Origin of the sequence: Paenibacillus sp. FSL H3-0469, from assembly GCF_038051945.1 — a bacterium.
GTDB lineage: Bacteria > Bacillota > Bacilli > Paenibacillales > Paenibacillaceae > Paenibacillus_AQ.
Map to the genome: position 1 here is coordinate 4,320,841 of NZ_CP150302.1, position 115,343 is coordinate 4,436,183.

General features: G+C 46.9%; 111 protein-coding genes and 5 pseudogenes (2 of these 116 only partly in view). 27 read left to right on the forward strand and 89 right to left on the reverse strand.

Features of this window, described 5'->3' with window-relative positions; genetic code table 11:
- From NSS83_RS18955 to NSS83_RS18970, 4 genes are all read right to left on the reverse strand, one after another.
- A protein-coding gene (locus NSS83_RS18955; RefSeq protein WP_341183288.1) for a helix-turn-helix transcriptional regulator crosses the window boundary here: on the reverse strand, positions 1-162 show its 5' portion. It extends 807 nt beyond the left edge of the window; the window shows 162 of its 969 coding nt (coding positions 1-162); its start codon is at positions 160-162; its stop codon lies off the left edge, out of view.
- 68 nt (positions 163-230) lie between these two features.
- A complete protein-coding gene (locus NSS83_RS18960; protein ID WP_341346266.1) occupies positions 231-698 on the reverse strand; it encodes a hypothetical protein in 468 nt (155 codons plus the stop codon).
- A 315-nt stretch (positions 699-1,013) separates the two neighbouring features.
- Positions 1,014-2,144: an IS4 family transposase gene (locus NSS83_RS18965; RefSeq protein WP_341182832.1), complete on the reverse strand. Its 1,131-nt coding sequence runs from the start codon at positions 2,142-2,144 to the stop codon at positions 1,014-1,016.
- A 210-nt stretch (positions 2,145-2,354) separates the two neighbouring features.
- Positions 2,355-3,182: a helix-turn-helix transcriptional regulator gene (locus NSS83_RS18970; protein ID WP_341346267.1), complete on the reverse strand. Its 828-nt coding sequence runs from the start codon at positions 3,180-3,182 to the stop codon at positions 2,355-2,357.
- A gap of 116 nt (positions 3,183-3,298) precedes the next feature.
- On the opposite strand from NSS83_RS18970, the gene NSS83_RS18975 reads away from it, so the two are divergent.
- Positions 3,299-4,141, forward strand: coding sequence for an NAD(P)-dependent oxidoreductase (locus NSS83_RS18975; protein WP_341183285.1), 843 nt, complete (start codon positions 3,299-3,301; stop codon positions 4,139-4,141).
- A gap of 21 nt (positions 4,142-4,162) precedes the next feature.
- Here the strand turns inward: NSS83_RS18975 and NSS83_RS18980 are convergent, their stop codons facing one another.
- From NSS83_RS18980 to NSS83_RS18990, 3 genes are all read right to left on the reverse strand, one after another.
- A complete protein-coding gene (locus NSS83_RS18980) occupies positions 4,163-4,567 on the reverse strand; it encodes a VOC family protein (RefSeq protein WP_341346268.1) in 405 nt (134 codons plus the stop codon).
- 166 nt (positions 4,568-4,733) lie between these two features.
- Positions 4,734-5,729 (reverse strand): zinc-binding dehydrogenase, encoded by a 996-nt coding sequence (locus NSS83_RS18985; RefSeq protein WP_341183283.1) that lies wholly within the window; start codon positions 5,727-5,729, stop codon positions 4,734-4,736.
- Between the two features lie 320 nt (positions 5,730-6,049).
- Positions 6,050-6,418 carry a DoxX family protein gene (locus tag NSS83_RS18990; protein WP_341183282.1) on the reverse strand — a complete coding sequence of 123 codons (369 nt, stop codon included), beginning with the start codon at positions 6,416-6,418 and terminating at the stop codon, positions 6,050-6,052.
- A gap of 191 nt (positions 6,419-6,609) precedes the next feature.
- Here NSS83_RS18990 and NSS83_RS18995 point away from each other — a divergent pair, with 191 nt between their 5' ends.
- Entirely contained in the window at positions 6,610-6,972 is a 363-nt protein-coding gene (locus NSS83_RS18995; RefSeq protein WP_341183281.1) for a helix-turn-helix domain-containing protein, read from the forward strand.
- Positions 6,973-7,015: 43 nt separating this feature from the next.
- Here the strand turns inward: NSS83_RS18995 and NSS83_RS19000 are convergent, their stop codons facing one another.
- From NSS83_RS19000 to NSS83_RS19025, 6 genes are all read right to left on the reverse strand, one after another.
- The gene (locus tag NSS83_RS19000) at positions 7,016-7,447 is read right to left on the reverse strand and encodes a hypothetical protein (protein WP_341346269.1); all 432 of its coding nucleotides are present in this window, start codon (positions 7,445-7,447) and stop codon (positions 7,016-7,018) included.
- 115 nt (positions 7,448-7,562) lie between these two features.
- Positions 7,563-8,258 (reverse strand): ABC transporter ATP-binding protein, encoded by a 696-nt coding sequence (locus NSS83_RS19005; RefSeq protein ID WP_341185172.1) that lies wholly within the window; start codon positions 8,256-8,258, stop codon positions 7,563-7,565.
- Between the two features lie 5 nt (positions 8,259-8,263).
- Positions 8,264-9,385 carry an FtsX-like permease family protein gene (locus NSS83_RS19010; RefSeq protein WP_341183279.1) on the reverse strand — a complete coding sequence of 374 codons (1,122 nt, stop codon included), beginning with the start codon at positions 9,383-9,385 and terminating at the stop codon, positions 8,264-8,266.
- 120 nt (positions 9,386-9,505) lie between these two features.
- The gene (locus NSS83_RS19015) at positions 9,506-10,072 is read right to left on the reverse strand and encodes a TetR/AcrR family transcriptional regulator (RefSeq protein WP_341183278.1); all 567 of its coding nucleotides are present in this window, start codon (positions 10,070-10,072) and stop codon (positions 9,506-9,508) included.
- A 51-nt stretch (positions 10,073-10,123) separates the two neighbouring features.
- Positions 10,124-10,735, reverse strand: a complete 612-nt coding sequence (locus tag NSS83_RS19020; RefSeq protein WP_341183277.1) for a suppressor of fused domain protein — start codon at positions 10,733-10,735, stop codon at positions 10,124-10,126.
- Positions 10,736-10,765: 30 nt separating this feature from the next.
- Entirely contained in the window at positions 10,766-11,353 is a 588-nt protein-coding gene (locus NSS83_RS19025) for a TetR/AcrR family transcriptional regulator (protein ID WP_341183276.1), read from the reverse strand.
- A gap of 263 nt (positions 11,354-11,616) precedes the next feature.
- On the opposite strand from NSS83_RS19025, the gene NSS83_RS19030 reads away from it, so the two are divergent.
- Both NSS83_RS19030 and NSS83_RS19035 read left to right on the forward strand, forming a co-directional pair.
- Positions 11,617-12,771: an MFS transporter gene (locus tag NSS83_RS19030; RefSeq protein ID WP_341185171.1), complete on the forward strand. Its 1,155-nt coding sequence runs from the start codon at positions 11,617-11,619 to the stop codon at positions 12,769-12,771.
- 166 nt (positions 12,772-12,937) lie between these two features.
- A complete protein-coding gene (locus NSS83_RS19035) occupies positions 12,938-14,653 on the forward strand; it encodes an AarF/UbiB family protein (protein ID WP_341346270.1) in 1,716 nt (571 codons plus the stop codon).
- Positions 14,654-14,723: 70 nt separating this feature from the next.
- Here NSS83_RS19035 and NSS83_RS19040 read toward each other — a convergent pair whose 3' ends face one another.
- From NSS83_RS19040 to NSS83_RS19060, 5 genes are all read right to left on the reverse strand, one after another.
- A complete protein-coding gene (locus tag NSS83_RS19040) occupies positions 14,724-16,031 on the reverse strand; it encodes a sensor histidine kinase (protein WP_341183274.1) in 1,308 nt (435 codons plus the stop codon).
- Positions 16,006-16,704 (reverse strand): response regulator transcription factor, encoded by a 699-nt coding sequence (locus NSS83_RS19045; RefSeq protein WP_341183273.1) that lies wholly within the window; start codon positions 16,702-16,704, stop codon positions 16,006-16,008. The genes NSS83_RS19040 and NSS83_RS19045 overlap by 26 nt, the downstream gene beginning before the upstream one ends.
- A 23-nt stretch (positions 16,705-16,727) precedes the next feature.
- Complete coding sequence (locus NSS83_RS19050) at positions 16,728-17,657, reverse strand: phosphatidylinositol-specific phospholipase C/glycerophosphodiester phosphodiesterase family protein (protein WP_341183272.1); 930 nt, start codon at positions 17,655-17,657, stop codon at positions 16,728-16,730.
- Between the two features lie 164 nt (positions 17,658-17,821).
- Positions 17,822-19,444 carry a response regulator gene (locus NSS83_RS19055; protein WP_341183271.1) on the reverse strand — a complete coding sequence of 541 codons (1,623 nt, stop codon included), beginning with the start codon at positions 19,442-19,444 and terminating at the stop codon, positions 17,822-17,824.
- Positions 19,422-21,248, reverse strand: a complete 1,827-nt coding sequence (locus NSS83_RS19060) for a histidine kinase (protein WP_341183270.1) — start codon at positions 21,246-21,248, stop codon at positions 19,422-19,424. Before NSS83_RS19060 ends, NSS83_RS19055 begins: the two co-directional genes overlap by 23 nt.
- A gap of 210 nt (positions 21,249-21,458) precedes the next feature.
- On the opposite strand from NSS83_RS19060, the gene NSS83_RS19065 reads away from it, so the two are divergent.
- The 5 genes from NSS83_RS19065 (at position 21,459) to NSS83_RS19085 (ending at position 27,104) form a co-directional block, all read left to right on the forward strand.
- Positions 21,459-22,727: an extracellular solute-binding protein gene (locus NSS83_RS19065; protein ID WP_341346271.1), complete on the forward strand. Its 1,269-nt coding sequence runs from the start codon at positions 21,459-21,461 to the stop codon at positions 22,725-22,727.
- 102 nt (positions 22,728-22,829) lie between these two features.
- Complete coding sequence (locus tag NSS83_RS19070; RefSeq protein WP_341183268.1) at positions 22,830-23,705, forward strand: sugar ABC transporter permease; 876 nt, start codon at positions 22,830-22,832, stop codon at positions 23,703-23,705.
- A 13-nt stretch (positions 23,706-23,718) separates the two neighbouring features.
- Entirely contained in the window at positions 23,719-24,564 is an 846-nt protein-coding gene (locus NSS83_RS19075) for a carbohydrate ABC transporter permease (protein ID WP_341183267.1), read from the forward strand.
- A 21-nt stretch (positions 24,565-24,585) separates the two neighbouring features.
- Positions 24,586-25,695, forward strand: a complete 1,110-nt coding sequence (locus NSS83_RS19080; protein ID WP_341183266.1) for a glycoside hydrolase family 172 protein — start codon at positions 24,586-24,588, stop codon at positions 25,693-25,695.
- 95 nt (positions 25,696-25,790) lie between these two features.
- Complete coding sequence (locus tag NSS83_RS19085) at positions 25,791-27,104, forward strand: ABC transporter substrate-binding protein (protein WP_341183265.1); 1,314 nt, start codon at positions 25,791-25,793, stop codon at positions 27,102-27,104.
- A gap of 74 nt (positions 27,105-27,178) precedes the next feature.
- On the opposite strand, the gene NSS83_RS19090 is transcribed toward NSS83_RS19085, so the two are convergent.
- The 6 genes and pseudogenes from NSS83_RS19090 to NSS83_RS19115 form a co-directional block, all read right to left on the reverse strand.
- A complete protein-coding gene (locus NSS83_RS19090; RefSeq protein WP_341346272.1) occupies positions 27,179-28,105 on the reverse strand; it encodes an SDR family oxidoreductase in 927 nt (308 codons plus the stop codon).
- The gene (locus NSS83_RS19095) at positions 28,102-28,611 is read right to left on the reverse strand and encodes a hypothetical protein (protein ID WP_341346273.1); all 510 of its coding nucleotides are present in this window, start codon (positions 28,609-28,611) and stop codon (positions 28,102-28,104) included. The genes NSS83_RS19090 and NSS83_RS19095 overlap by 4 nt, the downstream gene beginning before the upstream one ends.
- Before the next feature lie 129 nt (positions 28,612-28,740).
- A complete protein-coding gene (locus NSS83_RS19100) occupies positions 28,741-29,259 on the reverse strand; it encodes a MarR family transcriptional regulator (RefSeq protein ID WP_341346274.1) in 519 nt (172 codons plus the stop codon).
- 82 nt (positions 29,260-29,341) lie between these two features.
- Complete coding sequence (arr, locus tag NSS83_RS19105; protein ID WP_341183261.1) at positions 29,342-29,764, reverse strand: NAD(+)--rifampin ADP-ribosyltransferase; 423 nt, start codon at positions 29,762-29,764, stop codon at positions 29,342-29,344.
- Between the two features lie 164 nt (positions 29,765-29,928).
- Positions 29,929-30,787, reverse strand: a pseudogene (locus tag NSS83_RS19110) (hypothetical protein).
- Between the two features lie 40 nt (positions 30,788-30,827).
- A complete protein-coding gene (locus NSS83_RS19115; protein WP_341183260.1) occupies positions 30,828-31,163 on the reverse strand; it encodes a helix-turn-helix domain-containing protein in 336 nt (111 codons plus the stop codon).
- A 104-nt stretch (positions 31,164-31,267) separates the two neighbouring features.
- On the opposite strand from NSS83_RS19115, the gene NSS83_RS19120 reads away from it, so the two are divergent.
- A complete protein-coding gene (locus NSS83_RS19120) occupies positions 31,268-31,648 on the forward strand; it encodes a RidA family protein (protein ID WP_341346275.1) in 381 nt (126 codons plus the stop codon).
- Positions 31,649-31,800: 152 nt separating this feature from the next.
- Here NSS83_RS19120 and NSS83_RS19125 read toward each other — a convergent pair whose 3' ends face one another.
- The gene (locus NSS83_RS19125) at positions 31,801-32,289 is read right to left on the reverse strand and encodes an NUDIX domain-containing protein (protein ID WP_341346276.1); all 489 of its coding nucleotides are present in this window, start codon (positions 32,287-32,289) and stop codon (positions 31,801-31,803) included.
- Between the two features lie 217 nt (positions 32,290-32,506).
- Between NSS83_RS19125 and NSS83_RS19130 the strand changes: the two genes are divergently transcribed.
- From NSS83_RS19130 to NSS83_RS19140, 3 genes are all read left to right on the forward strand, one after another.
- Complete coding sequence (locus tag NSS83_RS19130) at positions 32,507-32,788, forward strand: metalloregulator ArsR/SmtB family transcription factor (protein ID WP_341346277.1); 282 nt, start codon at positions 32,507-32,509, stop codon at positions 32,786-32,788.
- A gap of 64 nt (positions 32,789-32,852) precedes the next feature.
- Positions 32,853-33,920: an Atu2307/SP_0267 family LLM class monooxygenase gene (locus NSS83_RS19135; protein ID WP_341346278.1), complete on the forward strand. Its 1,068-nt coding sequence runs from the start codon at positions 32,853-32,855 to the stop codon at positions 33,918-33,920.
- A complete protein-coding gene (locus tag NSS83_RS19140) occupies positions 33,917-35,104 on the forward strand; it encodes an MFS transporter (protein WP_341346279.1) in 1,188 nt (395 codons plus the stop codon). The genes NSS83_RS19135 and NSS83_RS19140 overlap by 4 nt, the downstream gene beginning before the upstream one ends.
- Positions 35,105-35,185: 81 nt before the next feature.
- Here NSS83_RS19140 and NSS83_RS19145 read toward each other — a convergent pair whose 3' ends face one another.
- The 8 genes from NSS83_RS19145 to NSS83_RS19180 form a co-directional block, all read right to left on the reverse strand.
- Positions 35,186-36,004, reverse strand: a complete 819-nt coding sequence (locus NSS83_RS19145) for an NAD(P)-dependent oxidoreductase (protein ID WP_341346280.1) — start codon at positions 36,002-36,004, stop codon at positions 35,186-35,188.
- A gap of 60 nt (positions 36,005-36,064) precedes the next feature.
- Positions 36,065-36,451 (reverse strand): MerR family transcriptional regulator, encoded by a 387-nt coding sequence (locus tag NSS83_RS19150; protein WP_341346281.1) that lies wholly within the window; start codon positions 36,449-36,451, stop codon positions 36,065-36,067.
- A 136-nt stretch (positions 36,452-36,587) separates the two neighbouring features.
- Complete coding sequence (locus NSS83_RS19155) at positions 36,588-37,004, reverse strand: hypothetical protein (RefSeq protein ID WP_341183258.1); 417 nt, start codon at positions 37,002-37,004, stop codon at positions 36,588-36,590.
- 216 nt (positions 37,005-37,220) lie between these two features.
- Positions 37,221-38,522, reverse strand: coding sequence for a helix-turn-helix transcriptional regulator (locus tag NSS83_RS19160; RefSeq protein WP_341346282.1), 1,302 nt, complete (start codon positions 38,520-38,522; stop codon positions 37,221-37,223).
- Positions 38,523-38,556: 34 nt separating this feature from the next.
- A complete protein-coding gene (locus NSS83_RS19165; RefSeq protein WP_341346283.1) occupies positions 38,557-39,498 on the reverse strand; it encodes a hypothetical protein in 942 nt (313 codons plus the stop codon).
- Between the two features lie 119 nt (positions 39,499-39,617).
- Positions 39,618-44,741, reverse strand: coding sequence for an S-layer homology domain-containing protein (locus tag NSS83_RS19170; RefSeq protein ID WP_341346284.1), 5,124 nt, complete (start codon positions 44,739-44,741; stop codon positions 39,618-39,620).
- A 257-nt stretch (positions 44,742-44,998) separates the two neighbouring features.
- Complete coding sequence (locus tag NSS83_RS19175) at positions 44,999-45,709, reverse strand: transglutaminase family protein (protein WP_341346285.1); 711 nt, start codon at positions 45,707-45,709, stop codon at positions 44,999-45,001.
- 29 nt (positions 45,710-45,738) lie between these two features.
- Positions 45,739-46,503 (reverse strand): helix-turn-helix transcriptional regulator, encoded by a 765-nt coding sequence (locus NSS83_RS19180; protein WP_341346286.1) that lies wholly within the window; start codon positions 46,501-46,503, stop codon positions 45,739-45,741.
- An 89-nt stretch (positions 46,504-46,592) separates the two neighbouring features.
- On the opposite strand from NSS83_RS19180, the gene NSS83_RS19185 reads away from it, so the two are divergent.
- Together NSS83_RS19185 and NSS83_RS19190 are read left to right on the forward strand one after the other, a co-directional pair.
- A complete protein-coding gene (locus NSS83_RS19185; RefSeq protein ID WP_341346287.1) occupies positions 46,593-47,594 on the forward strand; it encodes a serine hydrolase domain-containing protein in 1,002 nt (333 codons plus the stop codon).
- Between the two features lie 91 nt (positions 47,595-47,685).
- Positions 47,686-48,576 carry a hypothetical protein gene (locus tag NSS83_RS19190; RefSeq protein ID WP_341183251.1) on the forward strand — a complete coding sequence of 297 codons (891 nt, stop codon included), beginning with the start codon at positions 47,686-47,688 and terminating at the stop codon, positions 48,574-48,576.
- A 17-nt stretch (positions 48,577-48,593) separates the two neighbouring features.
- On the opposite strand, the gene NSS83_RS19195 is transcribed toward NSS83_RS19190, so the two are convergent.
- The 4 genes and pseudogenes from NSS83_RS19195 to NSS83_RS19210 all read right to left on the reverse strand — a co-directional run bounded on the left by NSS83_RS19195 (position 48,594) and on the right by NSS83_RS19210 (position 51,182).
- A complete protein-coding gene (locus NSS83_RS19195; protein WP_341348745.1) occupies positions 48,594-48,965 on the reverse strand; it encodes a putative quinol monooxygenase in 372 nt (123 codons plus the stop codon).
- A pseudogene (locus tag NSS83_RS19200) lies at positions 48,942-49,907 on the reverse strand (WYL domain-containing protein); the annotation flags it as partial. The gene NSS83_RS19195 and the pseudogene NSS83_RS19200, both read right to left, overlap by 24 nt.
- Before the next feature lie 44 nt (positions 49,908-49,951).
- A complete protein-coding gene (locus NSS83_RS19205) occupies positions 49,952-50,449 on the reverse strand; it encodes a DinB family protein (protein WP_341346288.1) in 498 nt (165 codons plus the stop codon).
- 151 nt (positions 50,450-50,600) lie between these two features.
- The gene (locus tag NSS83_RS19210; RefSeq protein WP_341346289.1) at positions 50,601-51,182 is read right to left on the reverse strand and encodes a TetR/AcrR family transcriptional regulator; all 582 of its coding nucleotides are present in this window, start codon (positions 51,180-51,182) and stop codon (positions 50,601-50,603) included.
- A gap of 218 nt (positions 51,183-51,400) precedes the next feature.
- Here NSS83_RS19210 and NSS83_RS19215 point away from each other — a divergent pair, with 218 nt between their 5' ends.
- Positions 51,401-52,423: an MBL fold metallo-hydrolase gene (locus NSS83_RS19215; RefSeq protein ID WP_341183249.1), complete on the forward strand. Its 1,023-nt coding sequence runs from the start codon at positions 51,401-51,403 to the stop codon at positions 52,421-52,423.
- 107 nt (positions 52,424-52,530) lie between these two features.
- Here NSS83_RS19215 and NSS83_RS19220 read toward each other — a convergent pair whose 3' ends face one another.
- Entirely contained in the window at positions 52,531-52,971 is a 441-nt protein-coding gene (locus NSS83_RS19220; RefSeq protein WP_341346290.1) for a hypothetical protein, read from the reverse strand.
- A 122-nt stretch (positions 52,972-53,093) separates the two neighbouring features.
- Entirely contained in the window at positions 53,094-54,038 is a 945-nt protein-coding gene (locus tag NSS83_RS19225; RefSeq protein WP_341183247.1) for an MBL fold metallo-hydrolase, read from the reverse strand.
- 188 nt (positions 54,039-54,226) lie between these two features.
- Between NSS83_RS19225 and NSS83_RS19230 the strand changes: the two genes are divergently transcribed.
- Positions 54,227-54,622 (forward strand): MerR family transcriptional regulator, encoded by a 396-nt coding sequence (locus tag NSS83_RS19230; RefSeq protein WP_341183246.1) that lies wholly within the window; start codon positions 54,227-54,229, stop codon positions 54,620-54,622.
- A gap of 49 nt (positions 54,623-54,671) precedes the next feature.
- Here the strand turns inward: NSS83_RS19230 and NSS83_RS19235 are convergent, their stop codons facing one another.
- The 11 genes from NSS83_RS19235 to NSS83_RS19285 form a co-directional block, all read right to left on the reverse strand.
- Positions 54,672-57,266 (reverse strand): FtsX-like permease family protein, encoded by a 2,595-nt coding sequence (locus NSS83_RS19235; protein ID WP_341346291.1) that lies wholly within the window; start codon positions 57,264-57,266, stop codon positions 54,672-54,674.
- Positions 57,263-57,946, reverse strand: coding sequence for an ABC transporter ATP-binding protein (locus NSS83_RS19240; protein ID WP_341348746.1), 684 nt, complete (start codon positions 57,944-57,946; stop codon positions 57,263-57,265). Before NSS83_RS19240 ends, NSS83_RS19235 begins: the two co-directional genes overlap by 4 nt.
- Before the next feature lie 24 nt (positions 57,947-57,970).
- Entirely contained in the window at positions 57,971-58,909 is a 939-nt protein-coding gene (locus NSS83_RS19245; protein WP_341346292.1) for a VanZ family protein, read from the reverse strand.
- Positions 58,910-59,010: 101 nt separating this feature from the next.
- Positions 59,011-60,012 carry a HAMP domain-containing sensor histidine kinase gene (locus NSS83_RS19250; protein WP_341346293.1) on the reverse strand — a complete coding sequence of 334 codons (1,002 nt, stop codon included), beginning with the start codon at positions 60,010-60,012 and terminating at the stop codon, positions 59,011-59,013.
- On the reverse strand, positions 60,013-60,696 hold the full coding sequence (locus NSS83_RS19255) for a response regulator transcription factor (protein ID WP_341346294.1): 684 nt from the start codon (positions 60,694-60,696) through the stop codon (positions 60,013-60,015).
- A gap of 233 nt (positions 60,697-60,929) precedes the next feature.
- A complete protein-coding gene (locus NSS83_RS19260; protein WP_341183241.1) occupies positions 60,930-61,679 on the reverse strand; it encodes a class I SAM-dependent methyltransferase in 750 nt (249 codons plus the stop codon).
- Positions 61,680-61,737: 58 nt separating this feature from the next.
- Positions 61,738-63,981 (reverse strand): U32 family peptidase, encoded by a 2,244-nt coding sequence (locus NSS83_RS19265; protein WP_341346295.1) that lies wholly within the window; start codon positions 63,979-63,981, stop codon positions 61,738-61,740.
- A 130-nt stretch (positions 63,982-64,111) separates the two neighbouring features.
- Entirely contained in the window at positions 64,112-64,744 is a 633-nt protein-coding gene (locus NSS83_RS19270; RefSeq protein ID WP_341346296.1) for a DsbA family oxidoreductase, read from the reverse strand.
- Between the two features lie 22 nt (positions 64,745-64,766).
- Positions 64,767-65,183: an NAD(P)H-binding protein gene (locus tag NSS83_RS19275; RefSeq protein WP_341346297.1), complete on the reverse strand. Its 417-nt coding sequence runs from the start codon at positions 65,181-65,183 to the stop codon at positions 64,767-64,769.
- A 14-nt stretch (positions 65,184-65,197) separates the two neighbouring features.
- The gene (locus NSS83_RS19280) at positions 65,198-65,410 is read right to left on the reverse strand and encodes an NAD(P)H-binding protein (protein ID WP_341346298.1); all 213 of its coding nucleotides are present in this window, start codon (positions 65,408-65,410) and stop codon (positions 65,198-65,200) included.
- 2 nt (positions 65,411-65,412) lie between these two features.
- A complete protein-coding gene (locus tag NSS83_RS19285; protein WP_341346299.1) occupies positions 65,413-66,072 on the reverse strand; it encodes an SDR family oxidoreductase in 660 nt (219 codons plus the stop codon).
- Between the two features lie 197 nt (positions 66,073-66,269).
- On the opposite strand from NSS83_RS19285, the gene NSS83_RS19290 reads away from it, so the two are divergent.
- Positions 66,270-66,863, forward strand: a complete 594-nt coding sequence (locus NSS83_RS19290; RefSeq protein WP_341346300.1) for a TetR/AcrR family transcriptional regulator — start codon at positions 66,270-66,272, stop codon at positions 66,861-66,863.
- A 116-nt stretch (positions 66,864-66,979) separates the two neighbouring features.
- Here the strand turns inward: NSS83_RS19290 and NSS83_RS19295 are convergent, their stop codons facing one another.
- The 3 genes from NSS83_RS19295 to NSS83_RS19305 all read right to left on the reverse strand — a co-directional run bounded on the left by NSS83_RS19295 (position 66,980) and on the right by NSS83_RS19305 (position 69,041).
- Positions 66,980-67,741: a DUF3600 domain-containing protein gene (locus tag NSS83_RS19295; RefSeq protein WP_341346301.1), complete on the reverse strand. Its 762-nt coding sequence runs from the start codon at positions 67,739-67,741 to the stop codon at positions 66,980-66,982.
- Positions 67,728-68,315: a sigma-70 family RNA polymerase sigma factor gene (locus NSS83_RS19300; protein ID WP_341346302.1), complete on the reverse strand. Its 588-nt coding sequence runs from the start codon at positions 68,313-68,315 to the stop codon at positions 67,728-67,730. Before NSS83_RS19300 ends, NSS83_RS19295 begins: the two co-directional genes overlap by 14 nt.
- 261 nt (positions 68,316-68,576) lie before the next feature.
- A complete protein-coding gene (locus NSS83_RS19305) occupies positions 68,577-69,041 on the reverse strand; it encodes a VOC family protein (RefSeq protein WP_341346303.1) in 465 nt (154 codons plus the stop codon).
- A 121-nt stretch (positions 69,042-69,162) separates the two neighbouring features.
- On the opposite strand from NSS83_RS19305, the gene NSS83_RS19310 reads away from it, so the two are divergent.
- Positions 69,163-70,005, forward strand: coding sequence for a sialate O-acetylesterase (locus tag NSS83_RS19310; RefSeq protein ID WP_341346304.1), 843 nt, complete (start codon positions 69,163-69,165; stop codon positions 70,003-70,005).
- 146 nt (positions 70,006-70,151) lie between these two features.
- Here NSS83_RS19310 and NSS83_RS19315 read toward each other — a convergent pair.
- The 11 genes and pseudogenes from NSS83_RS19315 to NSS83_RS19365 form a co-directional block, all read right to left on the reverse strand.
- Positions 70,152-70,311: pseudogene (locus NSS83_RS19315) on the reverse strand (helix-turn-helix transcriptional regulator); the annotation flags it as partial.
- A gap of 629 nt (positions 70,312-70,940) precedes the next feature.
- A complete protein-coding gene (locus NSS83_RS19320; RefSeq protein ID WP_341183237.1) occupies positions 70,941-71,807 on the reverse strand; it encodes an SDR family oxidoreductase in 867 nt (288 codons plus the stop codon).
- On the reverse strand, positions 71,804-72,313 hold the full coding sequence (locus tag NSS83_RS19325) for a hypothetical protein (protein ID WP_341183236.1): 510 nt from the start codon (positions 72,311-72,313) through the stop codon (positions 71,804-71,806). Before NSS83_RS19325 ends, NSS83_RS19320 begins: the two co-directional genes overlap by 4 nt.
- 121 nt (positions 72,314-72,434) lie before the next feature.
- Positions 72,435-72,980: a MarR family transcriptional regulator gene (locus NSS83_RS19330; protein ID WP_341346305.1), complete on the reverse strand. Its 546-nt coding sequence runs from the start codon at positions 72,978-72,980 to the stop codon at positions 72,435-72,437.
- Positions 72,981-73,033: 53 nt separating this feature from the next.
- Positions 73,034-73,366, reverse strand: coding sequence for a chaperone CsaA (csaA, locus tag NSS83_RS19335; protein WP_341183234.1), 333 nt, complete (start codon positions 73,364-73,366; stop codon positions 73,034-73,036).
- 49 nt (positions 73,367-73,415) lie between these two features.
- Positions 73,416-73,739, reverse strand: a complete 324-nt coding sequence (locus NSS83_RS19340; protein WP_341183233.1) for a putative quinol monooxygenase — start codon at positions 73,737-73,739, stop codon at positions 73,416-73,418.
- 64 nt (positions 73,740-73,803) lie between these two features.
- A complete protein-coding gene (locus NSS83_RS19345) occupies positions 73,804-74,655 on the reverse strand; it encodes an SDR family NAD(P)-dependent oxidoreductase (RefSeq protein WP_341346306.1) in 852 nt (283 codons plus the stop codon).
- A 224-nt stretch (positions 74,656-74,879) separates the two neighbouring features.
- Positions 74,880-75,455 (reverse strand): TetR/AcrR family transcriptional regulator, encoded by a 576-nt coding sequence (locus NSS83_RS19350; protein ID WP_341346307.1) that lies wholly within the window; start codon positions 75,453-75,455, stop codon positions 74,880-74,882.
- 71 nt (positions 75,456-75,526) lie between these two features.
- Positions 75,527-76,585: an SDR family NAD(P)-dependent oxidoreductase gene (locus tag NSS83_RS19355; RefSeq protein WP_341346308.1), complete on the reverse strand. Its 1,059-nt coding sequence runs from the start codon at positions 76,583-76,585 to the stop codon at positions 75,527-75,529.
- A 31-nt stretch (positions 76,586-76,616) separates the two neighbouring features.
- On the reverse strand, positions 76,617-77,198 hold the full coding sequence (locus tag NSS83_RS19360) for a Crp/Fnr family transcriptional regulator (protein WP_341346309.1): 582 nt from the start codon (positions 77,196-77,198) through the stop codon (positions 76,617-76,619).
- 281 nt (positions 77,199-77,479) lie between these two features.
- Positions 77,480-78,385: a YafY family protein gene (locus NSS83_RS19365; RefSeq protein WP_341346310.1), complete on the reverse strand. Its 906-nt coding sequence runs from the start codon at positions 78,383-78,385 to the stop codon at positions 77,480-77,482.
- A gap of 73 nt (positions 78,386-78,458) precedes the next feature.
- Between NSS83_RS19365 and NSS83_RS19370 the strand changes: the two genes are divergently transcribed.
- Positions 78,459-79,001, forward strand: a complete 543-nt coding sequence (locus NSS83_RS19370) for a dihydrofolate reductase family protein (protein WP_341183227.1) — start codon at positions 78,459-78,461, stop codon at positions 78,999-79,001.
- 71 nt (positions 79,002-79,072) lie between these two features.
- Here the strand turns inward: NSS83_RS19370 and NSS83_RS19375 are convergent, their stop codons facing one another.
- The 9 genes and pseudogenes from NSS83_RS19375 to NSS83_RS19415 form a co-directional block, all read right to left on the reverse strand.
- On the reverse strand, positions 79,073-79,354 hold the full coding sequence (locus NSS83_RS19375) for a nitroreductase family protein (RefSeq protein WP_341183226.1): 282 nt from the start codon (positions 79,352-79,354) through the stop codon (positions 79,073-79,075).
- 673 nt (positions 79,355-80,027) lie between these two features.
- Complete coding sequence (locus tag NSS83_RS19380) at positions 80,028-81,326, reverse strand: hypothetical protein (RefSeq protein WP_341346311.1); 1,299 nt, start codon at positions 81,324-81,326, stop codon at positions 80,028-80,030.
- Between the two features lie 13 nt (positions 81,327-81,339).
- Positions 81,340-83,001: an HlyD family efflux transporter periplasmic adaptor subunit gene (locus NSS83_RS19385; RefSeq protein WP_341183224.1), complete on the reverse strand. Its 1,662-nt coding sequence runs from the start codon at positions 82,999-83,001 to the stop codon at positions 81,340-81,342.
- Positions 83,002-85,203 (reverse strand): peptidase domain-containing ABC transporter, encoded by a 2,202-nt coding sequence (locus NSS83_RS19390; RefSeq protein WP_341348747.1) that lies wholly within the window; start codon positions 85,201-85,203, stop codon positions 83,002-83,004. It abuts the gene before it with no gap.
- 667 nt (positions 85,204-85,870) lie between these two features.
- Positions 85,871-86,125, reverse strand: coding sequence for a hypothetical protein (locus tag NSS83_RS19395; protein ID WP_341183223.1), 255 nt, complete (start codon positions 86,123-86,125; stop codon positions 85,871-85,873).
- 25 nt (positions 86,126-86,150) lie between these two features.
- Positions 86,151-86,420, reverse strand: a complete 270-nt coding sequence (locus tag NSS83_RS19400; protein ID WP_341183222.1) for a hypothetical protein — start codon at positions 86,418-86,420, stop codon at positions 86,151-86,153.
- 104 nt (positions 86,421-86,524) lie between these two features.
- Complete coding sequence (locus NSS83_RS19405) at positions 86,525-87,001, reverse strand: hypothetical protein (RefSeq protein WP_341183221.1); 477 nt, start codon at positions 86,999-87,001, stop codon at positions 86,525-86,527.
- 316 nt (positions 87,002-87,317) lie between these two features.
- Positions 87,318-88,124, reverse strand: coding sequence for a LuxR C-terminal-related transcriptional regulator (locus tag NSS83_RS19410; protein ID WP_341183220.1), 807 nt, complete (start codon positions 88,122-88,124; stop codon positions 87,318-87,320).
- Positions 88,125-88,340: 216 nt separating this feature from the next.
- Positions 88,341-88,751, reverse strand: a pseudogene (locus tag NSS83_RS19415) (transposase); the annotation flags it as partial.
- A gap of 361 nt (positions 88,752-89,112) precedes the next feature.
- Between NSS83_RS19415 and NSS83_RS19420 the strand changes: the two are divergent.
- Positions 89,113-89,340 carry a hypothetical protein gene (locus tag NSS83_RS19420; protein ID WP_341183219.1) on the forward strand — a complete coding sequence of 76 codons (228 nt, stop codon included), beginning with the start codon at positions 89,113-89,115 and terminating at the stop codon, positions 89,338-89,340.
- Positions 89,341-90,048: 708 nt separating this feature from the next.
- On the opposite strand, the gene NSS83_RS19425 is transcribed toward NSS83_RS19420, so the two are convergent.
- Both NSS83_RS19425 and NSS83_RS19430 read right to left on the reverse strand, forming a co-directional pair.
- Positions 90,049-90,771 carry an SUMF1/EgtB/PvdO family nonheme iron enzyme gene (locus tag NSS83_RS19425; RefSeq protein ID WP_341346312.1) on the reverse strand — a complete coding sequence of 241 codons (723 nt, stop codon included), beginning with the start codon at positions 90,769-90,771 and terminating at the stop codon, positions 90,049-90,051.
- 282 nt (positions 90,772-91,053) lie between these two features.
- Positions 91,054-92,166: a serine hydrolase gene (locus NSS83_RS19430; RefSeq protein WP_341346313.1), complete on the reverse strand. Its 1,113-nt coding sequence runs from the start codon at positions 92,164-92,166 to the stop codon at positions 91,054-91,056.
- Positions 92,167-92,324: 158 nt separating this feature from the next.
- On the opposite strand from NSS83_RS19430, the gene NSS83_RS19435 reads away from it, so the two are divergent.
- Complete coding sequence (locus NSS83_RS19435; protein WP_341346314.1) at positions 92,325-93,257, forward strand: AraC family transcriptional regulator; 933 nt, start codon at positions 92,325-92,327, stop codon at positions 93,255-93,257.
- 132 nt (positions 93,258-93,389) lie between these two features.
- On the opposite strand, the gene NSS83_RS19440 is transcribed toward NSS83_RS19435, so the two are convergent.
- Positions 93,390-93,728: a hypothetical protein gene (locus tag NSS83_RS19440; RefSeq protein ID WP_341346315.1), complete on the reverse strand. Its 339-nt coding sequence runs from the start codon at positions 93,726-93,728 to the stop codon at positions 93,390-93,392.
- A 172-nt stretch (positions 93,729-93,900) separates the two neighbouring features.
- On the opposite strand from NSS83_RS19440, the gene NSS83_RS19445 reads away from it, so the two are divergent.
- Positions 93,901-94,743: a sialate O-acetylesterase gene (locus tag NSS83_RS19445; RefSeq protein WP_341346316.1), complete on the forward strand. Its 843-nt coding sequence runs from the start codon at positions 93,901-93,903 to the stop codon at positions 94,741-94,743.
- Between the two features lie 94 nt (positions 94,744-94,837).
- On the opposite strand, the pseudogene NSS83_RS19450 reads toward NSS83_RS19445, so the two are convergent.
- A pseudogene (locus NSS83_RS19450) lies at positions 94,838-94,984 on the reverse strand (helix-turn-helix transcriptional regulator); the annotation flags it as partial.
- 301 nt (positions 94,985-95,285) lie between these two features.
- Between NSS83_RS19450 and NSS83_RS19455 the strand changes: the two are divergent.
- Both NSS83_RS19455 and NSS83_RS19460 read left to right on the forward strand, forming a co-directional pair.
- Complete coding sequence (locus tag NSS83_RS19455; protein WP_341346317.1) at positions 95,286-96,188, forward strand: AraC family transcriptional regulator; 903 nt, start codon at positions 95,286-95,288, stop codon at positions 96,186-96,188.
- Between the two features lie 133 nt (positions 96,189-96,321).
- Entirely contained in the window at positions 96,322-97,050 is a 729-nt protein-coding gene (locus NSS83_RS19460) for an SDR family oxidoreductase (RefSeq protein WP_341346318.1), read from the forward strand.
- Positions 97,051-97,465: 415 nt separating this feature from the next.
- Here NSS83_RS19460 and NSS83_RS19465 read toward each other — a convergent pair whose 3' ends face one another.
- From NSS83_RS19465 to NSS83_RS19520, 12 genes are all read right to left on the reverse strand, one after another.
- On the reverse strand, positions 97,466-98,188 hold the full coding sequence (locus tag NSS83_RS19465; protein WP_341346319.1) for an SUMF1/EgtB/PvdO family nonheme iron enzyme: 723 nt from the start codon (positions 98,186-98,188) through the stop codon (positions 97,466-97,468).
- A 276-nt stretch (positions 98,189-98,464) separates the two neighbouring features.
- Positions 98,465-98,647, reverse strand: coding sequence for a hypothetical protein (locus NSS83_RS19470; RefSeq protein WP_341346320.1), 183 nt, complete (start codon positions 98,645-98,647; stop codon positions 98,465-98,467).
- Positions 98,648-98,662: 15 nt separating this feature from the next.
- Positions 98,663-99,211 (reverse strand): HNH endonuclease, encoded by a 549-nt coding sequence (locus NSS83_RS19475; RefSeq protein ID WP_209987284.1) that lies wholly within the window; start codon positions 99,209-99,211, stop codon positions 98,663-98,665.
- A 180-nt stretch (positions 99,212-99,391) separates the two neighbouring features.
- Positions 99,392-100,123 carry an HNH endonuclease signature motif containing protein gene (locus tag NSS83_RS19480; protein ID WP_341346321.1) on the reverse strand — a complete coding sequence of 244 codons (732 nt, stop codon included), beginning with the start codon at positions 100,121-100,123 and terminating at the stop codon, positions 99,392-99,394.
- 365 nt (positions 100,124-100,488) lie between these two features.
- Entirely contained in the window at positions 100,489-101,865 is a 1,377-nt protein-coding gene (locus NSS83_RS19485; protein ID WP_341346322.1) for a hypothetical protein, read from the reverse strand.
- Between the two features lie 160 nt (positions 101,866-102,025).
- On the reverse strand, positions 102,026-103,618 hold the full coding sequence (locus tag NSS83_RS19490; protein WP_341346323.1) for an RNA-directed DNA polymerase: 1,593 nt from the start codon (positions 103,616-103,618) through the stop codon (positions 102,026-102,028).
- A gap of 569 nt (positions 103,619-104,187) precedes the next feature.
- Complete coding sequence (locus NSS83_RS19495) at positions 104,188-105,342, reverse strand: PIN-like domain-containing protein (protein ID WP_341346324.1); 1,155 nt, start codon at positions 105,340-105,342, stop codon at positions 104,188-104,190.
- A 103-nt stretch (positions 105,343-105,445) separates the two neighbouring features.
- Entirely contained in the window at positions 105,446-105,925 is a 480-nt protein-coding gene (gene rlmH / locus NSS83_RS19500; RefSeq protein ID WP_341183213.1) for a 23S rRNA (pseudouridine(1915)-N(3))-methyltransferase RlmH, read from the reverse strand.
- Between the two features lie 158 nt (positions 105,926-106,083).
- A complete protein-coding gene (locus NSS83_RS19505; protein ID WP_341346325.1) occupies positions 106,084-107,289 on the reverse strand; it encodes a DUF4179 domain-containing protein in 1,206 nt (401 codons plus the stop codon).
- Between the two features lie 43 nt (positions 107,290-107,332).
- On the reverse strand, positions 107,333-109,420 hold the full coding sequence (locus NSS83_RS19510; protein ID WP_341346326.1) for a M56 family metallopeptidase: 2,088 nt from the start codon (positions 109,418-109,420) through the stop codon (positions 107,333-107,335).
- Positions 109,421-109,422: 2 nt separating this feature from the next.
- Complete coding sequence (locus NSS83_RS19515; protein ID WP_341346327.1) at positions 109,423-109,830, reverse strand: BlaI/MecI/CopY family transcriptional regulator; 408 nt, start codon at positions 109,828-109,830, stop codon at positions 109,423-109,425.
- Between the two features lie 246 nt (positions 109,831-110,076).
- Complete coding sequence (locus NSS83_RS19520) at positions 110,077-112,593, reverse strand: S-layer homology domain-containing protein (RefSeq protein ID WP_341348748.1); 2,517 nt, start codon at positions 112,591-112,593, stop codon at positions 110,077-110,079.
- A 274-nt stretch (positions 112,594-112,867) separates the two neighbouring features.
- Between NSS83_RS19520 and NSS83_RS19525 the strand changes: the two genes are divergently transcribed.
- Positions 112,868-115,228: an AraC family transcriptional regulator gene (locus tag NSS83_RS19525; protein ID WP_341346328.1), complete on the forward strand. Its 2,361-nt coding sequence runs from the start codon at positions 112,868-112,870 to the stop codon at positions 115,226-115,228.
- A gap of 18 nt (positions 115,229-115,246) precedes the next feature.
- Positions 115,247-115,343, forward strand: partial view of an ABC transporter substrate-binding protein gene (locus NSS83_RS19530; RefSeq protein WP_341346329.1) — the beginning only. Its footprint extends 1,580 nt past the window's final position; 97 of the gene's 1,677 nt are visible here — the first part of the coding sequence; its start codon is at positions 115,247-115,249; its stop codon lies off the right edge, out of view.

Consider the following 115,343-nt stretch of genomic DNA (forward strand, 5'->3'; position numbering starts at 1 on the left):
CTGCATCCCGGATATCTCTTTGAATTTCCTCGTCGTATGAAACTCCGAATAGCCCAGCTTGTCAGCGAGAGATTGCAGCGTTATGGCCTCACTGTTATGCTGCTTGATGCTGTGGTCCATATCATCGACAATGGTCTGAATCTGCCTGTGCCACTCGTACACCGTCCGCTCCCCCTCGTTCCAACCGCTCTATGTTCATTCTAGAATACTGGAAAAGGCATTTCTTGATTCTACTTGCGGCATGGGATCAGCTTCATCTCTGTAAGATGGTCCAGATTGATCTCGATCCTCAGCTCATCATGCTCATTCAGCGCGATTAATGTCCGGTCTTCAATACTTAATTGCTTGATAGGATTAGTGGCATCCGAGAAAAATGCCCACACCAAACCACCGCCCGCATCGGTGCAGGCAATGAAGCCCTCGTTCCCCATCTGCCCGTCCCCGCCATAGATTGTACCGCCCTCATAATCCAGACTCGTCCAGGCATCCACAATGGTCCAAGGATCATCATTATACTTCACAATGCTCTCAATCGTTGTATCACACAGGGGGTGGCAGCTCATGGTATGCTCATGGGTATTTGGGTCGTAGCAGGTCTCGATATTCAGAATCGTAATGCTGCCATCTGCATAAGCCATACAACTGATCCCGGGCAGCTCATGCTCCTCCGTCCAATGCTTCAGGATTAAGTTACTCATGGCTCTCTCCTTCAGCTTCGTTGGTTTTTGTCTAATATACCTTTTCTGTTAACCGCTCCGTTATCCCTTCAAAAGGGTAAAGACCATCCTATACGGCTGGGCTGGAGGTTCAAGAATGCGGAACCCAGCGGACTGGGCTTGTTAAATCTCTCTCACCGGCCGCTTGAATAGAGCATTGTTGCACATTTTGCAGGATTTCTCTATAAAGGTTACTGGATGTGGGTACAATGTTGCATTATTTGCACAAATTCCAATGCAGAGAGCAAGTTAGGGCTGACTTTGTTGCACTTCTTGCAGGCGTGTTGATTACCTATATTATGGGATTTCAAAAACACCTATATGATCTTTACGCCTGAGCAGACTCAACTGAATCTGCCACTCCAGCGGAAGATTAAATATACGCCAGTACTGCATAAATTCCCAAAGAGTCAGCCTAGCAAAGACCGGTACCTTCGGATGAATTTCATCAAAAATGTATTTCAGAAGCACATACGCGGTAAGGGCCACAAACAATTGGCTATATACTGCATTTTCGGTGGTTCCAAATAGACATGGGACATTCAAATGCTGTTTCACCCAGCGGAAAAAGACTTCAATCTCCCATCGTGCTTTGTAAATTTCAGCAATCACCTGAGCGGACTCTTTTCTCAAATCGGTCACGACACGTACGACTTCACCCCGGTCATTTTCAAATTCAACGACGCGGTGGCGCTGGGCGGATTGGTGTTTCCCTTGACCAATATAACAGGTGATATCGCGTACGATTTGGGTGTCTCCCTCCGCCGGTCGCCGAAGCTTTCGCGGCATCACCAAATGGAGGTTGTCTTTCAGACGAATCACAAAGGACTGACCTTGCTGCACATATTGATCCAATCGACCGATTTTGCCATACGCCCGATCCTGAACTAAAAGGTAGTCCTTATCGGCCAAGACTTCTCCAAATGGAGCGTCATTACGCCGGGCAATCGATTCGACCACCTTCACGGGTGAATGCTGTCCCTGCGAAAAAGCAACGTGCAGTTTAATGCCACCTCTAAATTTTTTATACGGAGCCCAAGACATGCGGGAGTTGGCTGCCGTAACCGTCGTAGAGTCAATCAGCAGCAGATCTTTAGGCAGATTCAGGTGCCGCCGGGTTTGCCGGTTACATTTCTGGACGAGCATTTGAAACAAACGCTTGAAGATATCGTAAGGCACTTCACCGGCTTTGCCCGAAAGGGTGGAGTAATGAACCTTGGGCAAACCGTAGTTCGAGCCCACCCGAGCACTTTGACGAAAGCCATCCCATTGGTGGTAGCAGGCTTGGACAAAGTAGTCGAACAACACACCGACGGTCATTTTGGTTCCCGTATCCTCGTAGTCCTTGGTTTGCCCGCTTACCTTTTGGACTTCTTCCGAAGTTAATACTTGTTTGAACACGGCCAAGAATGGGGTATATTTATTCATGAGGTCGCCTCATTTCGGTTTGGTTTGGTCGTACTTACCATTACCCGAAATGGCGGCCTTTTTTGTCCCTTTTTATGGGAAATCAACACGCTTACACTTCTTGCAACATTTCGGCATATACCGCTCCTATTGGACTACATTGTTGCACATTTTGCAGGATTTCTCCAAAAATATTATTCCTCAGGGAAGTTTTGGAAATGTTGCCCAAAGCTAATTCTCCATAGTCTCCAGCATACGCTGCAGCCGCACACTTGTATCTGTTGAAGCTGTGTAGATCATCACCTTCAGGTCCGGGTTGCCTGGAGGCTGCAGGGTCACATGCTCGAACTCCATCTCGCCGATACGGGGATCATGTCTCCGTTTGTGGTGGTCTGCTACAGCCTGAACCTCATGAAGCGGCCAGATCTCGCGAAAGAGCTGGCTATTCTGCATGAACTCTTCTATGAGCTCCTTATACCTCGCATCCTCAGGGAAGCGTGCGTAATCCGCCCGGAACTGGGCAATCAAGACTTTAACCCCGGTTCCCCAACTCTCTACGCTCGCCCCCACCCCTGTTAAAAGATACCGGATCCAGTTAATTCTCTCCAGCTCCGTATCCACAGACGAAGGTAACCGGAACACAAGCTCAGCCGCCTTGTTCCACATCAACACATCCCAATATCTCCCCAGCACAAAAGCCGGGTGCGGACCAAGCACCTGTATCATCCGTTCTATGCCCGCAGGAATGTGCTGATCCGCTTCCCTATCCTGCTGTACCGGTCTGGCCAGTAGATGCAGATGCTGGCGTTCATCCTCTGTTAGTCGCAGCGCTTTGGCTATGTTATTAAGGACATCCTCCGACGGATTGATGCTGCGGCCTTGTTCCAGAGAGGTGTACCACGAGGTTCCGATATGGGCAAGCTGAGCCACTTCTTCCCTCCGCAGCCCCGGAATCCGCCGCCGCCCGTAGGATACCAGCCCCACATCTACTGGGGTAAGGCGCTCCCGGCGCGTACGCAGAAATTCACCCAATGACGTTCTGGATAATCCGTTCTCCATGGAATCTTCCCCCTTATCCTGACACTCCCAATCATACGATAAAGGCAGGAAGGATGCTATTCGCGCGTCCCATTATACTCCTCCTATGACTTAAAACAACTAAGGAGGATCTGAAGATGAAGATTTTTGTAACCGGAGCAACGGGTAAGGTAGGAAGCCGACTGGTTCTGCGCCTGCTCCAGCGCGGCCATCAGGTTACGCTGCTGGTCAGGGATGCTGCCAGGGTGGAGGAGCTTCGTCAGCAAGGGGCTGAATGTGTCGATGGTGATCTTCTACAGCCGGAAAGTTACCTTGAAGCGCTGCGGGGCAATGACGTTGTGGTGCACTTGGCCGCCCAGTTCCGGGGTGTAGATGAGCAGACCACCCGGACAGCCAATATTGACGGCGCTGTGGCCTTGGCCCGTGCAGCGCTGGATGCGGCTGTACCCAGGTTCGTATTCGCAAGCACTAACCACGTCTACGGACCGGGGGAGTATTCGCGGCCCAGCCGGGAGGAGGATGAGCTCCGGCCTGCTTTTGCCTATCCCCAGAGCAAAGCGGAGGCTGAAGCAGCACTGCTGGCTCTCCACCGTGAACAGGGCTTAGGGCTGCGCATTATACGGCTTCCCTTCGTCTATGGTGAGCGCGACCCCCATATTACGGAGGCTCTGCCCTATTTCAGCCAATGGAATCCGTCTAGACGCATCCATATGGCCCATCATGCAGACGTCAGCCAAGCTCTGATGCTCGCCGCCTTCACACCGGGAATCGATGGACGAATCTATAATGTAGCTGACGATGCGCCAATCTCCGTAGCCGAGATGCTTCAGCTTCATCAGGCCAAGTCCTCGCCGGAAGCCACGCACCAAGAATATGATCCCTGGGATATGATTGTCGATACCTCACGGATTAGAGACGAACTGAATTACCGGCCGATCTATCCGTCGTTCTATACGGCAAGAGATGCCGGAGCGTTATGAGGGGAATCGCTTAAGATTCCGTCAGGGTCTGCCAACAAACCGTTTCACCGCATCCTCCGTCACCGGCTGAAAGAGGTTCACCAGGTTGCCGTCGGGATCACGGAACAGCATCGACCGGTTCCCCCACGGCATTGTGGTCGGCTCCTGTACCCAGTCCCCGACAAGCGGCTTAAGGCGCGCATATTCAGCATCGACATCATCGACGCGGAACTCCATAATGACTGTGCGGTTACTGGCCGCTACTACAGAATCAGCACCGAATAGCTGCGCTGTCTTGGAGTGGCCGATGGCCAGGGTACATGAAGGCATGACGAATTCGGCAAATACCGGTGCGGGCCGCTCTGCTGTCACCCCTGTCACTTGCTCATAGAAATCAACCAGACGATCAATGTCGTCAGTAATGATACGTATCGAAGCGAAATTCATAAGATTCATCCTCTCTTGAATGTTTACATGTCCAATGATACAAAAACGCTACTGACAACGTTATGTCAGTAGCGTTTTTATTGTAATCGAAAAACCGATTACATTCGGCTGGCGCAAAGGCCATAGGGCCCAAGTCAGTAGCGTTTGTATATCCTGCCTTCTATCCTTAGCCTATTCTCAAGGCAATGTTCCCCAGCTGCTCCGCACGCTCCATCCGCTGAAGGGCAAGCGGGGCCTCCGCTAAGGAATACACGCTATCCATGATAGGGTGAATCTGATGCTGCTCCATGAACTGAAGCATAGCGGTGAACTCTTCATGGCTGCCCATAGACGTTCCAAGCACCTGAAGCTGCGGGAAGAATATCGCTCTGGCCGGAATGGTGAGATCATCGCCTGAGCTTGCGCCGAACATGACGATTTTACCATTAGGCTTGATGACCTCGAAGTATTGCCCGAATGTGGCTGGACCTACGCTATCCAGGATCAGGTCCACAGGGTGGTCCCCGATTTCCTTCCGCCAACGGGTGTTGCTATCTATAACCTGTGTAACAGGTAATTGAAGAGCCTCAGCACGCTTCGCTTCACTTCTGGACGTAACCGTGACCTGCGCCCCAGCCGCTGCCGCCATTAGAGCAGCAAACGTAGCCACCCCGCCGCCAATGCCAGGAATCAGCACATGCTCACCCCGCTTCAGGTTCCCTCTGGTAAATAACGCCCGGTACGCTGTGAGTGCCGCTAAGGGTAACACACCTGCTTCCTCCCAGGACAGATACGCTGGCTTTGGCATAACATTCTGCGCAGGCACAATCACATATTCCGCAAAAGTCCCGTCTGCAGGGTACCCTAATATGTCAGGAACCACAGGCACCTCATCCGCCCGATCCCAGCCGAGACATGGATTAATGATGACTTCCATCCCCCGAACCAAGCCGGTTACCCCTTCACCCGTCTCTTCAATAACGCCCGCCCCGTCTGAACCCAGCACGCAAGGATCAATCGGGTCAGAATCACCTTCTATAGCAGAAGCAGCAGCGATAATGAACAAATCCCGGTGATTGAGTCCGGCGGTCTTTAACCTTACCTTGACCTGCCCCTGTTCAGGACGCTTGTCCGGATGCTCCATATACTGCAGACCCTGCGGTCCAAGTGTGATTGCCTTCATCTTCATATCCTCCTATTACGCTGTAGTGGCTTCATACAAAGTGTAGGCTGTTACAGCGGTTAGGTAAAATGATTAGAAGAGAAGGTGAGTATCATTCATAATGATAGCTGTAATATCCGAAAGGATAGCTGGCGCCCTCTCGAAGCAAGGTCTCGGAGTTCCGCCCATTTTGATCAAAAAGGGCTGGTCCGCCGATCCAGCCAGCCCGGGGTCCGTCCGTTATGGCCGGTTCCGCATAATACAGCATACTGTCTGTTCTCCGGGTCAACAGATTCATTAAGATTGCCCTAATTCCACCCAGCGTGGTCAAGGGACGGGGCTTAGCCTCCCTGCAAGAGCCGGAAACGACCGGCAGCAATGATGACCGCCAGCAGTATAAAGATGATGTTGATCCATACATTAGATTCGCCCCGAAGTAGATGGAAGACCAAACCGGAACCCGCGGCGGCAGCCAGACCAATAGCGGCGATCGGAGTGAGCTGCGGTAGTATTCGGAGTGCCATCGGTAAAATCAACCCTAAAACACCCAGCAATTCAGCGATGCCGATTCCCATAACCAACCCCTGCGGAACATCATTCACCCAGCTCCAGGCCGCCCGGGCCGAGTCCAGCTGAAAGGCCTTGAGCCAGCCTGAATACAAGAACCCCGCGCCTAGAACAATTTGTAAAACCCATAGCACAATATTCATATACAGTGTCACTCCCTCTCATATGTGCACGCAAGCACCATCCGCGCCCCATCCACCCGGGAAGGCAGTTCTTCTTGCGCTACAGAAACCTTAGCTGCATAATAATATGAAGGGTTTCATATGAAAAGTAGACACTTTAACTAAACCTAGTTACCTAAAAGATACCTTACGTGAATCAAGGGGGCAGCGGCATGACCTACTGTAAATTCGAGTCCGCATTAGAAATCTTCGTGGGGAAATGGAAGCCTGTCATTCTGCTGCGCTTGTTCTCTAACGGCACCATGAGATTCAGCGAATTGCAGCGGGCCATTCCTGAGATCACCAAAAAAATGCTCACACAACAATTGCGTGAGCTGGAATACCACAATATTGTCCACCGTGAGATTTACCACCAGATCCCGCCGAAGGTGGAGTATTCCATCACGGAATACGGGCGAAGCTTGTCAGGCATTATGCAGGCCATGAACGATTGGGGAGTCACGCATATCGAGCATCTGAACCAGTTATACGGCGCAGAACGTGTCAATGAACCGGAAACGGACCAGCACCACTAACATTCCGAAATCTCCATATGATCGCGGGATCTCGGATAGATGCTCAATGAAACCTCATGCCCCTTGAATGATACCACCAGAGGATGCGGATGACCTCATCTCCGATCTGGATCTCCTCCAGCTCTTCACTTTCCGCCATCTGCTTCCCCCGCAGGAGAGCGTGGGGTGGCCAGCAGGCCGGCGTAAGCCGGCTCTCATCCATCATTCTGGGTATCGGGGAATCAGGGGCAGCCTCCAGATGATGGGCGATGAGCTCGCATAGATAGGCAAAAATCCGCTCCAGCGTCTCTCCGCCTAAGTCGCCCGGCATAGCCATCATCCATTCTGTACCCCGCGCTTGTCCACTGGACAGGTGATTCGCGGATAACCCGGCTGTCGCAAATCTCGCGACCCCCTTCTCCTCCGCCGCCGGAAAAAAATAAATCTCGATCCGGACTGTCCCGGGCTTCATTAAAGTGATCCAGTTCTCCGGCATCTGCCACACCCTGGTATACGCATCTAAGATGACAGTCCTGCGGATATCGAGGGAAAGCTCATTTGCTTTGCTGCAATCATTGGATATGGCGAACACCCTCCCCGTTGACTTGGTATTATACGATGGACTCCAGTCCTGCTACAGTTAATCTCCCGTCCTGCATCCGGTACACCTTATCGCAATATTCAAGCATGCGCTCGTCATGTGTGACCATAATCGCTGCTTTGCGGCGTGTTCTCACCTCATGGGCAATCAGGGAGACCACTTCATGGGCACGCTTGGTATCAAGACTTGCTGTCGGTTCATCTGCCAGAATGATGCCGGGATTATTGATGAGCGCACGGGCAATTGCTGTCCGCTGCTTCTCACCGCCTGACAATTCTTCCGGGAAGCTGTTCAGCTTCGAGCCCAGGCCCAGCTCTTCCAGCAGTTTAACGGCGAAGGCTTTGTCTTCTTTGTTCACCTTCCCTGACATCTTTTTTACGATGAGCAATTGGTCCAGCACACTTAGATAAGGAACCAGATTTGATGATTGCATAATGAATCCGACTTCTTTCAGCCTTAGATCCGCAAGTTCCTGTGCCGTAAGCTTAGCAATAGCATGTCCATTCAGCTTAGCCTCCCCCTCCGAAGCTTTCAGCAGTGCTCCGGCAATAGACAAGAATGTGCTTTTCCCTGAACCCGACGGTCCGACTACAGCTACGAACTCACCCGGCTCCACGGATATAGACACATGATCAAGTGCTGCGATCCGGTTGCTTCCTTCAGCATAATACTTCGTGACTTCACTCATGTGTAATCCCTTAGTCATTGTCATTATTCAGCCCTCCCGAGCGCCTTGAGCGGATCAATCTTAGTAATCTTCCGAACCGATACCAGCGAACTTAACATAGCGATAACCAGCAGGATCACAGAATATGTCACGACAAGAGTAGTCTCCAGCTTAAACGGCATACCCTTCGGCATAATGGCTGCTGTTCCATAAGTCAGTAAGACTCCGACTACAATGCTGGTCAGCGATAGCACCAATACTTGCGATACAATGGCTTTGCTTAAGAATCTGTTACTGGCACCTATGGCTTTCATAATGCCGAACTGGTTCGTTTTCTGCATCGTCATTACGTAAAAGAATACCCCAAGCACGAAGGCGGCGATTGCAAGCAGAAAAGCCAGCATCATTAGAATCGTCCCGTTCTCTTCTTTGTACCCTGGCATTCCCTGTACTGCTGCCGACCGGGTAACTGTGTCTATACTCGCGAGCTTGCTGTTCACGACGCCCGGATCGATATCCTTGCCTTGCAGCATAATCGCATTAACGGGCCCGGCAACGCCTTTATCCGAACCAGGAGCTGCGAAGGCAATCTTCCGCCATTCGCCCATTGGAGTGAATACAGAGGCAACGTGGTTGTAGGTCTGATTCTCCACAAATCCTATAATCGTCAATGATTCCGTCGTGCCGTCTAATTGAAAAGTGTCCCCAACGCCATAGCCCTCATCCTTCATGGTCGAATTTACTATCACACCCTTAGGATTCTCAGCAGATAGGCCTTGCCCTTCCACGACAGACGGTTCCAGGAAGCTTCCCGGGTTAATTCCTATAATCGCGATATCCAGCTTGTCTTCATTCTTGGTGCTGTTTGCCTTCATCGCTGTTGCCATGCTAGTTCCCATAGGTGCAGCGCCATTCACGTTGGGCAGCAGCTCGACTTCCGCCAATAATTGATCAGACAGCAGCGACTTGCTCATTGAAGACTGTGACCCTTCTTCGAAAATGACATAGTCCGCCTTCATTGTCTTAAAGGTTGACGCAGCCAGCGTAGACAGACCATTCCCTAAGCCTGATAAGATAAATACCAGCCAGGCCAGGAGCACGAAAATGATGATGATCATTAAAAATCTCATTTTACTGTGCATCAATTCTTTTATTGCTAAAAACATTCCTTTTCCCACTCCTTCATATTTTTTGACACAAGTGTCGAATTTAAGCCGCCATTGCATCTGACCCTTTAATTAAACAATATATATGACACATGTGTCAAATTGGACTCAAGACTACAGCTACTTCTTGGCCCCTCCGATCCACATTTGAAACAACAGCTTACCCCATGCAGGAGTAGGGATATTCAGCATATTAGGCGTATCAATCAGGTTAAAGAACACACCAATAAGTACAGGAAGTGGGATATCCTGCCGCAGGTCTTGATTCTGCTGGGCGCGTTCAAATAAGCGGGATAATTGAATTTTAAGCGTCTGATGTCCTGCCTCAATATATTCGAGATCTCTCGCCGCTGCAGCAGAATTAGCTGTGTTAATTTTACTCGCATTTCCCAAAAGCTGATGTAACGCAGACTCCTCCACGTAAATGAGCAGCAGCTGTTCAAGGGCATCCATCGGGTCAGCCTCATCAATGGCTAAAGCCTTGTCTACAACCGCCGCCATTACGCGCTTCATACAAGCCGCCACAATCTCTTCCTTATTCGCATAATACTGATAGATAGTGCTTCTGGCTCCTGACAGATGCTGTGAAAGCAGCTTAAGATGAAATCCGTCATATCCATGCTCAAGCACCAATTGTTTGGTTGTGTCCAGCAGCTCTGTCTCTGTAAAAGACTGTTTTCTTCCCATTGCATCTCTTCCGTCCTGTCTTTGGTGATAGATATCATTAGTTTAGCATGGTTAGTGAGCATTTCCCAATGGCCGCCGCGGATCAATAATGGAAGGCTCGATCTCTTCGATGTAGGAATCAAAGGCCTCCACGCCTTCATTTAAAATTAATGCAGCCTCCTGCGGCGTGACTGGTAGCGCCCATAGGATCTCAGCCCTCTCGCTCCCGACCTGAATCTCCTCCAGCTCTTCACTTTCCCCCCTCAGCTCATCCAGCAGAAAAGCAGTGGTTGTCCAGTTAGCCGGAGCAAGCGGGCTCTCCTCCATCACTCTAGGTATCCGTGAATCACCTGCGCTCTCTATATGATGGGCGATAAGATCACAGAGATAGGTAAATATCCGGTCCACAGACTCCCCGCCTAAGTCAGAGGTCAGAGCCATCACCCACTCCGTACCCACAGCTTGTCCACTCGGGCGGTGAGTCACCGATAACCCGACTGTTGCGAACCTCGCCACCTCATTCTCAGCATCAGCCGGAAAATAATAAACCTCAACATGGACGGCTGTTTCGGGTTTGCTCAAGACGATCCGGTATTCCGGCATCTTCCACTCCCGGATATAAGCCCCTAAGATCACTGTTCTGCGGATATCGAGGGAGAGCTCCCTCTCTTTGCTTGATTCCATATAGATAGCAATCACCTTCCCTCTTTTTGATTAAGATATAGCCACTAAAGTAAGGATCTGTTTCACAAAGTTATCAGTGACTACCCTGTCCGGACGGGACTTCAGGAACACCGTGAGTCCTATTAACGAAATGACCAGTGTCTGCGCCAGATTCTTGGCGTTAATCCCGGGATCAAGCTCCCCTGACTGCATGCCCCGTTCAATCGTTTCCTGGAAGATGACCGAGAGGTACATCTGATGTTCCCTGGTCAGGATCTCGAACTTCTCATCATGGGGAGCCAGTTCCACCATTGAATTGATGCAGAAGCATCCCGTGCTCGGGCTTTTCTCATACTCTTTCGCCACCACATCTTCAAAAAAGCTACGGAATGCCTCTTTCACCGAAGAATGCTTGTGCAGAATGCTGCGGACATAGGCCGCATGGGAACTCGTATATTTTCGCAAGGCAGCTTCAAATAATCCTTTTTTATCTCCAAAGGCAGAGTATAGGCTTGGACGCTGAATGCCCATTCTTGCGGTTAAGTCGCTTAAGGAGGCCGCTTCGAACCCTTTTTCCCAAAACACATGCATCGCTGCCTCTAGCGCCTTATCCTGATCAAATTCACGCGGCCGGGCCATAGCACTCCCTCATTTCATAACGAATGGTATATTACGATTGTATTTCGCGGAGTCGCCCCTGTCAATTAGAGCGTTTTATATCTGATTCTTTTCGTTTCTCCCTTGACAAATAATTTTTGTTAACGGTATATTTATCAGGAATTATTTAGTACCAATCAGTATGTTATTATATCTCTAAGTCGAAGGAGGCGTTATCTCTGGTGAACTTTGTAAAAGAACCGCAAGCTATTACTGCACCCTCCGGGCCAACGCCTGCATCTTCAATGTCCCGCAGGGTAGCACTTCTGTTCGCCATCACCTGCGGACTTGCCGTCGCCAACATCTATTACGCGCAGCCCTTGCTGGACGCGATCTCCAGCGAATTCGGGATTACGCATTCATCCGTCGGCATCGTGATTACAGTGACTCAGATTTGTTATGCCCTTGGACTACTCTTGCTGGTGCCGCTCGGCGATCTGCTGAGCCGGCGCTGGCTGATTGCCGGACAGATGCTGCTATCCGTGCTGGCTTTGATTGTAGTGGGTACTGCCCCCACCAGCATGGTGTTATTCATAGGCATTGCTACGGTCGGGCTGCTTGCGGTAGTGACACAGACGCTTGTTGCGTTCGCAGCCACCCTGGCTGCCCCGGCTGAACGCGGACGAACGGTAGGTGTGGTGACCAGCGGAATTGTCATTGGGATTCTGCTGGCGCGGACATTCGCCGGCGTGCTAACCGATCTGGCCGGTTGGCGTTCAGTCTACCTTGTCTCGGCGGGACTCACGTTAATCATGGCAGGTGTATTGTTCAGGGTGCTGCCGCAATCTGAGCCCCGGAGAGAATCCTTATCCTACCCGCAGCTTCTCCGTTCGCTATTCACGCTATTCGCAGAGGAAAGGCTCCTGCGCATCCGCGCCGTGCTATGCCTGCTGATTTTCACCGCATTCAGTATATTGTGGACTTCCCTGGTGCTTCCTCTCAGCGCTCCGCCGCTGTCTCTGTCCCATACGGCGATTGGAGCGTTTGGCCTCGCCGGAGTTACTGGAGCCTTAGCAGCGGCGCGGGCAGGCCGTCTGGCCGATCGGGGTTTAGGGCAAAAGACCACCGGCGTGGCGCTGACTCTGCTGCTCCTCTCATGGCTGCCAATCAGTTATACTCCTCATTCGCTGCTCGCGTTAGTCATCGGGATTATCCTTCTTGACCTGGCCGTACAAGCCGTACACGTCACCAATCAGAGCATGATCCTTAATCTGCGCCCGGAAGCCCGCAGCAGGCTTACTGCCGGTTACATGGTCTTCTATTCCATTGGCAGCGCCACCGGATCAATCGCCTCCACCAGTATCTACGCCTATGCGGGCTGGAATGGAGTGTGCCTGCTCGGTGCAACGGTCAGTGCTGTGGCTCTGATATTCTGGGCGTTGACCCGCCGTGTTAAATAATTGATACACCGGTGTTAAGTCCACTAGGCCGCTGCCCAAACACCTAACCGCCCAAGCCTGTAATTGTATATATGGCTGGTATGAAATATCATACAATTAGGCACATGGATGATTAGAAGGAGAGATTTGGGATGCAGCATAATAACTCCGTAGTAGATGAGCAAGAATGAGCGAATTCCTGAAATTAATGAAGGATGCAAGATTCAGAAGAACCATGCAGATGATTTTCAAGTTCGCCTGGGATTATTGGTGGCTGGGCAGGATGAAATTCTTGATGTCAAGGCGGCGCTTTGCAGCGAAGCAACAAGCCTTATACCGCAAGCAGGCAGCGTATTTCACGACAACCGCTATGGATATGGGCGGGCTGATTATCAAGCTTGGGCAGCATGTGAGTGCGCAGGTAGATATGCTGCCGAAGGAAGTTATTGAAGAATTGTCCAAGCTGCAGGATTCTGTAGAATTCGTAGATTTCTCCGAGATCCAGCAGAAGATAGAGCGTGAACTCGGGGTATCTATCAGCAAGATGTATGCTGAGTTCGATCAGGTTCCTATTGCAGCCGCCTCCTTCGGACAGGTCCACCGGGCAACCTTACGGACAGGCGAACAAGTCGCCGTGAAGGTGATGCGTCCCGGGGTCGAAGATATTATCGCGATTGACTGGAAGTCCATCCAGGTCGCCATTTCGTTATTGAAACGCCAGAAGATCATTACAGACTTCATGGATCTCGATGCGGTATATGAAGAGTTTCATGACACCATTATGGAAGAACTCGACTATCAGCAAGAAGGGCGTAATGCAGAAGATTTCAAGCAGCAGTTAGCCCACCGGAAGGATGTCGTGATTCCAGACATTCATTGGTCCTGTACCACTTCGCAGGTGCTGACCATGGAGTTTATGGCGGGTGTCAAAATCAATGATTCCGCCACGCTTGAGGCCTGGGGCGTGGACCGGACCAGACTTGCGACGTCGCTGATCGAAATGTTCGTGGAACAGATTCTATTGAATGGCTTGTTTCACGCCGACCCCCACCCGGGGAATGTGCTCGTGCAGCCTGACGGCACCATCGCCTTGATTGATTTTGGAATGGTCGGGCGGATTCCGAAGGATATGAAGACCCAGATGGTCGCCCTTCTGCTGGCCGTATATCTGAAAGACGCCCACGGTGCCATCGATGCCCTGAACAAGTTGAGATTTTTAAGACGGAATGTAGATCTGGAGGTCTTCTCCAGGAATCTTACGTTATTATTCGAACAAATCAACGGGGATACGTTTGATCTGAGTTTTGTGACCTCAGGCGACAATGTGGAGGAATTACGCAATTTCCTCTACTCCCAGCCTTTTCAGTTACCCGCCAATACCACCTTCCTGGGCAAAGCTATAGGCACCGTGTACGGCCTCTGTACCGGACTGGACCCTGAGCTTGATCTGGTCGGGACGGTTAAGCCCTATGTGGAACAGGTAGTGCGCCGCGATCTGCGGGGAAGTGTCATCTCCAAAGTTATCGAGGATGGCAAGGGTATGCTCAAAGACATCCTTCCGACGACCAAGAAGTTCATGTCGGCCATCGATAAAATGGACAGCGGCGGCTTACGGGTCAAGCTCGCAAGCTCGCTTGAGCAAAAATTAATCGAGACGCAGAACAAAAATACACAGCGGTTGATTGCCACCATCATCGGTGCAGTATTACTTCTGGCCGGGGTCAACCTGTGGAATGAAGTGAATCCCATCGTCTCTTATGTATTCGGCATCCTGGGCCTGCTCGTTATGCTCAGCCAGCTCCGAACGAGACAAGGCCGCCGTGACGAAAGAGCTGCAAGGCAAATTAACGCTATGCGTGAACGTAGCCGCTTGGAGAAGCCTCGCCATACATCGCGCAGATGAAAAAACGGCATTGCCGTCCTTTAAGAGGACGGCAATGCCGTTTCCACTTGTCTGATCCGGGATTCGTCCGCTACAAGCTTCGCTTCGGTAAATGCAGAATCACGTTGAATTGATCGCCGTGAATCTCGACCTTGATCTCCCCGCCATGCAGCTCAACGATGCTTTTTACAATGGCCAGTCCTAGTCCGGAGCCCTCTGTCTGGCGGGATACATCTGCTCTTTTGAAGCGTTCGAACAGCTCCTCCGCAGCAAAATCAATCTCATAAGCAGAGGTGTTCTGAATCTTGAATACGACCAGATCAACCGTTTCGTCCAAATAAATATAGATTCGGGTTCCTGGAAGCGAATATTTCTGCGCGTTGCCGATTAAATTTTCGAATACACGCCACATTTTATTGCCGTCCAAATACGCATGGATCGGGAATTTTGCGATTCTCTCCCGGATCACGAGCGACGCTTGTCCCAGATTGGTGTTGGACTCGGCAATTGACTGCATCAACAAGGTTGCAACATCGACATACTCTATATCCAGCTCTACTGTGCCGCTGGTCATCCTGGAAATTTCGAACAGGTCTTCAATCAACAGCTTCAGCCGGAGTGCCTTGCGGTCGAGGGTTTCAATATAGGATCGGGCGGTCTCTGTAAGATGCTCTTCTTTTTTTAATAAATCGACAAAATTGATAATGGACGTAAGCGGGGTTTTCAGATCATGTGATACGTTGGTAATCAGCTCTGTTTTTAACCGTTCGCTCTTCACTTGACTCTCCAGCGCGCTTTGGTACCCGGCCTTCATATTGTTAATATAGCCGGCAAGTCTGGATAGAGCATCCTTGCCGGTATCCTGAATCGCATTCTGAATATTCCCTTCGGCGATCTCCTTGCTGCCGTTGATGATGGCGGCGAATCGTCCAAGCTTGACAAGGATATATGGGACTACGATCAGCACATACAGCAGTTCATACAGTAAGGACCAGCTCAGTAGGTCATTGCTGGAATATGTGGCTGCTAACCAGGCACAAATACCGGCTATCGCCGTAAGCAGAAACATCAGGAGGAGGACAAGCGTTATTCTCCAATTGTGCAGACTGCTTCTGATAGCGGTTCTCCATATATGAAAGTAATCCATCAGCACACTGCCGTGCCATAAGGAGCGTTCCTTCAGAGGCTCATTGAAATAAAGAAACAATCGGCCTGACAGTATGCCAAGGATTATAGCGGCAAGCAGCTTCTGACTGAAGCTTACAATTGAAAAATCCAGATTCCGCCCAACCCTGTAGTCCATTATCCCAACAATCCATAAGATAACAGCGGCAATGAAGACCAAAAGGTCAATCAGGACACGCCGGTCTGCTTTACTTTTTCTCGATTTTGTATCCAATTCCCCATACCACCTTTAAATATTTTGGGTCTTTGGGATTGATTTCAATTTTCTCGCGAATGTTTCTAACATGTACGGCAACCGTATTCTCTGAAGCAAAGACTGGTTCATTCCACACGAGCTCATAAATCTCTTCGATCGAGAATACTCTCCCCTTGTTCTCCATCAGCAGCTCCAAAATTTTGTATTCCTTCGCGGTCAGTCTGACGTCCTCTCCATCAACCTCAACCGTCTTCGAACTTTTGTTCAGCTCAAGCCCTCTTACTTGAAGGATCTCTTCCCTGTTCGGCTGGAAGGAACCCAGATTCGTGAACCGGCGCAGTTGAGACCGGACTCTGGCCACCAGCTCAAGCGGATTGAACGGCTTCGTGATATAATCATCAGCTCCAACGTTGAGACCCACAATCTTATCGGCATCTTCCGACTTCGCGGAAAGCATAATGATCGGTATGTTTTTTTTCTCACGAATTTTAAATGTCGTCTTGATTCCATCAAGCTGCGGCATCATGATATCCATCAGAATGAGATGAATGGTTTCCTGTTCCAGGATTTCCAGGGCCTCCAGTCCGTTGGACGCCGTAAATACATCCACATCATCGCTTTTCAGGTATATCACGAGCGCTTCCCGAATCTCCGGTTCATCATCTACAACCAGAATATTATTTTTAGCCAATATTTCTCACCTTCATCCTGATATTAATCATATTTGCCCATCCGGAAGGGTTGTATCCCGCCAGACCCCATTTTCCCGGAGACAGTGCCGGCAAGCATTGGCTCTTCCGGTGATTTTTCCCGATCACTGTAAAATCCATGCACCCCGAAGGTAGTCAGCAACTGCTTAACCCGGCTGCTGTTGACGGTGTGAACATAGCTTTTGACCCCGAGCTTATTTAGGGCCGGAACCAGATTGGGGTTAATAAACACGCGGTATAGTGGCATGGCGACCGCTGTAAGCTGTTTGTCCCTTGCAAACTCAACAATACTTTCGGCGGATGCGCCAGTTTTGTAAAGTGAATACATTTTGTTAGGAAAAGGGTAGATCTCCATTACTGTGTCATACATTTCCGGGCTGAAAATTTCAGGTATCATCCGGTCAAGCAGTGCAGGATCAGCAGTACGCGCCTCATTGACCAGATTCGTAAACTGCTGCTCAATCTGCTCGTTGCTGCCTGCCTTCATATCCAGAATTAAGTCAAAATCACGATATTGCTGCATCAGCTGCAGGATATCCGTTAATGTAAGAGGCTGGAATCTGCCCATAATCAGCGAGTTGGCAAACTGATGCTTGGTTACCGTTCGTCCGCCATGAGCAGCCAAATCAGGCTGCAGCCTGTCCGACCAATCATGTCTGGCTACAAGCTCCCCATCCGCCGTCTGCACAAGATCAACCTCGAACAAACGGTAGCCTCTATTGTAATTGCTTATGAATGCTTCATAAGAATTGGTGTAGCTGGCGCCTTCGACTTCACCCAGTGCATGCGCAATAAGCCTATGGTCCTCCCACCCGCTGGTGCCCGCTGCTATAGAGGCGTCCTGTTTCTGACCTGGCCATACCAGCCCCCAGTTACACCAGATCAGCCCAGCCGAAATGACGATTACTAAGCTTAACATAAACGTTCTCTTCATTCGTCTCACTCCTTTGTTATCCCGTTGAAAGTCATACTACAGGACCCCAATGAAGAAGAACTGGTGAAAAAACGAATGAATGTATGAAGTTTGTCTCTACTTTCCCCAATAAGAAATTGTGGTTATCATGCCTTCTGGTTTATTCAATCACTGGATGGCTGGCTCTACTCACCGCCATCCTCCCCCCCTGCCTCCTTGCGCCACTCCCGCGGGGTCATGCCCGTTAGCTTGCTGAAGATTTTACTGAAATAACGGCTGTCCGGGTATCCAACCCTTTCGGCGATGGAAGCGATCTTGTACTGTTGGTTCGTAAGCAGGATTTTGGCGTTCTCAATGCGGACCCGTTCCAGATAATCGGACTGATTCTCGTGGAACACCTGTTTGAAGCGGCGGGAGACATATTCACGGCTCAGGAAGAACTGGCTTGCGATTTCCTGGAGCGACAGATCGTGCATATAATTAAGGTCAATGTACTGCTTGATGGAATGAATGACGTTGTATTCCCGGATCCGCGAATCTTTCAGCACCTCGGCGATTTCCAGACAAGCATTCGTCCACTCCCTCTGCCATTCCTCCAACGACAGCCGACCGTCGGTGCCGACCGGAAACAGCCACTGAGAGGAGTTCCGGGCGGATTCGCCTGCGGTCCGGTCCGTATCCTGCAGCAAATGGCTGCGGAGCATTTCAAATTCATACCGCCAGTACTTCAACTGTTCCCAGGTCACGGCATGAAGTTGTCCAATCGCCTGTATCCAATTGGCCACGGCCCCCTTAATCTGCCGCTCCTCCCCTTTGTGAATAGCGGCCGAAATCGAGCTGCTGTAATCGGCCAAGACGATTCTTTTGTCGGAAGTGGCGGCAGGGATGTCGTCATAACTGTGAATCCAGGTGCCCGGTCCCACAAAGGAAACGGAAAGAGCGGTCTGCAGCATCTGTTGAAATCCGGTGTGAATGTCCTGCGGGAAGGAGACCCTGCCGCTGCAGGCAAAATGAAAACGCGCTCCAAGCACACGGTAGAGCGCCTCATTGATGGCTGTCAGCTTTCTGCTGTTGCCCCCAAAGTCACCGGTCAGCAGCAGCAGGATGCCATAATTGGGATCGGCATGCTTGAAGGCATATCCATTCCTGGAAGGACCGATAACCTCATTGCAGATGTTAAGCATTAAGAAATACAGCAGGTCAATATTCCTTCCGAATTTCTCCAGTACAATACGCGGCAGCGGATCAGAGATCAGCATCACGAGCTGGCATTCCCGGACGGCGGACCACTCGAAGGAGGCCTGAAGCTCATCAGCAACTATAGAGTAGCCATCCGGCTGTGAGACAACGCCTGACAGCATTTTGTCCCAATACATAGGCAGGGTTTTGTTGATCTCGACATCCCTGCGGATATTCAGCCGCCGCGCTTCATCATCTTTCCGCCACGTATCCACCGCATTGCGGAGTGCTTCCAGCAGTTCATTGCGGTTAATCGGCTTAAGCAGGTAGTCAAGTCCGCCGTGCCTCATCGTCTTGCGGATATAGGTGTAGTCATCATAGCCGCTGATCACAATCCTCTTCGATTCAGGCGCATGCTCCCCGATCCATTGCAGAAGCGTCAGGCCGTCCACATTGGGCATTTTCATATCCGTAAAAATAATCTCCGGCTGCTCACTCCGGATCAGCTCCATAGCCGCTGCCCCGTCGCAAGCTTCCAGCACATCGGTGATCTGATAATCTTCCCACTGGACCAGAAGCCGGATTGAATCTCTTACATCGGTCTCATCATCCACGATCAGTACTTTCATAGAGCCTGCCGTCCTTTCGTTGCGGGATTCTGATCACTACATAAAAGCCCGAAGGCTGGACCTGTCCTATCGATACCCCGGCCTCGTCATTAAAGAATAAGGAGAGTCTTGAGATCACATTGATCAGACCGATACTGCCCCCTACCGTTCCTCCGGAGGCTTCTTGCATCATGCGCTGCTTCAGCCGCTCCAGGTTCTCCGGCGAAATGCCCTGCCCGTTATCCCGGATTGAAAGAGTCAGCCCATCTTCGCCACTTTCCAGCTTAATGTCTATTTCGGCATTTTGCATCGATTCAAATCCATGCTTGAAGCAGTTTTCTACAAGAGGCTGCAGGATCATTTTGGGTACAAGCAGTTCCAGAGCGGAAGGTTCGGCAATGTCAATGGTGTAGTGCAGATGTTCCTTGAACCGCTGCTTCTGCAGCTCCAGATAGGCCTCCACATGAGCTATCTCTTTGGCGAGAGGGACAACGGACTCCTCGGTATTCATAGTGTAGTGCATCATTAGCCCGAGCGAGGAGGTCAGCTCGTATATCTTGGGCACCTTGTTGTGCAAGGCCACAGATCCGATGGACTGCAAGGTATTAAAGATAAAATGCGGATTGATCTGAGCCTGAAGCGCCTTCAGCTGGTTATCCTTGTTGGCAAGCTCCAGCCGGAGTTCCCGCATAATCAGATTGTCGATCGTATCGACCATATTCTTGATCGCACTGCCAAGCACACCGACCTCATCGCTGCGTTCCGAATCCCCATCAAACTGCAGCTTTCCCAATTTGATCCGCCGGATCGACTCAGTCAATTTCTTGATCGGGGTGGTTAGCTTAAGCGACACGTACAGCGTTGCCGCAACCGAAATGACCAGGAAGGTTATCAGGACAAGCACATTCATCCGAAGCACGCGTGAGGCGTTGTTGTATAGATAACTGTCCGGAATCTGCTTGGCTACAATCCAGGTCCGCCCGAACAGTTCAAATCTCTCGAAGACGACAATCCCCTGGAAGCCGCCGTTCTCTTGCCAGTAAAAGTGGCCGGAGCCATAGCTATAGCGGGCATGCTCCAGCCAGGCATAAGACGGCTTTTGCCCAATCTGACTTTCTTCGGAGGCATAGATGACGGTACCGGTATCATCCAGCAGATAGATGTTTTCTTCTCCCTTGTCATAGAGCATGTTCATGATATTACGAAAGCCGTCAAGCTTGAAGTCGATGGATACTATGCCGACCCTCTCTTTAAGCGGCGCCCGGTAGACCGGGCGATGAATGGTAAACACAGTGTTGGACGGGCTGTAGGGGAATTCCTCCATGCCGTAATTATGCGATGGGTGGGGCGGCTCCATATAGGGGTCATTTTTGTCCACCGGTTGAAGGAAGTGGCCGTCAAGACCGGCGTTGCCCGCCGTCCGCTTCAGATAGCCGTTGATCAGCAGCCAGGATTGATGGGTCAGGTCAGAGTAGAGATAGACCTGCTGAATATCCTTGGCCGACTGTTCAATGGCATGAAGACCGGAGTAAATATTAATCTCGACCAAAAAATCGCTGTAGCCCCGGTTCAGGATGTTATAGAGGCTATTTGGCATCTGAATATTGTTATATACGTACAGGGAAATGCTGTTCATCCCGCTGAGCAGATTGCTCAAGCTTGTAGTCCCTTGCCGGACCGTGTTTGAGTTTTCCCGGATAGCGTCTTCTTTCAACGAGTGCCTGGTATAGAAGTAGGAAATCAGGATAGATGCGGTGATCGGCAGGAGGATGGCGACCATCAGAAACATGCTCAACTTATAGCGGATGCTGCGGCGGAATTTCATGGCGGTCCCCCTCGCTCTACGAATTGGTTAACAGTCTAGCACCGCCTTGCAGGAAGGTCAATAGAAAGCCCCGGTGCTGAAATGGATATATGACCCATATCACGATTTTACACATTTTTGATCAATTACGGCTGTTTTTCGCTGGTGTGGCAGCAGCTATACTGAGATTGTAAAGCGCTTTCAAGAAAAACAAAACAGGGAGGTTATGGTATGAAACGATTTTGGTCCCTCTTCTTGACCGGCTCCTTAACGATCGCGGTTGCACTGTCCGGTTGCTCCGGTAATAACTCCAAGGCAAACGAGACGGCAGCCGGAACCCAGGATGGCGGCAACGCAGGCAAGGATGAGATTACCCTCTACACTATTCAGTCCACGAATCCTAAATTTCAGGATTGGCTCAAAGAAGCGGAGGAAAAGAGTGGCGTGAAGATCAACTGGGTCGCCGCGCCGACCGATTCGGACACCCGCCAGCAGAAGGTATCGACGATCCTTTCCTCCGGTGACAATACCGTTGACATCCTTGAGATCAATGATGAAATGGCAACCTCTTTTAAAAATGCCGGTTGGCTGGAGCCGCTGCAGGATACGGTCCTGACTGATGATGTGCGGAAACAGCTGCCGCAGGGCTATATGAAGGATATGCTGACCTCAAGCAAAGGTGATCTGATCGGCGTCCCCAGCTACACCGGTTATCTTGGCCTGTGGGTCGATCAGAAGAAGCTCGATGCCGCAGGCATGACTTCCATTAACAACGAAGAAGACTTTGTGAAATTTCTGAAAGCGACGACCAAAGACGGTCAGTACGGATACGGCGGCTCCTGGGAAAAGACGTATGTCTTCAACGAAATCGCGACCTTCGTCAATCTGTTCGGCGGCGATTACTTTGACTGGAGCAATGAAGGCAGCCGCAAGGCAGTCAAATTCATGTACGACATGGCCAATACCTGGAAGGTCACACCAGTGGATCAAATTGCGGACAAATATGAACAGATGAACCAGAAGTTCATCGACGGCAAATATGCTTCCGTCTTCATGTGGGGGACCGGTACGGATTACAAGCAGGCGAACCGCTACGGTGAAGATCAGATCCATATGATCAATATGCCGGAATTTGCGAAACGGAGTATCTTCACGGATTCCTGGAGCTATGTCCTGAACTCGGCTTCCAAGAACAAGGATGCTGCCATTAAGTTCCTGAAATATGCCGCCAGTGAAGACGGTGAATTGAACGGCTGGAAGAACTTTGACCGCTATCCGGCCAGAGCGGATGTTGCGGCCCAAGAAGAGGTTGCCGGAGACATCAAGACTATTTACAGCGAGATCCAATCGACCAACGAGGTGCATGGGCGTCCGATGCTGCCGCAGACGATGGAGTTCATCTCCGAGATGGGAACGCTGTTTCAGAACTACATCCAGGACAAAATTACGCTGGATGATTTCTGCAAAAAAGCACAGGAAGCCGTTGAACGTTACAAATAATCAGGGCCATTTCCCGGCAGCACAAGCAGGCTGATCTGTAGATGCCTGCTTGTGCCGCCCCTATTCTACGGATATGGCTAACCTGCGAGGAAGGTGCATTTCATGTATGCCAGCAAAAAATATTGGATGATTGCCTGGATTCTTGTACTGCCGGCGCTGCTGATCCGGATCTTCACGACCATATATCCCATTATCGAAACCTTCCATATCAGCTTGTTTGAGGTCAAACTGCTGCAGGGCATCCGCAGGTTTGTCGGCTTGGATAACTATGTTCAGCTTTTCCACGATTCGAAAATGATTACCTCTATCCGGTTTACGGCCATTTTCGTTGTGGGATCGATGATTGGCCATATTGTGCTCGGAATCATCCTGGCGCTAATTCTCAATATGAAATTCAGCGGACAAAAGGTGCTCCGAACCATCGTGCTGCTTCCCTGGGCCATGCCGATGGTCGTGATCGCGATGGCGTCCAAATGGGCCTTCAACAATGAATATGGTCTGATCAATGACTTTATCCGCCGGTTCGCCCCTTCCTTCAATCTGGACTGGTTGATCTACACCAATACAGCCCGCAGCGCCGTAATCGCCGTGGACCTATGGAAGGACCTGCCCTTCTTCGCCATTCTGGTGCTGGCCGGTCTGCAATTCATCTCCTCGGACATGTATGAGGCCGCCAAAATTGACGGAGCCGGAAGCATCCGCTCCTTTTTCAGTATCACGCTTCCGCTTATTTCCAGGAACATTCTGATGCTCAGCATATTCTTTACCATGTGGCGCATCACTTCCTTTGATGTTGTATACGCGATGACAAGCGGCGGGCCGGGTGAGAGCACCGCACTTATTGCCTACCGGGTAACCACCGAAGCGTTTACGAATCTGAATACCGGCTACGCCGCTTCGATTGCCGTCGTGCTGTTCCTGGTGATGGCTGTACTCAGCGGGCTCAGTATGTCGGCAGCCAAACGCGTAGACTATTAAGGAGCGATATCCTATGATCCCCAAAAACTCCAGATCTGTGCCGCTGACCCTGACCATATGGGGATTGGCTGCCATTGTCGCATTTCTTATTCTTTTTCCGCTGTGGTGGATCTTTATTTCTTCCATTACACCGGCCGGAGAGCTATTCTCCAAACCGGTCAAGTACTGGCCGGCCCATCCGACCTTGGACAGCTACCGTTATCTGATCAAGAATGTTGGCCTGTTGCCCAAAATAGGAAATACCGCAATTATTGTGGGGCTATCCATCCTGATTGGTATGGTCATCTCCGTCATGGCTGCCTTCAGTTTTGCCCGTTTCCGCACCAGAGGATTATCCATTGCCGTCGGCTTCCTGCTGGCCTCCATGCTGATTCCCGATGTGGTGACCGCGCGGCCGCTGTATGATTTTCTGCGCAGCGTTCATTTATACGATACGTATACCGGCCTGATCATCCTGTATATCAGCGGTATTCTTCCGTTCACCATCCTGATTCTGCAGAACTATCTGAATGATATTCCGGTCTCCATCGAGGAATCCGCCTCTATTGACGGCTGCGGCTTTTTCCAGTCGATGTTCTATGTGACGATTCCGCTCCTGAGACCGGCGCTGGCAACAGTATGTATCGTCAACTTTATTACCTGCCTGAACAATTTCTTCACACCGCTGTTCTATTCCAATGGCATCTCTGTGCTCTCAACAGCTATTACACAGTTGCCTCTTAGAGACAATATGTACGCGGTGCCCTGGGATCTGGTTAGTGCTATGGGCTGGATCATCATTCTGCCCATCATTATATTCGTCGCCATCTTCCAGAGACAGATCATGGAAGGCATTATGGCCGGCGGCGTCAAAGGCTGATTACCGAGAGGAGAAGAACAAATGAATATCAACCCGTTCCAGGGAGGACTGTCGTCGCTCCCTCTGATCAAGACCGGCAGAAGCCGGGCCATTAACGCAGAGAATCCGCACGGTGAAAAAGGAAAAGGAGGGATGGCCTCCGGCCCTCTCGGCCCCTCCCGCAAAGGCTCGCCCTGTATCCGGGATGTGGCGCCCGGGGCAACTGTAACGCTGGCTGAGATCAGCGGCCCTGGCATTATCGAGCACATCTGGATTACGGTGACTGATCATACCGAAGCGGATACTTTTGTTCTGCGCGATCTGGTGCTGCGCATGTATTGGGACGATGAGACGGAGCCTTCCGTTGAGAGCCCGCTGGGCGATTTCTTCTGCAATGGCTTCGGGAGAGGCTGCACCGTCAATTCCCAGCCGATCGTTGTCAATCCGACAAGAGGATTCAACTGCTATTTTCCGATGCCGTTCCGGAGCAAAGCCAGAATTGAAATCGAGAACCAGCATGAAGCGTCAATTCCTGCCTTCTTCTACCAGATTGATTATTGCCTGCATGACGAGCTGCCTGAAGATACGGCTTACTTCCACGCGCAATGGAAGCGGCAGCGGATCACGGATAAAGCGGAGGATTATATCATTCTCGACAACGTCAAAGGCCGCGGCCAATATGTCGGAACCTACATGGCACTTACCACGCTGGAGCGCTACTGGTGGGGAGAGGGCGAGATCAAGATGTATATCGACGGCGATAAGGAGTATCCGACCATCTGCGGCACCGGCACTGAGGATTATTTCGGGGGTGCCTGGAGCTTTGCGACTCAAAAGGACGGCAAGACGATCGAGAACACGTACTGCACGCCATACATGGGCTATCCCTACTATTCCAGCCATGACGAGGCCGTCCATAATCCGTACCACAATGACGATGCGCCGCCCATGCGTGGATTTTACCGCTGGCACATTCTGGACCCCATCCGGTTCCAGGAGGATCTGAAGGTTACCATTCAGCAGATCGGCGTGTATAAAAAGGGGCTGTTCGAACGCCAGGATGACGTGGCATCGGTCGCCTATTGGTATCAGACTGAGCCGCATCAGCCTTTCACACCGCTGATGGGCAAGGAGGAACGCTGGCCGCGCTAATAAGCGCGGCAGCAGGAACAACGGCTTGTTTCCTCTTTGGGGGGATGGCGTTTATACTGGATGTGCAGCCATCTTGATTGACGAAGGGATATGCCATGAAGCTTAGATCCATGATCTTGACTGCCCTTGTGCTGGTCCTGGCCGTTATTGGCACGGCGTGCCGGGGGAACAATAACCAAGTCGTGAATGACTCCGGCCCGGCAGGTGCGACCGCAGAGCCGGCCCCTACACTCAAGATCTTCAATTTCAAGGTCGAAATGGCCGAGCAGCTGGACACCCTGGTCAAGCGGTATCAGGAGGAGACCGGCGTGAACATTGAAGTTGATACCTGCGGCGGCGGCTGTGATTATAGTGCGGGACTTAAGACAAAGTTCAACTCCGGTGATAAGCCCGACATTTTTTTTGTGGCAGGCTACACCGATCTCGAGTTGTGGCAGGAGTATCTGGAAGATCTGTCCGACCAGCCATGGGTAGACGATATGCTTGATTTGGCCAAGCCGGCTATTACGAAGGACGGCAAGATTTACGGGATGCCGCTCGCCCTGGAAGGCTGGGGCTTCATTTATAACAAGGACCTGTTCCGCCAAGCTGGCATCCATTACACTCCCGCCACGCTGACGCAGCTGCGGGAAGCGGCCGCTAAGCTTAGGGCGGCCGGCATCCGTCCTTTTGAGAACGGCTATGCCGAGTGGTGGATTCTGGGGAATCATCTGCTTAACACCGCATTCGCCCAGCAGCCAGATCCGCTTGCATTTATTGAACGGGTGAAGAATGGCAGCGCCGCTCTGACAGACAATACGATATTTAAGCAATGGACGAACCTGATAGATTTGACCGTCGAGTACGGCCAGCCCAATCCGCTGCAGACGGATTATTACACACAGGTTGCTAACTTTGCGAACGGACGCGCCGCCATGATGCAGCAGGGAACCTGGACGCAGCTGCAGCTCGACAAGCTCCACCCGAACCTCAATATCGGATTTCTGCCGATGCCGATCAACGATGATGCCCAGGCTATGAACAAGCTTCCTGTTGGCGTTGCGAATTATTGGGTGGTGCTGAAGAACTCAAGAACAGAGGAAGAAGCCAAAGCCTTCCTGCGGTGGCTCGTATCTTCCCGCACCGGCCAGGCGTTCATCGTGGATGATGCCAAGCTCATTCCGGCGTTCAAGAGCATTCCGGCAACTGAAGCTAAGCTGGGTCCCCTGTCCGGGGAGATTCTGTCCTACATCAAGGAAGGCAAGACACTCCCCTGGTTATGGCAGCTGTACCCCGGCTACGAAGCGAACACCTGGCAAATGGCCACGCAGATCCAGTCGTATATCGGCAAGAAGATCGGGAAAGAAAAAATGCTTCAGGAATTCCAGAACATCTGGGACGACATGTCGGCAAAAGAAGCAAGCGAATAGCAGAGCCGCAAAAGGGAGATCAACAGCTGTTTATCGCTGCTAATCTCCCTTTTTGTAACCCAATCGTTGGTACGTTAGCCCAAACGGTGTGATTTCAATGCTATTGATTCCGGGCAACTCACGTTGATGATCCTATACCGGAAATTTTCTACACTCTCATGCAGAAAGGCTTCCAGCTTACGCGGCTCTCTGCCGAGCAAGCGCTGCACAGTGTCATTTGGACGTTCTGGAACTACCGTAGCCATGGATTGAATTTCCACAACATGGTTCGCAAGCCAAGGAGGCATATGCCCGTGTTCGATAAGATTACGGAGTAGTTCCTGGGGTTCCAAGTTGATGTAACTGATTGGCCGATTAAGCAGAGCGGATAGCCGATCCGCGATCTGAGGATAGCTGACAATCTCTGAACCCGTAAGCGTATATACTTGGCCGGACACCTCAGGGTTAGTTAGAGCTTCTGCGGCAACATCTGCGATATCGCGGCAGTCAATGAAGTTACATGGTGAATTGCCCATAGAGCCGAAGAAAACATTTTGGGTTGTAATTGTTGGGGCAAAGCGCATTATGTTTTGCATGAACGCATAAGGCCGCAACACGGTGTGGGTGAGACCTGATTCCCTCAGCGCATTCTCGATTTCTTGATGCCAGCCCGCGACTGCTACGGGAGCGCTCTGCTCAAAGGCAGGGCTGGATATTTTCACGATGTGTTTGATTCCAGATTCGCCTGCAAGCTGAATGATTGAAGTTTCCCATTCGATTTGTCTTGGACTGTTGGACAGGGCGAGGAAGAGCTGGCTGGCACCTGTAAAGGCGCGGCGCAGCGATTCGGGGTCAGCAGCATCTGCCCATGCGACCTCGATAGCCGACCGGCCTTTTTCTCCGATCTGATTACGCAGCTTCTCCGGCTCTCTGCTCAGAGCCCTGGCGGGCACACCAAGATCAATCAAACGTTCCACAAGCGCACGGCCTATCGTACCTGTTGCTCCCATAATAACTATCATTTTTTCATTCTCCTTTTGGATGACAATTTAGTTGCGGCGGTAAGACGCCACCGCCATATCACTATCGTGCTTGCTATGAATCCGGACAACGGGAAGTCGATCCAGATGCGGTCGGCCCAGGCCAAGTGAATGCCCGGCATCATAATGTCTAGTACACCGGATGTCACCCATGCCGCGCATAGGCCACACAAGGACCCGGCTAATGCGAACCCTCCTACCACAACCAAGTGAGGTGCGCCTAGAACCCATCGCATATCGCCCACTCGGCTGCGTAACAAAAGGCCCATCAGCAAGGCCATCAGGGCCGATGCACCGCCGATTGTGGTCAATGCCCCTATTTGAAGCCCCCTGTCAGCAGTGATCAGCCCCCCAATACTTGCCATGATGGCAGGAGCAGCATAGGCCATTACAACTTCACGCCATAATACCAAGGCCTTATTCCTGGAACCAACCGTCTTGATACCGTAAGCATCATCGGTCTGATTCGGGTATTTTATCTGGTTCATTTCGTTGCTCCCTTCTTTCTTTGAGATCATTCAATTTCATGGCTTTCAGCGAAATATAATTAGGTACCTAACTATATGGGAGTAAAAATAGGCTAGCATTACTAGCCCATTCTACTCATTACTGATGTTTCATTGCGGTTTCGAGCCTGGTTCGTTCGTAAGTGCAGCGATGCCCTGTGTAACCCGGCCCAGCAAGTCGAGAAATACGCTGCGCTCATCGCTACTGAGTAAGCCCACCATGGCTTCCAGCCAGGCGAAATGCTCAGGAGCCATTTCACGTAGCTTCTTATCTCCTTCTTCCGTCAAAACAACCGATCTCTGACGGCCATCTTCTGAGCTTAATCGCCTGGATACCAGGCCATCACGTTCAAGAGTGTCGATCAGACCCGTCACTGTAGCACGTGTAACGCCTAAATGCTCCGCTAATTGCGAAGGCAACTCTTCTCCTTCGTTATCCTCAAGATCGGCCAATACACGATATCGGCCTGTGGATAAGCCGAATCTGGAGAAATGAACCTCGGAGGCATGCCCAAGCTGGGCCCCAGCTGCCATTAGCCTAGACGCGACAAGTATAGCTTGTGCGTCAATGTCGAGGTTATAGCGGTCAATCTGACGCTTGGATTGTACAAGGGAGGGAATAGCCTCCATGTCATTTAATTTATTATTCTTGTTGTTCATACATGTAGTATGGCACCTAACTACTTTGGTGTCAACCTGCTATTTGCAGGACTCAATCGTATATTACATTCTTCCCTTCTTCAGTTAGTTTTTTTAAAGACAGGAGCATATGATTGATTTCTTCATCGGAATGTCTTTCCCATGAACTTAATTCCGCTAATATCTTCAGAGGGGATTTAGACCGGTATGAACGTGTTGGGTTTCCGGGAAATCTTTTATCAGTCAAATTCGGATCATTCTCGAACTCACCTACGGGCTCCACAATATAAATTCTCTCTTTTGAATTTGAGTTGGATTTTGCTAATTCAGCCCCCCATTTAGCAGCGTCTAACGTTGCCGTAAAATAGATATGATTCGATTTTTTATCCTGATAATTGGATAAATACAAGGGTTCAAGCAAGTCTCCTATTTTCAATTCTGCTTTCGTCCCATGGAAGAACGGACCTGGATCTAAGATGTTTTTGTTGTCATTCATATAGGCACACCCCTTTAGGTTTTGACTTTCGTATAAGAGTATAAGGCTACAGGGGCGCAAATTGTAGTCTATAAAAAAATTCCAAATCCGGTTATAATATAAGTAGAGAGTTATATATTTAGCACCGGAGCTTCAACCTTTTCGCTGTCTGTAACGGCAAATTGTCAGCTTGATTGGATATAAACGATATAGCGGAAATTTTCAATGGCCTTGATCATTCGGGAGGGAACTCTACCCAGGTGATTATAAAAACTGAACGGAAACTTAAAAACATGTCCAAAATCCCAGTCATGATGGGCATAATCCCTAGACCAATATTCATATTCAATCGGCAGCCATTCGGACCGTTCTGCGCGGGCGAAGTCCTCTTTTAAAATAGCTGACATGGCCGAGATCGAACAGAATATTCAACGCATGCGAGAAGGTCAGCATATGGCCTATTAAATCGTGATGAGCTTCCGCTCTATAAATGGTACGAAAAGAAGACAATTCAGTTAATATGAATGCTGACAGCTGCCCGGCATTCACAATATCGGGAAAATGATCGTTCTGATCAATCTCCAATCTCCTCACATCGGACACGGAATACCCGAGCCAAGATCTCCCGGGGATAGACTTGTCGAAAGAACGAATCAATGTGGAGATTCCCAGGATTTCATCCTTCGTCCCCCATCCCCCCAGCTCTTGAATGGCCAACAAGCTTAGCGCCGCATAGATCACATTGTGTCCGACCCAATGCAGCTCATCGATCCCGGGCTCCAATGATTCCAGGATCATTTTTTCCGCGGCTCCAGGATCTATTCCAACCACGGGAGGAGCTGCTCCTCGGGATGAATGTTTATCGAGCATCGTCCCGGATTGAGCCATTATTCTGTTAACGGTATCCTCAGACGTCGAGTTTTCTTTTACAAAAAAATGACCTGCAATCGCCGCCGCCCCAAAATGCGCTTCCCAAACATCACCCGTCACGCTTTTACATTGAGAAATAATCCATAGTCCGTCTTCAAGCATGCTTCTGGCCATTCTTTTCCCCCCAATGAACTTGTCGCATGTATGGTGAACCTCACCGGTTCTGTGCTCCCCACTCGCATAACTGCTCCAACACAGGCAGCAGCGTCTGTCCTTTCGTTGTCAGCGAATACTCCACTTTGGGCGGAATCTGCGGATACTCCACGCGCTTCACCAGCCCGTCGGCCTCCAATTCCTTAAGCTGCGCGCTGAGTACCTTGTACGTCACCGCTCCGAGCTGTCTCTGCATTTCATTGAATCGGATAGACGGATTGGCGGACAGCAGATACAGAATTGCCATCTTCCACTTCCCGCCGATTACGGACATCGTATAACCGAACGGAGTGTCTTGGATCACCGTTTCCTTGCCCTTCAGATCAGAAATGCCCATGTTCACACTATCCTTTCGGATAGTAGCCCACTTCTTTGTGCGTACTATCCCTTTATTTTTGCTCAGTCTATAATAGCCTTACTTTAAAGTAAAGGGGTTAAGACATGACGACCATTCGCACGTACAACCATAATCTCTGGGATCACGGGATTTCGCAGGGGTACCTTGTTGACAACACGCTCTATATCTCGGGACAGTTCTCCCATGATGCGGAGGGCAACTTCGTCGGAGCAGGCGATATTCAGGCACAGATGACGCAGACGCTGGAGAATTTGGATACCGTGTTAGAAGAGTTCGGAGCAACAAAGGATAATCTGGCTTACGTGGAGCTGTATCTGACGAATGCGCAGGAGCATGGGGAAACTGCGATCGGACTTTTCAAAAAGTATGTCGGAGCGCACCGGCCGGCGGGGAGCATGATCGGGGTGACTTACCTGGCATTTCCGGAACAGTGGGTAGAGGTTCGGGCTGTGGCGCATATATGAGCCACAGCGGAAAAACAATTTCAAATATCGCTAGCATGGACAAGAGTCGTGGAATCATTCTCAATGTGTAATACTCAGCAAATTAGCGTTATTTATAATAAGGTTCAAAGCCACCCCTGACAATGGAGTGGCTTTGAACTATGAGATGGGCTTCATACCCCTCTTTGTAGCTTGACGCTACATTCGGACGTTGTTGTGGTGACGTACTCTATAAAATTCACAGAGCCGTTAAAGTTCAAATAAGCTTCATATCGCAAGCGGATTGCGGGTAGGGTAATGAAATCCAGAACTTTCTCCTTTGCCACCCATCTGCAGTCACTAGTCTCATCAGAAGTGGCTAACTCTCCACCCACAACTTTGCACACAAAATCAAACATTACCTTCGTTGGAACATCGGTTACACCATCATACCACTTATGGATCGCTGTATTTGAAATGACATTGATTAAATGGCAGACAGTGGCGTCTATTCCGCTTTCCTCTTTGATTTCACGTATCACGCCATCAATTAAGTTTTCTCCAACTTCTGTTATCCCACCAGGATACACCCAACCATCGTCATGGGCCTTTACCAATAAGATATTTCCATTCCCGTCTTCTACAATTCCACCTGCCGACACAATATGCGTTGGAAATGCCATTTTATACCCTCCATCTATTCCGAATAAATTTCGTTTTTTCATTCCAATTTCAAGAAAATCACGGGACACCTTACTCTGTATTACCCCAATAAGAATATTTGTTATTTTGTGGAGGATTTAAGGTAGCTTAATTTTCACTTTACACCGCTGTCTTTAGGTGGTAGTATCATTTCTATAATTCCATAAATATAGAAATGATGGCGGGAAGGAGAATTTAATGGCTGATGTCGATCACGATCTGATGCAAGCGGTCAAAGTATACAAGGCTCTAGGTGAGCCTACACGGCTAAAAATTGCCTTAATGCTAATTAAGCAAGAGAATCAATGCGTTACTGCGATCAGTGAACAGCTTGGACATGTCGCCGGTTCAACGTTATCCCATCATCTCAAGCAACTGACGGAATCGGGTCTAATCCAGGCGCAAAAGAACGGTTCGTTTATTCACTACAGCGTCGATCAAGAAGTGGCAATGAAGTTTGCGCCATATTTACTGGCGTAAATTTTTTTTAAACAACATTTCTATATTTTTAGAAATATAGAATAACATGAAGGAGGAAATCATTTTGGAAAAACGCTTGCCATTTGAACTGGGAATCTCTACATTTCTTCACACTAACCCCAAAGGAGGAGGCGTGCCGCCAAGCGAAAGACTGCGCCAAGCGATGGAAGAAATTCAGTTGGCTGATCAGGTCGGTCTTGATGTCTATGCGATCGGTGAACATCATCGTATGGACTACACAAGCTCATCGCCAGCCATTATTTTAGCTTCGGCTGCAGCTACTACAACCCATATTCGGCTGTCCAGTGCCGTTACGGTATTGTCTTCGTCGGACCCGGTCCGTGTGTATCAGGATTTCGCCACCCTGGATAACTTAACAAACGGGCGGGCGGAGATCATGGCCGGACGTGGTTCTTTTGCCGAATCTTTTCCGCTCTTCGGGTATAACCTGCAACATTATGAAGAATTATTCGAGGAGAAATTGGAGCTTTTACTCAAAATACGATCCTCAGAGCGCGTAACCTGGAGCGGCAAGCACCGTGCACCGCTGCATGACAGGGGCGTATACCCGCGTGCGCAACAATTCCCGCTCCCTGTGTGGATTGCTACTGGCGGCAGTCCAGAGTCGGCCATTCGTGCCGGTCAGCTTGGTCTTCCTGTCATTTTCTCCATTATTGGCGGTATGCCGGAGCGTTTCGCCCCTTTAGTGCAGTTATATCTTGAAGCAGCCGAGCAAGCAGGGCATGATCCTAATCAATTGCAAATTGCCTGTCATTCGCATGGTTTTATTGACAACTCGCTTGCAGCTGCCAAAGAAAAGTATTATCCCATTATGGCCGGGCAAATGAATCAGATTGGAAGGGAACGCGGTTGGGCGGATTATACACGAAGTGTATTTGAGCAAGCCGTGAGCCCCCGCGGCGCTCTGTATGTTGGAGATTCAGAAGTTGTAGCAGAGAAGATCGTACGTGTAGCCAAACAACTGAGCTTAACTCGTTTTCTATTGTACGTTGACTTTAGTACGCTTCCGCATCGTGATTTGCTGAGAACGATCGAACGATTTGGTACAGAGGTGGCCCCTCTTGTCCGCAAGGAGCTAGCTAGAGAATCTGAAAGGGGAACAATCAAATGATTAAATCGTGGAAGGTGTATATTTTAGCGATTATAAGTTTTTTAGTGGGAACCTCGGAATTTGTAATAGCGGGGATATTGGATCTGGTGTCCAAAGATGTAGGCGTAACTATTGCTGCGGCCGGCCAACTCATTTCGGTCTACTCCATATCTTACGCAGTAGGGACTCCGATTCTCATTGCGGCTACCTCCAAACTAAGCCGGAGAACACTTATGCTGACTGCTTTGGTGCTATTTTTTATAGGGAATCTAATTACGGTGGTCTCGACAGGCTATCCGATGCTTGTTGGCGCGAGAGTAATCTTAGCTCTTAGTACAGGTGTCTTTACCGTGGTTGCCCTAACGGTTTCTGCTCAAATTGCCGGTCCTGGAAAACAAGGCACCGCCATAGCAACGATCATGATGGGATTTAATCTATCGCTTATTTTAGGTGTTCCTCTGGGAAGAGTCATCGCCAGCACCTACGACTGGAAAATAATCTTTTATGGAATCGGCCTTCTTAGTCTTATCGCAATGCTGGTCATCTTAATGGCCTTGCCGAAGTCGCAGGGAGAAGCCAATGTGCCTCTTAAAGAACAACTCGCCCTGTTGAAAAGACCGCAGCTATTGCTAACCTTGTCGATTAGCTTCTTTTGGATGGTCGGTTATACGATCATTTACACGTTCATCACACCATTTCTGATAGACATTACGGGTATGAGCAATGGGATGGTGAGCATCGCGCTATTTTCATTCGGCATAGCAAGTTTGCTGGGCGCCCAGGCTGGTGGGTATGGTGCGGATAAATTAGGTATCCCGCGTACGCTGAATGGAAGCTTGATGATCCACGCAGGTATTCTGGTACTCATGACCCTCTTTGCCCATACCTCTATCGCTGTCTTTCCGCTATTGCTGTTATGGTCGTTTTTTGCTTGGTCTACGGGTCCCATTCAACAAGTCTATATGATAAGCCTGGCACCGAGCGCAGCCGGCATTCTTCTGAGCTTGAATACCTCCTTCATCCAGTTGGGGATTGCTGCCGGAGCTGCCATTGGCGGTCTTGTGGTGGAGAGCTTCTCCTTACAGTCCATCGGCGTGGCAGGCGCCATTGGTGTTGCCATCGCACTCCTTCCGGCTACATTATCGTTCTCCATGCGGAGTCAGTCTGCGAATGGTGTACAATCCGATACAAGCCTGCTTAAATGAGGAATTAAGAACGGAGAGTCAGTCCTGTAACGGGTCTGACTCTTCGCTTTATCACTAATATCATCGACCGCAGCTTTAGGATCAGCTCCGGCCTCCGTCTTCTAACATATCAAGCAGCAGGCCGGCAAGCGGAGCCGGGAATTGCACGCTTTGCGCCGCCGACAGGAAGAGGCCGATATCCTTCTGCGGAATTTTACTCTGGGATATGGATGTTGATTTCTCTGCTATCATTTTGCCGTAGCTTTGATAGATTGGGGCGGTAAACAGTGTACTGGTAAGCATATTGACCGCCGCTACGGGATCGACCCCACCGCGCTCAGCCATTCCCAGTGCTTCTTCCAGTGAGCGTGCAGCAGAGACGATAAGGAAATTACCCATCAGTTTGACGAGTACAGCCGAACCCGCCTCCTCGCCAAAGTCATAAATCCCCTTAGCTCCCATCGCCTCCAGGACCGGCCGGACCCGCTCCTTCGCTTCCTGCGGGCCCGCTATTGGAATCCATAATTGCCTAGCAGCGGCTGCCTCCGGCCGTCCAAAGACCGGCGCCTCAACATAGACGGAACCGTACCGTGCGTGCAGATCCGCCAGCTTCCTGCCCGTATCCGGCGACACCGTACTCATGGATACATGAACACCGCCTAGCCCCACACGTTCCAGGAACTCTTCGCTATTGACGATGGCTTCCAATGCTTCATCGTCCCATACCAAGGTGACGACGATCCCGCCGGTTGTCACAGCGTCAGCAGGGCGGACTGCCTGCAGCGCCCCTTGGGCCACGAGAGGCTCCGCTTTGTCCGGGGTGCGGTTGTATACGGTCAATGCATATCCTGCTTGCAGCAAATTGGCAGCGATGGGCAGACCAAGCAGGCCAAGTCCAATAAATCCAATGTTCTCGCTCATAAATTCAACCTCCACAAGAGTATTAAACATGACGTTAACGTCATGTTTTGAACAAAAAAATTAATCACCATTATTGGCATCAAGCCATTGCTCGAAACGTTCTATATGCGACAACAACTCACTGCGAAACTGCCCGAGCGCTTCAAGCTTCTGGTCCGTGTCGGCCAGATGCTGGCGCAGCAAACCAAGGACCTTCCGCTTCGGCAACACCCCGCTCGTATCCGTAAAATAGAGCTCGATGACGTCCCCGATTTCCTCCAAACTTAGACCAAGCTTCTTGAGCTGATCAATCTTACGCAGACGGGCAACCGTTTCTTCCGTATAGTAATGATGACCATTGCCTTCACGCTCGCCCGAGGGAAGCAATCCAATGCTTTCATAATAGCGAACCGTGCGTTGGGTTACTCCAGCCCGTTCTGTCAAATCGCCAATGCGCATACGGTTCATGAGGTATCACTCCTTCGGGATATAATATAACGTTAACGTCATGTTTGTATAATAGCATTTGAAATGGAAAATGTAAATACACCTGAACCTCACCCTATTCAGGATGCAGTTCAGGTTATCGCTGCTCCTCAAACCTTTATGGCAGCAGTCCCATATACATAAGCTCGGACGGATTAGCCGGGTTGTGACCCAAGCCGACCCGATCTCCGGCGCGCGGAATTTGGATTTTCGATACGAGCGTTTCTAGTGTCTTCTGATACGTTCTCCCATCGTTCTCCGTCACGTTCAACACGAGGACGAGGATCGGATCGAAATTGATGAGCTTTCCCGTATCCGTCACGGATACGACGACAGCGGTTGCGCTAAGCGGCACGGTGCCGCTCGATGCCAATTGCGCCTGTTTTGCCGTAGCCAGACTTTGGTTAATGAGATCCTTGTGTTCTTTGGAGACCATGGTTTTCATAACTAGCCCCGATATTCCTTTGTTCATTATCTTTTCTGCCTTCTCCAGACGATCCTGCGGTTCCTTCTTTTTTCCGAACAATCCCCACATACGCTTCACGCCTCTCTTCGTTTGATTTGTCGTTGTATCTTAACTGTATACGATTGCCATTAACCCAGACAATAGTATCGGCGGCATACAAACAAGTGAGCGATAATGCGGGTTTTCCTTCCGATTCACGGTTCATTTTTTTCCAAATGAGGCTTTCTTGCAAAACTAAGAGCCTCAGACGTTATTCAATGCTCCATGGGTTCTAGAATTTTGTATTTAAACCTGACGGGAAGGCCCTCCCCCGCCGTTATTCCTTAATAAATATACCAGCTTCCGGTAATACATGGACGATTCCTTATAGCGGCGGCCTTCCTCACACACCACCGCCAACGCTTCGTACAATTGCTCAAGACGCATCTCATGCTGGCTGGATTCGAAATAAGGCAAGCATTCCAGCGCAAGGTTCTGAAATCTCTCCATGTCCCCTTTGGATAGCGCCAGCTGGCTCTCATAGAAAGCCAACGCCATCTCCTGATCCGTATTGGTACGGGAAATTCGCAGCCGCTCAATTCCATGCGAGAGCAATCCCCAATTTTTCTGGGCGAAAGCGGCTTCACACCGATATATGGTCGTAACCGGCTCAAGCTTCTTCCGGGTCTCCTCCGGCTCCTTGGCGATCATTGCCTCGAAACGGGCGATTTCGTCCAGCGCTTTATCCAGCTCTCCAGTCATCGTCAGCATAACAATCCGGTTGTTCATAATCGTCGTGATCACATCGCCTGGCTGTTGTAAATAAACGAGGTTGGCTTCGGCCATCGACAGCGAACGCAACGCTTCCTGCACAAGGCCCATCGCGAAACAATAGCCGCTGTATGCCACATACAGGCCGGATAAACGGTGAAACAGCCGATCATCGACAATTTGCTGCATGGTCTGCTCAAACACCTGTTTCGCCTGCTCGAACTGCTTCAGCAGAATGCATGATTCCATCCTGATGTTCTGCGCCATGAGCCATACTTCCGACCCCGGCTCCACAAGCCCGATTAGGCGGTTCACATCATCCAGCACGTTGTAATAAAGGCTTTTGGAGCGGAAATACTGGATTTTGTATAGCAGAAGCGCCTTTTTTAAGGGTAATGGCAGATCGACTTCGTCAGGCTTTCCGTACTTTTCCAAATAATGATTCAGGTAGGATTGATGCAAGTAGTCGTAAGCGGTCTGATCGTTCATCTGTTGATAGTAAACGGCTTTCATAAGGGCAGTCGTTAACTCTACGACGAGTGCATCATCCCGATCGTCCAGAGCATCCACGTAGCTTTCGGATACCGCCCCCTCGGACATGGTCTGGAAGATGTGTTCCGCCCGCTTCAGCGCCTGCTCATCCGTAGTTACCGCGGCGGTCAAATAGCTGACGGGGACGCCCAGACGGCCCGCAATATGCTCCGACAAATCGTCGGCTAACGGATACCTGCCTGCTAATATATTTGCAAAATGGGCCTGCGTAACGAGCCCCTCCACAAGTTCTTTCCTCGATATTTGCTTTTTCTTGCACAGAAGCTCGATACGTTCCTTGAGCATAAGACTCACCTCTGCCTTCTACCTATTTGTGGTTCTATACGATATATCGGAAATTTTCAATGGCCTTGATCAATGGGAAGGAAACTCTACCCAGGTGATTATAAAAGCTGAACGGAAACTTAAATACATGTCCAAAATCCCAGTCATGATGGGCATAATCCCTAGACCAATATTCATATTCAACCGGCAGCCATTCAGACCGGTCGGCCTTGATCAATGGTTGACGGTCAACAGGAGAGCTTAATTGGACCGGATATTCCGCTTCAAGATTGTGACTGGCCCGAAGGACTTTAACCAATTTAAGAAGCGGGAGAAGTCCTCTTTTAAAATAGCTAACATGGCCGAGATCGAACAGAATATTCAACGCATGCGAGAAGGTCAGCATATGGCCTATTAAATCGTGATGAGCTTCCGCTCTATAAATGGTACGAAAAGAAGACAATTCAGTTAATATGAATGCTGACAGCTGCCCGGCATTCGCAATAGCGGGAAAATGATCGTTCTCATCAATCTCCAATTTCCTCACATCAGACACGGAATACCCGATCCAAGATCTCCCGGGGATTGACTTGTTAAACGAACGAATCAATGTGGAGATCCCCAGGATTTCATCCTTCGTCCCCCATCTCCCCAGCTCTTGAATGGCCAACAAACTTAGCGCCGCATAGATCACATTATGTCCGACCCAATGCAGCTCATCGATCCCGGGCTCCAATGATTCAAGGATCATTTTTTCCGCATCTCCAGGATCTATTCCAACCACGGGAGGAGCTGCTCCTCGGGATGAATGTTTATCGAGCATCGTCTCGGATTGAGCCATAATTCTGTTTACGGTATCAAGAGGGATCGGGTTTTCTTTCACAAAAAAATAACCTGCAATCGCCGCCGCTCCAAAATGCGCTTCCCAAACATCACCAGTCACGCTTTTACATTGAGAAATAATCAATAGTCCATCCTCAAGCATGCTCCTGGCCATTCTTTTCCCTCCTCCAATGTACTTGTACTTACCTCTCCTATGATACGGTTAAGCTTAACAGGTCTATCGGCGAAAAAAAACAACCATTGACGACTCCAGGTCATCAATGGTTGTTTGCATTACTTATCAATCAGGTCAGTTACTTTGAGCATTCTTGCGATCAATGCAGTGACTTCAGCACGAGCCATTGGTGCTTTTGGATTAAGGGATTGCGGTCCATTCCCTTGGATGATTCCTGCCAGGATCAGCTGAGCCACATCGCCTTGTGCCCAAGCCGCTACGTTTGTTCCATCCGTATAAGATGCCAGTGTGGAAGCGATCTGCTCTTGACTTGGCACATCTTCAGATTGAATCAAGCGGTACGCGCGGGCAATCATCGCGAATCCTTGCTCTCTCGTAATTTGCTGATTACCTTTGAAGTTACCGTCACCATAACCGCGAACGATATCAAATTCATTGGCAATCGCAACAGAGTCTTTGTACCACGCAGAAGCAGGTACATCGGAGAAATCAGCTTGCGTTACATTTTGACGCATTAAGCCTAGTCCAGTCACTACAATCTCGGCAAACTCAGAGCGGCTTACACTCCGGTTAGGCGAGAAGGTGTTATCTCCGTTGCCCTTCAGACTCAATCTTGCTGCAATGTTGTTGACATCCGCTTTACTCCAGTGGTTTCTTACATCATCGAAATCCTGAGGATTCCAGATCACCGAGTAAGTACCACTGCTGCGCAAATCATTAATAAGTGCGAAATACCGGTTATTGATCTTCGTAACAACCGTTGGTACATGGAATACGGTGCCGTCCGGGTTGACGATAACGCCTGTTGTAATCCGGTTCGGGTCAATGCCTTCCGGAAGAGCAATGCTTTTCGGCGCATAACCTTTCAATAATCCTGCTCTATCTGTTTTCCCGTCATGCATAAAGCTCAAATCGAGATCAACAGGATGTACAAGCAATTCATAGCCGGTCAGAGTTGCCTTCTCGCGGGCAAGGTTTGTTACATCGTCTGCAGAACGTTTGATCTTGATGTTCACGGCAATATTGCTAATTGGCGCGTTGCCGAACTGTCTGCTAATTGCGTTCACATCAAGCTGTCCTGCAGGAACCGGGTAAATCGCCAGCACATCTTCAACATCCAGACTGGACCCGGTATCAGCAATCTTCTTCAGATCTTCAAGCGTCAGACCTTGAACTTCGACATTACCATTACCCGGTACGCGGATGCCGAGTTTATGTCCCTTACCGTCTGCAATGAAGCTGGCAAGTTTATCCGGATCGATGGTAACCATCGCTTGGTCTCCATTTGGTGTTACAGTGCCCGTGGCAAACGATTGATCCGCACCGTTGACGGTAGTTACAATGTTCGTATTTTCCGTCGCCGGAGGGGTAGGTGGAGTAATAGGATTGTAGGTCCCCGAATTGCTTCCACTGCCGTCGCTACCACCGCCATTGTTGCCGCCGTTACCGGGAGCTTTCTCACGCACGATGATATAGATGTATTCATTGATTAGCTCGCCGGCTGTATTAAAGACACCGACTCTGATCTCATTCTCACCTTCATTAAGCGGCAGCTTATTCCACTTGTCAGAAGCATACTCTACATTATTTACGGTGATTTTCACCTGAGTATCGTCTGGATATTTTGCGACTGGATTCAGGCTGATACCATAAACGTTATTGGTTACTGTACCCTTATAATTCTTATTCTGATTTGGATCGAATTCAGGAGTTAATTGGATAGCTTGGCTGCCTTCATTCGTTAGACCAACCAGGTTTATTTCTTGCAGTTCTCCACTCGTTACAATGAGATCATCCAGCGCCTTTTGCAACTCGGCCAGCGCCCGATCTACCTGTTCCTGCGTAGCCTCTGGATTGTTCAGCATGGTGTTGGCCTCCGTAAGCTCAAGCTCCAGCTTCGACCAGCTTTCTGCCGTGTACTCTTTCTTGTCGAGCGCGCCTGCTTCGCTTACCTTAGCTTCTAGAGCCGTCTTGTCGACTTTAATCTTCTCCAGTTGGCCGATCGCGTCGGTCAACTTGGTCACCGCTGCATCTACTTGTTCCTGCGTAGCTGTTGGATCATTCAGCACGGTGTTGGCTTCCGCAAGCTCCAGCTCCAGCTTCGACCAGCTTTCAGCTGTGTACTCTTTCTCGTTGAGTGCGCCTGCTTCGGTCACTTTCCCTTGAAGAACGGTCTTGTCGACCTTAACCTTCTCCAGTTGGCCGATTGCGTCGGTCAACTTGGTCACCGCTGCATCTACTTGTTCCTGCGTAGCCTCTGGATTGTTCAGCACGGTGTTGGCTTCCGCAAGCTCCAGCTCCAGCTTCGACCAGCTTTCTGCCGTGTACTCTTTCTTGTCGAGCGCGCCTGCTTCGGTCACTTTCCCTTGAAGAGCGGTCTTGTCGACCTTCGTTACGGTATATGTCACTGAATCTGACGGTTCCGAATCCACATAGGCATCATTATCCGACTTCGCATTTACAGTTACCTCGTAGCTGCCGGGCTCCAGTCCCAATGTCGACAAATCGAGTTCTGCTCCATACACGTCTTTGGTAATACTGGTGCCGTCACTTAACTTCACCGTTACTTCATAATTGTCTGCATGGTCTACAGGACCCCAGGATAGCATGTCCTTATTCAATTGAGCATTAGGCTTCGCAAGCTTTATAATATCCTTGTCAAAAGCATCTACAGGAACTCCGTTACTCCCCTTCAAGTTCCCTTTTCCGCTATAGGACACAGTTACCGTCTTGCCGGCGATGTCTGTTCCGGATGGTAATGTAACAATCAGTTTTGTGGTGTCCACCGGATCAACCTTAATAGTAACCTGACCCATCGGCACCTCTGTACCATCCATTTCAACGAAGAAACCAGTTGAATCAGTTAGCACTACATTTTGATCAAAAGTGAAGACAATTTGTTTACTATCTGTTGTAGCTTGATCAAGTACCGCACTTATCAGCTTAGGGGCTGGCGCTGCAATCGTGAAGTATGAACCATTATTCAAGTCTTCACTGCTAAGCGTCACTTTACCGTCAACTAGTTCGTAGAACTTGTCCTGATGATCGAATTGATCGTCTGCACTGACAACTAAATATAGAGGCCATTGTTCAGCCGTTTCTACTTTATCTACTTGGAATGTAACCTGAACAGGTGGCCCAGATGCCGAAACTTTGTCGGCCCAGTTAGTTTTCTCCACCTTGTAAATGCGTGCAGTATGCTTTAGACTTTCATTGTCTTTATCAATTGGACTAATGAACTCTGTCCCAGCCCCATTATCGCTAAAAACAAAAAATGATCTGTCGTTAGCAATCTCCTCGTTATTCTCTTCATTAGAATTAGCTACCATAGCTCCTAATGAAATCGCTAAATTGGCGCCGTTATCTTGAGATTTCGATTGTTTCTGATTCAATGCCCCTTTATCGTCACGCCCGATTCCGGTGATACGGGTACCGTAGCCCTGATTATTAGCTGCAGTCCACATCGTAGAGGTTTGCCCTGCCGCATGATCACTTGTGACATAATCGATTAATTGACCACTAGCATTTTTCAATGTCAGACCATACTTCAAAGCGAGGTAGCTGTTAACCTTATGGCGCTCAGTCTCACTTAATTTTTTGTTGAATACAATGACTTCGGAGATGGAGCCGTTAAACCGGCTATAGTGACCTGCACCAATGTATACTTTGCTGCCGGCGGCAAGAGTAAAATTAACTTTATGTTGATCTCCGGCACCGTTAATTGGATTCAACTGTTTTCCATCTAAAGAAAAAGACCATTGGTCTTGATTAGGATTTCCAGAGTCTGCTGCACTCCATATATTCATAACTCGTGTTTTCTTCAAGTCAAATCCTGTGACATCAATATCTTTAGACGAATCCGAGCCAAAATAGGTACGAATCAGATTGCCTGATCCATTTCCATATGCAGAAGTCGCGGCATACTTACCACCTAAGTCCCAAGGAAAACCAGCAAAATTACTGCTTGCTTGAACTGAGAATACTTCCCGTTCTGTGTCCTGTGTAGTACCTAAAGAAGCTTTTTTGAAATAGGTAGTAGACGAAGTTACCTGAATAGCGGGATTATAGTTCACAGCATTAGCGCTATATGGAATAATTCTGTCGGTCTCATTTCGGTCCCATATTTCATTAATGGCCAAATCTTGTAACTCGGTAACTCTGCCACTCACAGGCTTAGCGCTCTTGCCTACATCTACCCAAGAAATCAATCCATTACCTACTCCCACCCCGCCAGGGGCAGGTGCCTTTTTCCATACCAAAGCATTGCCTTCTCCATACGCAGCAAATATAGATGGGGTGTTGTCCGCAATCAGATTCTCGATACCCTTCAGATCCCTGGAAATGGCCTCCCCAAACTTGCTTCCTTCCGTCATCCCGGTTTGCACAGTGATGCCCGCTTTCCCGGTGAAGTCTCCGTTCAGATAAAGAAGATTAGAGCTTTTCAAATTAACGTTTTGGCCCTTGCCCGATGCAATCAAATTCGCAGTAATCTGTCCAATTCCAGACAGGATGAATTTACCTGCTGTGACTTCAACGCCTCCGCCAGTATTCCCTGTAATTCGGCCTCCACTCATAGTGAATTCCCCATTACTCATAAGGATCGCACTCGTAGCCGTACCAGCATACTTATTACCGCTGATTTCTCCCCCGGTCATTTTGACAGTCGATGCCGGATCACTTACGTAAATTGCACTTGCCGGCAAGTTATAAATATTATTATTCCGTAAATTTGCGCCATCTTCTATGGTTAGACTTGAAGCACCGTATACATTAACGATTCTTCCAGCAGACGAAGTTCCCATGCCGTCAATGATGATATTCTTCAATGTAAGGTGACCATCAAGCAGATCTAGAAGTGTTCCACTACCCCCACGCTTAATCACAGCAGTTTGGGAGGCATTAGGATCTGTTGTGATTGTAATTTGTTTGCCCCCTTTGAGCTCTAGGAACTTCCCGGGCTGAACGGGTGACAAAGTGATATCATCCATGACATATATTGTTCCCCCGCTGACCACCTCTTGATTGGCTTTGGGGAGAGTGGCATAGGGCTTATCTTCGGTCCCGTCACCTGTACTGTCATTGCCATTGCTTGCTACATAAATATCCGAAGCATCAGCGTAGCTCACTGAAGTTCCGAAGCTTAATCCCATGCCCGTGAAAACAAGAGTAAAGATCAGAAACATAATTCCAATTTTCCGCAAATTCATGTTGTTGCTTACCATTTAGTTCATCCCTTTCTGAAATCGTTTTGGTATGTAGTAGCACTCTAAATGCAAATGCGCCGAATCATATGACATACCTCACAATTGTAAAATAGGGACCTATACAATTTCTAAACAATTGTCGAAACCTGCAGATGATCTCCGCTCATTTCACAGCATAACAGGCTATCGGAGATAGAAAAAAGCGGCTTTGAAGGCCGCCTCTGTTATAATAACTTCAATTGCCCATTCCATTTATATAGATAACGAATTATAAATCAGTTAATCATCCCGCCCCGCCTGATGTGATCAACGTTCCGGTTCATCAGATGCCGGACCACCCTGGTATAGACTATTTTCTTAATCGGACTGAGCCCTTGCGGATGAGCGGAGAAGAAGGCATCGGGGCTGTCGTAAATCCCGAAATCCTGAACGATGCCTTCTTTTTGCACGTAGGTATCATTTTCATTCCAATAGATATCCGGCTTTTGAAAATTATCGGTGGCAACGCCATATCCGCAAAAGGAACCCGTACACTGTTCAAATTTCTGCTGAAGCTTGGTCAGATAGGGGACATCCAGTATAAATCCCTCAATATTCAACCACCTATCTTCATATAGCACTTCAACCCAGCTATGAATGATCTCCTTGGGGGACAGCTGGTAATACCACCCTTTCATGGCCCCCTTTTGCAGCCTCTTATCGATGGCAAATCCATGCATACGGCAGGGCACGCCCACAGCCCTTAGCAATGCCATGAACAGCACACCCTTTGTATTACACTGGCCGTAGCCATCCTGCAAGACTTCCGAGGCCGGAATATCGTCCGCCCGGTTATAGCCGAACCGGATTTCGTCACGGACGTAGTTATAGATGCCGAGAATCTGTTCCTTCCGGGACATCGAATCCCACCGGCGGCTGTGAACAATTTGCTGGAGCAACGGGTGAGCATAGTTCAGCAATTCAGTTTCCTTCAAGTATGCACTCATGGAACACACCTCCTGCACCCATTGTAAGGTTAATGCAGGCTGGAAACTTTTAAAAAGACGCTATCTTTACGGATATCCTTCGCCGTCATGCCCAGCAACTGCTTGCTGGTAGCAGCTAAGTGGGACGGACTGTCAAAGCCTGCAGCCATCGCCGCATCCGTAATGCTGAGCCCCGCAAAAATCAAATAGACGGCCTTCTGCAGCTTGTGCAGCACCATGTATCCGCTAAGCGAAATACCTGTGTTTTCTTTGAAGAGATGCGACAATCTGCTGTTGGACAAACCTAACTGCCAGGCGAATTGACTGACGGAGTGCTCGGAGCCGGTGCAATCTTTGAGGAGCTGAATAAGCTCTCTGATTCTCGGATCAACAATAGTGGGTTTCACCTGCTCTACACCCAATAGCCTCATGAGTTGTCCCAGAAAAGAATGATAGCTGTCCGGGTCCTTAATGCCAGCATACTGCTCTTGCACCAATGCACGGATGCTCCTCATCACTTCATGCGGGAACATATGGAACTGCTGCCCCTCCAGAACCCGCTTAAAGCTTGCCGCCATCTCAGAGGTGCTGTCGATCAGAAGAAGCATCAACGGGTGGCCTGCCTCTTTTAACCGATGAACGGCGTTCGAATTGATAATGATCCCTGGACAACGCAAGCTTAGCCCCTCTAACTCAATGTCAAATTCATCTGTTAAGGAGAACGTCACCTGCACAAAAGAATGCCGGTGCTCTTCCGCATCAATCGAATCGGACACCACCATCAGGTGATGCTCCGCTCCATATAAATTCATCATGTTCGAATCACTCCAGGCTTAACTCTTTGTAGTATGATTTTTATATTCTATACTGGCATGTTTATTATAAACAGAGGTGAAGTGAGATTATGTTCTTACAAAAAGAAGTAGTACATACCAAAAACGATAAATATTTGGCGCTAACTAACCATGTAATTAAAGCTAAGAACCAGATTTCCTCTTCCGCAGCCGCTACATTTATCATCCATAATGACACCATTGTTAATGAAAATTACTTTGGCTCATATGAGTATAATTCAAAGATACAATCAGTAGCGCCCTCAACCCGGTTTAATGTTGCTTCCGTAAGAAAGTCATACATTGGCTTTGCGATCAGCTTGGCCTTATACCAAAATAAACTTTCAAGCATGGATGATTATATTTCTGATTACTTAGAGGATCTAAACCTAGCCGCTGTCCAAGGGGTTAGAATAAGACATTTATTAACGCATACTCATGGACTTAAAAATAATCATGAAAAACTTTTCCCGCCGGGAACAAGTTGGAATTATAGTAATACAGGGATCAATATGCTGATTAGATTAATACGGAAGTTATTTAAAGCGCCCCTGTCAGAGGTCATGCAACAATATGTTTTCAAACCCTGCAATTTCATTGAGACAGGTTGGTGTAAGAATAGAAAAGACAATTTAGTATGGTTAAATGAAGACTATGCTGATGACCAAGGTGAAGAAGCCAATCTTTTTGTAAGTGCCCGTGAATTGGCTTGTTGGGGTTATCTTCACCTGAACCGAGGACTCGTTAATGGACGCCAGATTGTTCCGAAAGAGGTTATAGAACAAGCTACAAGGAATCAGAGCCCAGCCAAACTTGATGATGCATTGCCTAGAAATGGCTTCACTTGGTGGATTCAGGATAAGCCTAGAGCTATTTCTGAAATAGGAAACACACTCCCACCCGGGTCCTATCAAATACTGGGGCTAACTGTCTGTGCCTGTTTGGTTATTCCTAAACATCGGTTAGTCGCAGTTAGAATGTACAATCAAACAGGTCCAAATCCACCAGGGTACGACTACTTAGAGGATATTAAGACATTTGGAGACAAAATCTTATCGTGTACTTTGAACTAATGATTAAAATGTTTTCTCCAAGTGTAATTGGTGAAGAAAGTCAGGTAGGGCTGAGTATAAAAATAACATCTTCTTCGGGAGGGCGATGTTGATGAGTGATACTGCGAAGGGTCAGCAAAAGCTAGGGCAGCAAGAGCATATTGAGATGCTGCCATTGTTCTCTACCACGGACAGGAACGGACGGATGACTACGCTTCAGCCTGGACGCCGCATAGGACGAGTGGCTCCAGTGCTGCCGTGGTTGTTCGCAACCGCTGTACTTTGGGCACTAACAGGTTCCGTGCCATTCGGCGCCCTGCTCGGTCTGGCACCGACACCGGCGGTCAACATTTTCCTCGGTCATCCGGTAACTGTGATCGTCGCCGTGGTGCTGCTCATCGTCTCGATCGGTGCGACCAGCGGATTGTACTCAAGTGCGGCCCAGCAGTTTGGACAGACCAGGGTAGCTGGTCTATTCAGAACGCTAGGAGTCACAGGAGGACTCACCGTAATCGCGGGAGCCCTCCTGCTCTGGACGCTAACAAGTAATCCATCGCAACCCTTCGATCTGGAGGCAATAGCGACATCGCCGACGATCCCGAAAGAGCTCGGCGCCGTCGTCGGAGCTGCCTGCGCCCTCTGGGCCGCCATTGCCCTCCTGCGGCTGCCCGGCTCTACCGCCCACGCCCGGCGGCGTCAGGCGGACATCGAGCGACTCCGTGTGGAGGGTTCGTCGTACACCGGGACGTTGACCGCTGTGAATTTCACTAATAGTTGGCTCTTTCATTACCCGATATTCACGGTTGAGGTAAATTATATCGTTGACGGTGCTTCTCGTGTCGTCTCAGCACACATGCGTACCAGCTCCGACCGTGTTCCCGTCGTCGGTTCGCGAATGATCGTGCTGACCGATGAACGCGGAACCATCCACGTGGACCTGGACCCGGCGGGTGGAGCGGTATTCGAGCCGGACGTGGATAAGTACGCCCCGTCGGATGGTTGATTTAACGGACCAACTCTTTATACATCTAATCCCTTGCCGCCAACGGGGCGGAGCCGAACCTGTTCTGCACCTGCGATTAAAGGACGTGCGCGTTGAATGACGGCCAGCACTTCTTCATTCTTGAGAGAGTTGGCATGAGCCTCTGCATCGCTCCACAGCTCCGTGACCCAGATCGTATCGGGGTCATCTACGGATTCATTGATAATATAGAGCTCACAGCCCGCCATATCCTTCAAGCTACGCGAAGCTTCCAGCAGTAATGAAGCGAGTTCTTCCCGTTTCCCGGGGCTGGCCGTCAATCTTCCGTACATCGCAAATTTGCTCATATCCGCTCTTCTTCCCTTCTTATCCTCTGATTTTATTTGCATCGCTTCGTAGTGTTTAAACATTTCGAGGCTGACCTTAGCCATTCGATCGATTAGTATTTGCGGCTCAAGTATCTCAAGAGACTTCCCGTACGGAAGAAGAAAGTACGGAACATATGTCCGCAGCGATAGTTCTCCCAGCTTAAAAAGAGCTTCGCCGGGCTGCCTGCGTTCGATCAGTGCATGACCAAACAACCAATGCTTGCATAGCTCGTTAAGCGCGTGTTCATGTCCCTGCAGTCTTACGATGACTAGCGTCTCAGCCTCGAGCGAATCCGGAAATAAAGAATGTAAGAGGAAATCCCTCGCGGAAAAGGCAGCCGGACGTTCGAAGCGGGTATCCGCTGCCTCCAAACGGACGATGCGATCCACCCGGAAGCTTCGGATCTCTTGCCGCAACCGGCAGAACCCTATAGCGTACCATATCCCTTTCCAATGCACGATGCCGTAGGGGTCAAGGACCCGATGGCTTGGAGTAAGCTCCGGTCCTTTGGCATAGTGCATATTCAGCGACTCTCCCCGGGCTACGGCCTCCTCTAACCTTTTGAGCAATTCAAGTTCTCTCGCATCCGTGGGTGTCTGGATGACGGCAAGCCCGCTGCTATGTCTGTTAATCCGCTCAAGCTGCTCTTCATTCGTGTATCGCTTCAGTTTATCGACCGCCCGGGAGAGCGCATCCGTGAACGGATAGCCCGCTTCCCGTGCGAAGACGGATGCATGTACGAGCGCCTTCTGCTCTTCGGCATCGAAGAGCAGCGGAGAATCGACGAATTCACCGAGAAGCCGGTAACCGCCGTTCGGACCGGCATCGGCAATAATCGGGGCGCCGCTTGCGCATAGTGAATCAATGCACCGGTATACGGTGCGAACATGAATCTCCAAATCGTCTGCAAGCTGCTGCGCCGTCATCCGCTTTCCCGAACGAAGCAACCATAGGATGGACAGCATATTATCCGCTTTTGACAAACCGTTCTTCACTCCCTAGACCGTTTGTTTCATTGTAAAGGAACTTAGATTAAAGGTGTTATCCCTTTCTCGACCCAAGTATCGTAAGTCGGACCGTACACATTAGGCACTCGAAGTCCGGCCTGGCGCATGAGAACGGTCATTTGTCCGCGATGATGCGCTTGGTGCATGATCGTATAACGAAGGGAACTTCCGTTCTGCCAAGCTTCCTTCTCAATCATGACCGACTCGCGCAAGGATTCGTCATTCCACTGTGTTTGAACCGCGTCCAGTAAATTCTTGCTGATCCGCCGATACTCCGAAGCTATAAATGCAGCAGAATCCGGAGCTTCTTCGCCTCTGGATGAAGCTTCGAAAGCGAGCCCCAAAGTTGTCATGTAGTGCAGCGAATGAACCAGATGCCAGGCGATTTGTCCCAGCACTCGTCGGCCTTCGATAACCTCCTGTCCAAGAGAATCATCCGTAAGTGCATCCAGTACGGTAGCAGTTAATTCCGCCTCGCTTGTCCATTCCGCAGCGAAGTCTTCAATTTTTGTATGCATTTTTCGTTCCTCCAGTCCATTATTGGCTAACACAAGACAAGCATACAAAAAAAACACTGACAGTTACGGTCAGTGTTTTTGACTCAACCTGAAATTTTTTTGAAGGAACTGATATACAGCATGAAACCTGAGTAAATGGTACTCACAAAGCTTATGACTGAGACAACATTCCTTTTACAAACAATGAGACACTGTGCTTGTAGAACTCTTCTTCAGTGATGAGCTCGGACTGATATTGCCGGTGAATCAGCTCGCTCATCTGAAATCCGTAACACATCGAGAGAAAAGACATCGCAGTAAGACGCTCATCCTGTCTAGCTATCACTTTTTTCTTCTGCAGGCGTTCAAAATATTCAACCAGCAAGGAGTGCAGCTTCACTGGCGGATCAGCCAGCACCCTGTCCAATTCAGGAAGCATTCCTGTGTCACGGATGCCGATCATAATGATGTCCGCATTGTTATGGAAGAACAAACGGTACTGCTGGCTAACATTCAGCAAATCGACTTCCGGATTATCCGTTGCGTCCTCTTTTAACAGCTTCTCAAATTGCGGGATATCTGCATGTCTTTCAACAATGGCTTCCAATATGCCTTGCTTGCTTCCAAATTGCCGAAAAATCGTAGATTCATTGACTTTAGCTTCCGTTGCAATGGCTTTGGTGCTGACTCCCTGATAGCCCTTCTCTCTGATGAGCCGTGTCGCGGCTTCAATGATTCTGTCCGAAGTATTCATTGTATTTCCCCTTTTGAATATGTTAAGCCTATTCTACTACAAGTTTTGCATATGCAGCGCCTCCATCCATATAGTTGTGTGATGTTGTTCTGCTGCAATCATAAACCATAGAATAAATGCATGCAAGCACTCGCTTGCATTTATGTTTTCCCTTCTCTATAATAAAGGCATAATCAGTATGCTTTATCCCAAGAACACATACGCAAAGGAGAATTTTTATGAAGTATGGACGTATTATCCAAAAACCCCGCGTCAAATTTATTGAAGTCGCAGCTGGTGTCTTTGCCGGTATTTCGCCGTATCGCGGTATCAGTTGGGCCAATGCCGGGTTCATCAATAAGGGTGAAGGGCTGGTGTATGACACGTTTTTTGATTTATTCCATGCGCGGGAAATGCGGGAGGCTTATAAGGAAGTAAGCAACGGCGGCTCTCCCGCATATGTGGTGAACTCGCACTATAACAGTGACCACGCCTGGGGAAACAAAGTGTTTGAAGATGCTTGCATTATTATGCATAAGGAAGCCTCTAGAGAGCGTCTCACCGAAAATATCAGCTGGATGGACAACGTCATTAGAAGAGGGAAGGATTCTCTGGAATCGACTTCGGGCGAGCGGTTTTTTGCAGCAGAATTTGAAGGATTCGACCTGGAGGGCGTGGAATGGGTATACCCGAATATTCAGATCAAGGACGATATCAGCATCCGTCTTGACGATACGGAAGTCATGATTTACAACGTAGCCCCGGCCCACTCCGACAGTGACTTGCTGCTGTGGATGCCCAAAGAAAAAGTGCTGTTTGCCGGCGATGTCGTGTTTAACGGTTGTACGGCATACAGCGAGGAAGGAACTCTCAATTGGGTTAAAGTGCTTGATCGCATTATTGATGAAATTAAACCCGAAATCGTTGTTCCAGGACATGGCGCCATCTGCGGCCTGGACTTCGTGAAGGAGCAGAGGGACTACCTCCTGAACCTGATCAGCGAGTTCAACAAGCATTACAATGACGAAATTGATTCCTTGTCCTTGACCAAGCAAATTGATATTTCCCGCTTCCTTCATTGGATTCAGCCAGAACGCTTGTATGTTACCGTGGATATCCTATTGAAAAGCAAACGGGGGTTATCCCCCCTTCCAGCCTGGAACGAGGTGCCTGCTAAGCTGGAAGACATGAAAGCTTTTTTGGCCGAAAAATATGGCAATCTGATCAAGCCATGGGACCCTATGAATGTATGGCAAGAATAGTAATTTGAAGCTAGCGTATGAAAAACGAAAAACGGCCCTGCCGCAAACCATGCGGACAGAGGCCGTTTTCTTTCAAATACTTGTAGGATGCATCCAAGTTGTAAAAGTTACGGAAAATCGAGCTCATCATCGATGACACGGAATATCTCCCTGCTCCGCGCCGGATACCGGGCATCCAGCTCTTCCCACTGCCGCTTCGGTAAAATCAAAAATTCGTGCGTATCCGAAAAATATGAGTCCTCAAACAGCCGGATTTCGTATTTGTCCCGGATCAGCTCCTGAAAGCCGCGAATCGTGATGTAGCGGTCTTGTCCGCTAAAGGTAAGCGCAATCGAATGCAGTTGTCCATTGTAGGTAACGTCCAGTCCCTTGTCCGTTGATGTCACCTCAACCGTTTCATCTGGAAGCCGTTTACCGAACAACCGGACGATCTCCTCGTCCTCTTCTCGCCAATCTACAGTGACGCTGTACGCAAAAGTAAATTGCTCAAGCTGTTGCCCATCTCCTTCGAATAGCAATGTCAGTTCGCTGTCGCTTGGCATTCTCATCCCGGCATCCTCCCTATGTTCACTCAATTAAAATACTATATACAGATAATAACCTTGTTGATCAGGCCCAAACCAGATGCTCTACAACTTGGTAGAATCTTATTGTAAGGTTGCCGATTGTCTCATCTGTTGTTTTGAACAAGCATACTGTTAAAGAGCCAGCGAAAGTTCCATTTGAAATACTGGGGCAGATGCCAATCCTCATACCCTTTTAGTACACCTTGCTCCAGCCAGTACGACTCTGATTGCCCGCTTTTTACAGCACCAGCAACATAAGCGATCATTTTCTCCAAAAAGCGTATGACATCTGTGATTCGTTCTGAATGAGAGATATCTCCGTGCCCCGGAACGACAGTATCGATCTTGAGATCTTGTTGCATGCGTTTAAGGATGCGTATCCAGGCGTACGGATTACCGTAGGGAATGACCGGAATGGTCTTAGTTGATACCAAATCACCTGCAATCAAAGTTCGCTCCTCTGGAACATACACCACGGCATCACTTAATGAATGACCGCCTCCGTAAGACAACACTTCGATGGTTCGCTTTGTTCCCCGAATCACGAGTTTGTCGTCAAAGGTTATCGCGGGGACCACCCTGCGAAGGGAAGGGATCGTATCATACAGCGCATGCTGCACGGAAAGATCATAGTCGATTTCAGTGAGCATATGAGGATCTCTTTCCTGTGAACGCATGTTATTTAGGCTAGTTATTAACTTACGAATGTTTTGTTGCATGGCATCAATATTCACTTCACCCATATCAGCAAGCAAATCTCTTGTCCACACAGTAGATATCAATTCGCTGTTCATAAATTCCTGATTGCCGTTGACATGATCTCCATGGAAATGTGTATTCACTACGTATTTGACCGGTTTGTTCGTTAATTGTTCAGCAGTATGACGTAACAAAGCAGCAGAATTCGGCAGATTAGTGGTATCCACTACCACGGTTAAATCCCCAAGATCAATAATGGCTGCATTTCCCAAAGAGCCGCTGCCGGGAACCGAAATAGCCCCCCAGATACCCTCCGAAGCCTGCTGAATCGTGAAATATTCGTTGTTCATTGTGACACCCCTTTAGTGTTTGTTCCTGTATTCGAATGAGTAACGTTAACTTACAAGTTAGAGTCAACTGGAAGTCAAGAGTTTATTCAGTACAAGGCTGGGGCGAATGTACACATTGGCTTTGAGCTAGCTAAAGGCTGTATAATATCTTTCAATATCAGCTTTCATAAAGGAGGAACAGTAATCCGATGCTCACCATCAGTCAAGTGTCAGAACAAACAGGACTAACTCCTTATACAATCCGTTATTATGAAAAAATCGGGGTGCTACATGAACCCATGCGCAGTAATGGAGGGGCTCGTGTCTACCATGAAAGCGAGGTTTCCTACATTCAATGTCTAAATAAACTTAAAAAATTGGGTTTATCGCTTGAGGAGATTACAGAATTTACTCGTGAGGGCTGTGTCATGGATAAAATTCAACAAGGGGAGAAACCTTCTACTTATAGTCCAACTTTAAAAAAGCGGATTGAAATCCTTGAGCAGCATCTGATGGAGCTGGAATCCAAGCGGCAAGAAATTGATTACATGATTTCTCTCGCCGCAGAGAAACTTACCCTATACCAAGGACTTACGAAGGAATAAACACAGCTACAAACGTATGAGCTTCATCCTGGTTTAAAAAGAGGGTGAATCATATATTCTCTTGCTTTAATGCATCAATAATATTCTCCTTTTTTACTTTAGCTCCGGAATAAACAACCGCAGAGCTGACAATGACAAATACACACACAATGACAGACAGAATGCTCATCCAGGGCAGGGTGAACCCATAGCTGAATTTGTTCGCAAATGCTTTATAGATCAGAACCATCACGGCGAAACTGACAGGAAGCCCATACAAGAGCGACTTGACCCCATAAAAAACACTCTCATAGTTCAGCATTTTTGCAAACCCCTTTGGCGTCACGCCTACGGATTTCAGCATCGCAAATTCCCGTTTGCGAAGAACCAGCCCTGTTGAGATCGTATTAAAGATGTTCGCAACGGAAATCACAGAGATTAATACGATAAAACCGTAAGAAAAGACGTTCATCAGCAGAATCTGTTGTTCTTCTCTTATTCTGAATTGATATACATTGTAGACATTCAGATGGGTCTCATTCATCGCTTCAATTTCCTGCTGCGTTTTCACCGGTTCCGTGCTTTTCAAATGAAGGTACATCGAAGCTTTAGCCAGCTCCTCGCCGTCTGCCAGCCGCTTCATGACGCGTTCCGACACGATCATATTTAACCCGCCTACGCCTATCGGGCTCATCCCCATCGGTGCCTGATCCGTCAATGCGGCAATTATCACTTGATTTGTCTTCGTTTCTTCCCCGCTCGCTTTAAAAAAACTCGTTAGCTCGATAGGTTGTCCGATATTCGCATATATGGACTTCGTCTGAATATATTTCCCCGTATCTATATCTTTGTAATGAATCGTATCCATCACGATTGCGGCGGGATGATCCAGATCCGTAAGCTGTTCGTAATCTGCGTGAGCTGCTCTGGCATAGGCTTGCAGGCTCGAATCATTCAGTGCATAGAGCTTAATTTCGTAAGGGTATTTCCCGTCTTGCAGCATACTCTTATCCTGCTTAACCTTCTCCTGCAATTCGTCGGCGATGCTTGCTGCATCGACCCAAGCGGTCCTGACTAACTCATGACTCACGCTGTATTCCGTGACGCCATCCAGAGATACAAGCGATTGCATCAACTGGTCATCATCTAGTCTTTCGCCATTCCTGGACGACACTTCAATATCGTAATTGATGCCTTCCAGCGACAATGCCAGAGATTGTGTCAGGCCAGCCGTGAAAAACGATATCGTCAAAAACAAAACGATGCTGGTGACAAGCGAAAAAAGAATAACATGATGTCTTCGTTTGTTCCTCTTTAAGTTTTTCAGCCCGATTTCTGCTTCAATTCCGAAGAGCTTACGAATGATCTCGGGCGTCTTCACTGCTTTGACAGTAAGCTTTACGTCAGTGGTTTGGCGAATCGCGTCTATAGGAGATACCCTGGATGCTTTAACCGCCGGGAAATACGCCGAAACGAAAATTGTCAGCATCGAAACAAGACAAGTAATCAAGAGCAATAACGGCGTGACGATAAGCCTCAGCTTTTCACTCGTCCATAATGCCCCTTCAATCATTATGTTCATGAACGAAAAGGTGATTCCGATTCCGGCAAGACCGCATAAGATGCCAATGGGAATGCTGATCAAACCAATGACGATCCCTTCAAAGAATACGGAATTTCGCTTCTGCCTTTTCGTTGCCCCCACGCTCGCGAGCATCCCTAAATAGCGGGAACGTTCCGAGACGGATATCGCAAAGGCGTTATAGATGAGTCCAACCGAGCCAATGATAATGATCCCCATAATGATTGCCGATAATGAGAACATCATACTGGATGAGGTTCCGCTACTGGACAAGCCATAATAATGAAGCAAATCATTATTAAATTGGACAGTGTTAATTTGGTTTTTCTCAGCCAGCTTCTCCGCATGTGCGAACAAGAACGGACTGACCTGCTGCAAGACTACCGACGCATCGACCCGATCGTCCCTCCCGATGATTTGATCATCGACATAGCTAATGATCGTATAAGCCGGGGCCCAAGCCGTTTCTGACAACGGACGTTTAATGAAACCTACCACAGTATAATCCCTAATTACGCTATGCTGTAATGTCTCGGTCAATGTGCCGTCTTTCCTGCGCAGCGTTTCCGTCTGATCCAGGGGATGATCGCCCCCTTGTTCGAATCGGTCGCCGACGCGAAGCGTCAGACGGTCGCCGATTTCGTACTTCACTTTGCCATTTGTTGCAACAGACTCGGAGATTACAACCTCCTTGTCCGTGTGCGGAAGACGTCCCTTGCTTATTTCAATCTGAAATTGTGTGAACCCTTGCTTATCATATTCCTTGATGAACAAGTACGGCTTATTGGAATTTTGTCCCCCTTCTAATGGGGCATACCCAAGGTCTCTTGTGATGGCAACCGTTTTGGTTGCATCATCGCCCTGTATCGCTGCAAGCTGTTTCTTGGTTATATCCTGATACTGAATATGCCACTCCCCTGTATCTGAGATTGTTTGTCTGATCATTAAATCCGCAAAGGAAAAAATAAGCGTAATGACAGCGGTCATCATGGATACCGAAATAATGACGCCAAAAATAGTCAAAAGTGTTCGTCTCTTGTTCTGCTTCAGATGCCGGATGGTTAATGTATTGACAATATTCATCGCCTGATCACCTCATTTTTGGCAATCCTCCCATCTTCAATCGAAATGATTCGGTCGGCTTGCAGGGCGATCCGTTCGTCATGCGTGATTACGATCAGTGTCTGATGATAGGTCTTATTCAGCATTTTCAATAAATCGACGATCTCGCTGCTATTCCTGCTGTCCAGATTCCCGGTGGGTTCGTCGGCCAGCATGATCGCAGGATTGCCGATGATCGCTCTGCCAATCGAGACACGCTGCTGCTGTCCACCGGATAGCTGATTTGGCAGATGGTTTAACCGATGCTGCAAATTCAGCTTATTCACAAGATCAGCCAATTGCTTTTGATCTACCTTTTGTTGATCCAGCAAGAGCGGCAGCGTAATATTCTCTTCCACCGTCAGGACGGGAATCAGATTGAAGAACTGGTAGATCAGCCCGATTTGCCTGCGTCTGAAGATGGCCAGCTGCGTTTCGTCCAAGGTATACATATCCGTATCCTGAACATACACTTTCCCGCCAGTCGGCCGATCCACACCGCCCAGCATATGAAGGAGTGTAGATTTCCCCGATCCGGAAGGTCCAATAATGGCGACGAATTCACCTTTTTGGACCGAAAAGGAAACATCATCCAGCGCCTTCACCGCCGATTCGCCTGTGCCGTATATTTTGGACAAATTTTCAATGGTTAAAATCTCCATTGCCATCCCTACTTCCTTAGATGCTCAATTCCAGGAATATACCATCTCTCTATATCCAACATCCCACAGGGTTTCATTCCCCTCAATGGTTATCTTAAGCTCATTAGCCCGGGTGAGATGAAGGATCCTATTATCCGGCTCATGGAGCTGATCTTTTGCAGATACAGACAGGAGCTCATTCCCGTCAACGGTAACCTTAAGGCTGCCCTGAAAATCCTTATGATCAGGAATTCCATAATTCAAGCTAAGATACAGTTCTCCCTTATTGTCTAGCGAATACGTATAGGTTTCCTTCTTTTTACCTTCGATGCCATACACATTATATTGGGGTGTCACGTCTTGGCCGCCAATCTTAAGGCTGTCCTGTTTGGTTCCCGTTAATCGATTTCCGGTACTATCTTCCCATTCGTTTATCGCTACAAAAGGGGCCAGCTCTTTGGTGAACACTTGATCAACTACTCCGAAGACCCCCCATACGCCGAGCATTAACACAGCACTGGCAATTCCTGTAGCAGCGATATTTCTCCAGTAGTTTTGTGTACGGAAGCCAATCTTGTAGCCCCCGAATCCAATAGCAGCGCCCACTGAGTTCGTTATGACGTCGTTCGTGTCAAAGCTGCCGAGGAATGTTAGGGCCTGGATGGTCTCCACCACAAGAATGGACAGGATAAACCCTGTCATGAAGCGAACAAAGCTGGTGCGGTATAACAGCGGAAACAGTATGCCAAAAGGTATGAAGGCTGCAAAGTTTCCAATACCCACCAAGTCCATCAGTGTCGGATGTAGAAGATCGGAAAGACCCGGCACCCTAAAAAAACCGTCCGGCCAAAAAATAAAGGTGTACTGACTGTTTTGATCTACAGTATCCGCTCTGCCGAAAGCAAAAAGCATAAAATAAAGAATAATCAGGGTGTAGCCTATCGTAATCATAAAAGTAATCTTGCGCTGCTGCTTCATTTGCATGGTTGTACCTCCGTCGTTCATCTGATAAATATCATTTTATCTGTCTAAAATGACTTTACAGTGACTTTGGAGGTGACAGTTCAGTCACTTACGGAGTGCTGTTAAATGACATGCTTATAAAATTTGATCCGAAACTCTGTACCCCTCCCGCTGTCGCTCGCTACATCAATCACGCCGTTCTGGCTTGCAATGATGCTGTGAGCCATCGCAAGCCCTATACCGATGCTTCCTTCATTAGCATTCTTTCCTTTATAAAAACGTTTGAATACATAAGGCAAATCCTCTTTCGGAATGCCCTCTCCGTTGTCAGCAATAACAATTTCCGTAAATAGCACGTTGTCGGAGAATGTGATGGTAATCGCACCGCCCTCAGGGGTATGCTCCACTCCATTCTTCAAAATATTGATAACCGCTTCAGCAGTCCAATGGAAATCGCCGTCAAAAGAGACGTTGTCATCCCCTGTGATGGAAACGGTCTGTCCCTTAATATCCATCGGAATCATAACTGGCTCCAGTGCCTTTTGGATTAGGGTTTTCATGTGTATTCGATCTTTTTTGAACGGGATCGTTCCCGCATCCATTTTCGCCAGCTTTAATAAGGATGAAACAAGCCAATCGATCCGTTCAAGCTGAATGCGGATATGATGGGTGAACTCCGTTCTTTTGAGTGGAGGCAGGTCAGGGGCGCTTAACAGATCTGCCATGACTGTCATAGAGGTGATCGGTGTTTTGAGCTGATGCGAAATATCTGAGATTGCATCGGTCAGTTGAAGCTTATCCTGCTGCAATAGCGAACGATGCTCGGAGAGCATGCGTGTCACCTTGTAAATATCATTCTTTAAGATGCTAAGCTCACCTTCTTGATTATCGCGAGGATCAAGGGAGGCCTGCCCGCTGCTAATCTCCCGCAAATAGACGGACAGCTTCTCTAGCTCGTAATATCTCCGTTTTGTGAATAATACAGCTGTGCCGGTAAGCAGCACGGATACAATAATAACCAGGGCTGCGGCGACAGACGAAATCAAAGCAGCAATGACGATCGCCGATAAGCTGATCGAACCCATGACGAGTAATAATATTTGATTTTCCCGATTGCGCAACATCTAATCACCAACCTTATAGCCTAAACCGCGTACCGTTTTGATCAGAGCCGGCTGCTCTGGATTATCCTCCAGCTTTTCCCTTAGCCTTTTGATATAGACCGTTAACGTGTTGTCATTCACGAAATCGCCGGCCACGTCCCAGATTTGCTCCAAGAGCTGATTCCTGGTGAGGACCTGCCCAACGTGGTTGCCAAAGATCAGCAATAAGCGGTATTCCAAGGCGGTTAGCGAAATTTCGGCACCGTTTTTATATACTTTGCCTTCCAGCGTATGGATGCGCACATTGTCAATGTCAATAACCGCTCCGGCATGGAACAGCTTCTGGTATCTCCGCAAGACGGACTTGATCCGGGAGAGAAGCTCGCGAACCCGAAAAGGCTTGGTAATGTAATCATCGGCTCCCATATCGAGCCCCATCACGACATTGACCTCATCATCAATCACTGTTAAAAAAATGACCGGGATATCCCGTCGTTCCTTCACCATCTTGCATAATTCATAACCAGTTCCGTCTGGAAGCTGTAAATCGAACAGGCACAAAGTGAACTGATCGATGTCTTCGGCGAGCACCTTTCGGGCTGAAGCGGCATTATGGCAGAGAACGGTCCAATAACCCTCTTGCTGCAGCGAATATTCCAGTCCCGACGCGATCGTCTTATCATCTTCAACTAATAATATTTTCATCTGAAGGTCATCCTTATGATTGATTTTAGAATATTTAATGAATGAAAACATCCTCTTTGACCTCTTCATGCTCCTGTACAATCATTTCTGGCTGTCAGTATCTCAAATCCCTCTTGTCTAGTCAACTTAAACGCTGCATTGGAAACCTGTTCTTTAGTAACCTCTGCTTTTGGAGGCATTTTTTTACGTAACAACAAAGGGCCATCCCTCGGGGGATAGCCCTTGACGTTAGCTTATTTCTTTATACATTTGATGATAATTGTTGGAGGACTTAAACGTGCCTTCATCCCCGAATACCATTGAGCCGGTAAACTATCATCTGTCTCAGGAACCCGTGATTCTTCAATTACCCGTTCTATAAAAAAGCCGGCATTTGCAAGTTCATTTAATATTGTGCTGACTTTTCGATGGTGCATAATCACGGGTACTCTCCGCCAAGTTACCTGATAAGGTCCTTCGGAATGATAGGATTGAGCATAGGTTATTCTTCCATCATCATATGTCAGCCTGCTTTGCATTGGATGTTCCCAACTAAATACGAATACCCCGCCGTTTTTTAATTTTTTGTAAATGTTAGATAGTGTCCGTGCTATATCGACTGTCCAGCCTAACGCATAAACCGAAAATACGATATCAAAATATTCACTGGGCAAGTCATCTATGTTTTCCATAGACATTTGTTTTATATTCCCGGTCGTTCTATTTTCCTGGAGCAGCTCCTTAGCATAATTAACCTGAGTAGTCGATAAATCGATTCCCCAGACATCCCCTGCACCTCTGCTTGCCATGTATAAGAGCGAGTGTCCACTGCCACAACCAATCTCAAGTACTGTCTTGCCAGCAACATCACCTAGAAGATTTATTTCATCCTCTGTAGGTGCATATGGCCCATATTCCGGCAAAGCATGTATTCCGAAATATTGATCGGCTACTTCATCCCATCCTGCTTTGTTGATCTCAAGCATTTCTTTTCGATCTAGCATGACTTCCCTCCTATTGGTCTTCTTTAGTACATCTATTGTTACTACCTCCTCGGGCTACCTACACAATCTCTTTATTAAAATGTCCTCTTGTGTCGGTTTCCGGATTAAAGACCGCATGATTCATTGAGCCATCTAATTTGCCTGAGGCCATATGAATGACCTCTACAACCTGCTCTTTAGATTCAACGGTGAAGTTTAACCGGAGCGCCTCGATTCCTTTGAGGTTCGGCAGCTCATCTAGCAGATTAAGCGTCTTCCCATTAAGAATAGTCGCTGTACAATCCTCATGGGAAAGGATAGGGAACGTTCCTTGCTCATCTTTTAACTCATAGCTCTTCGTTCTGCATACTCTGCATTGATTCATTTTTCGCATCGGACAATATTTGGTGAACATCAAGGGAGCCTTGCCATACACAATCATTTCCAGCGCAGGAGAACCGTCATTTTCTTCAACATAAGCGTTCATTAAATCTTCAATTTGGCTCTTATTCATTTCATAAGATAAAGTGACCCGCTTGGCCCCTAATTTATATAGTTCATAGCAGCTAGTAGCATTAATAACGTTTAGAGAATAGTCCGTAACGAACGGATTGGTTCCTCGGTAGTGATGAATTCCGCCATATCCTCCGATCAGCAGCTGCCCTTCTTTTTCCTGATAATCATTCTGATTTCTTCTAACCACATTGTCAAAATAGATTTCCGTAATTCCACAGCTCACGCAAGCATCATACTGTTCCTGAGTCGTTACAGAAGCCGTGAGGTAGGGTTGTACAGGGGCAAAGCTTATTTTTTCTTTGGCTTCCACAGCCTTGGTTCTTTTCTGCTGGCTGTTAAGCTTTAGGTCATATAAGCCCTGGACAATATCTCTTCTTGCTGCATTTAACAGTTTGGCTGGAATAAACGCATTGCCTTCCTCATAATCGACCTGATTGAGTTCGAATATCGTATCATTTAATCTGGAGAATTGCTTGATGACCTGGTCTTTAGTGGTTGGATTATTTATGGCTTCGCCTAATATTTCCTCACTTTCATAGGAATAATTAAAGCCCAAGCCCTCCGCCTCTATGACAAGCTTTGAATCTGGATATGCATATACGCTAATATCTAGGTCAAACCGCTTAAATTCTTTTTCCAGTGAGGCTTCTAATTCCTTGTGGTAGAAATAATCCTTCGTTTTATAGACTATATCTCCCGCAGACATCTTTTCTTTGACTTTGATATAACAGACATCATCTGCTGTGTTGATTAAGTCGCCGTCTTTGTTGTATAGCTTGGCAACCGTCAAATTAATATCTTCATTGTCATGATTGATCCGGATGGTATCGTTTTGATTTAAGGTACGTGTAAGTGTGATTTCATACCTGTCCTTCTCAATCCTGCTAATGGTTCCAATCTCATAACCAAAGTGATTAGGTCTTGCGATGTTTGTAATATTCCTCCGGTCCTCGTGGAACAAATATCCTTTGGTAAAGGTCCGATTGAATGTCTTCTTCAGATTTTCTTTGTCTGCTTCGGTAATTTTATGATCTAAGGCCATACGATATTTGGAGACCACATTAGCCACATACGTCGGCACTTTCATCCGGCCTTCTATTTTTAAAGAATCGATTTCCTTTAGATCATGAATGTAATCGATGGTGTTCAAGTCCTTAGTGGATAAAATATAGCTTTTGCCTAAAGATGTACCTGTTGTCTGATCCATCAGATCGTATTCCTTACGGCAGGAACCCACACATCTTCCGCGATTTGCGCACCGAAAGCCGCTTAAGCCTGACATTAGACAGTTTCCCGAATAAGATACACATAATGCACCGTGAACGAAAATCTCTAAAGGGATGTCAGCTACTCTTTTGATTTCTTTGACTGTTTCAATCTTAACCTCACGGGACAGAACCACTCTTTTCGCACCAAGCTCTTTGAATAATAAAGTTCCGTCTACATCGTCAATTCCCATCTGAGTGGAACAATGTGCTTCCAGATCAGTAAAGTTTTTAACAATATAATCGAACGCCGTCAGGTCCTGGACGATAATGCCATCCACCCCGATTTCATTTAATTCGCGGATCTGCTCTTTCATCTCTTCCACTTCGTTCTCGAACACGATGGTATTCATGGCAACATAGATTTTAACGTCCCTCAGGTGCGCATACGTAACAGCCTCTTTTAACGTTTCCAAGTCAAAATTAGAGGAGTATGCGCGTGCACCAAATTTTTGCATGCCTAAGTATACTGCATCACAACCATTAGATATTGCAGCTTTCAAAGCTTCCAAATTGCCTGCTGGCGCTAATAATTCAGTCATAAATGATCCTTACCTCCTGCTTCAATAACCGCTCAAATTCAGCACCATTAATCATAAAATAAGAGCTGCAACTTAAGCTACGGCAAAAAGCACAAGCGAGTGGCTTGTGCATGATTCTTGCGGGGCTTATTTATTGAGCTGCCTGGTTAAGGGCGCTTAAGAATATCTCAACGGGCTGTGCGCCGGAAACTGCATATTTTCTGTCAATGACAAAGAAAGGGGCTCCTGTTATTCCTAACTGTTTGGCTGTGGCTTCATCTGAACGCACTTCGTTAGCATATTTGGATGGGTCCTGAAGAACTGCCATTGTCTCGTCCCTGTTCATTCCAACGGATTCTGCAATATCTGCTAATGTATCATGATCGCTAATCAGCTTGGCTTCCGTGTAATACGAATAGAACAGCTTCTCGGATAATTCCTTATCTTTACCAACCAATTTGGCATATTGGGTTAGACGATGAGCATCAAACGTATTGGTAGGCTTCATTCCGTCGAAATTATACACCAGACCCATCATCGCCGCTTGTTGCCCAAGCTTAGCATTTGCCTCTTTCGCTTGCTCGATACTCACACCATGTTTCTCAGAGGCCATTTGATGCATATTCTTGCCAGAGTACAATGATGCTTGCGGATTAAGTTCAAAGCTTCTATATTCAATCACCACTTCATTCTGATGAGCGAATTGCTCCAGTGCAGATTCTAACCGCCGTTTACCAATATAACAAAATGGACAAACATAATCCGACCATATCTCGATTTTCATTTCCAAGCCTCCTTTTTGGAGCTTATTTGTTGTAGACGATAGGCATTTTTCTAATCATATGGTTGTCACGGGTGGCAGCGTACATGATATTAGCAACATTTTCCCTGGAAACCGATAATTTAGCCGATTGATCTCCGAATGAATAGTCATAGGATTGCCCTTTGTGTTTAACATTGGGGTTAATAATTCGGACAACTGTCCAATCAAGGTTCGATTGTTTAATAATCCCTTCCATTTTCTTCATCTCTGCATAACCGTTTGGAAGGAAAACTTTGGCCATCACACCTGGAAGTATCGTCGACATGTTTTTCTTATCGTCATCTGATTGCAAAGCCGGCGTTGCAAGTGTAATTAACCTTGTTTTGTTATGTTTCTTCATAGCCCTAATCATCAGTTCATGTCCGTCTGCAATCGGCGTCCCTTTAAGCTTTCGTGACATATCGGATGCCGGCCCTAGTGGCTGATTACAACATCTGATTTAGCAACAGCCTCTTCAATGGTTGAAGCATTCGAAAGTTCCCCTTGTACAAAGCTCAATTTGGGATGTTTGAGGCTGATTTTGTGGGGGTTTCTAACATATGCCGTAACGAAATCTCCGTGATCCAGAGCTAATCGTGTTAGCAGCTGTCCGATTGCACCACTTGCACCAAAAATGGTGATATTCATATTCACACGCGGTCTTCAGTTATAAATTCTTCTACTCTGTCTCTTTTGGTGTACATGTCGTACCAAATATCAGCGATTTTGTCTTGAACTCCTGAATTCGGCTGCATCCAGATTCCGATCGAAAGGTGACCCGCGTACACGCCTTTGTCCGCTAATTCGCTGTTCAAATTAAAGATATAATTACGAAGTCCTGAAATCGCAATTCCGACATTACCCATCATCGGTACCGGGTGGATCGCAGCGCCTCCAGTAGTAAATAATAAGGCACCGCTTTGCTTAGCCAGCATTTCCGGCAGCACTTGCCGGACACTCGATAATGCACCTAAAACATTAAATTGATATTGGTATAACGCATTTTCTTCTGTTACATCTAATGTTGGCGCTACGGTGTTGATGCTCGGCGTGGGGCTGTATTCAAGAACATCAATAAACCCGTATTTCTCTTTAACAGCGGCGAAGGCACTCTCGATTTCTTGTTTATTTAATATGTCTGCTTGGAATGGAGCCGCTTCAATTCCCAATTGTTCTAATTCAATAACCAGCTGCTTCAGCTTATCTTCATTTCGGGCAATAAGAGCTACGCGAAAGCCGTTTTGTCCGAATTTCTTCGCAATAGACATTCCTAAACCTGCTCCTGCTCCAACAATAGCTATAGTTTTCATTTCATATCTCCCTTTCAATTTGAATTAATGGTCAATAAGATAAATAATGGTCAATGTGTTGTATATTTATCTTGTGTTTATTATGATTAATATAAGGTCAGCATTCAATATTTAATATTTCTGGTTTTGAGAGATAAAATGCAAATCCAGCTCAAATGTCGTATATCTAACAAAAAAAATTAAAGGAATGAGTCCTGATGAACAAAAAAACTGATTTGCGTATCATTCGCTCCAAGCATTCGATCAAAAAGGCGTTTATAGAGCTTCTTACGGAAAAGGGATACGAAGGAATTACGATTCAAGATATTGCCGATAAAGCGATGATTAACCGGAATACCTTTTACCTTCATTATCAGAACAAACCCGACTTGTTAAATGCATCTATGGACGAGTTAATCGAAGAACTAAAGAGTACACTCAAGCAATGCTCAAGCAGCAAAACTCCGTTAAGCGGTTCTATGCTTGAGCAACTAATGCAAACCATCCTGGAGAAAATCCAGGACAATATCCCCTTTTACAAAGCATTGTTAGTGGATGAGAATAGAATTTATGGTTTTCAGTCAAAAATGGAGGAAATTATAAAAAATACAGTGGAGGATGGTTTGGATGATGCCCCATTGAAGATTTCAAAGGAATTATTACTCCAATATATCGCATCTACTTTTATGGGCATTGTGGTATGGTGGGTTAAAAATGATTTTTCCTATACCCCAAAGGAACTCGCTTCTCAATTTGGTAAAATTCTAACTCAAGGACATTTTAAAGCCGCAGGTATTCCAGTCAATGATTAAGTGAAGAAATTTGATCAGTTATTTTACCTTTGAAAAAAGTCCAATGGGATTAACCTCTCTACGTATATTGAGGTTTACCATTGGACTATATTCAAGTCATACAGAGAGACTAAGAGTTAAGAACTTTTTTTGACCATTAGGTCCAACTTATCAACATAAGGAGTGAGCGCCTCCAGTAACTCCTGTTGATCTTGTATCTCTTCTGTCGACAGCCGATCCATATGAACACTTCCATCTGAATCAGTTACCATGGAATCATAGCTTTTCAACTTATTTATTATTGGTTCAAGCTCACTATACTCTTGTTCAGTGAGCCTCTGTTCAGCTTTTTCGAGCAAGCTATCCCAGAAAGCGCTACGTTCTGCGCCAGATACCTTTGCCTTGGGATTTTTTAATTCGTTCATTTTCTTGAAATACGGTTCAAGCTCCACCAGTAATTTCTTGTATGCCTTCTGCTCTTCTGCATCAAGCTGTTCTATGTGAAACGCTCCTTTGGAATCTGCAGCGAGCAGATTATAATCGCCTAATTCCTTCAATAAGGACATTGCCCTGGAATATTCTTTTTCGCTGAAATTCTGCTTCAAACTTTGCAGCTTGGTCTCCAACTCCTCATATTTCTGCGGGGTTAGGCCAATCCTTGCCGCTGCTTCTTTTGAACCATACACACTATCCGCCAAATAATGATATCCTGCAAATGCTCCAGTAGGAATTAATAAAGTAGCTGCCAAAATGCCTGCTACAATCCACTTCTTTTTCATTCGTCTTCCTCCTTGTCCGGTCACAGTCTGATTTAGTATTCTCTCCTTCAGTTCCGGTGGGGCATTTAAACTTCTTGCCTTTTCCTGCAGAACTGTTCGCAACTCTTCATTGAAATTCATGCAGATCCTCCACCTTTCCCTTAAAAAGAGTTTGATTCTCCGGTTTCTGACGAAGCTTGTTCAGTGCAGCATGAATTCGGGATTTCACAGTACCCAGAGGGATCCCAAGAACTGCGGCACTTTCTTCCTGTGATAATTCATTTAAATAGTGCAGAATAATCACCTGCTTCAGCTTATACGGAAGACTTTCTACGCTGGTAAGCAAGGAATGGTTAGAGATCTTGTCCACAACACTACTTGTAAATTCAGGCTCCATCACCAGATTGGCCTGCTCTGCCTTTTTGAGAATTCGGAGATGCGTCCATCTCTTTCTTCGGTAGGCATGAATTTGGCGCATTACTATTCCCATAAGCCAAGGTCTAAAGGGACGGCTGATGTCAAAACGTTCAAGAGATCTGCGCATTTGAATATAAATCTCCTGAACGATATCATCCACCTCAGAAGCATCCCGAACGAGGAAATGAACGGTTTGATATACATCCCTAATTGTAGCTTCATATAGCTCACTAAATGCTTCACGACTGCCGGCTAGCGTAAGCGATATGAGACGAGAATATTCATCTGGATGCTCCATCCATAACCCCTCCTTCGGACTTACACTATATATTGGTGAATAAAGAATATTTCGTTCGATTTTTTTCAGAAAAATACGAACCAGATTCTAATAGAGCTAAAATAGTGATCACTGTGATGCAAGTTTAAGGGCCATCCTCGGAGGATGACCCTTGACGTTAGCTTATTTCTTATTCATATGTTCCCAATATGGGGAATTGCCCAATCGTTTAATACCTGTAGCACCGTCAGACCTTTGCCATAGCTCCAAACAGGAAATAAGTTACTGTTTGTTCGATATTACGTTATCAAGAAATTGATCTGCATCGCCATTAAACTTCCAATTAATACCGAATTTATCAATTAGCGTTCCAAAGCACGAAGACCACGGATAATTGGATAACAGCATGGTGACATGCCCACCAAGGGACAAAGCATTAAAGTATTGTTCCAATTTTTGCTTATCATCGAAGACTAGACTGATCAGAATATTATTCCCTTTCACCAGCTCGCCTGTCACCGCCTTCATGGAAGGCAAAATGTCAGACATCATAATTTTCCCGCCTGCGAATTCGATGGAAGACTCCATGATCATATTTAACTCATTTTCTGGCATTGGGTAGTTTGGATCTTGCGGGATATCGCCGAATCTTACTTTTTTTACTTCAGTTGCGTGTAAAGCCTCCGAATAAAATCCAAGCACTTGTTCTGTATTTCCATCAAAGTTTAAATATGCAATAGCTGACATACAACATAACCTCCTTCTTGTTATAAATGTAGTATAGTTCATAAGAGGTGACAGCAGTATGTCACCGTTTCATGCTGAAGTCAATTAGACTATAATCGTCAGGTAAAGGAGTGAAGATTAAATGATAAAATCATTTTTAATGTTGGGCCAATCTAATATGGCAGGCCGTGGATTCTTGCATGAAGTTGACCCTATATATAATGAAAAAATAAAAATGCTGCGTAATGGACAGTGGCAGATGATGACAGAGCCGATCAATTATGACCGTCCGGTTTCCGGTGTAAGCCTGGCGGCGTCTTTCGCCGATGCCTGGTCGAGAGCCAATTCTGATGATGAAATTGGTTTGATTCCCTGTGCAGAAGGTGGCAGCTCGTTGAATGATTGGCATCCGGAGGGCATCCTTTTTCAGCATGCTTTGTCTGAAGCCCGCTTTGCCTTGCGGTCCAGTCAAATCTGCGGAATTCTTTGGCACCAGGGAGAGAGCGACAGTTATCATTTGCTGCATGAAACCTATTACGAGAAATTAACCCTGATCATCGAGACCCTTAGAAACGAATTGAATCTTGATGAGGTGCCGTTAATCATTGGCGGACTTGGTGATTTCCTTGGGAAGACGGGTTTTGGACAGCAAGCGACAGAGTATATACAGATCAATGAACAACTGCAGCGCTTCGCTAACGAACAGCCAAATTGTTATTTTGTAACGGCAGCAGAGTTGACCGCGAATCCTGATGGCATTCACATAAACGCGGTTTCGCAACGCAAATTCGGCTACCGCTATTTCGAAGCTTTTTCGAACAAGTGTCATGTCTTGGAGCCCCTCCGGGGAGAGGAGCAATCGCTGAAAGTGGAGCGCGACTATTCGAAAACAGAACAGATCTACCTTCATAGCATGGATTTGGCTTTGGGTAAAATTACTTACGCCGAATTCGAGGCGCAGATGGTGAAGGTTATGCAGGTCTGATCCCTTTTGCTTAACGGATCTATCGGCGAAAACAAAGGGCGGCCTGGAAGGCCGCCACTGTTTTTTATACTATGAATAGATAGGCTTGATTCATAATGATTCTTTATAGTAATTCCTTCAGTACATTTTTTGCCACACGTACCTTACAACTGAATAATACCCACCTCAAACGATTCTGCAATCTTATGTAAATTCAATAAAGAAACGTTCTTCTCCCCACGTTCAATCTGCCCTATGTATGAAAAATGAAACCCGCCGATCTCCCCAAGCGCCTCCTGCGACAGGCCCCCCCCGCTCTTTCCGCAGAGCACGACTTGGAGGATATTAAAGCATTTGGAGACAAAGTCTTATCGTGTACTCTGAACTAATGTTAGCCGAAGCTGGTTTATCAGGGTTTGCGGGAGCGATATTTATCTGGTCTCCTGCAGGATGGCTTATTGCGGGAGGAGGCCTGGCAGTTCTTGCAGGTGTAACTATTAATGAATTTAATACTGCAAAGAAGGATATGCAAAAGGCGTACATTTACATCACCCAACTTTAAAATTCACTAGTAAGGTTTGATCCCTATGTATTTAAAGATATTTATAGTGATTGGTATTGCCTGGCTTATGTTTTATAGCATATACTCAGCCTACAAAAAAGACCGTAACCCTCAAAACACATCTTTGAGTTTTATAATTACTTTTACATTGTTTGGTGTGTCTCTTTTACTGGCAGATAAAACAGATTATTCTTATATATTGGTGCTAATCAGCATAGCTATCCTTATTCATAATATCAGTATTTTTTTCGGCAGACGGAGAAAGAAGTAAGCGAATAGCAGGGTTGCAAAAGGGAGATTAACAGTTCGTAGCTGCTAATCTCCCTTTTTGTAACCATCATTAATACGTTATCCAAAAGGGTGTGATTTCACAACCCCGTGTCATTGACATCCACTACCGGAAATTCTCCACATACTCCTGCAGAAAAGCTTCCAGCTTGCGCGGCTCTCTGCCGAGCAGGCGCCTCACCGTGTCATTTGGACTTTCTGGAACCACCCTGGACATGGTTTGAATCTCCACAACGTGGTTCGCCAGCCAAGGAGGCATATGCCCATTCTCGATAAGATTACGGAGTAGTTCTTCGGGTTCCATATTGATGTAACTTATTGGCCGATGGAGCAGGGCGGACAGCCGGGCTGCGATCTGAGGATAGCTGAAAATCTCTGAACCCGTAAGCGTATATATTTGGCCTGTGACCTCAGGGTTAGTTAGAGCTTCTGCGGCAACGTCTGCGATATCGCGGCAGTCAATGAAGTTACACGGTGAATGGCCCATGGAGCCGAAGAAAACATTTTGGGTTGTAATCGTTGGTGCAAAGCGCATTAGGTTTTGCATGAATGCGTACGGGCGTAACACGGTATGGGTGAGACCTGATTCCCTCAGCACTTGCTCGATTTCTTGATGCCAGCCCGCCACTGCTACTGGAGAGCTCTGCTCAAAGGCTGGGCTGGATATTTTCACGATGTGCTCGATTCCAGATTGGCCTGCAATCTGAATGATTGAAGTTTCCAGTTCAATTTGTCTTGGACTGTTGGACATGGCGAGGAAGAGCTGGCTGGCACCTGTACATGCGCGGCGCAGCGATTCGGGGTCAGCAGCATCTGCCCATACGACCTCGATAGCAGATCGGCCCTTCTCTCCGATCTGCTTACGCAACTTCTCCGGCTCTCTGCTCAGAGCCCTGACGGGCACGCCAAGATCAGCCAAACGTTCCACCAGCGCACTGCCTATCGTACCTGTTGCTCCCACAATAACTATCATTTTTTTCTTCTCCTTTTGGATGTCAAATGGGTGGTAACGGCGAGACGCCACCGCCATGTCACTATCGTGCTTGCTATGAATCCGGACAACGGGAAATCGGTCCAGACGCGATCGGCCCAGGCCAAGTGATGGCCCGGCATCATAAGTTCCAGTACAGCAGATGTCACCCATGCCGCGCATAGGCCATACAAGGAACCGGCTATTGCGAATCCTCCTACCACAACCAAGTGAGGTGCACCTGTGACCCATCGCATATGACCCACCCGGCTGCGCAATATAAGGCCAATCATCAAGGCCATCAAAGCTGATGCACCGCCGATTGTGGTCAATGCTCCGATTTGAAGCCCCCTATCAGCAGTAACCAATCCCCCAATACCTGCCATGATGGCAGGAGCAGCATAGGCCATTACAACTTCACGCCATAGTGCAAAGGGCTTTTTTCTGGAATCCACCGTCTTGATACCATAAGCATCATCTGGCGGATTCGGGTATTTCATCTGGTTCATTTCGTTGCCCCCTTCTGATCAATCCATTTGAGTACTTTCAGCGAGATATAATTAGGTTCCTAACTATATAGGAGTAAAAAGAGGCTAGCATTACTAGCCCATTCTACTCATTACTGATGTTTCATTTTGGTTTCGAGCCTGGTTCGTCCATAAGGACAGAGATGCCTTGTGTAACCCGGCCCAGCAAGTCGAGGAATACGCTGCGCTCGTCTATACTGAGTAAGCCCACCGTGGCCTCCAGCCAAGCGAAATGCTCAGGAGCCATTTCACGTAGCTTCTTCGCTCCTTCTTCCGTCAAAATAACCGATTTCTGGCGGCCATCTTTTGAGCTTAACCGTCTAGATACTAGGCCATCCCGTTCAAGAATGTCGATCAGACCAGTCACTGTAGCACGTGTAACGCCTAGATGCTCTGCTAATTGCGAAGGCAACTCTTCTCCTTCGTAATCTTCGAGATCTGCCAATACACGATATCGGCCTGTTGATAAGCCGAATCTGGAGAAATGAATCTCCGAGGCCTGACCAAGCTGGGCTCCCGCTGCCATTAGCCTAGACGCGACGAGTATAGCCTGTGCGTCTATGTCCAGGTTATAGCGGTCAATCTGACGCTGGGATTGTACAAGGGAGGGAATAGCCTCCATGTCATTTATTTTTCTATTGTTGTTCATACATGTAGTATGGCACCTAATTACTTTCGTGTCAACATTTCACGGCCTTATTTTTACGCAATAGGAGTACCATTAGGCAATTCAGTATCCGGCTTTAATAGAATAACATCTCCTTTTTCCGGAACTCCTCCCAAAACTAACACCTCCGATTTGAATCCCGCAATGCGCCGGGGAGGAAAATTAACGATTCCTATAATTTGCTTCCCTACAACATCCCCAGCCTTGTAACGCTTAGTGATTTGGGCACTTGAGGATTTCATACCGATTTCGGGTCCGAAATCAATCTTAAGCTTTATCGCATGGACCTTTGCTTCTGCAAAAAACTCCGCTTCCTTAATCGTTCCGACACGAATATCCAGTACCGCAAAATCATCGATCGTTGCCAAGCGTTTTGCCTCCTCCACCAAAGTCTTTAACCGCTCAGGAAAATATCTCTCACACTTCTGGACGGAACGGTTGCAGGAGTCGAATCCCTTCCTCAATAGATCCCTCCATCAGTTCTAAAAGCTGGGGAACCAGTTCCTGCATCCGGGGGGCGTTCAGGTGCCGTTCGAGAGCATCCCGGTTATCCCAGCGCTCGTAAATGATAAATGTGCCAGGCTGGCCTTCCACCTCATGAGCCTCGTAGTCAATGTTTCCCGGGTCGTTGCGCGACGGAGTGACAGCAGCAGTCATAAATGCCTTCATCTCGGCTTCTCTCCCCGCCTTAGCTCTGGCCTCCCAGAGTACAGTAACGTAATGGTTCCTTGTATCGTTCATACTAATTCCTCCTAATTTATAGTAGATGATTCAAACTGTTTTTGTGACATCACCCATTCTCCCCTTACTGCAATTTCATCTGGCTGCGCAGCATCCGGTCGAGGAGCTTGTCTGGAAGAATACGGACCAGTCGGGTCAGCAGTGCCGAATCGCGACCGACCGTGTAACGGGTACGCGGCTTACTTACGTGAATTGCTTGTGATACTACTGCTGCTACCTTCTCAGGGCGGATACCGTCCTTTGCCCATGCTTCAGCCTGAGCCTTCACGGCATCAAAAAGACGGTCATGGCGCCTGTGCTGGTCCGGCGTCATTAACTTGGCCAGCCGCTCCGCTGTCGTAATCCCTTGCTCCGACAGGCCAGTGCTGACACCCCCCGGTGTGATCATGATCACCTTCAATCCAAACGAGGACATCTCCCTGCGCAGACTGTCATTGATTGCTTCCATAGCATACTTAGCAGCCGAATAAATTCCGAAGCCGGGCATGGAGACCTTGCCCCCAAGCGAACCGATATTGACCACGCGCCCGCCGCTGTTCAGCAAGGCGGGGGTAAGCGCCTGAATAACCGCGACCTGTCCAATCACACTGACTTCGATCTGGCGGCGAAATTCGTCGAGCGGAACCATCTCAAGAGGTGCGTTAACGGCAATACCGGCATTGTTGACCACTGCCCGCAAAGGGCGACCAAGCGGATCTTTCTCCACCCGTTCGGCCAGTGCCTTTAGTGTGCCGGTATTGGTAACATCAACGATCACCGGCTCGATATTTGTGCGTTTGATTGTGTCGGCGTCTTCCTGACGACGAACCCCCGCCAAAACGTAAAATCCTTCAGCGGCGAGCCTCTCTGCGGTAGCTCTACCGATGCCGCTGGACGTACCTGTGACGACGACCAGTTCTTGGGTTTTGAATGGCATAGTAACCCTCCTAAATTTGATGAGATACGGACCACGGTATAGCACCGCTATAGAAATATTATAGCACCGCTATACGGCATTGTCTATAGCGGTGCTATACCTTTTCTCCAAACATAAAAAAGATCGCCATCCTCCTGGAGGTCCAGGTTGGATAGGCGATCTTTCTTATGCCGCTGCTAGATTGGGGCTTTGCCCGGAATCTCCAGGCTCTGTCATCGGATTCCTCATCTTGAATCGGCATCCGGCCCTTGGATCAAAATGATCTGCATTATACTGTCCCGAATGAGATCAATGACGCCGGTTTCGGGTGGGGGTCCCTTACGAGTCTGGGCCGTCACATACAGCCAAGAGGCCGTATTGGCGGAAGCCCAGACCAGATCTGCCGCAGCCTGGGCTGGCACAGCCAGTTTGCCTTCGGCGGCGGTTCTCTGAATATTGTTCACCAGGGCTTGGTACGACTGATCTGCCGCTTCGATATGGGCGCCCTCGAGCAACCGCCCCATCATCGCCGCATAAATCCGAGGACGGGCTGCCGCGAAGCGGACATAGTCATCCCATCCTTGACGAAGAGCCATCTCTGGAATGGTGGACTCCACAGCGGTAATCTTGCTTTTAAATAACTGTTGGAACGCTTCCACTATAGCTGCGCTCAGGAGTCCATCGGCATTGCCGAAATGGTGGTAGAGTGTAGGCGCCGTAACCTGTGCGATCTTAGTTACGGCTCGCGTCGAAAAGTGGGCTCCGCCCTCCTCTTCGAGTACCTTAAGAGCAGCTGCTAATATTTTGTCATATGTGTTCATACCGCCATTATAGCAGTGCTATATTCAAATGTCCATGACGAAGGATTCCACCAGGCCGGATGTGAATCTGTCTATACGGTGTGGGGGGTCCCCTCACTCGGAAATGCAACACCCGTTAATTCCTCACTCAGCGACCACAGGCGCTTGGCCTGTACGGGATCGATTGCCCACGGCAGCACCCCATAAGGTGAGGCGCTATCCTGAACAGCAACGGCAATGTTGCAATCCTCGCAGTACACGCCGCCCAAGCCAGCCAATTCACCGCTTAATGCACACCATACCGGCGTCGCGGCTCCCTGCTGGTTAGTTTTGAATTCATCGCCAACATGATGGGGCTTCAACTGTTTAAACAGGTTGAGTACACTGGTAACACGGAATAACCGTAAGATTCGGGGTAGTATTTTCATCATGCCTGTTGCCAGCCCGGAAGCGTGTTCACTCATGGAGCTGCTGCCAAGATTGGTGGAGGGAACCAGACCGGGATGGGCTGCATACGCTCTGACACCGTAGTCTCTGCCTAACCGGTCAAGCTCTACGGCAAACAATACATTGGCTGACTTGGACTGAGCATACGCGCGCTTCGGATCATATTCAGTTCTGAAGAAATGGGGATCATCAAAAAGAACACCGCCCCAGCGCTGCGCTCTTGAAGAGACCGCAACCACACGCGCTCCTTCCGCTTTTACCAAAGCGGGCCAAAGTCTGGCAGTCAGTTGGAAATGGCCGAGATGATTTGTGACAAATTGGGATTCAAAGCCACGCGGGTCTCTTTGAAGCGGAGGCGCCATGATGCCGGCATCGTTAATAAGCAGGTGCAGTTTTTTACCGGTAGCCAGAAACTGCTCTGCAAAAAAATCGATAGAATCGGGTTTCATCAAATCCATTACACCGATTTTCACATTAGGAATCCCCTTCAATGCCGCCTGGGCTTTGAGAAGATTGCGTACTGGAACGAGCACCTCCGCTCCGGCCTTTGCCAGTGCCTTCGTTATTTCGAGGCCCACACCGGAATATCCTCCAGTCACAATTGCATTTTTTCCTCTCAAATTATAATGGCCGGCAATTTGCCGGGCAGTTGTTTTCGCTCCGAATTTCGATTGTATCGGCTCCTGCTTGGTTGAGGATTCCATTATTTCATTCTCCCTTCAAGTCTCGATGCGGTTAGTTCTCCTCTCTAATCACGCGGCGGATGCGGCTTAAGGAGACAGGCGAAATTCCCAGATAAGAGGCAATATGGGCTTGGTTTACCTTTTTTTCTATTTGCGGGTGTTCTTTCTTCAAATCCATATACCGCTCTGTGGCTGTTTTTGTGACAAGACTGGTTTCCCGCAGTATTTTTCGCTTCAATGCTTCTTCAAGCATGTGGATATATGCCATCATTAAACCTGGATTATTCTGAATTTGCTCCCTAAGCACAGCCCGGTTCAGTTCAACCGCCACACACGCCTCCAACGCCTCGAAGCTGCATACATGAGGCTTGTCGGTCGTCACAAAATCCATACCGTAGGTATTGCCCTCAAAAACAAACATATGTGTCACATCATTGCCGTCCGCATCCAAATAAAATCCGCGCAGAATGCCCGACAACAGGAGATAGCCCTTATTCTCAAGATAGAGTAGCTCGCCTTTGCCATAATGAAGCGTTTTCTTGACTTCTACAAGCTTCTCCAAGGTATCGCTGCTGATGTAGCTTTTGTAACGGTTCAGTATCTTCTCCATTATTGAGTTATATTTATCATCCATCTGCTCTGCTCCTTTTTCTTCTTATTGCAATTGTAGCCTGTATGAGGTAAGACCTTATTAACATATGTTTATTTCTTATAAATAAAAGATGGATACAGCTGTTCAGGCTAATTCATTAATAACATAAGACGGTTTTTATGTAGTATCAGCCCTTCAAGAATTGCAACAAGGCATGGTTAAATTCCTTAGCGTGGGTAGCATTGAATCCGTGGGTGATCTCCACAGAAACGATCGTATCAGCATCACCGTCAACACCCCGGAAAAATGGATATTGAGTATTTTCATGAATACTGACTTATAGTCTTCTCCAGCAACTCTCTGACGGATTCCTGCAACTCCCTTGGAGAGACCACCTTCACTTCCGGTCCGTAGGCAAGCAGCTTCTGCGCTGTGAACGGGAACTCTTTCACAGGAATACAGCCGCGCCATTCCCTGTCCAGAACTGAAGCGAATAACCGGTCCGACTCCGCCAGCCTTACACCCATATCCGTAAAATGTAATATGACTTCGGTGCTATCCCTGGTCTCCCCGGCCTTCATCCATGCTGCGAGCGTTGGAAGTGACTCCTCTATTCGGTGAGGCCCTTCCTCCAGCTGCTCCATCCGATCGACCCGATACAGGCGAATCTCACCCTGCTTGCTGGCGGGCATATACCAATACCCTTGTTCATAATAGATCCCGAGCGGATAGACCTGCACATTCTTCTTGCCGCTGCGGGAATGATAAGCAAATGTAATCTCTCTCTTCTCCACGGCTGCACCTAACACCTGGGTCGTTAACGGAGCTGGGCGTATCGAAGAGTGCTGAAGAACAGCAAGATGCTGCTTCGAACGACTAATCAGATCCCGCACATCATCCGGCAATCCCGAATAATACTGATCTGCCAGTTGAGCCCGGATGATTCCATAGGGAAAGTCCGGAATATGCTCCAAATATTCAATCATCAGGAACAATCCCAACGCTTCGTGCTGTGTTAATTGAAGGGGTGGCAAAATCCGGTTCGGCAGCACCCGGTACCCCCCGTGGATGCCTACCTCCGAATACAGAGGAACCCCCATCTGCTGCAGATAATCCAGATCGCGCTGGATCGTCCTTAGCGATACTCCGAATCGTTCTGCCAGCTGGCGGGCCGTAAATTTGGTCCTTGAATCCAATGTCCGCATAATTTCCAGTCTTCGATTAATCAATGGCTTCACCTAACTACGTCATATTTTGTCATAGTTCAAGTGTATCATTGAATCTAGAAGGGAGCGATTAACAATGTCAAAACATAAAGTTGTGCTGTACATCGCTATGAGTCTGGATGGTTACATTGCAAGGCCCGATGGCTCTGTCGACTGGTTGTATGAGATCGAAGGAAATGGAGGGGATAACGGGTATAGTGAATTCTATGGAACAGTAGGAAGCGTAGTGATGGGGCGAAATACTTATGAAGAGGTGCTGAAGCTAGCCGATGAATTCCCCTATGCAGATAAACCGGCTTTTGTCCTTACGCGTTCCGGGCAACCGCCTGCGCCACATGTTGTTTTTACAGGAGAATCCATTGACCGGCTTATCCCCCGGTTACAACAAACCTCAGAAGGCAAGGTCTGGATTGTAGGCGGTGGATTGCTTGTCCAGAGCGTCCTGAAGCTTCAATTGCTGGATGAGCTCCGAATTGCGCTTATTCCCACCATTCTGGGAGAAGGCATTCCCTTATTCCCTGCCGGAACAGTGCCAGAGAATCTAACCTTAACCCATACCGAGCGAATGGGTCAGATCGTGATGCTTCATTATCAAACACGATACGGTTCACCGCAATAGCTGAAGAAGAAAGTTTAACAGCCATTCCCAACGGGAATGGCTGTTCCTTCAATCTTGCAGAAGATTTCTTCTCACCCCTCCACCCAAGTGACCAAATCCTCCGCTGGCTTGCGGGGTCTGGGCTTGGGAACATGCTCCTTGTTGATGTAATCTACGTGCAAGGTGCCTATCAGACATTCTTCAGGGGAAATGCCAACCTGGCTGGTAAAAACGTTCTCCCGGTTGTACTCGTTCGTTTTCCACACAAAACCAATCCCTTGTTCCCAGGCCAGGAGCTGCAAATTCTGGATAAACGCAGCGGCGGCAAGCATCGCTTCCTTCATTTTCCACGGATCACGTTCTTTACGGATCAACAGCGAAAATAAAGGGCACCTCTTTGGGGTGCCCTCAAGTTATATTGCAACAAAGAATTCTACTATATTCCTTATAGAGTAGTCTCTTATTTCTCAATCTTTAAGTTATTTTCTAAAGCGTACACAACCTTCGGATCTTTAATCCAATAATGAATAACCCCATTATTTTGATTTGTCTTTTCGACGAGTCCTATGCGTTCCATACCAATAACATAGTTCTGAGTAGAACCACCTGTTCCGACCATCCTGTCCAACTGACTTCTAGTGAAGTTAGCATCCTCTAGTTTTAACAAGTGAGAGATATATGAATAAAATTCCATTGAATTTGCTCGTGTATTCTGTTTCCTAGGATAATATTCGTAATAATTAATATTTTTGCTTCTATCTCTTGAGTAAACTCATTAGAAAAGAGTCCTCTAAAACCACTGATTTTCCCGTTAGAGTAAGTATATATTCGTTTGTTTAAAGCTCATTCTAAATCTATTCTGGACCATCCTAGTGTCGGGAAGTAATGCTTTTGGGTTCTGACATGCTCCAACAAATAGTTAAAAGGTGTTGTCCAAATTGATACAACAATTTGAATTTTGTCATTAAGTAACAGTTTATTATCTGTCAAAAGGGGCTGTCTAAAACAAGCCATTTCGTGGCATTTTGGGAAAGACCCATTAACTTCTTATAATATCATACCGTGTGTTGCGAGTTTGCAGGTCTCCGCTTGCAATAAATACTGGTAGAGCAAATCTGTTTTGCTCATTTCCGCCTGCCGCTGTGTCTGACTGGCCTTATCCAATTCACTCAGCGATAACCTGCCTTTTGAATATAGCTGGCTCGCGTCCTCTGCAAGCTGGGCAGCGTCTTGTTCCTCATCTATTGCATCCTGCAGTCGATAGTATAACTCAGTCAGCTTCGCCTTCTGATCAGCCCATTTATTCTCCAGCCTAGACCATATGGCATCTCTTTGACTAACAGCATTCGACCAAAGCACCGTATAGTAGTGCTTCAACTCCGTTCCAGGGTCTGTTAGACTGTTCAGATTATCCTTGGCAAACTTTATCTTCGCATCCGCTTCTTGAATTTCATAATTGCGAGATAAGTCTAGAGTCTGCTCGTAATCAGTTAATTGGGGAGTTGCAATTGTAATATTCTCAATCTCAATTGAGGTATGCAGGTCCAGCTTTAACTCTCGTGCCAACTGCCCCAACTGTGTTTTATAGCCTCTAACCTGAGAATCCAGCTTACTTTGCTGAATACGCTGTTGCCTTTGCACCTCATCCCACTCACTCTTGGATGTCCTTCCGGTACGAAACAGGATCTGGGCATCCGAAGCTAGTGTGCTGGAGTGAGCATACATATTTTGTTGATACGCTATTTGGGATGATAGAGCCGCTAATTGAATATATTGCTGACTAACGGCATAGATTACAAGTTGTTGTGTCTTCATGAGAGCAAGTTCTGCCAGTTCGTTATCATAGACCAAACTTCTAAGTTGAGCCTCATAGGTTTGCAGTTGCTTGTCTTTCAACTGCTCATTATAGCTAGTTTGCATTTGGGACTGGAGCCCGATCCACTGATTAATCGAACTATTAATGGCGATTTGAAGTCCAATTGCTTGAAGAATCTGTTGCTGTTCCTCTTCACCTAACTGATTGAATTCCGGGATTTGCTGTAAAAAATCAGTTGTGTTCACTGGAAAAAGACCCAAATTCACAGAAACGCTTTTAGACTCCAGTTCCTTTTTCTCCGAAGCTATATAAGCAGTATTAGCGCTGCTCTCCGTAATCTTACCCTTAGCCTGCTGGATATCATCAATGTTTGTAAGAGCTAGTTGAACAGCTTCCTCCATCGAAAGCTTCCTTACAGAAGACACAGAAGATGACGAAATTGTACCATCTGCATAAGCAGATGGTACCCAAAGGACCAACCATATTCCTAGATATATAAAGATTAATTGATTTTTTTTTAAGAATCCCATCCCTGAACCCTCTCTATTCCTTGAGATTGATCTTCTCCAGTACAAAGTCGAGAATGCGTTTGGAGTCGGTGATAATATAAGCCTCAGCGCTCATTCCCAAGCGGATCTCACCCTGTTCTCCTCGGCGATTGACTAAGTTTTTGCCGGATAATGCTGCCTCCACTAGATAATAGCTACGGCCGTCCTGCTGAACGACAGAATCGCTGGCAATAGAGGTAACGGTTCCGGTCAGGGAGCCATAACTCTGCTTGGGAAACGCAGCAAAATTAAAGTGGACCTTGTCACCGAGCTTGATCTGTCCTGCTTCGGAATTAGGAACAGCCAAACTCATTTTATACATGGATTCGTTAGCGGGAATGACTGCAAGCAAGGCTTCTCCCGTCTGGACTACATCTCCTACATTGACTTCTTTAAGAATGTTCAGCGTGCCGTCAATAGGGGCAGAGAGACTACGGTTACTTTTCTCCAGCTTCAGTTGCTGAATGTTGTTTTGCAGTAACTTCGCGTTGGCCTGCTCCTCTTCGATTGAGCTGCCTATCTGAACAATCCGGTCTGCCTTCAATTTGTTCAGGGCTGTCTGTTCCACAGATCGTCCAAGTTCTTTACTGTTCTCCAAATCCTCAAGTTCTTGGATCAGCTTGTCCTGCTGCAATCGGGTTCCTTCCGCTTCTGAGTATCTGGCAGACGCTTGCCGGATCAGTGTTTCCAGATCGGTTTGCAGCTCTTTCAGCTGAACGTCCGCATCCGATACATTAGCGGAAATACCCGAAAGAGTCTCTTCTCTGAACTGCTCAACCTGAGAGGCCGACGTATCGGCCTCTCTCCGCGCATTTTCAAGCTCCACCTGCGATACAAGCCTTTCGCCGAGTTCCTCCAAACTATGATAATCCGCTTCCTTTTCCTCAGCTACTTTCTTTAACTGTCCGTACTTGGTCTCGTAAGCCGCATATTGTTGACTGTGTTTGCTCTCGACGGAAGCTGGCATGCTTCGATTCTCAGCTACAGAATACTGAAGAAGCTTCTCCTGCTCAAGCTCGGTTTGAAGCAATCCGAGCTTGCGTTTTATATCGACTTGTTGCTCTGTAAGCTTGGATTGATGGACCTCCAGATCGTTCTTTAGCAACGCCTGTGAACCCATATTGTCATGAATGGCCGAGGCGATTTCTTGTGATGATGCAGACTGGCTCTGTTGAATCCGCTGATTTTCCAGCAAAAATTGCTCTACCTCATCATAATAAACCACTTCGTCCGGCAGAGTCTTCGAGAAATCGTTATGAAGTGAGGCTACACTATTCCGGTACCTCTTGAGCAGTGATAGCCTGCGGTTGCTTTTCTCCAGTTGCCCGGTTTGAGAAGCCAATTGAAGATCCAGATCCTTGGTGTCCATCGCTATCAGCTCTGTACCTTTTTGTACGGTCATTCCTTCTCTGACTTTAACATCGGTGACTTTCCCCATTGATGAAGTCTGCACAGTACTGACCTTCTCGTTAGGCCGAACTATTGCCGCCGCCTTGGACGTTGTGTCAATCTCTCCATAATAGGACCAGATGGCTGCCGCACCTAGCAACACTAGCAAAAGGAGCAAAAATCCTGATATAAAGCGATGTGTCTTAGCTTCAAGCAGTTCACGGCTATCCGTCATTTCACTTAATTCAGTTAACTTAATCTGCACCATTTATCGTTCACCCGGTCTTCCCGCATATGCAAATTGCTCCTCATCCTCAGGCAGTTGATCCTTCCAAAGACTGTAGTATTTCCCCCTTTGGTTCTGTAACTGCCGGTGACTTCCGGATTCGATGACATGCCCCTTCTCCATGACGTAAATCCGGTCGCATCGCATAATTGTGCTCAGCCTGTGGGCGATAATAACCATACTTATATCTTCCAGACAGTTAATTGTGTCCGAGACGGCTCGTTCTGTGGTAGAGTCCAGATTACTCGTAGCCTCATCCAGTATTAGAATATCCGGCTTCCGCAGCAGCGCTCTGGCAATTGCCAGCCGCTGTCTCTGGCCTCCCGACAGATTAGCACCGTTCTCTTCCAGCATGGTTTGATACCGAAGCGGTAATTGATTAACAAAATCATGTGCCTGAGCCATTTGACATGCTGCTACAATTTCCTCCAATGTATAATCTGCTGCAGCTCCCAGACATAAGTTCTCACGGATGGTTCCACTAAAGAAGAAGGTCTCCTGAGAGATGTAAGAGATACGATCCCGCAGACTGTCTAAATGAATATCTTTAATATTATAGTTTCCAATGAGAATATCGCCCTTCTCATGCGAATAGAACTGCATCAACAGCTTGATGAGAGTGGTCTTGCCTGACCCGCTCTCGCCGACCAAAGCTATCTTTTCCCCTTGATTAATCGTCAAATGAATATCATCTAGAACCATAGCACGGGTTCCATAGCGAAAAGAGACTCCTCTAAAGTCAATATCTCCTTTTAAAGCCGCAGGCCGCATCTTTTGCTCCTCATTCTCCTGTTTCTCCGCTTCAAGGTCCAGAATCTCGCTCAATCGGTCGGCTGCTACCATCGCCGTTTGAATAGTCGGTTGCAAATTGATTAAATTCTGAATCGGTTCCAAAAAGTAAGCAAGCAATGAATTGTAAGCGAGCAATTGTCCAATGGAGAGATTACCCTTAATGACTTGAATGGCGCCAACCCAAAGAATGATAACACCGCCAATTAACTGAACAGTGGCCTTGAGCGAACCCTGAATATTATTAAAAATCCCCAACCGGAAAACCGATTTCAACAAGCTTACAAATTTACGTTCTGTCTCAAATCCTGATTGCCCTTCGGCACGGTATGCCTTTACCGTCTCTATGCCTTCTATTGATTCTACAATATAAGAGGTCAGCTGCGCGTTCTTCTCCATCTGTTCACGGTTCAGCCGATCAAAAGGCTTATGAAATCCCCATACCAGTAGGATATAAAACGGAATCATTAATAAAGTGACACCGAATAATAAATTGCTTTGAGTATAGAGAATGGCTCCGCCGGCAATTACCATGATTGTATCAATCATTACGGTGAGCGTCGCGCTGGAGATCGCATCCCGAACCTTGGATGTATCCATCAGCCTTGAAATAATTTCACCGGTTTTACGTGTACCGAAAAAACTCATCGGCAGCTTCAGGACATGATGATAGTAACCGAGGATCAAGGAAATATCGAGCTTTTGGCTCAGCGTTAAAAGAATATGGTTCCGAAAGGCACTCAAAATCACTTTAAATATGTAAAGTACAATTACTCCAATAGAAACAATATGTAGGGTCTTGGTGAGGCTATATGGGAGAATTTCGTCTATAAGTAGCTGAAAATAAAATGCTGATAGAATCCCCAAGATAGTAAAGAGCATGGATGACAAAAATATACCGCCCAACATTCGCCGCTGCGGTATCAATAGACCAAAAAAGCGGGAAAACAATCCCTTTGTTTGATCTCCTCTTTTAAATTGGGGAGTTGGTACCATTAGTATGAGAACGCCGGTCCACATTTGAAAAAACTCATCAGGCTTGAGTCTGACTATGCCCTTACTCGGATCGGCCAGTATTATCTCTTTTCGGGTAACCTTGTGAATAACTACATAGTGTAGGAGTATACCATCAACCACCACATGAGCAATTGCTGGTAGAGGATATTCACCAAAAAAGGATTCCTGATTTCCTTTAACGGCCTTAACAGTAAAACCAAGCTGCTCGGCAGCTTTAACCAAACCGTAGGCACTTGTCCCCTGATTATCAGTGCCCGCTGCTTCACGCACTCTGGAAATCGGAATTTTCAAACCGTACTGCTTGCATATAGTCGCCAGACAGGCCGCGCCGCAGTCTTTGATATCATGTTGTTTAACGCAGATCAGTTTTTTAAACAGATAAACCCCCGCCTAGAGCAATAATATAATTTTTTTGTGTAACCGGACTAATGTGTCATTGAACCTTTTCCGCTATTTGGATGCGGACAAACATGCTAACTTAGGCATAGACAAAAAAGAAGTTCATCTTTTTATTTCCAGGAAAATTTAAAAACCAGAAATCACTACAGAACATATTCTTCTCGTGAAGCTTGAGTTGCCGGCATACGCTAGTTTAGCTTTAATCTATAAATGAGCAAATTCACTTCCAGTAAACTGTAAAACGAAAAGAAAATAGAGACAAAGTGCTTTCCTTGTATTAAAAAGTAGTCAACACGATTCAACGTTGCTTGAGTGGTACTGGAATTTTTGTATACATTTTTGCTCATTTATAGCTTTAATTGAAAATCGTTATTTGTGGCTATTTTTAATTTCCATTTTGTAACAAAAAAAAGAAATGATAAACGAAACTGTAACTATAATAAACGCTACTCCAACTAAAGGTACCTTGAAAGCTAGATAGTTAACTCCTGTTAAAATGATACATATAATAGACATTAACATAGAAAATTTATAAGCTTTTATTTTTTTTCCATTATATTCATTACCTCCTCTAAAGTTCAAATAATTGTACAAGAAGGAATTTTCATAAATTCCTTCTTGTACACGAACATATTATAATTAATAACTATCTGCTTGCTGCAATCTGGGCAAGCCCCCCACCAATGGTTGCTATTCCACCTGCTATTGATATAACTCCGCCGGCTTTAGTTGTCCCTGTAGGTTCGGGAACAAGTAGTAGCCCTACTCCACCAAGAACCCCTCCTGCTCCTGCAACCACAACAGCTATACCACCAATAACTCCCCAAACACCACCTGCATTTATTTCAGACAGTGTCAATTCATTTAATTCAACAAAACCATGGGATATGGATAATTCCATATTTGTCACCTCATCTTATTTTAAATTATTTTTTTGTAGCATAATCCAGCATGCTTGAACCCGCCGATGCCATAGAACCTGCCGCAGCAATGCCTGCTCCTACTCCTACAAGCGGTGAACCTGCAACGCCTAGGGTAATCCCTGCAATTACGCCTGCAAGTGGGGCAGTTCCAATACAGATGGCTCCCGCCGCCCCTACAAGGGCTTGCCAAACACCTCCGCCATCCACAAATATCAATTCATCATTTGTTAACTCAATAAAATTAATATTCTTAAGAATCATTGTACCTGTCATTATTAATCCTCCTTTACTATTTTCACTTCATTTATGTATTTCAACTGTAATCCTGATACATAGACTAGTACTATGAAGCAAAAAATCACAGCTAAAATCGTCATTTATACGATTGAAGGATTTACTCCTACATAAACATCCACAATCATATCATCCATGGATTGCCCCGGTTGTAAGTCAACAACATTTACATTGTAAGCTGCTGTTATCGGTTGCAGTCCCTTCTCACTAATATACTGATTTAATTCGATATATGTATTCTGTAACGTATTGGGATTGCCTTCATGTCTAGCATAAACTGCATTTATGAGGTGAAAGACATCTTTAAATTTATATTTACCATACAAATTTGCAGGCTTATCTATTGGAACTAATATCTCTGTATCTAATAGTGGCTGTTCATTTAATTGCTCAATTGCAAAGGTGGCAGTTACAATAGGACCTTTTTTAAAAAAACTGTTTTGCTCAAGGAATTCACCAATACTCAACATTTCCTGTTGAATTTCTGCTTGAGTCATTTTCTTTCTCAAAGACAACACATTCTCAATTTTAAACTCTTTTCCTATTTCTAATATTTTCATATGTAAAATTATTCTCCCTTTAATGAGGACTCAAATTTTGACTAGTTATCCATAGTCGATTGACAATAGACCACTTAAATCAATCAATATAAAGTCTCTTAGTCTCTTATATCTTCATTAGTCAAGTAGCACCATGGATGAACATGAAAACTGGATTAAAGTCTATGAGTGTATCCCTCTTCACTCGAAAATATATTTAATGTTTCTACATTAACAATATTTTACTAACTTTTAGGGTTTTTGTTAACTACCCCAAAGGGGGGGATTAGAGTTATGTGAATGCTCTTGGAGTTTATTTGTAGACGTCAAGATGAATTTAATAATTCTTATTAATTCCAGACAATATTACTTTCTTCACAAACTCAACCTGATTGTTCACCTCTACCTTCTCATAAATATTCTTCACATGAAAACGAACAGTTTCCTGAGAGATAGTAAGCATTTGGGCGATCTCTGAACGACTGTAGCCTTCCAGCCATAAGTAAGCGACTTCCTTTTCCTTATTTGTCAAATGAAATTCCTGCAAATTCAGTTTGATTCTTTTCTTTCGCGCAATAGGATTCATCCAATCCAAACGCTCCTCAATGTTTCGTACAATTTTCCCCAGTAGAGGCGCAGCAAAAATTTCATTTTCTTCTGAATTAAAGGACAAATTCAAATAACCAAGAATGTTCTCTTCTGATTGAATAGGAGTACAAATGGAACACCAAGAGGAAAAAAACTCGAGGCTATGCTCTTCCCCTTTTACTACTGCAGTATTTCCTGATTCCATCGCAATTGAAATAGCATTGATTCCTAAATCCTTCATAGCAAAATGTGTTCCAGGTTCTATACAATGCTCTTTCAGCTGATTTAATTGTTTAGAAGAAGCAAATAATTGTAGGCACATCCCTTCATCATCTGCCAGTAGAAACAAATGAGTCTGGGCTACAGTTGTGCTTATGCTTTCCAATTCCGTTTGCGTCACATGTGTCAAGTTGCCGTGTTTCACAAGTTTGTGGCTTAGTTCCAACCCTACTGTCCTATTTCTGGATCTAAGGGATTGTTTCCATTCCCGCTTTGAATATTCTTGAATAGATATCCAGGGCCTAGGGACAGTTTGACTTCCATGGCTTAATCTCATGTTGAACACTTCCCTGATTATGATATGTTCCCTCTACCTATTCTTCCAGATTTTGTAAGATTACCATCCTCTTTTCATTTGTTATGTCGCTTCAAACATTCCACAATTATTCCATAATTACATCAGATTACTATAATCCAAAAAAAATTTATGGAATATGATGGAATTTACACTACTATATCAAATAATATGTTAAAGACTAGTACCATGACCAATTTAAATTTCAGGATACCAATGTTTTAATTTCCCCTTGGCCATAGGAGTGGTGAAAAGCCATTCTACGGATTTTCGGGCCTGATTCCGGTCGATTTTCCATGCCGTGATTTCGCGTTGCAATTGTTCAATGGAGCCAATGCGCCGATTCAGAAATTGGATCGTCATCGAGCTCAGTTCAATTTTGACCATATTTAACCAACTCCAATGCTTGGGAGGAACGTGGGTTTCCAGGCGTTTAGTTAAAAACAAGGCCTGTTCTGGCGGAAAAGCTTCATACAATGAAGAGATCGAGTGTGTATTCAAGTTGTCCATGATGAGCCGAACACGTTTCGCGTTTGGATAGTGAACGTGCAGTAATTCCTGGATTTGAAGTACCCCATCGATCTGGGTTCGTCTTTCGCTGGCCTGTACGTGACGCCACCCGGCTAACGGTTCCGTAAATAAAGCACACTACAGCTTCCCTTTCTCGCGTATTCATAATCCTCACGCTCACTTACCCCGTTTCATCGGCGCGGATGGACGAGAATCCTCCAGAAGCTGAATCGGCTGTTCGTCCATACAGATCAGAGGAATTTCAGGATCGTAGGGCAGGTATAGGTCTCCAAAATGTCCTCCATGCGCGCAACAAACTCGGCATTCGACTTCGGAGGGATGCACCATTGTTTCTTTAAGTGAAGCTTAATTTTCGTTTTTTAACGTAGTCCGAATCGTCTCTCGGCATAATGCGGTGAGTCTCGTCGTCAGTGCCACTGAATTTCAGCGACGATTCACCTTGGGCACGGTCGACAAAATGCTGCTGGATGCGGCTCATGATGCAGAGTCCATTTACCATCTTCTGGACATTCAGCGCATTGAACCGTTTATTGATCTTAATCCTAGAGGCACCAAACCCGTGACGGTGGGCGAAATCACGATTTCGCCCACCGGGATTCCCCTTTGTCCGAACGGCAACGAAATGAAGTCCAATGGCTTCGACAAGTCCCAAAACCGCCGGAAGTGACGTTGTTCTCCCACCTGCAGTTGTTCCTCTGCAAAATACGGCCGGACCTACCACACGTTTTGCCGTGAGAATCTCCGTCTCTTTCCGAAGACCCTTCGCGGGTCCGAGCCGTGGAAACAGATTTACAAACGCCGTGCCTCTGTTGAACGCTCCAACAAACGGGAAAAGCTTGATTACAAGCTTGAGTCGGGTTGGCACTGTTCCACGGAGATGTGGTATATCCGCACCTACGGCATTATGATCTGCCAACATATGCACGCCTGGTAGCGGAGTCAACAAAAAGAATGGGATCTTTTGAAAGACCTCTTCCTTCCTTTTTTAACCTGATTTTTAAAAAAAGCTTGCGAACTCAAGAGAGGGGTCTGCCCTTTTTTGAAACTGACTTTCATCTTCCATCTTTTCCAGCCCTGTTCTTCTGTTTTCTCTGGCTCAACCTCTTTACAGCGCTCGTTATTCCGAGAGGCTATTGTAAAACAAATAAACCCATAGAAGCCGTTTAGGCATCATCCCGACTGGAGTGTGATCTACCCTGCCCCTATCGTCGATATGCTGTAACAGAGGCTCCTGCGAGTTTTTCTCCAAAAAACTTGCCCCTACTTATGATACAGTTCACCGCGCTATCTATAACGGCAAGTTGAGGCCTATCCTTTGCAGGATGGGCCCTCACGGCGAGTTTAAGTCAATTTCGGCATGCTTGGTGTCGTGTTCTCAAGGTTTTGTAAGTGCTATTCTAAAACCAAGATCATCTATCTTGATATCGGGCATGCTTTTCCTTCTACTCGTAGAACCACAGTTGTTCTCAACTTCAGCCCAACTGCCTCCCCGGAAGACTCTATAGTTCCCATATCGTTCAGTATCATATAGATCCCAGCACCATTCCCAGACGTTCCAAATCATATCAAAAAGCCCCCATGGATTAGGAAGCGATTGTCCTACTTGATGAACTGATCCATTAGCGTTTTCTTGATACCATGCAATTTGATCAATTCTTGCATACCGATATCCCGTGGTTCCCGCTTTGCACGCATATTGCCATTCAGCGTCTGACAGTAATCGAAAGCCATTCGCTGTCTTGTTATATATCGTGTTCTCACTTTCATTTGTAAATATGTAGCATTCCGTCCTTCCAAGCATTCTGGATAATTCATTACAAAAGACAAGCGAATCCATCCACGAAACTTCTGTAATTGGCAGATTATTCACATTCGGTTCTACTTCTTCTTCATACATGACAAAATGATACAACTGCTGGGTTACCGGATACTTCATTACATGGAAAGGTTCGATCGTTTCAGTCCATGTAATAGCTTTTTTATTACTTCCAGGATCTGATAACCTGTAGTCAGAGCTAAACCATTTATTTGTGTTAATATAATCGCGTAATTCAATGGCCCCCCCCTTTACCGGCACCATCAAATTCATTAAATCCATTAGAAACCGCTCTCTGTCACTTCCGTATTTTTCGATAATCTTATTGACCTCCCTTGCTCATTTATCGCCAGAAAGTTTCATTTATTAACTGTATTATCCTGTTTAATAGCTCTGAAATGTACCCGCAAAAAACTTGCCGTTACTTATGGTACGGCTCACCGTATCACTCTAACAGCGAAATTAAAGAGTATTCGTGTGGGTGCCCTTTAATTGTGGTATAAATTCAAATGTCAACGTTGATTGGAGTCTCAATAAAACAGCGGCAGGCTAGGACTATGTCCTCTATTTGTTCTTCACCGCTTTAACCAAGCTCTCGATAAACTGAATAGGAAGGGTGGTATCCCGGGGATTCCCGGTGGCAGCCGAGTTCACGACGATCACTAGATCCAGGTCGGGTACGATGGTCAGATATTGGCCGGCATAACCCATACCAAAAACCGCCTCGTGCCCGCCGTACTGATTCATCCACCAATGGTGGCCATATTCGCCGAAAAACACATTTCCCTCCGAATGCCAAGAGGTCGATTCCCGGATCCATGCTTCCGAGACGATGCGCTTGCCATCCCATACGCCACGGTTAAGCACCAATTGGCCAATCTTGGCCAGATCCCGCGGCTTCATCTTCAGGCCGAAGCCCCCTGAATTCGAATCGTCCGGTGAACGGGGCCACTTCATGCTATCAATTCCGAGAGGACCCAACAGATGCTCCTTGGCAAAATCGAGTTCGGATTGCCCAGTCGTTTTCCTGAGAATCGCCGCCATTAATTGGGAACCGCCTGTATTGTAATTCCATATTTCACCTGGCCTAGAATCCATCGGTTGGCTGAGTACAAATTGGTTCCAGTCCTTGGTCTCCGTCATAGGCTGGATCATATAATTCCAATCAGTCCATTCCGGGAAATGTAAGCCACTTGTCATGCTGAGCAAGTGCTCTAATGTAATGGATCTCTTATCGGGTGAATCGAACAACTCCTTATATTCGGGGAAAAATGGCTCTATCGGCTCATTTATTCCTTTCAGATAACCTTTGTCGATAGCTATCCCGATCAAGAGCGATGTCACGCTCTTGGTGATCGAGTTTATAGCCAGCTTGGTATCCGACATGCCATCCTTGTAATACTCGGAGACAATTGTGCCGTCCTTAACAACTAGCATGGAGAGAACCGGCGATTCCTTGGCATATTGCATCACTGCTTCGACTTCCTTGGGATCCATCTCAACCTGCTCTGGAGTGCCGATCGGCCACTCCCCGTTGGGCAAGTTGATCACCTTGGAGTTGCCGGGGGACAACGCAGGGGCTAAGGACTTTTCCGGAGAGCAAGCGGACGTGGTAAGGATCAGGCTAGCTGCCCCTGCCAACATGGCCAGCTTGGCATAACGGAATATTTCGGTCATACATGAACACACCCTTTAAGGTTATTCTTCTATCTTCCCTTATGGTAGTGTAATAGGCGTGGATCGTCTTCCAGTTTCTTGCTACCCGATTAACAATTCTTGCTATAATAGAGATCGGATTTAATCAATAATGGGAATAAGGGAGGGCGGTGAAACGGATGGTGACAGCCAAAGCATTGGAATTGGAATACCGGTACCGGGTCAACCATGTCGTCAACTACATGGAGGAGCATCTTACGGATCCATTAACCCTTAAAGAAGTGTCGGACGTGGGCGCCTTCTCCCCCTTTCACTTCCATCGGGTATTCAAAGCGGTGATGGGTGAGAACGTGCACGGGTTTACCCGGCGGATCCGCATCGAGAAGGCAATCAAGCTACTGTTGTTCCACCCAAACCGGAGCATAACTGATATCGCCTTGGATTGTGGTATGCAAACCCCGGCCCACTTTTGCAGAGTGTTCCGCGAGCATACCGGCCTGAGTGCTTCCGAATGCCGGGACAGGTTTCCTCTCCAGACAATTGCGGAACGGTTCAGGGCCCGGTTCACCTTTGAAAAGTCCACCGAACTGTCCCGCAAGCTGGCGGAACTCCCGATTGAGATTCGGAACCTTGCTCCAATGACTGCTATCTACGCCCGGTATAGGGGAACCATCAATGAAGGAAAAATCAATTCGGACATTACGGGGCTATTTGAGCGGGTAGCCTCGTGGTTGGACGCGAGAGAAGCACTAAAAAAAGGAAGTATGACGGTCGGACTCATCCTCGACGACCCTTTCATCACGCCTGACGGCAGACACAGGTATGACGCTTGCATTACAACGGAGCAACGGATCACGCCGACTGGCGATCTGGGCATCCGGACGATTCCTGGAGGCAAATACGCCATTGTGCGGATGACCGACAGACCGGATACGGTGAAAGATCTGCTGCACCTGGTCTCCATCGAGTGGCTTCCCCTAAGCCCGTATATATGGGACGTTTCACGTCCGGCCCTAGAGATTTACTTCCCCAACTCCCTTCACCATCCGGATGGACAGTGCGAAATGGAATTCGGCATCCCGATCAAACTAAATGAAGCAAGCTTCTGGTAGCTGAACACCCTCTCGTTCCACTGCCAGCAAGGACTTCACGTCAAACTGTTCGAAAGACTCACGGATCCAATCAACTGGCCGTTTCTCTTCAAAAGTTTTAAGGCCATCCTTTACGGGATGGCCTTGTATTATTTACCGGTTCAACTTTGAAAGGTAAACAATCCGTACATCCTTAAGCGTGGATAAATGTTGATCTGCCTTGATCAAATCGTTCATGGATAGGTCCTCCTTGAGATTACTTTTGGATAAAGGAAGGGCTTCAACGATCTGTAGCAGAGTTTTATCCATCCAGACTCCCGGGTTCAGCTTCACTTCGGCATGGAGCTTGAGTTGATCTACCAAGTTTTGCAGTACATTGTGAATGACAGACAATGCCGTCATTTCGCTGGATAGTTCATACATCTTTTCTTGGAACACAGCAAGTGCGATCCTGGACTCATCACTCTGCAGAATCCTTTGAATTTCCTTCAACGGAATTCTCAGCTTTATTGGATGACCGCATGCATCGCTTCCGCGATAGTAAAGAAATCTTCTTGGTTTATCTCTAATTCCAGGCATAATGATCATTAATTGATTTTAGTCTAATCAGACTATATAATGATTCAATTAGTTTATATTAGGTATGTAAAGGAATGAAGATTAAATGATAAAATCATTTTTAATGTTGGGTCAATCTAATATGGCAGGCCGTGGATTCTTGCATGAAGTCGACCCTATATATAATGAAAAAATAAAAATGCTGCGTAATGGACAGTGGCAGATGATGACAGAGCCGATTAATTATGACCGTCCGGTTTCCGGTGTAAGCCTGGCGGCGTCTTTCGCCAATGCCTGGTCGATAGCCAATTCTGATGAAGAAATTGGTTTGATTCCTTGTGCAGAAGGTGGCAGTTCTTTGAATGATTGGCATCCGGAGGGCATCCTTTTTCAGCATGCTTTGTCCGAAGCTCGCTTCGCCTTGCGGTCCAGTCAAATCTGCGGGATTCTGTGGCACCAGGGTGAGAGCGACAGCTATCAATCGCTGCATGAAACGTATTACGAGAAATTAACCCTCATCATCGAGACCCTAAGAAACGAATTGAATCTTGATGAGGTGCCGTTGATCATTGGCGGACTTGGTGATTTCCTTGGTAAGACTGGTTTTGGGCAGCAAGCGACAGAGTATAGACAGGTCAATGAACAATTGCAGCGCTTCGCTAACGAACAGCAAAATTGTTATTTTGTAACGGCGGCAGAGTTGACCGCGAATCCTGATGGCATTCATATAGACGCGGTTTCGCAACGCAAATTCGGCTACCGCTATTTCGAAGCTTTTTCGAACAAGTGTCATGTATTGGAGCCTCTCCCGGGCGAGGGGCAATCGCTGAAAGTGAAGCGCGACTATTCGAAAACAGAACAGATCTACCTTCATAGCATGGATTTGGCTTTGGGTAAGATCACTTACGCCGAATTCGAGGCGCAGATGGTGAAGGTTATGCAGCCTTGATCCCTTTAGTGTAACGGGTTTATCGGCGAAAACAAAGGGGCGGCCTGGAAGGCCGCCACTATTGTTTATACTATAAATAGTCACGCTCTGCTGCGGTAACCATGAACTCCTGACCCTGGTAGGTAAACAACTGAATGATATTCACCTTCTCCCCACGTTCAATCTGCCCTATGTATGAAAAATGAAACCCGCCTATCTCCCCAAGCGCCTCCTGCGACAGGCCTGTCCAAAGTGTGGACAAGTTACTTTATTATCACTTAACAGTCACGATTCAGTTTTTCGCAGTAAACCCCGGTCATCTTCATAGTCGAAAACAGTATCCAGGAAAACTTGCTCGTTTGGAGCTAAATGAACAAGTCGTTTGAGCTTTTCAGCAAAGTATTCTCGCCGGGTTCCAGTTATACTAAAAGGATAAGTGTTGAAACGTTAACGTCAAAACGGCTTCTAATTATTCTACAGGTAAGCGCAGACTGGCATAACCGAAAGGATGATTAAGAAATGGAAACTAGAGCAATCGCAGGTACAAGTAGGGCGGGACGTCCATGACTATGAGATCAAGCAAAATGGTCAAGGTGCCTAATGGACTGGCAAAGTTTCCTAATAAAAAAGGGAGCTTGAAGCTGGGTGGGATGTCTGTTATCGAAATCTGCTTTTACACGCAAGGCATAAAAGGAACCTTTTTTTTGCAGGATCATCTTCTGCTAATCGTCAAGTCGGGTGTCTATACAGTACGCTTCGGTGATCAAGAATATACGATGCGGAGCAACGAAATGATGTTTATTCATAAATCAATGGGGGTCGAGTACGAGAAAGCGGGTGAACCCGATTCCGATTACATCCTCGACTATATGATGTTTTTCCTGAACGAGAAGATAGTAGATGAATTCCTCAAATTCGCCGGTTTAAAACCGATTTGTCTCGTGAATGATGTTGTTCCGATAACAGTCTTTCCGATCAATGACCGCATTGGAAGCTATATCGAGTCGTTAAAACCCTATTTCGAGCACCCTGACGAAGTCAAAGAAGGACTGGTTCGTGTCAAACTCATGGAATTGCTGTTTCACATAGCAGATTCGAATGATCGTTTGTTGCATCAAATGATGCAACCCATAAGCAAGGACAGAGATAGCATCACAAAGATCATGGAGGAGAACTTCATGAATCCCGTTTCCCTTAACGACCTGGCCTATTTGTCTGGCAGAAGCCTGGCGGCGTTCAAAAGGGATTTTCAAGCAATATACAATACCTCCCCGCTCAAGTGGGTTCGCAATCGAAGGCTGGATAAAGCCGAGGAACTGTTAGCGGAAACAGCGTTATCTGTTACGGATATCTGTTTTTCGACCGGATTCGAAAATATCGCTCACTTTTCCAAAGTATTCAAGGAAAGATTCGGACTTCCACCGTCAGAGTTTAGACGGCAGCTGAGGTTGAAGAAGGACGCCTAAAGAGGCTTAAAAATGAGCTAAATAAACAAATAGAATGAGCTTGTAGGCAAAGAAATGTATTCGTCTCCTTGATATTCTTATCTCATGCGGTAAACGCGGCCGTATTAAAACAAGAATGTAGGGAGGCAATTTTATGAATAAATCTAAGATCGTATTAATTACAGGTGGAAACAAAGGTATCGGTTTTGAGACAGCAAGACAATTGGGAAATATGGGGTATGAGATTTTAATAGGAGCAAGAAGCGAAAATAAAGGACATGAGGCCATAACGTTATTGGAAAAGGAGAAAATTAAAGCTAAAACAGTGGTTCTTGATGTCACGAACCCCAGCTCCGTTCTCTCCGCAGCAGAATGGATTGAGCAAGAGTATGGATTGCTTGATATCTTGATTAATAATGCAGGCGTGTTTTTCGAAGAAAACACCTCTCCCGTTGAACTGGAATTGTCTGTTCTCAAGAATACCTATGAGACAAACGTTTTCGGTGTATTTTCTGTCACTAAAGCAATGCTTCCATTGCTCAGAAATTCTTCTGCAGGAAGAATCGTTACTCTTTCCAGCGCATTAGGTTCCTTAACCTTGAATTCAGACTCAACGTCGGAATTTTATAATGCGAATTCGCTCGCCTACAATAGTTCTAAAACGGCTGTAAATGCTTTAACCGTTTCCTTAGCTAAAGAGTTAAGCGATTCTCCTATTAAAATCAACTCCGTTTGCCCTGGATTTACAGCTACCGATCTAAATGGTAATAGTGGCTATCGTTCAGTCGAACAAGCAGCTTCCATTGTAGTGGAGCTTGCCACAATAATTAGTGATGGTCCAACTGGTGGCTTTTTTGATGAGCGTGGAGTTGTGGCTTGGTAAAACAGAAGCAGTTGTCGCCATTCCTGCCCGTTAGGAGCTTAATTAACCTGATTATGTAGAAATCCATGATACCGTCAAGAAGTTTGTGTAAGTGGAATTTCCATCGGAATGATGGAGAAAAGGGTCTGCTGTTGCCTTCGCGAAGGGCGTAGCCCAAGCGAAGGCGCGGGAGGCTTTTAATTCTCTTCCCCTTTGCTATTAGGATAACGTTCCTCAAACAGCTCCGTCAACCGCTGCTTAAATAGGTGCAGAATGCCTCTATAGCAAGCTTTTTCGCAGTTCTCCACCAAAAAACTTGCCCCTACTTATGATACGGTTCACCGCGCTGTCTGTAACGGCAAGTTGAGGATCATCCTTTGCAGAATGGTATTCATGATGAATTTAATTCAATATCGGCATGCTTGATGTCGCGTTCTCAAGGTTTTGTAAGGGCTATTCTAAAACCAAGATCATCTATCTTGAAATCGGGCATGCTTTTCCTTCTACTGGTAGAACCACAGTTGTTCTCAACTTCAGCCCAGCTACCTCCCCGGAAGACTCTATAGTTCCCATATCGTTCAGTATCATATAGATCCCAGCACCATTCCCAAACGTTCCCAATCATATCAAAAAGTCCCCATGGATTAGGAAGCAGTTGTCCTACTTGATGAACGGAACCATTGGAATTTTCTTGATACCATGCAATTTGATCAATTCTTGCATATCGGTATCCCGTAGTTCCCGCTTTGCACGCATATTGCCATTCAGCGTCTGACAGTAATCGAAAGCCATTTGCTGTCTTGTTATATATCGTGTTCTCACTTTCATTTGTAAATGTGTAGCATTCCGTCCTTCCAAGCATTCTGGACAATTCATTACAAAAGATAAGCGAATCCATCCACGAAACTTCCGTAATTGGCAGATTATTTACATTCGGTTCTACTTCTTCTTCATACATGACAAAATGATACAACTGCTGGGTTACCGGATACTTCATTACATGGAAAGGTTCGAGCGTTTCAGTCCATGTAATAGCTTTTTTATTACTTCCAGGGTCTGATAACGTGTAGTCAGAGCTAAACCATTTATTTGTGTTAATATAATCGCGTAATTCAATGGTCCCCCCCTTTACCAGCACCATCAAATTCATTAAATCCATTAGAAACCGCTCTCTGTCACTTCCGTATTTTTCGATAATCTTATTGACCTCCCTTGCTCATTTATCGCCAGAAAGTTTCATTTATTAACTGTATTATCCTGTTTAATAGCTCTGAAATGTACCCGCAAAAAACTTGCCCCTACTTATGGTACGGTTCTCCGCGCTAGCTGAAGCGGCAAGTTTTAGGGCCATCCTTAGTGGGGTGGCCCTTTCCTATGCAAAATAAGAACGCACGTTAGTAGCATAAAAAAAGGAATTGCAAATTTGCAGTCCCAGCTAGATGGCATCCTGCTGTTTCAGCCATCTCAGAATCGCTTGGTTTGTTTCTTCCGGCTTTTCCTGCTGAATCCAATGACCGCAATCCAGATTAACCACTTCCATATTGGGCACGAACTTTTTCAGGTTTTCAGACTTCTGGACCATATCCCAGTCGCCGTAGCTGGAGATTGTTAAAGGCACCCCGGGCATCCGGACTCAATTATTATTTCCTCTTTTTAGTTCATGAGCAATTTGAGAAAATATACTAGACAGAGTAATCTCCAACCCGCCTCTAGCCTGATTCATATGAAAACCAGAATTACTAAAAAACCGTTTTATTAGCTCCTTATCTGCCAGCATCTCATTTACATCATCTACGCGATCTACGAGTTCAAAAGTTCTTAATTCTCTCATGATATCTTCTTGAACCAAGGATGTGTAATCTTGCTTTTCTACCCAATCCAAAAACGCCTCGCGAGACTTCGTGTTCGGAGCACGGTCATGACAGTTCTTACACATCAGAAATAGATTATCTGGGATATCCTCTCCATCGAACTGACGGGCAATTATGTGGCAACGTTGAAGAGGTACCCTATCCCAGTTATTTATTATATCTTCACGTGTAGCACTGGGCTTGTTCAAATCATATTTAGCATCAAAATATCGTTTACATGCCCAACAACATGGCTCCCCCCAGTCAAATCCCCTCTTGTCCAACCATTCCATCCAATGTTTAAAAATCTGGGCTTTTGTTGGCATAGCCATTTTAAACCCCCTGTGTCATTTTATTTTTCATTTTCAATTTACTTTTTTGGAGAAAAGGTGATAAATAACAACTTCTTAAATCAATTGGTTAGAAGGTATATCAGCTAGGGAGAACATCAAGCCCAGTGAATAGGTCAAGTGATTTCGGAAATATAGTTTCACTAAAATGGGTTATGCTTTTTAATTCATCATCAGTAGATTATCTTTGTGTCTCAAATAAACAATCGCTATAGGAAAGCTTGATGGAGTCCCCTTTCCTCCCTCTAACACCCTAACTTCACGTGCACCGAAAACGTAGTATTCATGATCTAATAATTCCTTTATCATTTTAGTTATTTCAAAACCGTATCTAACTCTTTCACCCGATTCAAAATCGCTTAGTAAATCTCCAAAATCATGTAGGTATTGTAGAAACCCTGAAATCAATTCAACTTCATTTTCATTTTTTGGTTCATCATGATCAAATTCATACCCCATTGCTCTATCCAAAATATTAATGATTTCTTTTCCGCCTGTAATCCTAGGTAATTTTTCAGGAATATTTTCCTTTATTCTTTTAATTCTCGGAGGTTTATCTTCTTGCTGGTCAAGGCTTTTAGATACCCAAAGCTCATGGTTGACTTTAATTTGTTTAATAATGTCTTCGGTAAATGTCTCAGGTTGGTCATCAATCATCTTGTGATGAATGCGACATAACAGAATTAAGTTATCATAAGTATCTATTACATCTTTAGGACGGTTTTGATCGTGTCTAGGCCCATTCTTTTGACCGGAAATAATATGGCATTCCTCGCCGACAATTGACGAATTATCTTTTTCAGTCTCATCAATAATTAGTTCTAGCTTGCATATGGAACATCTATTTCCTGATCTACCCCATAGTATCTTTCTAGTCTTATCTGAGATCGACATGGGATCCCCCTTATAAGTAATCTCTCATCATCTCTATTATTTCTTTATATCACTCTGTCCAACATATTTCTTAGCACTATTCCACAGAAGTTTTCGCCGTCATTTATGATAAGGTCACCGCGCTGTCTTTATCGGCAAGTTTTTGAATAATTCTGCTTAAAAAGGATGGTCTATCTTTAAATTACATGCTTTAGTGTTCTTCCTTTCTTAATTTCGCTTAATTTTAGCGTGCTTTCACTTATCCGGTCACAGAATTTTATGAGGTTACTATGCTAGATTTGAATTACTACGTCTCCAGCTTCGTAACTAAAGGGACAATTTTTAACAACGATCAATAATTCACCTCTTAAAATATTCAAATATACTTAAATATAAAAAGTAGCTAAGCTATACCAGCATACTACTAACTTGATAACCATAATGATAAAGCTACCTATAGCATAGGACGAATAACATACAGACAAAAGAATAACGGTTACCTGTATGAGACGCTTTCTTAAACGAATCCAAAATAGGCCCTTGTTAATGCCCTTTGAACTCCAACTGGACGGCATAAACATTAGCCTGTCCCATAAATCATTACCTACACTCCTAAGCCAGGTAATTTCATAAGGCAAAATGCGTCTACCAAAAACCCTTATATAATTATACCGATTCAGTAACAAGAAATAAGTTCTTATAAAGTATGTCCCATAAATCTTTATATCTTTTTCTGTCCCTTTACTCGACTCCATGGAGATGATCTCAGTATGGAACTCATTCCAGTTTTCTTCCTTTTTATGCTCAACAAGTTTATCAATTCTTATACCTTTTCGTGATGGAATATCATCCTCGATGAAGCTGATTTCACCTACTTTATAATGTTTATCATAGAATATTACCTTACCTACAATATTTTTTATATCATAGCCAGTAGTGTTCAGAATGCGTACTTCACGCAAAACTCTCCACTTCCCATTATATAAAAAGTCATCGTCAAATACTTTAGTTGATAGGGGTGTCTTTTCTTTTGATTCATATATTTTGGGCTGGTGACTCTCTTTTATTTCTTCATTAAATTTAGAATCGCTAATCCTTAGTACTATAACTGTAAAACCAAATAGAATAGAGTATAAAATTAAACCCACTAAATTCTCAAGTAAGATAATACTGCTGGAATTTAATACATCTCTTATAAGAACGGGTTGCCAAATATATAACAATATTAATAAACTAAAAATTAAAAAATTGAAAATTTTATTATTTACTTGAATTGGTCTTCTTTTATTTTTTTCATTGCTAGTTCTTAAATTCAATTCCGGGTAATGCTTATTTAATTCCATAGAATCAGTTGCTAGATCTTGAATAAGATCTTCCCAAAACAGCATTTGTATAGGGAATTTATGTTCTATTTTTCGTTGCTCAGATAGCATACGTATGTCTCTCTGGAATTTGGCATCGCGAGATGCTGTTGTTGCTATGTAGTATATGTCTAAATAAGGAACAAAGTTTTCAGCTTTTAAAACCTCTGAGACTACAACTTTTAAGTTTAATTTACCTTCTATTAGTTTGCACTGCACGCCTGCCTTTCTTCCTAGATCATCATTGCCATAAATATCAACACCATGTTGAACTTGTCCCTTTCTTCCAATTCTACTCAAATTTTTATTTCCCCAGCGTATCCGTAAGCAACTAGCGACTATATCCTCAAATTCATTCCATTCTCTCGGAGCTGGTATTGATGAGTTTGCCATTGTTGGCATCGCTTCTTCCTCTCCCTCCAGGGTTCGTTGTATATTGTTTATTTAATTTATTTTCAAAAGCAAATTAAGGGAGATCCATTTTCTGGCCTCCCTAATTGATTTTTACTTAATCTATAATTATGGATCTCTTTTGTTTTTCTGATAAAGGTTCTTAGTTATACTAATAGTCTATTGTTTCATCTTGATCAAGTGTATCGTTCCCAACATTGTCAGTAGTATCTTCTGCATCTCTTGTTTCTTCAGCAATTAAAGGAGCAGGTATCAACGGGGTAACGCCTCTGTAAAACTCAACACTGTTTGCTTTCAGCATTCCGAAAAATCCATCGCTCGAAACATAATCTCGTCCACTTGCTGAGGGTAGCCATCCTTTAACATTAGCTTCATAAGCTAAAAGCCAGTTGTCGGTATATAATTCACTACTCTTCATTATAGATTTCCACTTTCTATTATCTAAACCTCTTGGTATCAAGTTACTATTGAGCAAATCCAGTGCAGCTAAAGCAACTACATTATCATCAGATTTTGAAATTTCTATTGCGGCGCTCTCCTTAACTTCGGTATTAAGCAATTTGCTCATCCAGAGACTCCAAGCAACCTCATTGTCATAATTAAACTTCACACTATTCATGATTATTTCTGTAATTGTGTCTGAAATAAGAGATGTATTTATTATCTGACCTTCGTCTTTTTGTTTATAAAAGATTAATGCAGCAATGGATATTACACTGGGCTCTGCAATCACGGAATTTAAAATTAAGCTTTCGTACAAAGACCAATTTTCATTTTTTATCTCTATATTTTTAATTCTTGATAAGGCATATTTCAAAACACGATCATTAGGATACTTTTTTGAGTAATCAAATGCGAGGCTAAAATATCCAATAAGGTCTGTATGTTGGCCTTTAACTGTTTCCCTAATATTATAATTCCTTAATTCCGAAACCCATTTCTGTTCCAATGATACGGGAAGTTCTTCTATAAAAGTTTTATTAGGGTTCAATTCAAGTTCAAAATCTTTCATAATGCTATGGAGAGTACTTAAAGCAAATTCAGCCTCGGGTTTAGTGCTAAAGTAAAGATAGTAATCATCCATATATCTAAACCCTTTAATATCGCCCAGTCTACTTCTTAACTTCACATCCATTGAAGTTGCAATAATTTCTGCAATGATTAGTGATGTATCTGGTCCCACCGGAATGCCTAAAGTTTGACCATCCATAGAGTTTCTAACACGTTTGTCCAGTAAGTTTCCATATAAGGCATCTTTTCTGTTGATTTTTGCTACTTCTTTTGTATGCAAAGCCCACGGAATACTATGGGTATATATGGTTGGGTAAAAACGAGAAATGTCTGTTCGCAACACATACCTTACACTCGTCGAATCTAATGCCTGTTGAACCGGAATATACGAATAATGACGTAATCGTGAGACAGCTCTTTTTGAATCTTGCAAAATAACTGGTTTTGTAAGAGTCATTTTCGTATTAGACAAGAATCCATCAATAGTATTCCAGTTATCTTCAATAGTGTTGCATAGCTTAATCTGAAGTAATGGATTAGGAATGCTCAACATTCTTCGAAGGTGCTTAACCCTAGGTATTGAGTGCTTAGTGGCACTTGCTGGTTTATCAGGAAAGTTACTCATATTTGGAATAATAGTATTAAGTGTATCTGCCAAAGTCTCTGTAGAAAATATAGGTGAGAGTTCCTCTGGAAAATATCCTTTTCTGATTAAAGAATCTACTGTGAGCATTAGGAGACCTCCTTCATGGTTATTTTTGCAGAAATTACTTAGGGCTACTTAGGGCGTATTAAATTAAGCATTAAAACAATGATGTAATTAATTCTGTCCAACCAGTATTGATAATCAAAAATTCAGTTCTTCACTAGTTAAAGTAAATTATAGGATGATTTTAACTGGAAAATCTAAGAAATAGAAGTGCTAATATAAGAGAAATTTTCACCTAATTTAATAAACTTCGGATTCTAATTAACATCCAAATACAACAACTATTAATACCTCAGACCTTTAGCCAAAACCGCGCAAGAAGCTTCATCCTAATATGGCAAGGCTTCATTTAGATACATCATTATATTCTAGCTCAAATAAACTCTCAAAAGCCTTTTTACGCACCGTTCCGACCGGAGCGTGACCTACCCTGCCCCTACCGTCGATATGCTATAAATACAGGCTCCTGCGAGTTTTTTCAAAAAACTTGCCCCTACTTATGATACGGTTCAGCGCGATGGCTGAAGCGGCAAGTTTCAAAGCTATTCTAAGCAAAGAGCCACCTAGAAAGGGTGGCTCTTAATACTTTCGTTTTAATTTTCTTCTTTCAATTTCATTTCCAACCAATCAATTAGGGAATTCAAGTCTCTATATAAATCTATCAATAAATATCCATTTCCAATATCACCAGAAAATAAATATAAATATTCATCAAACTTTTCCTTTGCGATCTTACTCAAATCAGAGTTTTTCCCTTTTGCAATTTCTATTAAATTAGCTATATGCTTTTCTTGGTCATCTGTTAATTGGGCATAATTGTTTTCATCCTTGTTTAATCTAACTTCCCTAGCTTCTTCAACAGAGTTAATTACTTCCTTATTTAAAAATCTTCTAGCGGCCTGAAGTAGGAACATATCCCCTGTGTAAATATAAAATGGCAACGGAGTTGAAGCATCAAGTTCAACTTCTAAAGAAAATTCATCAATTAATTCTACCCGAGGGCCTAGCGTCCTACCCTTAAGAATCCTCCACCAATCTTGCTTTTGATCATCAGTTATAAACACTACTGGCTGCTTAATTACCTTGGCATGTAGAATAATTTGTTTCCAAGCAACTAGATCTCCATATTTATCGGGCACAATTAAATTATCATACTGCTTCCATTCCTCGTCTTTTTTATGACGATCTTCATAACCCGGTGGGCGTAATATTTTATATCTCTCTTGTCCTGATTGAATTACCCTCTTAAGCTCCTCTTCCGTGAAAGCTCTTCCTACATTAATAAATAAGTCTAGTATACTATTCTCTAGTTTACCTCTTTGTTCAACTTCAATCTCATGAATTTCCTCTGTATTTTGTAAAATTTGATAAAAATCAGATAATACCCCTTCAAGCTTGAAAACAATCTCTGAGGTCTCTATAAATGGATGATTTTTATATTGTTTTAATTCTTTTTTTGCTTCTTCTAATGCCGGATTGAATATTTTTTTAAATGCGGAATCAATTTTGCTATACGAATTTTTAAGGCCTATCTGAACTGATTCTTGATTATACATATATTCTAGTAACACTTGATGGGGTATCCACAATCTATCCTTAACTCTTGTCAGTACATTGAAGAAATCCTTATTAGTCGAATTACTATATCTATGAAAGTTTAGTAGCATATTAGTATCAAAAACAAATATGCAATTTCCCCATAAAAAATCAAAATCCTCCTGATTATACTTAGGTTTCCATTTTAACATTTTTCATTTCCCCCAAATAAACTACCTATATTATTACAGTTAGAAGCATGTTTTAATTTTACTATATATACCAGTGTAATTCTACAGATCATCAAACTTCCCCCTACTTATGATACGGTTCCCCCCGATTTATCTTCACCGCCCGGTAGACCTGCTCCACCAGCACCAGCCGCATGAGCTGGTGGGGCAGCGTCATGCGGCCGAAGCTCATGCGCTGCTGGGCGCGGCGCATGACGTCATCGGAGAGGCCATGGCTGCCTCCGATGACGAAGACGACATGGCTCGTCCCGTAGGTGCCAAGCCGGTCGATCTCGGCGGCAAGCTCCTCGGAGCTCCAGAGCTTGCCGTCAATCGCGAGCGCAATGACATGCGCCTCGCTCTTAATCTGCGTGAGGATACGCTCACCCTCGCGCTGCTTCACCTGAATAACCTCTGCATCGCTGAGGTTATCAGGGGCCTTCTCATCCGCCACCTCGATCATCTGGAACTTGATGTAGGGCGTTAACCGTTTCGCATATTCCGCGATGCCGAGCGTCAGATACTTTTCCTTCAATTTGCCTACGCTTATCAGTTGAATTAACATAGTTCCTCCATCGGTCTCATCTGGTTATGTCCCTGTATTTTATCACATCCCTGTCCATAACATGCCCTGCTTAAGAGACATTCACCGCACACCCTGTACCCGACAAAAGAAGAACCACCCTTCACGGGTGGCCCTAAGACACTACGAATAACCTGCAATTATTGGTTAGACAAGTCAACAATCAACTGCTGTTTAATCGTACGCCCTTTCATAGTGGTGAAATCCAGGCGAAGCGACTGCGGCTTATTCAAGAAGAAGTAGCTCTCTGAGACGATTTTCATCTCATGGTCTGCATAGGTATAGGTAGAAGCTCCCTCTTCCAATTTATAATCACCGGTTCCGTTCTTAACCAATAGCGATGGATTATATTCCATATAGAAGGTCTCCATAAACTCTCTGTTTTTAAACAAAGCTTCGTCTGAGGATAGTGTGGTTACGGTCGTGAACGGTGTCAATTCCAGCTTCACTTTAATCTTATGCCCTGCCACATCAATCGTTTCCTCCGGCGTCAGTGTCCGGGTCTCCTGCTTCCAGACCTTGGGGTTGATATCAAAGACCACCTTCAGCACAGGGCTATACTTCACGTTGGACTTGATTGCATCATACTTCTTCAGCAGTTCAGGACTGTAGCTGAACGATGAGGTCTGGTCCGGGTCGTCCGCATGGGCCTTTTCGGCGGCAGCGAGCATTTCGGCATCCAGCGCCTTTAACTGATTCAGCTCAATGGCGGTTAAGGTGCCTAGCTGAAATTGCGCAGCTACTTTTTTGGGAGGCGTGCTCAATGGACTGCTTAACCGGATTTTAGCAATTCCATATAGAATATGATCTTTCTTTGCCGGACTTGCGCCTATGACTAGCGCATCATTGAATTTCTTGCCACTGATGACCTTGCCTGTAATCGCATCGGACAATTGGAGACTATGACCCTTTGGCGGCATGAACACGAATGCTCTCTTACTGTCGGATTGGGCTGTAAAAAGGATGATCAGCTCATATTTGTCTGCGATGAGGCCGTTCACCGTCAGCTGATAACCGTCTTTTTTGACGACTGTGTTCAGCGGCTGCACCAGATTGTGTTTGATGGCATACTCAACCTGTCGATAACCCTGAATCTCGGGATTTACAAAGGGGGCAAGCGCTGCCGACGGTTTCGCGGCGGTTGCCGAGGCGGCCAAAGCTTGACCTGTCACGGCAAAAGGGCTAAGCACCAGCGCTGCGGTTGTCATGACTGCGACGATGGCGGTAGATAGCCGGTTCCTGGAGGAACGCCGTTTATTTGGCGCTGACCATTGCTTTTGTTCCTGTCCTGGATGCGTCTGTGCCGTATGTTTAATCTCCATTGTATCCCGCTTTATGCTATTCATTACTTACACTCTCCTTCAATACAAGTTGGTTGTTTCATCCGGATCAGCTCTGATCCTGTCCGGGGACATCAAAGGTCATCTGGTATGTATGCTCAAGATCCTTCATTCCAGTAGGTTTCGCCGGACTCTTCATGAAATCCAGCCGCAGAGATTGCAGCTCATCCAACAAATAATAGCTTTCTGTAACCATCTTCATTTCATAGTCTGTAAACGTAATTGATGAAGTGCCTGGCTGCTGCCTATAGTCTCCCGTTCCAGTCTTGCTCCACCACAGGAATGGAGAACCGTACTTCTCAAGGAATGATTTAATAAATTCCTTATTCTTAAACAAAGGTTCATCTGAATAAAAAGTGGCTATGGTTGTTAAGGGTGTCAATTGTAATTTCACTTTGATCTTGTGTCCCGCTACGTTAAGCGTTTCTTGCGATGTGATGGTATGCGACTCCTGCTTCCAGTAATTTGCCCTCACATCGAAGGTGGTCTGAAGTGCCGGAGACTCCTGAATGTTGGAATCGTTGGCTCCCAGTGTGCGTAAATGGAACTCTACCTTAATCTTTGAAGGCGGGTCCGTCAAAGGAGTACTGAACGGAAGTCTGGCTATCGCATCTTTAATATGCTGCTCCGGGCTGCTGCTGCTGACCAGCGCGTGGGTCCGGCCGTTAATCACCTTGCCGGTAATACCATCCGTAATGATGCATTCTACGAAATGAGGACCGTCAGAGAATAGTGACCTACCGCCGTCCACTCTCGCAGTATAGAAGAGAATCAATTGATTCTTGTCTGCCATGAAGCCTGTGATGTTGACCTGGTAACCGTCTTGTTCAATCTCCACATTCATCGGCACCAGAAGATTATGCCGGGTCACATACTCCGTCTGTTGTGCACCTATGCTCGTTAACGGCATCAGTGTCTCTCCTTGATCCGTTGGCGTTTCTACGCGTTCCCCCGCAGCAACGCCTTCTGCATGAGTACCAGCGGAATTGGCCACAGGTTCCGTGACAGCAGAGTCACCGGGTTCCCCAGAGACACCTGTAAGCATCACGATGCTGAGCAGAGCGACCAGAATTACAGCTGCTGCGGAGATGCGGTAGGAGCCGTTGCGGAAAGATTGAATCATACTGATTCTTCTCCTGATCTGTTGCCGCTGCTGCGGATTGGAGAAATAGAGATGCCCCCTCCTCTCCCGGACTCGTGAGAAGCGCTTCAGGAACTCTACCAGAGTAAGCCCGTAATCGATGGCCTCCTCTTCCCCTAATACCTCCAACACATAGGCGTCACAGGCGACCTCCCTATCGATCTTCATCCGCCGGATCGCCAGCCACATCAGAGGATTGAACCAATGTATCGTGGCGGCTAGGCTCCCTAGCAGGTTCCACAGCATATCCCTCCGCTTGCAGTGGGCAAGCTCATGCGCGAGGATGTGCCGCAGCCGGGAAGCATCCAGTTCCTGTAGAGCTTGCTCCGGGACAAAGATCCATGGACGCATTAATCCTGACAGATATGGGTTGTTAGCAGAACCTCCGGTATAGATAGGTATCGCTCTCTTTATTCCAAACTGGCGTCTGGTGGCAAGAACCACCTTAAGAATCTCCGGGGCATTCACCCGTCTAAGCCGTCTGCGCTCACGCTGCATCCTCCGTATATACAACAATCCATTCAGCAGCATAAGCATGACGCCCAGCAGCCAGATCACTGAGCCTATCTTCAACCAGAGCGGATAGCCCACGGCCCCCGCAGGGCTGCGGTTATCCGCTACAGCACTAACCTTCTGCCGGGGTGTGTCTGTCTGCCCCTGTGCATCCAGAGCGATGTTATTAGCCGGATATGTAACCTGATCTCCCTCTCCCGGCGGAAGCTCCTGATACTCACCCTTAGAAGCTCCAGTGTCCGGCCCCGTATCCAGGATAGTTGTTAAGAAATGCTTACTATTGCCGAGAATATGCAGCATGCTGACAGGGCTGTCCGGTACGGCAGGCAATAACAGCCGGGCGATAACAAGCAGCCACAGGAGGTAACGCACCCGGGCGTTGATGAACCTCCGCAGAACATATTGCAGGAACAACACGGCCAGAATCACCATGCTTGCCGCCAGTGTCTGTTCTGTGATCCCGGCAAACCATCCGTAGATCATATTCATTCCTGCTTACCTGAGTTTCCGCTGGCGCCCTGCGACTTCTTCTCCCTCAGCAGCTGTTCGAGTTGTTCAATCTCCTGCTTGGACAGCTCCACATCCTCCAGGAAGCTGGTCACCATTAATTGGGTGGCTCCGCCGAATACGCGCTTCAGGAAGGAGCGGCTCTCGGCCCGGACACACTCATTCTCTGACACCAGCGGATAATACAGATAGCTCCGGCCGGATTTTTCATACGCTATCGCCTTCTTCTTAAGCAGCCGGGTGACGAAGGTGCGCACCGTCTGCTCGCTCCATTCCACGGATGCAGGCAGGAGCCGGGTAATTTGTTCCGAGGTGAGCGGATGATGCTCCCAGATAATCTTCATTATTTCCCATTCAGCTTCCGAAATCTTCGGGGTTGTACTCATCTTAACAGCTCCATTCCATCGCGGCGTCGTTCAATCTACAAGTGTAAATACAAGCTCTGTTCTATACATTACACTTGTAGATTGAATTTGTCAAATATGCCCACATTATGATGAAAGCACGCGGAACGACACCCAAAGTAACCGCAACAATAGCAAAAAGCACAAGCCAGCGGCTTGTACTTCCTGCTTCTATTCATAAGAACTCTATCCATAAGAACTTAATTACTCCTGTCACTTACTTGCAGCTTACAACCCTGCAATCAGAGCTTTAACGGAACTGTCGCTCTCCAGCGCACGGATAATCACCGCCACCGCTTCGGCGCGGGTAGCCTGATTCTTCGGTGCGAATGCTGAGGCAGAGATGCCCTTCACCAGATTAGCCGAAGCCGCCTGGCGGATGGCGTCAGCCGCCCAGTAGCTGCTGCTGACATCTTTGAAGCTTGCCGGATTGGCCGTCTGGAGCACGCCGAGATTAAGCACACGGCCGATGATTGTAACCATCTCAGCGCGGGTAATGGTCGCTCCCGGCTTGAAGCTGCCGTCTGCATAGCCGGTTACGATGCCTTTATCGGCCAAGGCACCGATATAGCCAGCCGCCCAATTAGAGGCTGTATCCCCAAATTTAGAGGCCGCCGATGTAGTGTCTATCCCGAAGGAACGGGCGATCATCGCTGCGAATTCAGCTCTGGTCACCGGTGCATCCGGCCGGAAGGAGCCATCCGCATAGCCGCTGATGATCTGCAGCTTCACGGCTGTAGCGATGGTGCTGCTGCCCCAGTGTCCTGTGGTGTCCTTGAAGCTGATGCTCTGATTCTTCGAAGCCGCAATAGCTTCCGTTATAGTCTTGTATACTGTCTCGCGGCTAACCACCCCGGATTGGAACGGATCGACTCCGCCCTGTGGCTGTTTCTCCGGTTCAGCAGAATTAGTGCTGCCGTTCCCCGGCGTGTTGCCGGTGGTCCCTGGTACCGTTCCGGTATTTCCAGCCGGAGTTCCCGGCGTTCCGCCCGGATTACCCCCGCCAGTTCCGCCGCTTGTCGTATCTGTAATACTAAGCGCGATCTGATCGCTCAGGTACATGACCTGGGCGTTATATTTGCTTGGCAGTCCTTCAACCTGCACGGAAGCAAACTGCCCGCTGCGCTGGCTGACGCCATGCGTAAGGAGCGGAATCAGGCCGCTGCCTGGAACGTAGCTGTTCGCGAAGTTTACCTTCAGCTTACCGTCCGCCTTCACTGCGCCCTTAACCTCAAGGATATCGTTTGCTCCAGTAAGGCCCAGGACAAGCGTACCTTCGGAGGCTTGAGTGAAGCTGCCTTCGATCACTATTTTACCGTAGACGTTCTCAACTACTGAACCCCCGGTATTCGTCACATTCCCTTTGCCGAAGGCTGTTGCCGAGTCTCCTTCCAGGACACCTGCGTTCACCTCTGTACCGCCGGAATACGTATTGCTGCCGGCCAGCTTCAGCGTGCCTGTACCCTCCTTGGTCAGCCCTCCTGTGCCGGAGATATCATTGCGCCAGCGGTCTGCGGCGTGGAAGCCGCCCTTCGCAGCGTCCATCGCCACCGTTACATGCTCAGCGAATGCACCGTACCCGTCAGCAGCGGCGAATAGGTTCAAACGTCCCCAGCCTTCAGGATCATCCAATAGTGGATATCCAGAAGGAATTGCCGTTGTTACGAGAACTTCTCTACGCTGATCCGCACTCAGGTAAGGCAGACGGGTCTCCAGCAACACCTCTGCTCCCTTAGGAGCAACAGCAGGTTCAGTCGTGGAGTGAATCTGCGGGAAGCCGTAAGTCAGCCGCTGAGTATACTGGCCCTTATTCCTCGCATAATCCGTGAACCGGTCTTCTGCGGTACCCGTCTGTGTAAGCAGCACTTCATGGGCTTGAGTGTAGGCCTCCTGCTTCAGCGCCGCATTATCCGGGTCATTCAGTGCTCCTGCTGCGAAGGCCATCGCCGTTACCCGCCCGCCCATGACATCCAGCGGTGAGTGCATCCCGGCAACGACACGGTTGTTACCCATCTCCGAGGCCCGGGTCATCAGCTCCTGGAAGCGCTCAGGTACGGAATACGCCAGAGCCAGGGCAGCCAGATAGGAAGCATTCGTATGTCCGCTCGGGAAGCCGCCGTCTGTGGCAGGCGTACTGCTTCTCGCCGGCACCAGCGTCGGCACGATGACGGAGATATCCTTCCAGCGGAATGGACGCATGTAGCTGTAGAATTTCTTGGCCTGACTCGTTGAAGCATAGTCGCCGCGGACTTTTCCGATCAAGTCTACCATTTTGCCCAATTCAGAACCGGAATCGCCAGCCTTGTTGCTGTCATTGCCGTCATTATATTTTACAGAGGTGGCATCATCAGGGATGCTGTTAATGGTCGTGAAGGTTCCTGACTTGGACCGGTACACCTCAGACAACGGACCAAGGCCGTCAGCCGCTCCATAAGTCTGGTTCCGCCGGTCATCGTAATACGCTGCCTCCTCCTCTGCCGGAGTACGGGTCTTAGACAGATCCGCTACATATTGAATGTTGTAATCCAGCACATCGCTGTTCAGCTTCGTTCCGGTATCCCAGGTAGCACCCGGTGTCCAGAGATCCAGGAAGCCGGAGAGAACACCAATCGAGGGGTTGGAATACACCGCCATATTCACAGGTGTGTTATTCTTATAAGTATCTACGAAATGTCCCCATGCCGGAGCAGCCGGCAGCCCGGTTATTGAATGATCCGTGGCCGCCTCTGCAGGATGTACCGCGATAGAATTCGTGAGGAGTACCAGACCTGCCGTAACAGACAACAGCTTTCTTTTCGACTTCAAGTTCAATGTGTCAGCCCCTATCTTGTTATTTTGATTGCCTGAATCGGACTCAATATAGCACCTGCCTCCACCGCCGCTCAATAACACAATTTCGCAATTCTATGATTTTGGGAACAATTCAGCTTTTTTCCGGCTATTTTACATTGATTTAACATGAATCCCGAACAGATTTGTGAGGGGCTAGTGTATAATCCGCCTGGGAGGAGAATACAACTTGCGAAAATGGAACTCTGCCTTTGCCGCCCTAGCCGCTTCATACATCTCTGTTGTGTTAGTCATTGTCCTCTTACTCTGCTCTGCCTTCTATCTGTATTTCTCGAACCATTATAAGGAAGAGCTGCAGGGACGCAACCGGCTCATCCTTGACAATACCGCCCGTACCCTTGAAGCCTCCGTGCTTCAGCGGGTGCAGCAGATCTATCTTGAAGTCTCACTGAACCAGCGTGCTGCGCTCCGTATACTGCCAGATGCTTCACTTCCAGCGAATCTCAGTAAGGTGAGTAGCCTACAGGAATCGCTGAATATGCAGGTATCCAATCATTCAGACCTGATACAAGCCGTACATCTGTATGCGCCCAGGCAACACCTCCTGCTCTCCTCGCTGTATGGGCTGAAATTCCGTGCGGACCAGCAGGCGGGTGCCGCCTACTGGATGGATTGGGTGAACGGCATGAACCTTAATTCCCGTAACAGCCTCTGGACGGAGGCACGGTTCGTGCCGGACGATATCATCTCCAGCATCCCCGGCGGCAGCGGCAGCCAGCTGATCACCTATGTGCACAGCTATCCGTTCCAGTCCCCCGGGGCAGCCAGCGAGCTGCTGATTGCCATTGATCTGAAGGAGAGCGCGCTGCGCGCCATTCTGCAGAATATGATGCCTGCCCGCTATCAGAGCAGCTTCATTGCTACGCCCTCCGGGGGAATCGTGGCCGGCTCGAATCCGGATGCTGCGGCCCAGGCCGATACCTATGCTGCCAGCATCTCGAATGCGTTAGCCTCCCCTCAGACATCCGGGAACATGAGCCAGGAGATTGGAGGCAGCACCTACGTCATTTCCTATCAGGACCTGCCGACCACCGGGTGGAAGCTCTTTAGTGCGGCTCCGGCCAACCTGTTCTATGAGAAATGGCTCGTTGTCCAGAGGGTCATCCTCTCCCTGTGTCTGCTTGCTCTATTGGTAGGAATCTGTCTGTCCGGCATTCTGGCTAAATTGAATTACAGTCCGCTTAAGCGGCTGCTTCGCACTATTAAGGACCTCTACGGCCCGGGGCCTGAGGTGCCAGGAGTGCCGGGACCCGCCCTTAACGAATTCGGAATTATTGACTCCGCCTTCATCCGTCTGAACGACAAAGTCACCACACTGGAGGGGACGCTTGAGGCTAGCAGTCCGCATATCCGGCAGAATATGATCCTGAATCTCCTTCAGGACAGCCCTGCCCAAGGCAGTGTAACCGCAGATCCGCAATTCCTGGGACTCTCTCCGGAGCACCGTCATTACTGCTGCCTGCTCCTCAACACCCGTGGAGCCTACGCCCGTATGAGTCTAAGCGGCTTGCAGGCAGCCATAAGCGGGATGACCGGAACGCTTGAGGCGATCCGGCTTCAGGGAATCCGTATTCTGGCCGAGGAGCTGCCGGACAAGCAGACGGTTGTTATTATCAGCGCGCGCGAAGCCTCCGGGAAGCTGCTCGAACAGCTCTCGGACCAGATTACAGCAGCAGCGGAGCAGCATTTCCAGCTGAATATTCAGCTCTCGCAGGGCTGCTGGGTAGATGCCATCAGCCTTCTCCACACGAGCTACGCTGAAGCGCAGACCTTGATGAAGTATGCTTATTTTCTGCCGGAGAGCAAGGTCTTGAAGGACCGGGAGCTGCTGAAGAAGGAGCAGAGTCTGGATGAAATCCCGCAGCCTGTGCTGATGAGATTCAAGGATAAGCTGCAGACCCGGCAGCTGGATGAGACTCTGGCCGCGCTGGAGCAGCTGATAGCCGTCATGCGGGAAGGCAGCTACCCGGCGGATTATTGCCACTTCGTTCTGGCGAACACCGTATTTATGTACTCGGATTATCTGAAAAGCATCCGCTATACCCCTTCTGCTTACGGGCATCTGGATCTGTATAACGAATATATTGCCCTGCCGGATATCCGTCATTTGCAGGAGTGGTTCGCCGCCTCCATCGGCACCTTCATCATGGAGACGCAGAAGCGGAACAGTGACCGCGCGCTCTCGACCATTGAAGCAGCCAAGGCCTATATCGGGGAGCATCTGTCCGGGGATCTATCGCTGGATGCCGTATCCGCCAAGGTCTTCATCAGTCCCAAATATCTAAGCAAGCTGTTCAAGGAAGAGCTGGGGATCACCTACACCGACTATATTACCGGCATCCGAATGGAAGAGGCCCGGCGGCTGATTGAGAACAACAATATGTCGATTGAACAAATAGCAGGCACGGTCGGTTATGGAACAACTCCCTACTTCATCAAGCGCTTCAAGGAGATCTACGGCTGTACACCGGGGAATTATCTGCGAACCGTGAATACACTGCCGCCGCAGGCGGAGATTAGCATGGGATAAGGAGGGTGCCTTATGTATATGTATAAAAGATTAGTGCTCCTGCCCCTCCTGGGGCTGATCTGCGGCTGCAGCGGGCAGTCCGCTTCCCTCCCGTCTGCGCCTGGACAAGAGCAGC

Coding starts and splice junctions, on each gene's coding strand:
- NSS83_RS19015 (WP_341183278.1), bottom strand. CDS start 10,072: ATGGGAAGAAAACAGTCTTTTACAGAGACAGAGCTGCTGGACACAACC.
- NSS83_RS19290 (WP_341346300.1), top strand. CDS start 66,270: ATGAACAAAAAAACTGATTTGCGTATCATTCGCTCCAAGCATTCGATC.
- NSS83_RS19130 (WP_341346277.1), top strand. CDS start 32,507: ATGGCTGATGTCGATCACGATCTGATGCAAGCGGTCAAAGTATACAAG.
- NSS83_RS19465 (WP_341346319.1), bottom strand. CDS start 98,188: ATGGATTTAATGAATTTGATGGTGCTGGTAAAGGGGGGGACCATTGAA.
- NSS83_RS19330 (WP_341346305.1), bottom strand. CDS start 72,980: ATGAACAACAATAGAAAAATAAATGACATGGAGGCTATTCCCTCCCTT.
- NSS83_RS19075 (WP_341183267.1), top strand. CDS start 23,719: ATGATCCCCAAAAACTCCAGATCTGTGCCGCTGACCCTGACCATATGG.
- NSS83_RS19255 (WP_341346294.1), bottom strand. CDS start 60,696: ATGAAAATATTATTAGTTGAAGATGATAAGACGATCGCGTCGGGACTG.
- NSS83_RS19220 (WP_341346290.1), bottom strand. CDS start 52,971: ATGAGAATGCCAAGCGACAGCGAACTGACATTGCTATTCGAAGGAGAT.
- NSS83_RS19515 (WP_341346327.1), bottom strand. CDS start 109,830: ATGAGTACAACCCCGAAGATTTCGGAAGCTGAATGGGAAATAATGAAG.
- NSS83_RS19170 (WP_341346284.1), bottom strand. CDS start 44,741: ATGGTAAGCAACAACATGAATTTGCGGAAAATTGGAATTATGTTTCTG.
- NSS83_RS19310 (WP_341346304.1), top strand. CDS start 69,163: ATGATAAAATCATTTTTAATGTTGGGCCAATCTAATATGGCAGGCCGT.
- NSS83_RS19455 (WP_341346317.1), top strand. CDS start 95,286: ATGACTATGAGATCAAGCAAAATGGTCAAGGTGCCTAATGGACTGGCA.
- NSS83_RS19425 (WP_341346312.1), bottom strand. CDS start 90,771: ATGGATTTAATGAATTTGATGGTGCCGGTAAAGGGGGGGGCCATTGAA.
- NSS83_RS19080 (WP_341183266.1), top strand. CDS start 24,586: ATGAATATCAACCCGTTCCAGGGAGGACTGTCGTCGCTCCCTCTGATC.
- NSS83_RS19140 (WP_341346279.1), top strand. CDS start 33,917: ATGATTAAATCGTGGAAGGTGTATATTTTAGCGATTATAAGTTTTTTA.
- NSS83_RS19120 (WP_341346275.1), top strand. CDS start 31,268: ATGACGACCATTCGCACGTACAACCATAATCTCTGGGATCACGGGATT.
- NSS83_RS18965 (WP_341182832.1), bottom strand. CDS start 2,144: ATGAATAAATATACCCCATTCTTGGCCGTGTTCAAACAAGTATTAACT.
- NSS83_RS19020 (WP_341183277.1), bottom strand. CDS start 10,735: ATGGAATCAAGCAAAGAGAGGGAGCTCTCCCTCGATATCCGCAGAACA.
- NSS83_RS19325 (WP_341183236.1), bottom strand. CDS start 72,313: ATGAACCAGATGAAATACCCGAATCCGCCAGATGATGCTTATGGTATC.
- NSS83_RS19035 (WP_341346270.1), top strand. CDS start 12,938: ATGAGCGAATTCCTGAAATTAATGAAGGATGCAAGATTCAGAAGAACC.
- NSS83_RS19320 (WP_341183237.1), bottom strand. CDS start 71,807: ATGATAGTTATTGTGGGAGCAACAGGTACGATAGGCAGTGCGCTGGTG.
- NSS83_RS18970 (WP_341346267.1), bottom strand. CDS start 3,182: ATGGAGAACGGATTATCCAGAACGTCATTGGGTGAATTTCTGCGTACG.
- NSS83_RS19360 (WP_341346309.1), bottom strand. CDS start 77,198: ATGGATGATAAATATAACTCAATAATGGAGAAGATACTGAACCGTTAC.
- NSS83_RS19030 (WP_341185171.1), top strand. CDS start 11,617: ATGTCCCGCAGGGTAGCACTTCTGTTCGCCATCACCTGCGGACTTGCC.
- NSS83_RS19065 (WP_341346271.1), top strand. CDS start 21,459: ATGAAACGATTTTGGTCCCTCTTCTTGACCGGCTCCTTAACGATCGCG.
- NSS83_RS19275 (WP_341346297.1), bottom strand. CDS start 65,183: ATGTCACGAAAGCTTAAAGGGACGCCGATTGCAGACGGACATGAACTG.
- NSS83_RS19345 (WP_341346306.1), bottom strand. CDS start 74,655: ATGCCATTCAAAACCCAAGAACTGGTCGTCGTCACAGGTACGTCCAGC.
- NSS83_RS19230 (WP_341183246.1), top strand. CDS start 54,227: ATGCTCACCATCAGTCAAGTGTCAGAACAAACAGGACTAACTCCTTAT.
- NSS83_RS19025 (WP_341183276.1), bottom strand. CDS start 11,353: ATGGCCCGGCCGCGTGAATTTGATCAGGATAAGGCGCTAGAGGCAGCG.
- NSS83_RS18985 (WP_341183283.1), bottom strand. CDS start 5,729: ATGAAGGCAATCACACTTGGACCGCAGGGTCTGCAGTATATGGAGCAT.
- NSS83_RS19160 (WP_341346282.1), bottom strand. CDS start 38,522: ATGCTCAAGGAACGTATCGAGCTTCTGTGCAAGAAAAAGCAAATATCG.
- NSS83_RS19480 (WP_341346321.1), bottom strand. CDS start 100,123: ATGTCGATCTCAGATAAGACTAGAAAGATACTATGGGGTAGATCAGGA.
- NSS83_RS19190 (WP_341183251.1), top strand. CDS start 47,686: ATGAGTGATACTGCGAAGGGTCAGCAAAAGCTAGGGCAGCAAGAGCAT.
- NSS83_RS19285 (WP_341346299.1), bottom strand. CDS start 66,072: ATGAAAACTATAGCTATTGTTGGAGCAGGAGCAGGTTTAGGAATGTCT.
- NSS83_RS19100 (WP_341346274.1), bottom strand. CDS start 29,259: ATGGAGGCTATTCCCTCCCTTGTACAATCCAAGCGTCAGATTGACCGC.
- NSS83_RS19400 (WP_341183222.1), bottom strand. CDS start 86,420: ATGACAGGTACAATGATTCTTAAGAATATTAATTTTATTGAGTTAACA.
- NSS83_RS19475 (WP_209987284.1), bottom strand. CDS start 99,211: ATGGCTATGCCAACAAAAGCCCAGATTTTTAAACATTGGATGGAATGG.
- NSS83_RS19510 (WP_341346326.1), bottom strand. CDS start 109,420: ATGATCTACGGATGGTTTGCCGGGATCACAGAACAGACACTGGCGGCA.
- NSS83_RS19350 (WP_341346307.1), bottom strand. CDS start 75,455: ATGAACACATATGACAAAATATTAGCAGCTGCTCTTAAGGTACTCGAA.
- NSS83_RS19260 (WP_341183241.1), bottom strand. CDS start 61,679: ATGCTAGATCGAAAAGAAATGCTTGAGATCAACAAAGCAGGATGGGAT.
- rlmH (WP_341183213.1), bottom strand. CDS start 105,925: ATGTTAATTCAACTGATAAGCGTAGGCAAATTGAAGGAAAAGTATCTG.
- NSS83_RS19385 (WP_341183224.1), bottom strand. CDS start 83,001: ATGGTGCAGATTAAGTTAACTGAATTAAGTGAAATGACGGATAGCCGT.
- NSS83_RS19215 (WP_341183249.1), top strand. CDS start 51,401: ATGAAGTATGGACGTATTATCCAAAAACCCCGCGTCAAATTTATTGAA.
- NSS83_RS19490 (WP_341346323.1), bottom strand. CDS start 103,618: ATGCTCACAGTAGATTCTTTAATCAGAAAAGGATATTTTCCAGAGGAA.
- NSS83_RS19125 (WP_341346276.1), bottom strand. CDS start 32,289: ATGGCATTTCCAACGCATATTGTGTCGGCAGGTGGAATTGTAGAAGAC.
- NSS83_RS19245 (WP_341346292.1), bottom strand. CDS start 58,909: ATGCAAATGAAGCAGCAGCGCAAGATTACTTTTATGATTACGATAGGC.
- NSS83_RS19265 (WP_341346295.1), bottom strand. CDS start 63,981: ATGACTGAATTATTAGCGCCAGCAGGCAATTTGGAAGCTTTGAAAGCT.
- NSS83_RS19180 (WP_341346286.1), bottom strand. CDS start 46,503: ATGATGAATTTATATGGAGCGGAGCATCACCTGATGGTGGTGTCCGAT.
- NSS83_RS19000 (WP_341346269.1), bottom strand. CDS start 7,447: ATGCCGGAGAACTGGATCACTTTAATGAAGCCCGGGACAGTCCGGATC.
- NSS83_RS19115 (WP_341183260.1), bottom strand. CDS start 31,163: ATGGGCATTTCTGATCTGAAGGGCAAGGAAACGGTGATCCAAGACACT.
- NSS83_RS19175 (WP_341346285.1), bottom strand. CDS start 45,709: ATGAGTGCATACTTGAAGGAAACTGAATTGCTGAACTATGCTCACCCG.
- NSS83_RS19185 (WP_341346287.1), top strand. CDS start 46,593: ATGTTCTTACAAAAAGAAGTAGTACATACCAAAAACGATAAATATTTG.
- NSS83_RS19150 (WP_341346281.1), bottom strand. CDS start 36,451: ATGAACCGTATGCGCATTGGCGATTTGACAGAACGGGCTGGAGTAACC.
- NSS83_RS19210 (WP_341346289.1), bottom strand. CDS start 51,182: ATGAATACTTCGGACAGAATCATTGAAGCCGCGACACGGCTCATCAGA.
- NSS83_RS19235 (WP_341346291.1), bottom strand. CDS start 57,266: ATGAATATTGTCAATACATTAACCATCCGGCATCTGAAGCAGAACAAG.
- NSS83_RS19380 (WP_341346311.1), bottom strand. CDS start 81,326: ATGGGATTCTTAAAAAAAAATCAATTAATCTTTATATATCTAGGAATA.
- NSS83_RS19055 (WP_341183271.1), bottom strand. CDS start 19,444: ATGAAAGTACTGATCGTGGATGATGAGACCGATGTAAGAGATTCAATC.
- NSS83_RS19165 (WP_341346283.1), bottom strand. CDS start 39,498: ATGGCCAGGAGCATGCTTGAGGATGGACTATTGATTATTTCTCAATGT.
- NSS83_RS19010 (WP_341183279.1), bottom strand. CDS start 9,385: ATGTTTTTAGCAATAAAAGAATTGATGCACAGTAAAATGAGATTTTTA.
- NSS83_RS19495 (WP_341346324.1), bottom strand. CDS start 105,342: ATGTTAAAATGGAAACCTAAGTATAATCAGGAGGATTTTGATTTTTTA.
- NSS83_RS19270 (WP_341346296.1), bottom strand. CDS start 64,744: ATGAAAATCGAGATATGGTCGGATTATGTTTGTCCATTTTGTTATATT.
- arr (WP_341183261.1), bottom strand. CDS start 29,764: ATGAATGACAACAAAAACATCTTAGATCCAGGTCCGTTCTTCCATGGG.
- NSS83_RS19355 (WP_341346308.1), bottom strand. CDS start 76,585: ATGGAATCCTCAACCAAGCAGGAGCCGATACAATCGAAATTCGGAGCG.
- NSS83_RS19280 (WP_341346298.1), bottom strand. CDS start 65,410: ATGAATATCACCATTTTTGGTGCAAGTGGTGCAATCGGACAGCTGCTA.
- NSS83_RS19155 (WP_341183258.1), bottom strand. CDS start 37,004: ATGTGGGGATTGTTCGGAAAAAAGAAGGAACCGCAGGATCGTCTGGAG.
- NSS83_RS18980 (WP_341346268.1), bottom strand. CDS start 4,567: ATGAATTTCGCTTCGATACGTATCATTACTGACGACATTGATCGTCTG.
- NSS83_RS19485 (WP_341346322.1), bottom strand. CDS start 101,865: ATGCCAACAATGGCAAACTCATCAATACCAGCTCCGAGAGAATGGAAT.
- NSS83_RS19225 (WP_341183247.1), bottom strand. CDS start 54,038: ATGAACAACGAATATTTCACGATTCAGCAGGCTTCGGAGGGTATCTGG.
- NSS83_RS19060 (WP_341183270.1), bottom strand. CDS start 21,248: ATGAAATTCCGCCGCAGCATCCGCTATAAGTTGAGCATGTTTCTGATG.
- NSS83_RS19405 (WP_341183221.1), bottom strand. CDS start 87,001: ATGAAAATATTAGAAATAGGAAAAGAGTTTAAAATTGAGAATGTGTTG.
- NSS83_RS19240 (WP_341348746.1), bottom strand. CDS start 57,946: ATGGAGATTTTAACCATTGAAAATTTGTCCAAAATATACGGCACAGGC.
- NSS83_RS19340 (WP_341183233.1), bottom strand. CDS start 73,739: ATGAACGATACAAGGAACCATTACGTTACTGTACTCTGGGAGGCCAGA.
- NSS83_RS19195 (WP_341348745.1), bottom strand. CDS start 48,965: ATGTTTAAACACTACGAAGCGATGCAAATAAAATCAGAGGATAAGAAG.
- NSS83_RS19295 (WP_341346301.1), bottom strand. CDS start 67,741: ATGAATTTCAATGAAGAGTTGCGAACAGTTCTGCAGGAAAAGGCAAGA.
- NSS83_RS19050 (WP_341183272.1), bottom strand. CDS start 17,657: ATGAAGAGAACGTTTATGTTAAGCTTAGTAATCGTCATTTCGGCTGGG.
- NSS83_RS19305 (WP_341346303.1), bottom strand. CDS start 69,041: ATGTCAGCTATTGCATATTTAAACTTTGATGGAAATACAGAACAAGTG.
- NSS83_RS19300 (WP_341346302.1), bottom strand. CDS start 68,315: ATGGAGCATCCAGATGAATATTCTCGTCTCATATCGCTTACGCTAGCC.
- NSS83_RS19505 (WP_341346325.1), bottom strand. CDS start 107,289: ATGAATAGCATAAAGCGGGATACAATGGAGATTAAACATACGGCACAG.
- NSS83_RS19070 (WP_341183268.1), top strand. CDS start 22,830: ATGTATGCCAGCAAAAAATATTGGATGATTGCCTGGATTCTTGTACTG.
- NSS83_RS19460 (WP_341346318.1), top strand. CDS start 96,322: ATGAATAAATCTAAGATCGTATTAATTACAGGTGGAAACAAAGGTATC.
- NSS83_RS19005 (WP_341185172.1), bottom strand. CDS start 8,258: ATGACTAAGGGATTACACATGAGTGAAGTCACGAAGTATTATGCTGAA.
- NSS83_RS19435 (WP_341346314.1), top strand. CDS start 92,325: ATGGTGACAGCCAAAGCATTGGAATTGGAATACCGGTACCGGGTCAAC.
- NSS83_RS19410 (WP_341183220.1), bottom strand. CDS start 88,124: ATGAGATTAAGCCATGGAAGTCAAACTGTCCCTAGGCCCTGGATATCT.
- NSS83_RS18990 (WP_341183282.1), bottom strand. CDS start 6,418: ATGAATATTGTGCTATGGGTTTTACAAATTGTTCTAGGCGCGGGGTTC.
- NSS83_RS19430 (WP_341346313.1), bottom strand. CDS start 92,166: ATGACCGAAATATTCCGTTATGCCAAGCTGGCCATGTTGGCAGGGGCA.
- NSS83_RS19250 (WP_341346293.1), bottom strand. CDS start 60,012: ATGTTGCGCAATCGGGAAAATCAAATATTATTACTCGTCATGGGTTCG.
- NSS83_RS19395 (WP_341183223.1), bottom strand. CDS start 86,125: ATGGAATTATCCATATCCCATGGTTTTGTTGAATTAAATGAATTGACA.
- NSS83_RS19085 (WP_341183265.1), top strand. CDS start 25,791: ATGAAGCTTAGATCCATGATCTTGACTGCCCTTGTGCTGGTCCTGGCC.
- NSS83_RS19445 (WP_341346316.1), top strand. CDS start 93,901: ATGATAAAATCATTTTTAATGTTGGGTCAATCTAATATGGCAGGCCGT.
- NSS83_RS19370 (WP_341183227.1), top strand. CDS start 78,459: ATGTCAAAACATAAAGTTGTGCTGTACATCGCTATGAGTCTGGATGGT.
- NSS83_RS18995 (WP_341183281.1), top strand. CDS start 6,610: ATGACCTACTGTAAATTCGAGTCCGCATTAGAAATCTTCGTGGGGAAA.
- NSS83_RS19095 (WP_341346273.1), bottom strand. CDS start 28,611: ATGAACCAGATAAAATACCCGAATCAGACCGATGATGCTTACGGTATC.
- NSS83_RS18975 (WP_341183285.1), top strand. CDS start 3,299: ATGAAGATTTTTGTAACCGGAGCAACGGGTAAGGTAGGAAGCCGACTG.
- NSS83_RS19145 (WP_341346280.1), bottom strand. CDS start 36,004: ATGAGCGAGAACATTGGATTTATTGGACTTGGCCTGCTTGGTCTGCCC.
- NSS83_RS19090 (WP_341346272.1), bottom strand. CDS start 28,105: ATGATAGTTATTATGGGAGCAACAGGTACGATAGGCCGTGCGCTTGTG.
- NSS83_RS18960 (WP_341346266.1), bottom strand. CDS start 698: ATGAGTAACTTAATCCTGAAGCATTGGACGGAGGAGCATGAGCTGCCC.
- NSS83_RS19205 (WP_341346288.1), bottom strand. CDS start 50,449: ATGCATACAAAAATTGAAGACTTCGCTGCGGAATGGACAAGCGAGGCG.